The 113,197-nt window shown below is 59.3% G+C and carries 110 protein-coding genes and 1 tRNA gene (2 of these 111 cut by a window edge); 47 read left to right on the forward strand and 64 right to left on the reverse strand.

The features are described 5' to 3' along the window. Positions 1-478 carry the end of a glutathione S-transferase family protein gene (locus C8N42_RS05520; protein ID WP_107815551.1) on the forward strand. It extends 488 nt beyond the left edge of the window, so only the last 478 of its 966 coding nucleotides appear in the window; the start codon falls outside the window, past its left edge; it ends in the stop codon at positions 476-478. Here C8N42_RS05520 and C8N42_RS05525 read toward each other — a convergent pair. The 14 genes from C8N42_RS05525 to atpD all read right to left on the reverse strand — a co-directional run bounded on the left by C8N42_RS05525 (position 475) and on the right by atpD (position 16,257). Next, the gene (locus C8N42_RS05525) at positions 475-1,365 is read right to left on the reverse strand and encodes a transglutaminase family protein (protein WP_107815552.1); all 891 of its coding nucleotides are present in this window, start codon (positions 1,363-1,365) and stop codon (positions 475-477) included. The two genes, C8N42_RS05520 and C8N42_RS05525, sit on opposite strands and share 4 nt — an antisense overlap. A 3-nt stretch (positions 1,366-1,368) precedes the next feature. Next, complete coding sequence (locus C8N42_RS05530; protein ID WP_107815553.1) at positions 1,369-3,789, reverse strand: circularly permuted type 2 ATP-grasp protein; 2,421 nt, start codon at positions 3,787-3,789, stop codon at positions 1,369-1,371. Between the two features lie 29 nt (positions 3,790-3,818). Continuing rightward, complete coding sequence (locus tag C8N42_RS05535) at positions 3,819-7,274, reverse strand: transglutaminase family protein (protein ID WP_107815554.1); 3,456 nt, start codon at positions 7,272-7,274, stop codon at positions 3,819-3,821. A 141-nt stretch (positions 7,275-7,415) separates the two neighbouring features. After that, on the reverse strand, positions 7,416-8,795 hold the full coding sequence (locus tag C8N42_RS05540) for an MBL fold metallo-hydrolase (protein WP_107815555.1): 1,380 nt from the start codon (positions 8,793-8,795) through the stop codon (positions 7,416-7,418). Further along, positions 8,792-9,766, reverse strand: coding sequence for an LOG family protein (locus C8N42_RS05545; protein ID WP_107815556.1), 975 nt, complete (start codon positions 9,764-9,766; stop codon positions 8,792-8,794). Before C8N42_RS05545 ends, C8N42_RS05540 begins: the two co-directional genes overlap by 4 nt. Before the next feature lie 12 nt (positions 9,767-9,778). Continuing rightward, the gene (locus C8N42_RS05550; protein WP_107815557.1) at positions 9,779-10,618 is read right to left on the reverse strand and encodes a F0F1 ATP synthase subunit gamma; all 840 of its coding nucleotides are present in this window, start codon (positions 10,616-10,618) and stop codon (positions 9,779-9,781) included. Then, complete coding sequence (locus C8N42_RS05555) at positions 10,615-12,129, reverse strand: F0F1 ATP synthase subunit alpha (protein WP_107815558.1); 1,515 nt, start codon at positions 12,127-12,129, stop codon at positions 10,615-10,617. Before C8N42_RS05555 ends, C8N42_RS05550 begins: the two co-directional genes overlap by 4 nt. Continuing rightward, positions 12,122-12,856: a F0F1 ATP synthase subunit B family protein gene (locus C8N42_RS05560; protein ID WP_107815559.1), complete on the reverse strand. Its 735-nt coding sequence runs from the start codon at positions 12,854-12,856 to the stop codon at positions 12,122-12,124. The genes C8N42_RS05555 and C8N42_RS05560 overlap by 8 nt, the downstream gene beginning before the upstream one ends. 10 nt (positions 12,857-12,866) lie before the next feature. Next, positions 12,867-13,115: a F0F1 ATP synthase subunit C gene (locus C8N42_RS05565; protein WP_066707659.1), complete on the reverse strand. Its 249-nt coding sequence runs from the start codon at positions 13,113-13,115 to the stop codon at positions 12,867-12,869. Then, a complete protein-coding gene (locus C8N42_RS05570; protein ID WP_211309147.1) occupies positions 13,112-13,807 on the reverse strand; it encodes a F0F1 ATP synthase subunit A in 696 nt (231 codons plus the stop codon). The genes C8N42_RS05565 and C8N42_RS05570 overlap by 4 nt, the downstream gene beginning before the upstream one ends. Next, positions 13,804-14,088, reverse strand: a complete 285-nt coding sequence (locus C8N42_RS05575) for an N-ATPase subunit AtpR (protein WP_170109219.1) — start codon at positions 14,086-14,088, stop codon at positions 13,804-13,806. Before C8N42_RS05575 ends, C8N42_RS05570 begins: the two co-directional genes overlap by 4 nt. Next, a complete protein-coding gene (locus C8N42_RS05580; RefSeq protein ID WP_107815562.1) occupies positions 14,070-14,354 on the reverse strand; it encodes an AtpZ/AtpI family protein in 285 nt (94 codons plus the stop codon). Before C8N42_RS05580 ends, C8N42_RS05575 begins: the two co-directional genes overlap by 19 nt. Continuing rightward, positions 14,351-14,812, reverse strand: a complete 462-nt coding sequence (locus tag C8N42_RS05585) for a F0F1 ATP synthase subunit epsilon (RefSeq protein WP_107815563.1) — start codon at positions 14,810-14,812, stop codon at positions 14,351-14,353. The genes C8N42_RS05580 and C8N42_RS05585 overlap by 4 nt, the downstream gene beginning before the upstream one ends. Further along, complete coding sequence (atpD, locus tag C8N42_RS05590) at positions 14,809-16,257, reverse strand: F0F1 ATP synthase subunit beta (RefSeq protein ID WP_245889972.1); 1,449 nt, start codon at positions 16,255-16,257, stop codon at positions 14,809-14,811. The genes C8N42_RS05585 and atpD overlap by 4 nt, the downstream gene beginning before the upstream one ends. A gap of 189 nt (positions 16,258-16,446) precedes the next feature. On the opposite strand from atpD, the gene ppsA reads away from it, so the two are divergent. Beyond that, positions 16,447-18,846 carry a phosphoenolpyruvate synthase gene (ppsA, locus tag C8N42_RS05595; protein WP_107815565.1) on the forward strand — a complete coding sequence of 800 codons (2,400 nt, stop codon included), beginning with the start codon at positions 16,447-16,449 and terminating at the stop codon, positions 18,844-18,846. Positions 18,847-18,894: 48 nt separating this feature from the next. Here ppsA and C8N42_RS05600 read toward each other — a convergent pair whose 3' ends face one another. Further along, positions 18,895-19,848, reverse strand: a complete 954-nt coding sequence (locus tag C8N42_RS05600) for a LysR family transcriptional regulator (protein WP_107815566.1) — start codon at positions 19,846-19,848, stop codon at positions 18,895-18,897. A gap of 129 nt (positions 19,849-19,977) precedes the next feature. Between C8N42_RS05600 and C8N42_RS05605 the strand changes: the two genes are divergently transcribed. From C8N42_RS05605 to C8N42_RS05645, 9 genes are all read left to right on the forward strand, one after another. Next, on the forward strand, positions 19,978-20,763 hold the full coding sequence (locus tag C8N42_RS05605; RefSeq protein ID WP_107815567.1) for a transporter substrate-binding domain-containing protein: 786 nt from the start codon (positions 19,978-19,980) through the stop codon (positions 20,761-20,763). Positions 20,764-20,838: 75 nt separating this feature from the next. Further along, positions 20,839-21,486, forward strand: a complete 648-nt coding sequence (locus C8N42_RS05610) for an amino acid ABC transporter permease (protein ID WP_107815568.1) — start codon at positions 20,839-20,841, stop codon at positions 21,484-21,486. Between the two features lie 42 nt (positions 21,487-21,528). After that, complete coding sequence (locus C8N42_RS05615; RefSeq protein ID WP_107815569.1) at positions 21,529-22,185, forward strand: amino acid ABC transporter permease; 657 nt, start codon at positions 21,529-21,531, stop codon at positions 22,183-22,185. A 9-nt stretch (positions 22,186-22,194) separates the two neighbouring features. Further along, positions 22,195-22,977, forward strand: coding sequence for an amino acid ABC transporter ATP-binding protein (locus tag C8N42_RS05620; RefSeq protein WP_107815570.1), 783 nt, complete (start codon positions 22,195-22,197; stop codon positions 22,975-22,977). A gap of 22 nt (positions 22,978-22,999) precedes the next feature. Continuing rightward, the gene (locus tag C8N42_RS05625) at positions 23,000-24,340 is read left to right on the forward strand and encodes an aminotransferase family protein (RefSeq protein ID WP_245889973.1); all 1,341 of its coding nucleotides are present in this window, start codon (positions 23,000-23,002) and stop codon (positions 24,338-24,340) included. Then, on the forward strand, positions 24,337-25,029 hold the full coding sequence (locus C8N42_RS05630; RefSeq protein ID WP_107815572.1) for a CoA transferase subunit A: 693 nt from the start codon (positions 24,337-24,339) through the stop codon (positions 25,027-25,029). Before C8N42_RS05625 ends, C8N42_RS05630 begins: the two co-directional genes overlap by 4 nt. Further along, a complete protein-coding gene (locus C8N42_RS05635) occupies positions 25,016-25,684 on the forward strand; it encodes a 3-oxoacid CoA-transferase subunit B (protein ID WP_245889974.1) in 669 nt (222 codons plus the stop codon). The genes C8N42_RS05630 and C8N42_RS05635 overlap by 14 nt, the downstream gene beginning before the upstream one ends. Positions 25,685-25,693: 9 nt before the next feature. Continuing rightward, the gene (locus tag C8N42_RS05640; protein ID WP_107815574.1) at positions 25,694-26,986 is read left to right on the forward strand and encodes an ArgE/DapE family deacylase; all 1,293 of its coding nucleotides are present in this window, start codon (positions 25,694-25,696) and stop codon (positions 26,984-26,986) included. Positions 26,987-27,005: 19 nt separating this feature from the next. Further along, entirely contained in the window at positions 27,006-28,181 is a 1,176-nt protein-coding gene (locus C8N42_RS05645) for an acetyl-CoA C-acyltransferase (RefSeq protein WP_107815703.1), read from the forward strand. A gap of 123 nt (positions 28,182-28,304) precedes the next feature. On the opposite strand, the gene C8N42_RS05650 is transcribed toward C8N42_RS05645, so the two are convergent. After that, on the reverse strand, positions 28,305-29,987 hold the full coding sequence (locus tag C8N42_RS05650; protein WP_245889975.1) for a flotillin family protein: 1,683 nt from the start codon (positions 29,985-29,987) through the stop codon (positions 28,305-28,307). A 41-nt stretch (positions 29,988-30,028) separates the two neighbouring features. After that, positions 30,029-30,769, reverse strand: a complete 741-nt coding sequence (locus C8N42_RS05655) for an OB-fold-containig protein (protein WP_170109220.1) — start codon at positions 30,767-30,769, stop codon at positions 30,029-30,031. 166 nt (positions 30,770-30,935) lie between these two features. Between C8N42_RS05655 and C8N42_RS05660 the strand changes: the two genes are divergently transcribed. Beyond that, positions 30,936-31,982: an AI-2E family transporter gene (locus C8N42_RS05660; RefSeq protein ID WP_107815576.1), complete on the forward strand. Its 1,047-nt coding sequence runs from the start codon at positions 30,936-30,938 to the stop codon at positions 31,980-31,982. Between the two features lie 182 nt (positions 31,983-32,164). On the opposite strand, the gene C8N42_RS05665 is transcribed toward C8N42_RS05660, so the two are convergent. Genes C8N42_RS05665 through C8N42_RS05675 form a run of 3 tightly spaced genes read right to left on the reverse strand, consistent with a single transcriptional unit; the run spans position 32,165 to position 34,660 of the window. After that, positions 32,165-33,913 carry a histidine kinase dimerization/phosphoacceptor domain -containing protein gene (locus C8N42_RS05665; protein WP_107815577.1) on the reverse strand — a complete coding sequence of 583 codons (1,749 nt, stop codon included), beginning with the start codon at positions 33,911-33,913 and terminating at the stop codon, positions 32,165-32,167. After that, on the reverse strand, positions 33,910-34,518 hold the full coding sequence (locus C8N42_RS05670) for an RNA polymerase sigma factor (RefSeq protein ID WP_107815578.1): 609 nt from the start codon (positions 34,516-34,518) through the stop codon (positions 33,910-33,912). Before C8N42_RS05670 ends, C8N42_RS05665 begins: the two co-directional genes overlap by 4 nt. Then, positions 34,508-34,660 carry a NepR family anti-sigma factor gene (locus tag C8N42_RS05675; RefSeq protein WP_107815579.1) on the reverse strand — a complete coding sequence of 51 codons (153 nt, stop codon included), beginning with the start codon at positions 34,658-34,660 and terminating at the stop codon, positions 34,508-34,510. Before C8N42_RS05675 ends, C8N42_RS05670 begins: the two co-directional genes overlap by 11 nt. Positions 34,661-34,782: 122 nt before the next feature. Here C8N42_RS05675 and C8N42_RS05680 point away from each other — a divergent pair, with 122 nt between their 5' ends. Then, entirely contained in the window at positions 34,783-35,595 is an 813-nt protein-coding gene (locus C8N42_RS05680) for a response regulator (RefSeq protein ID WP_107815580.1), read from the forward strand. Between the two features lie 89 nt (positions 35,596-35,684). On the opposite strand, the gene C8N42_RS05685 is transcribed toward C8N42_RS05680, so the two are convergent. Both C8N42_RS05685 and C8N42_RS05690 read right to left on the reverse strand, forming a co-directional pair. Beyond that, positions 35,685-36,182 (reverse strand): Dps family protein, encoded by a 498-nt coding sequence (locus C8N42_RS05685; RefSeq protein WP_107815581.1) that lies wholly within the window; start codon positions 36,180-36,182, stop codon positions 35,685-35,687. Between the two features lie 56 nt (positions 36,183-36,238). Then, the gene (locus C8N42_RS05690; protein WP_107815582.1) at positions 36,239-36,412 is read right to left on the reverse strand and encodes a DUF1328 domain-containing protein; all 174 of its coding nucleotides are present in this window, start codon (positions 36,410-36,412) and stop codon (positions 36,239-36,241) included. A 155-nt stretch (positions 36,413-36,567) separates the two neighbouring features. On the opposite strand from C8N42_RS05690, the gene C8N42_RS05695 reads away from it, so the two are divergent. Beyond that, complete coding sequence (locus C8N42_RS05695) at positions 36,568-36,894, forward strand: ElaB/YgaM/YqjD family protein (RefSeq protein WP_170109221.1); 327 nt, start codon at positions 36,568-36,570, stop codon at positions 36,892-36,894. Between the two features lie 8 nt (positions 36,895-36,902). Continuing rightward, positions 36,903-37,232 carry a phage holin family protein gene (locus tag C8N42_RS05700; protein ID WP_107815584.1) on the forward strand — a complete coding sequence of 110 codons (330 nt, stop codon included), beginning with the start codon at positions 36,903-36,905 and terminating at the stop codon, positions 37,230-37,232. Between the two features lie 559 nt (positions 37,233-37,791). Here the strand turns inward: C8N42_RS05700 and C8N42_RS05710 are convergent. The 4 genes from C8N42_RS05710 to C8N42_RS05725 all read right to left on the reverse strand — a co-directional run bounded on the left by C8N42_RS05710 (position 37,792) and on the right by C8N42_RS05725 (position 42,634). Next, entirely contained in the window at positions 37,792-38,421 is a 630-nt protein-coding gene (locus tag C8N42_RS05710; protein WP_107815586.1) for a DUF6778 family protein, read from the reverse strand. Positions 38,422-38,943: 522 nt separating this feature from the next. Then, a complete protein-coding gene (locus C8N42_RS05715; RefSeq protein WP_146168242.1) occupies positions 38,944-39,462 on the reverse strand; it encodes a hypothetical protein in 519 nt (172 codons plus the stop codon). 47 nt (positions 39,463-39,509) lie between these two features. Beyond that, on the reverse strand, positions 39,510-40,364 hold the full coding sequence (locus C8N42_RS05720) for a Hint domain-containing protein (protein WP_107815588.1): 855 nt from the start codon (positions 40,362-40,364) through the stop codon (positions 39,510-39,512). Between the two features lie 14 nt (positions 40,365-40,378). Beyond that, on the reverse strand, positions 40,379-42,634 hold the full coding sequence (locus C8N42_RS05725; RefSeq protein WP_107815589.1) for a Hint domain-containing protein: 2,256 nt from the start codon (positions 42,632-42,634) through the stop codon (positions 40,379-40,381). A gap of 739 nt (positions 42,635-43,373) precedes the next feature. Between C8N42_RS05725 and C8N42_RS05730 the strand changes: the two genes are divergently transcribed. Continuing rightward, positions 43,374-44,063, forward strand: coding sequence for a LytTR family DNA-binding domain-containing protein (locus C8N42_RS05730; protein WP_170109222.1), 690 nt, complete (start codon positions 43,374-43,376; stop codon positions 44,061-44,063). 137 nt (positions 44,064-44,200) lie between these two features. On the opposite strand, the gene C8N42_RS05735 is transcribed toward C8N42_RS05730, so the two are convergent. Together C8N42_RS05735 and C8N42_RS05740 are read right to left on the reverse strand one after the other, a co-directional pair. Continuing rightward, positions 44,201-44,277, reverse strand: a tRNA-Pro gene (locus C8N42_RS05735). Positions 44,278-44,415: 138 nt separating this feature from the next. After that, a complete protein-coding gene (locus C8N42_RS05740) occupies positions 44,416-45,360 on the reverse strand; it encodes a DMT family transporter (protein ID WP_107815591.1) in 945 nt (314 codons plus the stop codon). A 112-nt stretch (positions 45,361-45,472) separates the two neighbouring features. On the opposite strand from C8N42_RS05740, the gene C8N42_RS05745 reads away from it, so the two are divergent. Beyond that, entirely contained in the window at positions 45,473-45,760 is a 288-nt protein-coding gene (locus C8N42_RS05745; RefSeq protein ID WP_107815592.1) for a hypothetical protein, read from the forward strand. Positions 45,761-45,811: 51 nt separating this feature from the next. Here C8N42_RS05745 and leuB read toward each other — a convergent pair whose 3' ends face one another. The 3 genes from leuB to C8N42_RS05760 are packed head-to-tail and all read right to left on the reverse strand — an operon-like array spanning position 45,812 to position 48,852. Beyond that, a complete protein-coding gene (gene leuB / locus C8N42_RS05750) occupies positions 45,812-46,915 on the reverse strand; it encodes a 3-isopropylmalate dehydrogenase (RefSeq protein WP_107815593.1) in 1,104 nt (367 codons plus the stop codon). 60 nt (positions 46,916-46,975) lie between these two features. Further along, positions 46,976-48,019: an endonuclease/exonuclease/phosphatase family protein gene (locus C8N42_RS05755; RefSeq protein WP_170109211.1), complete on the reverse strand. Its 1,044-nt coding sequence runs from the start codon at positions 48,017-48,019 to the stop codon at positions 46,976-46,978. Further along, positions 48,016-48,852 (reverse strand): hypothetical protein, encoded by an 837-nt coding sequence (locus C8N42_RS05760; protein WP_170109223.1) that lies wholly within the window; start codon positions 48,850-48,852, stop codon positions 48,016-48,018. The genes C8N42_RS05755 and C8N42_RS05760 overlap by 4 nt, the downstream gene beginning before the upstream one ends. A 343-nt stretch (positions 48,853-49,195) precedes the next feature. Between C8N42_RS05760 and C8N42_RS05765 the strand changes: the two genes are divergently transcribed. From C8N42_RS05765 to C8N42_RS05775, 3 genes are all read left to right on the forward strand, one after another. Continuing rightward, on the forward strand, positions 49,196-49,849 hold the full coding sequence (locus tag C8N42_RS05765) for a CoA transferase subunit A (RefSeq protein ID WP_107815595.1): 654 nt from the start codon (positions 49,196-49,198) through the stop codon (positions 49,847-49,849). Between the two features lie 13 nt (positions 49,850-49,862). Further along, on the forward strand, positions 49,863-50,519 hold the full coding sequence (locus tag C8N42_RS05770; protein WP_107815596.1) for a 3-oxoacid CoA-transferase subunit B: 657 nt from the start codon (positions 49,863-49,865) through the stop codon (positions 50,517-50,519). 330 nt (positions 50,520-50,849) lie between these two features. Continuing rightward, positions 50,850-51,089, forward strand: a complete 240-nt coding sequence (locus C8N42_RS05775; RefSeq protein ID WP_107815597.1) for an EF-hand domain-containing protein — start codon at positions 50,850-50,852, stop codon at positions 51,087-51,089. 48 nt (positions 51,090-51,137) lie between these two features. Here C8N42_RS05775 and C8N42_RS05780 read toward each other — a convergent pair whose 3' ends face one another. From C8N42_RS05780 to leuC, 3 genes are all read right to left on the reverse strand, one after another. Further along, positions 51,138-51,653, reverse strand: a complete 516-nt coding sequence (locus C8N42_RS05780; RefSeq protein ID WP_107815598.1) for an HdeD family acid-resistance protein — start codon at positions 51,651-51,653, stop codon at positions 51,138-51,140. A 117-nt stretch (positions 51,654-51,770) separates the two neighbouring features. Further along, positions 51,771-52,376, reverse strand: coding sequence for a 3-isopropylmalate dehydratase small subunit (leuD, locus tag C8N42_RS05785; RefSeq protein ID WP_107815599.1), 606 nt, complete (start codon positions 52,374-52,376; stop codon positions 51,771-51,773). A gap of 12 nt (positions 52,377-52,388) precedes the next feature. Next, positions 52,389-53,816 (reverse strand): 3-isopropylmalate dehydratase large subunit, encoded by a 1,428-nt coding sequence (gene leuC, locus C8N42_RS05790; protein WP_107815600.1) that lies wholly within the window; start codon positions 53,814-53,816, stop codon positions 52,389-52,391. Between the two features lie 258 nt (positions 53,817-54,074). On the opposite strand from leuC, the gene C8N42_RS05795 reads away from it, so the two are divergent. The 7 genes from C8N42_RS05795 (at position 54,075) to C8N42_RS05825 (ending at position 61,070) form a co-directional block, all read left to right on the forward strand. Further along, complete coding sequence (locus C8N42_RS05795) at positions 54,075-55,391, forward strand: mechanosensitive ion channel family protein (RefSeq protein ID WP_245889976.1); 1,317 nt, start codon at positions 54,075-54,077, stop codon at positions 55,389-55,391. A gap of 153 nt (positions 55,392-55,544) precedes the next feature. Continuing rightward, positions 55,545-55,934, forward strand: coding sequence for a ribosome silencing factor (gene rsfS / locus C8N42_RS05800; RefSeq protein WP_096806263.1), 390 nt, complete (start codon positions 55,545-55,547; stop codon positions 55,932-55,934). 6 nt (positions 55,935-55,940) lie between these two features. Continuing rightward, positions 55,941-56,411 (forward strand): 23S rRNA (pseudouridine(1915)-N(3))-methyltransferase RlmH, encoded by a 471-nt coding sequence (rlmH, locus tag C8N42_RS05805; RefSeq protein ID WP_107815602.1) that lies wholly within the window; start codon positions 55,941-55,943, stop codon positions 56,409-56,411. A 104-nt stretch (positions 56,412-56,515) separates the two neighbouring features. Next, on the forward strand, positions 56,516-58,042 hold the full coding sequence (gene gpmI / locus C8N42_RS05810; RefSeq protein ID WP_107815603.1) for a 2,3-bisphosphoglycerate-independent phosphoglycerate mutase: 1,527 nt from the start codon (positions 56,516-56,518) through the stop codon (positions 58,040-58,042). After that, on the forward strand, positions 58,039-59,169 hold the full coding sequence (locus tag C8N42_RS05815) for a murein hydrolase activator EnvC family protein (RefSeq protein ID WP_245889977.1): 1,131 nt from the start codon (positions 58,039-58,041) through the stop codon (positions 59,167-59,169). The genes gpmI and C8N42_RS05815 overlap by 4 nt, the downstream gene beginning before the upstream one ends. Positions 59,170-59,214: 45 nt before the next feature. Further along, the gene (locus C8N42_RS05820) at positions 59,215-60,540 is read left to right on the forward strand and encodes a S41 family peptidase (RefSeq protein ID WP_107815604.1); all 1,326 of its coding nucleotides are present in this window, start codon (positions 59,215-59,217) and stop codon (positions 60,538-60,540) included. A gap of 50 nt (positions 60,541-60,590) precedes the next feature. Further along, positions 60,591-61,070, forward strand: coding sequence for an RNA pyrophosphohydrolase (locus tag C8N42_RS05825; protein ID WP_107815605.1), 480 nt, complete (start codon positions 60,591-60,593; stop codon positions 61,068-61,070). A 3-nt stretch (positions 61,071-61,073) separates the two neighbouring features. Here C8N42_RS05825 and C8N42_RS05830 read toward each other — a convergent pair whose 3' ends face one another. From C8N42_RS05830 to dapE, 5 genes are all read right to left on the reverse strand, one after another. Continuing rightward, the gene (locus tag C8N42_RS05830) at positions 61,074-62,330 is read right to left on the reverse strand and encodes a lytic murein transglycosylase (RefSeq protein WP_107815606.1); all 1,257 of its coding nucleotides are present in this window, start codon (positions 62,328-62,330) and stop codon (positions 61,074-61,076) included. A gap of 94 nt (positions 62,331-62,424) precedes the next feature. Further along, on the reverse strand, positions 62,425-64,680 hold the full coding sequence (gene rnr / locus C8N42_RS05835) for a ribonuclease R (protein WP_107815607.1): 2,256 nt from the start codon (positions 64,678-64,680) through the stop codon (positions 62,425-62,427). Between the two features lie 62 nt (positions 64,681-64,742). Continuing rightward, on the reverse strand, positions 64,743-65,333 hold the full coding sequence (locus tag C8N42_RS05840) for a TIGR04282 family arsenosugar biosynthesis glycosyltransferase (protein ID WP_245889978.1): 591 nt from the start codon (positions 65,331-65,333) through the stop codon (positions 64,743-64,745). Next, a complete protein-coding gene (locus tag C8N42_RS05845; RefSeq protein WP_107815608.1) occupies positions 65,330-65,755 on the reverse strand; it encodes a GNAT family N-acetyltransferase in 426 nt (141 codons plus the stop codon). The genes C8N42_RS05840 and C8N42_RS05845 overlap by 4 nt, the downstream gene beginning before the upstream one ends. Then, entirely contained in the window at positions 65,752-66,897 is a 1,146-nt protein-coding gene (gene dapE, locus C8N42_RS05850; RefSeq protein ID WP_107815609.1) for a succinyl-diaminopimelate desuccinylase, read from the reverse strand. The genes C8N42_RS05845 and dapE overlap by 4 nt, the downstream gene beginning before the upstream one ends. 325 nt (positions 66,898-67,222) lie before the next feature. On the opposite strand from dapE, the gene C8N42_RS05855 reads away from it, so the two are divergent. Next, the gene (locus C8N42_RS05855; RefSeq protein ID WP_107815610.1) at positions 67,223-68,302 is read left to right on the forward strand and encodes a Hint domain-containing protein; all 1,080 of its coding nucleotides are present in this window, start codon (positions 67,223-67,225) and stop codon (positions 68,300-68,302) included. Between the two features lie 59 nt (positions 68,303-68,361). Beyond that, positions 68,362-69,414 (forward strand): transporter substrate-binding domain-containing protein, encoded by a 1,053-nt coding sequence (locus tag C8N42_RS05860; RefSeq protein ID WP_107815611.1) that lies wholly within the window; start codon positions 68,362-68,364, stop codon positions 69,412-69,414. Positions 69,415-69,444: 30 nt separating this feature from the next. Here C8N42_RS05860 and C8N42_RS05865 read toward each other — a convergent pair whose 3' ends face one another. Further along, the gene (locus C8N42_RS05865) at positions 69,445-69,795 is read right to left on the reverse strand and encodes a hypothetical protein (RefSeq protein WP_107815612.1); all 351 of its coding nucleotides are present in this window, start codon (positions 69,793-69,795) and stop codon (positions 69,445-69,447) included. A 117-nt stretch (positions 69,796-69,912) separates the two neighbouring features. Between C8N42_RS05865 and C8N42_RS05870 the strand changes: the two genes are divergently transcribed. Further along, positions 69,913-71,118, forward strand: a complete 1,206-nt coding sequence (locus C8N42_RS05870; protein WP_107815613.1) for a GTP-binding protein — start codon at positions 69,913-69,915, stop codon at positions 71,116-71,118. Further along, positions 71,115-71,378, forward strand: a complete 264-nt coding sequence (locus C8N42_RS05875) for a DUF6525 family protein (protein ID WP_107815708.1) — start codon at positions 71,115-71,117, stop codon at positions 71,376-71,378. The genes C8N42_RS05870 and C8N42_RS05875 overlap by 4 nt, the downstream gene beginning before the upstream one ends. A 23-nt stretch (positions 71,379-71,401) precedes the next feature. Here the strand turns inward: C8N42_RS05875 and C8N42_RS05880 are convergent, their stop codons facing one another. Both C8N42_RS05880 and dapD read right to left on the reverse strand, forming a co-directional pair. Beyond that, entirely contained in the window at positions 71,402-71,644 is a 243-nt protein-coding gene (locus C8N42_RS05880) for a GlsB/YeaQ/YmgE family stress response membrane protein (RefSeq protein ID WP_107815614.1), read from the reverse strand. Positions 71,645-71,734: 90 nt separating this feature from the next. Beyond that, positions 71,735-72,562 carry a 2,3,4,5-tetrahydropyridine-2,6-dicarboxylate N-succinyltransferase gene (gene dapD, locus C8N42_RS05885; RefSeq protein ID WP_107815615.1) on the reverse strand — a complete coding sequence of 276 codons (828 nt, stop codon included), beginning with the start codon at positions 72,560-72,562 and terminating at the stop codon, positions 71,735-71,737. A gap of 118 nt (positions 72,563-72,680) precedes the next feature. On the opposite strand from dapD, the gene C8N42_RS05890 reads away from it, so the two are divergent. Next, positions 72,681-73,529, forward strand: coding sequence for an LOG family protein (locus C8N42_RS05890; RefSeq protein ID WP_107815616.1), 849 nt, complete (start codon positions 72,681-72,683; stop codon positions 73,527-73,529). A gap of 116 nt (positions 73,530-73,645) precedes the next feature. Here the strand turns inward: C8N42_RS05890 and C8N42_RS05895 are convergent, their stop codons facing one another. From C8N42_RS05895 to C8N42_RS05910, 4 genes are all read right to left on the reverse strand, one after another. Beyond that, a complete protein-coding gene (locus C8N42_RS05895) occupies positions 73,646-73,837 on the reverse strand; it encodes a hypothetical protein (protein ID WP_107815617.1) in 192 nt (63 codons plus the stop codon). A 12-nt stretch (positions 73,838-73,849) separates the two neighbouring features. Then, a complete protein-coding gene (locus C8N42_RS05900; RefSeq protein ID WP_107815618.1) occupies positions 73,850-74,281 on the reverse strand; it encodes a hypothetical protein in 432 nt (143 codons plus the stop codon). Positions 74,282-74,316: 35 nt separating this feature from the next. Then, positions 74,317-75,504: a dual-specificity RNA methyltransferase RlmN gene (rlmN, locus tag C8N42_RS05905; RefSeq protein WP_107815619.1), complete on the reverse strand. Its 1,188-nt coding sequence runs from the start codon at positions 75,502-75,504 to the stop codon at positions 74,317-74,319. A gap of 115 nt (positions 75,505-75,619) precedes the next feature. Continuing rightward, a complete protein-coding gene (locus C8N42_RS05910) occupies positions 75,620-76,159 on the reverse strand; it encodes an invasion associated locus B family protein (protein ID WP_107815620.1) in 540 nt (179 codons plus the stop codon). A 181-nt stretch (positions 76,160-76,340) separates the two neighbouring features. On the opposite strand from C8N42_RS05910, the gene C8N42_RS05915 reads away from it, so the two are divergent. Further along, positions 76,341-77,339, forward strand: a complete 999-nt coding sequence (locus C8N42_RS05915) for an asparaginase (protein WP_107815621.1) — start codon at positions 76,341-76,343, stop codon at positions 77,337-77,339. Between the two features lie 23 nt (positions 77,340-77,362). Here C8N42_RS05915 and C8N42_RS05920 read toward each other — a convergent pair whose 3' ends face one another. Both C8N42_RS05920 and serB read right to left on the reverse strand, forming a co-directional pair. Then, positions 77,363-78,121 (reverse strand): TSUP family transporter, encoded by a 759-nt coding sequence (locus C8N42_RS05920; protein ID WP_107815622.1) that lies wholly within the window; start codon positions 78,119-78,121, stop codon positions 77,363-77,365. Further along, positions 78,114-78,992, reverse strand: a complete 879-nt coding sequence (serB, locus tag C8N42_RS05925; RefSeq protein ID WP_107815623.1) for a phosphoserine phosphatase SerB — start codon at positions 78,990-78,992, stop codon at positions 78,114-78,116. The genes C8N42_RS05920 and serB overlap by 8 nt, the downstream gene beginning before the upstream one ends. Before the next feature lie 212 nt (positions 78,993-79,204). On the opposite strand from serB, the gene C8N42_RS05930 reads away from it, so the two are divergent. The 6 genes from C8N42_RS05930 (at position 79,205) to C8N42_RS05955 (ending at position 87,291) form a co-directional block, all read left to right on the forward strand. Next, positions 79,205-80,347: a phosphoserine transaminase gene (locus tag C8N42_RS05930; protein ID WP_107815624.1), complete on the forward strand. Its 1,143-nt coding sequence runs from the start codon at positions 79,205-79,207 to the stop codon at positions 80,345-80,347. Positions 80,348-80,425: 78 nt separating this feature from the next. Next, the gene (gene serA / locus C8N42_RS05935) at positions 80,426-82,018 is read left to right on the forward strand and encodes a phosphoglycerate dehydrogenase (RefSeq protein WP_107815625.1); all 1,593 of its coding nucleotides are present in this window, start codon (positions 80,426-80,428) and stop codon (positions 82,016-82,018) included. A 161-nt stretch (positions 82,019-82,179) separates the two neighbouring features. Next, positions 82,180-83,310 carry an S-(hydroxymethyl)glutathione dehydrogenase/class III alcohol dehydrogenase gene (locus C8N42_RS05940; RefSeq protein WP_107815626.1) on the forward strand — a complete coding sequence of 377 codons (1,131 nt, stop codon included), beginning with the start codon at positions 82,180-82,182 and terminating at the stop codon, positions 83,308-83,310. Then, positions 83,310-84,149 carry an S-formylglutathione hydrolase gene (gene fghA / locus C8N42_RS05945; protein ID WP_107815627.1) on the forward strand — a complete coding sequence of 280 codons (840 nt, stop codon included), beginning with the start codon at positions 83,310-83,312 and terminating at the stop codon, positions 84,147-84,149. Before C8N42_RS05940 ends, fghA begins: the two co-directional genes overlap by 1 nt. Before the next feature lie 60 nt (positions 84,150-84,209). Continuing rightward, the gene (locus tag C8N42_RS05950) at positions 84,210-84,953 is read left to right on the forward strand and encodes a metallophosphoesterase family protein (protein ID WP_107815628.1); all 744 of its coding nucleotides are present in this window, start codon (positions 84,210-84,212) and stop codon (positions 84,951-84,953) included. 175 nt (positions 84,954-85,128) lie between these two features. After that, positions 85,129-87,291, forward strand: coding sequence for an ATP-binding protein (locus C8N42_RS05955; protein WP_107815629.1), 2,163 nt, complete (start codon positions 85,129-85,131; stop codon positions 87,289-87,291). Positions 87,292-87,301: 10 nt separating this feature from the next. On the opposite strand, the gene recQ is transcribed toward C8N42_RS05955, so the two are convergent. Both recQ and C8N42_RS05965 read right to left on the reverse strand, forming a co-directional pair. Further along, complete coding sequence (recQ, locus tag C8N42_RS05960; protein WP_107815630.1) at positions 87,302-89,365, reverse strand: DNA helicase RecQ; 2,064 nt, start codon at positions 89,363-89,365, stop codon at positions 87,302-87,304. A gap of 61 nt (positions 89,366-89,426) precedes the next feature. Next, positions 89,427-89,714, reverse strand: coding sequence for a YggT family protein (locus C8N42_RS05965; RefSeq protein WP_107815631.1), 288 nt, complete (start codon positions 89,712-89,714; stop codon positions 89,427-89,429). Between the two features lie 132 nt (positions 89,715-89,846). Here C8N42_RS05965 and C8N42_RS05970 point away from each other — a divergent pair, with 132 nt between their 5' ends. From C8N42_RS05970 to arfB, 6 genes are all read left to right on the forward strand, one after another. Then, positions 89,847-90,380, forward strand: a complete 534-nt coding sequence (locus C8N42_RS05970; protein ID WP_107815632.1) for an acyl-CoA thioesterase — start codon at positions 89,847-89,849, stop codon at positions 90,378-90,380. 105 nt (positions 90,381-90,485) lie between these two features. Then, positions 90,486-91,868: an MFS transporter gene (locus C8N42_RS05975; protein WP_107815633.1), complete on the forward strand. Its 1,383-nt coding sequence runs from the start codon at positions 90,486-90,488 to the stop codon at positions 91,866-91,868. Beyond that, a complete protein-coding gene (mepA, locus tag C8N42_RS05980) occupies positions 91,858-92,766 on the forward strand; it encodes a penicillin-insensitive murein endopeptidase (RefSeq protein WP_107815634.1) in 909 nt (302 codons plus the stop codon). The genes C8N42_RS05975 and mepA overlap by 11 nt, the downstream gene beginning before the upstream one ends. Next, a complete protein-coding gene (locus tag C8N42_RS05985; protein ID WP_107815635.1) occupies positions 92,739-93,620 on the forward strand; it encodes an esterase-like activity of phytase family protein in 882 nt (293 codons plus the stop codon). Before mepA ends, C8N42_RS05985 begins: the two co-directional genes overlap by 28 nt. 93 nt (positions 93,621-93,713) lie before the next feature. Further along, positions 93,714-94,355 (forward strand): queuosine precursor transporter, encoded by a 642-nt coding sequence (locus tag C8N42_RS05990; protein WP_107815636.1) that lies wholly within the window; start codon positions 93,714-93,716, stop codon positions 94,353-94,355. 242 nt (positions 94,356-94,597) lie between these two features. Continuing rightward, on the forward strand, positions 94,598-95,014 hold the full coding sequence (gene arfB, locus C8N42_RS05995) for an alternative ribosome rescue aminoacyl-tRNA hydrolase ArfB (RefSeq protein ID WP_107815637.1): 417 nt from the start codon (positions 94,598-94,600) through the stop codon (positions 95,012-95,014). Here the strand turns inward: arfB and C8N42_RS06000 are convergent. The 5 genes from C8N42_RS06000 to C8N42_RS06020 all read right to left on the reverse strand — a co-directional run bounded on the left by C8N42_RS06000 (position 95,011) and on the right by C8N42_RS06020 (position 100,922). Then, positions 95,011-96,027: a hypothetical protein gene (locus tag C8N42_RS06000; protein ID WP_146168244.1), complete on the reverse strand. Its 1,017-nt coding sequence runs from the start codon at positions 96,025-96,027 to the stop codon at positions 95,011-95,013. The two genes, arfB and C8N42_RS06000, sit on opposite strands and share 4 nt — an antisense overlap. A gap of 76 nt (positions 96,028-96,103) precedes the next feature. Next, entirely contained in the window at positions 96,104-97,396 is a 1,293-nt protein-coding gene (gene pncB, locus C8N42_RS06005; RefSeq protein WP_107815639.1) for a nicotinate phosphoribosyltransferase, read from the reverse strand. A 74-nt stretch (positions 97,397-97,470) separates the two neighbouring features. Continuing rightward, positions 97,471-98,730: a SulP family inorganic anion transporter gene (locus C8N42_RS06010; protein WP_107815640.1), complete on the reverse strand. Its 1,260-nt coding sequence runs from the start codon at positions 98,728-98,730 to the stop codon at positions 97,471-97,473. A 4-nt stretch (positions 98,731-98,734) separates the two neighbouring features. Continuing rightward, positions 98,735-99,334: a bifunctional nicotinamidase/pyrazinamidase gene (gene pncA, locus C8N42_RS06015; protein WP_107815641.1), complete on the reverse strand. Its 600-nt coding sequence runs from the start codon at positions 99,332-99,334 to the stop codon at positions 98,735-98,737. A gap of 193 nt (positions 99,335-99,527) precedes the next feature. Then, positions 99,528-100,922 carry a trypsin-like peptidase domain-containing protein gene (locus C8N42_RS06020; RefSeq protein ID WP_107815642.1) on the reverse strand — a complete coding sequence of 465 codons (1,395 nt, stop codon included), beginning with the start codon at positions 100,920-100,922 and terminating at the stop codon, positions 99,528-99,530. A gap of 101 nt (positions 100,923-101,023) precedes the next feature. Between C8N42_RS06020 and trhO the strand changes: the two genes are divergently transcribed. Next, a complete protein-coding gene (trhO, locus tag C8N42_RS06025; RefSeq protein ID WP_107815709.1) occupies positions 101,024-101,932 on the forward strand; it encodes an oxygen-dependent tRNA uridine(34) hydroxylase TrhO in 909 nt (302 codons plus the stop codon). 33 nt (positions 101,933-101,965) lie between these two features. Here trhO and C8N42_RS06030 read toward each other — a convergent pair whose 3' ends face one another. Further along, positions 101,966-105,085, reverse strand: a complete 3,120-nt coding sequence (locus tag C8N42_RS06030; protein WP_170109224.1) for a calcium-binding protein — start codon at positions 105,083-105,085, stop codon at positions 101,966-101,968. Between the two features lie 187 nt (positions 105,086-105,272). Here C8N42_RS06030 and C8N42_RS06035 point away from each other — a divergent pair, with 187 nt between their 5' ends. After that, positions 105,273-106,028 carry a glycosyltransferase family 2 protein gene (locus C8N42_RS06035; RefSeq protein WP_170109225.1) on the forward strand — a complete coding sequence of 252 codons (756 nt, stop codon included), beginning with the start codon at positions 105,273-105,275 and terminating at the stop codon, positions 106,026-106,028. Here the strand turns inward: C8N42_RS06035 and C8N42_RS06040 are convergent. The 8 genes in view from C8N42_RS06040 to C8N42_RS06075 are tightly spaced (at most 51 nt apart) and all read right to left on the reverse strand, a layout consistent with a single transcriptional unit that may run on beyond the window. Next, positions 106,025-106,873, reverse strand: a complete 849-nt coding sequence (locus C8N42_RS06040) for a glycosyltransferase family 2 protein (RefSeq protein ID WP_107815644.1) — start codon at positions 106,871-106,873, stop codon at positions 106,025-106,027. The genes C8N42_RS06035 and C8N42_RS06040 overlap by 4 nt on opposite strands. 4 nt (positions 106,874-106,877) lie before the next feature. After that, positions 106,878-108,032, reverse strand: coding sequence for a glycosyltransferase (locus C8N42_RS06045; RefSeq protein ID WP_107815645.1), 1,155 nt, complete (start codon positions 108,030-108,032; stop codon positions 106,878-106,880). A 3-nt stretch (positions 108,033-108,035) separates the two neighbouring features. Then, entirely contained in the window at positions 108,036-109,061 is a 1,026-nt protein-coding gene (locus tag C8N42_RS06050; RefSeq protein ID WP_107815646.1) for a hypothetical protein, read from the reverse strand. 10 nt (positions 109,062-109,071) lie between these two features. After that, on the reverse strand, positions 109,072-110,298 hold the full coding sequence (locus C8N42_RS06055) for a glycosyltransferase (protein ID WP_170109226.1): 1,227 nt from the start codon (positions 110,296-110,298) through the stop codon (positions 109,072-109,074). A 20-nt stretch (positions 110,299-110,318) separates the two neighbouring features. Then, entirely contained in the window at positions 110,319-111,032 is a 714-nt protein-coding gene (locus C8N42_RS06060; RefSeq protein WP_107815648.1) for a hypothetical protein, read from the reverse strand. 3 nt (positions 111,033-111,035) lie between these two features. After that, positions 111,036-111,926 (reverse strand): glycosyltransferase family A protein, encoded by an 891-nt coding sequence (locus C8N42_RS06065; protein WP_107815649.1) that lies wholly within the window; start codon positions 111,924-111,926, stop codon positions 111,036-111,038. A 51-nt stretch (positions 111,927-111,977) separates the two neighbouring features. Further along, positions 111,978-112,646: an ABC transporter ATP-binding protein gene (locus C8N42_RS06070; protein WP_107815650.1), complete on the reverse strand. Its 669-nt coding sequence runs from the start codon at positions 112,644-112,646 to the stop codon at positions 111,978-111,980. 1 nt (position 112,647) lies between these two features. Continuing rightward, positions 112,648-113,197: the end of a KpsE/RkpR family capsule polysaccharide export protein gene (locus C8N42_RS06075; RefSeq protein ID WP_107815651.1), read on the reverse strand. It continues 554 nt past the right edge of the window; the window shows 550 of its 1,104 coding nt (coding positions 555-1,104); its start codon lies off the right edge, out of view; it ends in the stop codon at positions 112,648-112,650.

Genomic DNA, 113,197 nt, shown 5'->3' on the forward strand with positions numbered 1-113,197 from the left:
CGCACCCTCCGACATCCGGCTATACCCGGAGGACTTTGCGGGCGAGATCGACGCACTGAACCCGCTGATCTACGACAAGCTCAACAATGGGGTCTACAAGGCGGGGTTTGCCTCCTCTCAGGAGGCTTATGACGAGGCGGTCGACGGTGTGTTCGAAATGCTGGAAACGTTGGAAGACCGGCTTACCGGAGATTTCCTCTTTGGCGCACGCTTCACGGAAACCGACATTCGCACTTTCGTGACACTGATCCGCTTCGACGCCGCCTATCACGGCATTTTCAAATGCAATCGCAAACAGATCGCGGATTATCCGCGCCTCTCGGCCTATATGGACCGCATTCTGCGCCTGCCGGGCATCCGTACGACGGTGAACATGGATCACATCACGCGGGGCTATTATTCGATCAAGGCGCTGAACCCCACGGGCATTCGTCCCACGGGTCCCGCCCATATTGAGACGCTCTTGGCGTCGGTCTAAGCCGACATCTCTTCGACCGGGATCACATCGACGGCTTGTGACGTTTCATGTCCCCCGGATGTGCGCAACGCGCCGCGCACCGGGGCGACATCGCCATAATCGCGGCCATGGCCGATGGTGATGTAATCGGTCCCGGCAAACTGATCGTTCGTCGGATCGAATTCGATCCAGCCCAGTTGCTTGCCGACCCAGGCCCGCACCCAGGCATGCATCGCATCCGCACCCTCAAGCCGGGGTTGCCCCGGCGGCGGAAAGGTGCGCAGAAAGCCCGACACATAGCCCGCCGGAATGCCGATGCCGCGCAGCGCGGCGATCATTACATGGGCAAAATCCTGACAGACGCCGTGACGCTTTTCAAAAGCCTCCTCGGGTGGCGTATCGACATCGGTCGCCTCCGGATCGAAGCTCATATCGCGATGCAGTGCCCGGCCCACGGCTTCGACCGCGCCAAGCGCCGTTACCCCCTGGCCAAAACAATCGCGGGCATACTCCGTGATCGCATCTGACAGGGCGACATGTGGCGAGGCGGCGATGAAGTGGTGCGGGGCCTCCGGCGCAAGCGAGGGCACCATGAGCAATTCGTGATGCAACTCATCAAGCGGCGGCGACAGATCGAAAAGCGGCGCGGGTTCGAACCGTTCGATCCGGGCTGTCAGTTGCAGTTTCAGCGCATCAATCGGACGGTGCCAGGCCACCATGCTGACTTCATTGCCAAAGAAATCCCGCCCGTCCCGGCGTTCCTGAGGACGCGGAAAAATCGTCAGCATACGTTGACGCACGACCTGCACGCCGGGAATGTCAGAAGGGAGCAATCGCAGAATGTTGCGTGTCCGGTCGGAGGCCGCGCCATAGTTGTACTCAATAGTCAGGCTGACATCATACAACATAGCTCACCTCAGATAGGTCGAGGAAAGAAGATCGGAAACACGCGCCAACTCGCCACGGATCTCCATGAAACGCGCGGTCGTCATGTCTTCGGTCCGGGCACAGGCGATCCCCGTCTCCAGCGGCAGGATCGCACTCAACAATTCGGACGGACGACCGTGCAACTGGGCGTTAGGCAAAGCCTCGGCATGTTTGCGCAACTCCCGCACGAGGAACAACAGCCCACGCGGGTTGTCCGCATCGAGCGCCAGAAGATCGACCACCGTATCGCGGTTGCTCTCGACCCGGTAACGGCGCTGATGGGTGATGATCGAATCGCCCACCTCGACGGCGAGATCGAGAGAGCCTTCGGGCGCTGCCGGATCGGAAAAGGCCGCCAGAAGCGCGGCCATGGCATCGGCGCGTTCGAGCGCACGCCCGAAACTCAGAAACCGCCAGCCCGCAAACCGATACATGTTCTCATGCACGAGACCCGTAATCCCCGCGATCTTGCGCACCAGAACCGACATGGCACGGGCACAATCGTCGCCGGGTTGCACCGTCTCGGTCATCCGTTGTGCGGTTTTCAGAAGATCGCCCAGCGCCGACATACCATCGGTGGAGAACCGATCCCGCACCCGCATGGCACAACTGCGCGCCGCTACGATCCGGGTGATCAGCGCTTCGGGCATGGGCTGCGCAAGATCAATGCCAAAGCCCGCGAGATAATCACGCAACATCCTGAGACGCGGATCGTTGCGATTGTCCGTCGCCGCCAGCCGCAGATGATAGGCGCGCACCAGACGCGCGGCGTCCTCTGTCCGTTCGATATATCGGCCCAACCAGTAAAGATTATCGGCGGCACGGGCCGGAAGCACTCCGGGACTGACCCGGCGATAGTTGCCCTCGACCCGGCGTTTCGGCCCTTCCTTGGGCAGAGGTCGGTCGGAGACGACCCAGACGTCGGCCACCGAGCCGCCGCGCTGCATCGCAAGTGCCGTGGCATCCCCCGTGCTGCCGATCCGGGCATAACCGCCCTTCATGAATTGCCAGCCGTTCGCGGTGCGCGCCGCGAACACCCGCACCGTCATGGGTCGCGGCACAACACGACCGGTCTCGCCATCGTCGACCCATGCCGGGGTGGTCGACAACGTTACCGCCTCCTGCCCCACCAGATGATCGCCCTCCCGGTCGAGCCAGTCGGCAATCGAGCCCATCGCCGTACCGCGGAATTCGCCGCCAAGCGCCGTGGTCGCGCCCAGATCGAAAGGCAGGTCCACCGCATCCGCCGGGCCGATCAACATGTTCTGGGCATTGTCGCGCACATAATTGCGCTCATTGAGCCCACCGCACCACCAGGTGGCGATGTTCGGCAGCTTGAGGCTTTCACCCATCAGAACTTCGCTGATCCGGGGCAGGAACGCCATCATCGCCCGCATTTCCAACACGCCCGAACCCAGCGCATTAGCCATGGCAAGATGCCCTGTGCGCACGGCTTCCATCAGGCCGGGGGTTCCAATCTGCGAGGTCGGATTGAATTCCAGCGGGTCGGCAAAGCTCGCGTCGATCCGTCGCCAGAGCATGCCGAGCGGCTGCAACCCCTCTATGGTCCGCACCATGGCTTCGCCGTTCTCGACCACGATGTCCTCACCTTCGAGCAGCATCATGCCGAGATAGCGCGCGATATAGGTGTGTTCGTAATAGGTATCGTTCGATGGCCCCGGCGTCAGAATACCGCTCATCCGCGGATGTCTGTAGGACGGTGAGGCCAACTCCTCCGTCGCCTCACGAAAGGCGCTGAAAAAACCGGAGAGCTTATGGATATGTGCACGCGGGAAACGCTCCGGAAAAATCCGGCCCGTCGCCATGCGGTTCTCAAGCGCAAACCCTGCGCCAGAGGGGGCCTGTGTGCGATCACCCAAGACGAACCACGAGCCATCCGGCGAACGCCCGATCTCGAAGGCGATGAAATGCAGGTAATGCCCGCCGCGAGGCTCTACCCCCACCATGGGACGCAGCCATTGCGGCGAACGCGCCACCAGGTCTGCGGGGAGGTGACCGTCACTGACAAGGCTGCCGGGACCGTAGAGATCGGCCATCACCTGTTCGAGCAAATCGGCGCGCTGGGTCAGCCCCGCGCAGATATGCTCCCATTCCAGCTCATGCAGGATCACCGGAATATGGCTGAGTGGCCAGGCACGTTCGGCCAGCGGATCATTGGAATATTGCCGGAAAAACACGCCCGCATCGCGCAGGTATTGATCGCCACGTTCGAAGCGAGCGCCGATATCATCGGGCGAGAGTCGGGAAAACCGGTCGACAAAGCGCCGCCAGACGGGCCGCATCTGGCCCGTGGCGTCGAACAGCTCATCGGCCACACCGGGGGTTTGCTCATAGGCGGCAAACAGGTCCGGCTGGGCGGAGACCCGTATCGGGTTTTGCGTCATCGCGAAGTCCGATCTCGTCGTCAGGTGTCTCAGATGAGTCCAATGGGCCGTCTGAGGTCAAGCGTCAAGGGAAACTCCGGGTGCGGCATTTCGGTTCCCGGCGTATAGCTTCCGGGGGTATGACCATAGGGTTCGAACCGTGCGAGACGCCGCGCCTCGGCCTCGTTGCCATTGACCGGGAAGGTTTCGTAATTCCGTCCGCCGGGGTGCGCGACATGATAGGTACACCCGGCGATGGGCCGCCCTGTCCAGTCGTCATAGATGTCGAAATGCAGCGGTGCGTTGACGGGAAGGACCGGGTGCAGCGCTTCGGGCGGTTGCCAAGCCTTGAACCGCACACCCGCGACGGAAACGCCCGAGGTCTGGGTCCGCGCCAAGGGCACGGGGCGGCGGTTGCACATGATCCGATAGCGGTCCTGATGCAGCGTGGTCATCTTGACCTGAAGCCGTTCGACGGAACTGTCGGTGTAGCGCACCGTGCCGCCGATGGCGCCGGTTTCGCCCAACACATGCCAAGGCTCCAAAGCCTGACGCACTTCGAGATGCACGCCTTCCGCCTCGATCTGGCCGCAGAAGGGAAAGCGGAATTCGGCCTGCGCCTTGAACCACTCGGGGTCCATCTCGAAGCCGTGGTGTTTAAGATCGGCCAGAAGCGACAGCAGGTCTTCCCACAGGTAATGCGGCAGCATGAAGCGGTCGTGCAGCACCGTGCCCCAGCGCACGGGCTTGCCCTCGACCGGCGCGTTCCAGCAGCGCGCGATGATGGCGCGCAGGAGCAGTTGCTGCGCGAGAGACATGCGCGGGTCTGGCGGCATCTCGAAGCCGCGGAACTCCACAAGGCCAAGCCGTCCGGTCGGTCCGTCGGGGGAATAGAGTTTGTCGATACAAATCTCTGCCCGGTGGGTGTTGCCGGTCACGTCCGTCAGCATGTTCCTGAGCAGCCGGTCAACGAGCCACGCGGGCGGCACGGCACCCTCGCTCGGCGGTTTGATCTGCGACAGCGCAATCTCAAGCTCGTAAAGCGTATCGTGCCGCGCCTCGTCGATGCGCGGCGCCTGAGAGGTCGGGCCGATGAAAAGACCGGAAAACAGGTAGGACAGAGACGGGTGTCTTTGCCAGATCAGGATCAGCGACTTGAGCAAATCCGGACGGCGCAGAAACGGGCTATCCGACGGCGTCGCACCGCCCACGACAACGTGGTTTCCGCCGCCCGTGCCGGTGTGGCGACCGTCGATCATGAACTTGTCGGCACCCAGACGCGACTGCCGCGCCTCTTCATAGATCGCTTCCGTGGTGGCGACACAATCCTCCCAGCTATGCGCCGGATGGATGTTTACCTCAATCACGCCCGGATCGGGGGCGACGCGAATGACATTGAGACGCGGATCGTGCGGCGGGGAATAGCCCTCGATATGGATCGGCAGGCCAAGCTCCTCGGCGGTGGTCTCCGCCGTCGCGAGCAATTCGAGGTAATCCTCCAAGGTCTCACAAGGCGGCATGAACAGGCACAACCGCCCGTCGCGCGGCTCGATGGTGATCGCGGTGCGCACCTGCCCGCCTGCCGGATCGACGCCCTGCGCCATGATTTTTTGGCGTTCCACGCCGTCGCCCTGCGCCTCGGACACCGGCTGGCTATGCCCTTCCGACGTCTCGGGCAACATCTCGGCGCGTTCTTTCACCTCCAATGCGATGCGCGCGGCCTCTTCCTGTTCCATCCGGGCGATCTCTTGGCGCACCTTTTTGCGGCGTTCGTCGAGTGCGGCATGGAAATCCGGCAGGGGCGCGTGATCCATCATCGGATCGGCAGGGTAGGAATAGGGATAGGCAGCGGGCGGAATATATGGCAGCGCATTCAAGGGCAGGCGAAATCCCACCGGGCTGTCGCCGGGGATCAGGAACAGATGCCCGCGCCGGGTTTTCCAAAGCTCGGAGAGCCAGCGCGACCCGGCCTTCGATTGCCAGCGCTGGATCGGCAGGACAAAACCCGAAGGCTCGGTCAGCCCGCGCGAGAAGACACGGGCGAAACGGGCGCGGTCTTCGGGGTTCTTGAGCTTGGAATTCTCCGGCGTGACGTTGTCCGGCAGAAGCGATTCCTTCAAAATCCACTCGCCGGGGTCCTCATAGGCAGGCTGGGCATTTTCCGGATCGACCCCGAGATGTTGCGCGAAGCTGCGCATGAAATCGCCCGCGTCTTTCGCCCCTGCCGGGCTGGGCGTATCCTCTCTGGCGATCAGGTTCGGGTTCTTCCACACCGGTTTGCCATCATGTCGCCAGTAAAGCGAAAACGTCCAGCGTGGCAGGCTCTCGCCCGGATACCATTTGCCCTGTCCGTAATGCAGGAATCCACTGGGCGCGAAGCGATCCCGTAGACGGCGAATGAGCGTATCGGCCAGCCCGCGTTTCTGCGGCCCGACGGCGGCAGTGTTCCATTCGTCGCTCTCGAAATCGTCGATCGACACGAAGGTTGGCTCGCCGCCCATCGTGAGGCGCACATCACCGTCTTTCAGCGCTTCGTCCACCTTACGCCCCATGGCGTTGAGCTTGTCCCAGCTTTCCTCGGAGAAGGGCTTGGTAATCCGGGGATGTTCCGCCACGCGTTTGACCTGCATGTCGAAATCGAACGTGACTTCAGGCGTGCCGAGCGAGGAATACCCCCCGGCAATCGGAGCGGCGTTACGATAATGCGGTGTGGCGACCAGCGGGATATGACTTTCGCCGGTCAAAAGCCCGGAGGTCGGATCGAGCCCGATCCAGCCCGCGCCGGGTAGGAACACCTCGCACCAGGCGTGCAGATCGGTGAAATCGTGATCCGTCCCTGAAGGCCCGTCGAGCGCCTCAAGATCGGGCTTGAGCTGAATGAGATAGCCGGAGACAAAGCGCGCAGCAAAGCCCAAATGGCGCAGCACCTGCACAAGCAACCACGAACTGTCGCGACAGGAGCCGGACTTGCACGACAGTGTTTCATCCGGCGTCTGCACTCCCGCCTCCATGCGGATGGTGTAATCCACATACTCGGAGATTTTGGCATTCAGACCGACAAGGAAATCGACCGTGCGTTCCTTCTCGCCTTCTTTGGGAAAATCGAGTGACCCCATGAACTGCGCCAGAAGCGGGCCTTCAGGCTCCGGCGTGCGGTAGATCACCAGATCGTCCTTGAGATCATCCGGGTACTCGAACGGCCAGTGTTCCGCGCTTTCCTCAACAAAAAAATCGAACGGGTTATAGACCGTCATATCGGCGACCAGATCGACCTCGATCTTGAACTCGCGCACCGGCTCCGGGAAGACGAAGCGCGACTGCCAGTTGCCATATGGATCCTGCTGGTGGTTCACGAAATGGCCTGCGGGCGTCACCTTGAGCGCGTGCGAAATCACCCGTGTACGGGAATGCGGCGCGGGGCGCAGGCGGATGATCTGGGGGCTAAGCTCGACATTGCGATCGTATTTGTAATGGGTGACGTGATGAATGGATGCGTAGATCGCCATAGTCCTGACTTCGCCCTCTCGCGGCCTCGTATACCGTCAGATTAGAAGGCGGCCCCAAAGGCTTCACGGCGAAAACGCAACGTCCTGCCGGAATCGCGAGAGATTCAGGCAGGGCGCTTAATTTTTCATCGCGGCTCTCCCTCAGAGATCGAAACTCTGCCCCACGGAGGGCATCTCGACCTCCGACACGTCCAGCGTCCCGGCAAAGGCCTTCATCGCGTGGGCCTCGCCGTGGACGAGGAACACGCGTTGGGGCTTGCCGGTCAGCGCCAGCCAGTGCCGCAAATCGTCGGCATCGGCATGGGCGGAAAACCCGTTGATCGTGTGGATCTGCGCACGCACCGGGATCATCTCGCCGAAAAGTTTCACCTCTTTCGCACCGTCAATGATAATCCGCGCCAAAGTACCCTCAGCGGCATATCCCACGAAAATCACGGAACAATCCGCCTGCGACAGATTATGGCGCAGATGGTGACGCACCCGTCCTCCGGTGCACATGCCGGAGCCCGCCATGATCACGGCACCGGAGCGAATACGGTTCAGCGCCATCGAGTCCTGCGCCTCACGGGTGAAATGCAGCTCCGGCAGATCAAACGGGTCCTTACCGGCCCGGAACTGATCGCGCAGCTCGGGCCGCATGACGTCCTGATGACGTTTGAAAATCCTTGTGGCGGAGATCGCCATGGGCGAGTCGAGGAATACCGGCATGGAGCGCCTGATGCGCCCCTTGCTCATGCCATCGCGGAGAAACCAGAGCAATTCCTGCGCCCGCTCCAAGGCGAAAGTCGGAATAATGACATTTCCACCCCGCACATCCGCCGCATTGACCGCATCGTAGAATTCCTCGACCGAGGCCTCCAGACTGCGGTGATCGCGGTCTCCATAGGTGGTTTCCATGATCACCACGTCCACATCGTCCGGCGGCACGGGATTGTTGAGAAGCGGACGCTCCTGCGGCCCGAGATCGCCGGAGAACAGCACCACCTTGCGCCGCCCGTTCTCCGACAGTTCCAGCCGGATCGAGGCGGAGCCAAGGATATGACCCGCATCAAAGTAAGTCGCAGTGATGCCGGGAAACAGGTGTATCGGCTGGCGGTAGACGGCATTGCGCCCGAACAGATCGACCGCATCGAGCGCATCCATCGTGTCGTAAAGCGGCTCATTGTGACCGCCGCGTTCGCCATGGCGATGGTGGCGGCGCGCTTCTTCCTCGTGGAGATGAGCCGAGTCCATCATCACCAGACGCGCCAGATCGCGTGTCGCGGAAGTGGCGATGATTTCGCCCTCGAACCCGCGTTTGACCAGCAAAGGCAGACGTCCGCAGTGGTCGAGATGCGCATGGGTCAACAGCACCACGTCGATGTCTTTCGGATTGAACCCGAAATCGGCGGCATTGTCGTCATGCAACTCATGCCCACCCTGAAACATGCCGCAATCGACGAGGATCTTCTTGCCTCCGCATTCGATCAGATGGCACGAGCCCGTGACTTGCCGGGCGGCTCCATGGAAGGAAATTTTCATTCCGGTCTCCTTTCAGGCGGGGCGACGAGATTGCGACCGGTGCGCGCATACCAACGCAGGATGTCGTCCCAGATTTCCTGCGCCTCTTCCGCGAACCAGAAGAGATCGCGGTCTTCCGGGTCGATCACGCCTTCCTCCATGAGGAAATCGATATCGAATGCCCGGGACCAATACTCTTCCCCGACAAGAATCACCGGCACCGGATGAATTTTCCGCGTCTGGATCAGGGTGAGCGTTTCAAACAGCTCATCGAGCGTGCCGTAACCGCCGGGAAACACCACCAGAGCCCGCGCACGCAGCAGAAAATGTAGCTTGCGCAGGGCGAAATAGCGAAACCGGAAACACAGATCCGGCGTGATATAGGGGTTCGGGAATTGCTCTCGCGGCAGGTTGATATTGAGACCCACTGTGCGCGATCCGGACTCGGAAGCGCCACGGTTCGCCGCCTCCATCATCCCCGGGCCGCCACCTGTCACGACAACAAGCCGATTGCCATGCGGTCCTTCCTGCGCGCCGACGATACGTCCGAATTCCCGTGCAACGTCGTAATAGCGACTTTTCTCGGCGACCCGTTCGGCAATCGAGAGTTTCTGTTTCAGGCCCGTGTCATTTGGGCAGGTCGCACACTCCGCCTTCAGCCGCTCGACCCGCGCCCACGCGACGGATGGCTCGGGAATGCGTGTGCCTCCGAAGACGACGATGGAATGGGCGATGCCCTGTTCCCGCAGCAAACTCTCCGCCTTCTGGTAATCGAGCATCAATCGCGTGCCGCGCATCTCGTCTTCGTTGAGAAAATCCACGTCCTCATCGGCAAGACGATAATTCGGGCTGTCCATGATCCGGCGGATCAACTCGGGGGCCTGCTCATCCTCGCGTTCCGATTTCGGCATGCATTCCGGCAGTTCGACCTCGCGCGTGTCCTCACGCACGGGCAAGGGCTTGCGCGCGGTATTCTCCGGTGTTCTGGCCATCGGCCCTCCTCCTCAGGCGTGCATGAGGCTTGCGGTCGCAAGCTCCACAATCTCGCCCGTAATCTCCTCCTGTCGCAGTCGCCGCGAGGTCCTGATCATCTCGTCGAGCGTCTCCTCGGTGTTCTCCTGAGCGGCGATCATCGCCCGCATCCGGGCTTCGTTCTCCGCCGCGAAAGACAGCATGACCGCCTCGCTCAGTTCCGCAAAAATGTATTCTTCCACAAGGCTTTGCAAGAGCTGCCCCGGCGGCAGGGTGGTCTCGGGCGCAATCTGTGTTTTCGGCATGGGAAAGCGGCTGTAGTCGAAGGGCACCAGCGTTTTGCACACCACTTTCATCTCTTCCGAACCGTCAGGACTGGCATGCACCACGCTCACTTGGCTCAGAGTGCCCTGCGTGAAAATCGCGTCCGTGAGCCGTGTCGCCAGCGTCGTGGTCTGGGCGGCATGCAGGACCATCGGCGCGGACCATGAGACCGTCAACTTGCGCTCTTCCGCAACCGACAGACCCCGATCCCCGATCAGGAACAGCTCCGCTCCGTCCACACATTCCGCTTTCCCCGCATCGAACACACGCTCGGAATAGGTGCCCGCGAACCCCTGCTCCGCCGCAAAGACCAGCACGACATGACGACCCGCTCTCCCCGAGGCACTCCCCGCATCCGGCAGGGGCAACAGGGTCAGCGCTTCGCCGATCGCCGTGCCGATGGTGGCGGCATAGGTCCGGATACTGTCGAGATGCTGATGCGCGTCCTGCACCCGCGAGGCCGCAATCCCGCGCATCGCGGTGATCACCGACGAGAGCTTGTGGACCGTCTCGATCCGCGCGGAAATTTCGGCAAAGCGTTCACTCATGGCGTGACCCGTAGCGTTTGCGCCAGAGCCTTCACCGCTGCAACCAGAGGGCCGCGCAGATCGTCGTCGATCTTGCCGCTTTTCATCACCGCCGAGACCTGTTCCGGCGCTTTCTGATCGAGCCAGCCGGGCAGGCGTTCCCTGAGTTCCGGGATCACCTCCGGCACGGCCTCATCAAGCGCCCCGTCGGCCAGAGCCGCCAGCAAGGCCACCTGATCGACCAGTCGCAACCCGCTGTAACGTGGCTGCGTCAAAAGTGCCCGGATGCGTTCGCCACGGGCGATCTGCGTCTTGACCCGCACATTGGAAATACCCCCGAAACGAGTGAACATTTCCAACTCCAGAAACTGCGCGTAATCGAGCCGCACCCGGCCCGAAACCGCCCGGAGCGCGGGTTTCTGCGCCTTGCCACCGACCCGGCTGACCGAAAGGCCGACATCGACGGCGGGGCGTTGATTGGCGGAAAACAGATGGGTGTTCAGCACGATCTGCCCGTCGGTGATCGAGATCAGGTTGGTCGGGATATAGGCGGAAAGGTTACCCGCATCGGTCTGCGCAATCGGGAGCGCCGTAATGGAGCCGCCACCCAGTTCGGGCGAGAGCTTCGCCGCCCGCTCCAGAAGTCGCGCATGAAGGTAGAAAATGTCACCCGGATAGGCCTCCCTCCCCGGCGGCTCGCGGGTCAGAAGCGCAAGCTCGCGATGGGTCGCGGCGTGGAGCGTCAGATCGTCGATGACGATCAGAACGTCCTGCCCCTTGTCGCGGAAATATTCCGCCATGGTCATCCCAGCAAAAGGCGCCATCCATTGCAGACCCGCCGGGGCAGAGGACGTGCCGACCACAAAGATGCAGCGCTCCGGCGCACCGTGTTCGCGCACGGCGGAGACGACCCGTTCGACCGCTGTGGCGCGCTGGCCAACGGCGACGTAGATGCAGATCACATCGGTGTTCTTCTGGTTCACGATGGCATCGACGGCGAGCGCCGTTTTGCCCGTCGCGTGATCCCCGACGATCAGCTCGCGCTGCCCCCGACCCAGCGCAAAAAGGCTGTCGACCACAAGCACGCCAGTTTCCAAAGGCTCGGACACCAGATCGCGTTCGATGATCTCCGGCGCGGGACGCTCAACCGGCAGGGTTTCTTTCGTTTGCGGCGCGGGGCGGTCGTCCATCGACCGCCCGAGCGGGTCGACGACGCGCCCCAAAAGCGCCTCCCCCACCGGCACACGCAGCACGTCGCCCGTGTCACTCACACGTTCGCCGACCTCGACCGACGCCGTGTCGTCAAGCAGAACCGCAGCGATTTCATCCCGGTCGAGACTATGAGCGAAAGCATAGCCGCCGCTCTCGAACCGCAGCAGAGCGCCCAAGGCGACATCCGGCAGGCCGGTGACCTGCGCGATACCGTCGGCCACGCGGGCGACCCAGCCGACCGGCTCGGCCTCCGGCGCCAGATCGGTCTGCGCCAGTTTTGCCCGTTTGTCATCGAGCCAATTCGTCGGTGTCTCAGTCATGCTTGCGCACCTCCGCCGTGATGCGGTCCAGATCGGCACGGAAATGGTTGCGCACGATGGCCGTCGCCGTGTCGAGTTCGAGCCCCGCGATCAGTTCGGGGGCCTCCGTGACCTCGATCTCGACCGCGCGCCCAAGGATCTTGCCAAGCCCGTCACGCAGTTGGGCGATCTCTGCCTCTGTAGGCATCTGCGCCGCCCGAAGCGGCACCGGACCGTTCAGACCGATCCCCGTGCGCGTGCTTTCCGGCAACGCACCCACGGCCTCCACAAGCCCGTCGATAAACCCGGCGATCCGCGCCTCTTTCGGCAGGCGCGCCAAAAGCCGCTCGGCAATGTCGCCGGCAAGCACTCCGGCCTGTTCCGACAGGGCTTCCTCTTGCGCCTTGCTCTGACGCGCCAGGTCCTCTTTCGCCTGCACGCGCGCCTTGTCCAACTCGGCCTGAAGCTCCGCCATAAGGCGCTGTTTCTCGACTTCGGCATCCTTGCGAACCTCGGCGATCTTTTCCGCACGCTCGCTCAGAACCGCCTGTTTCGCCGCCTCCGCTTCCGCGCGAGCGGTTTCGGCGGCGACCTTCGCGGCCTCGGCCTCATCCAGCGCAGCATGCGCGGCGGCCTGACGCTCCGCGATGATCTTCGCCACCGGACGGAACAGGAACCGCGCCAGAAGCCACAGAAGGATCAGGACGTTGACGGTCTGAAGACCCAGTGTCCACCAGTCGATGGTCATGAAGCGCCCCTCAGACGAAGGGATTGGCGAAGAGCACCAGAAGCGCAATCACCAGCGCGTAGATGGCCATGGTTTCGATCATGGCGAGACCCACGAAGAGCGTGCGACTCAGCGTGCCCGCGGCTTCGGGCTGGCGCGCGATGGCGTCCATCGCGGCGGCGACCGCACGGCCTTCGCCCAAAGCGGGGCCGATGGAGCCGAGACCGACGGCGATGGCGGCGGCCAGAACCGAGGCGACTTCGATGAGGTTTTCGGTCATTGGGATATGTCCTCCTGAGGTTTGGGGGATGGGGTCTCGGCGACGGCGGCCCCGATGAAGACCGTGGCGAGAATGGCAAAGATATAGGCCTGCACCGCGCCGGTAAGCAGATCGAGCGCCATGAGCGGGATCGGCACGAAGAGACCGGCAAGCGAGAGTACGATGCTGATCACGAAAACCCCGCTCATCACGTTGCCGAAGAGGCGAACGATGAGGGAGAAGGTGCGGGTGATCTGTTCGACAATGTTGAGCGGGATCATCACCCATGTGGGTTCTGCGAAAGTGGCGAGATAGCCTTTGATCCCGCGCGTGCCGATGCCGAACCAGAGAATGGCGACGAAAACGATCAGCGCCAGCGCCGCGTCGGTTTCGATATGCGCGGTGGGCGGCTCGATCCCGGGGATGAGCGAGGACCAGTTGGCAACGAGGATGAACAGGAAAATCGTGCCAATCAAAGCCCGGTAAGGTTTCGGATCGCCGTTCATCACATCGCGCACCTGCCCCTCGATGGTGGAGACAAAAAGCTCCAGCACGGTCTGGGTTTTCGTGGGGATGATCCTGAGGTGTCGCGTGGCGACAAAGGAAAACACCCCGAGGGCCAGCATGATTGCCCAGGTCACCACGACCGGCTGGGTAATCGGCACCGGGCCGATGTGAAAGAGCGGCTCAATGGAAAGCGGATTGTCCATCATTCCTCCGACCTGTTGAGGCGCAGGACCACGATGCGGGCCAGCAAGAGACCCAGAGCTCCCGCGAGCAAAGGCATGGCTCCTTTCAGCGCGAGGAAGACCAAAAGAACGGCAACCAATGCAAGCCGCCCCAGTTGCAGAGCCACGGCGCGCGCGGTGGCGGTGCCCGAGAGATACATCGCCGTCACACGTTTGAGGGAAGCGAAATGCAAAAGTCCGACGCCAAAGCCGAGGATCAGACCGAGGAGTGTATAGGCGTGACCGGTCATTGGCTGTGCATCCATTTCCATGCGCTGTAAAACCCGATGCCCGCGCCGATAAAGATCGCGGGCGCGGTGAAGAAAACCCCCGTCTCGAAATGGCGGTCCGCAAGGCGGCCCAAAACGATTCCCAAAAGGATCGGCGTCACGATGGCCCAGCCGAGAATGCCAATCTGACCGAGGCGTGATCCCAGCGAAGGCTCGGGAACATCGCGGCCCATCTTGTCACGGTCAACCGCACGGCGGGCGGCCTGTTCGACATCGTCATGCGGCGGGCGGGGGTCTGTCATGTCTCGCCCCCTGTCGGGGTCACAGAGGGCGGATGGTCGAGCACACCGGGACGGTCTGGCCGCAGGAAACGCATCATCTGGCGCACCGCATTGGCGTGCAGGCGCATCTGTTCGACGCGGGCCTGACGATCCGCCTCGGTTTCCGCCTGCTTAAAGGTGCGAACCTCTTGTTCGAGCGCATCCAAAGCATCTCCGGGAATGGCCTTGCGGCAGGCGATATCGACCCGATTTCCACCCGAAACCGTCAAGAGACCGGAGCCGACGGCACAAAACCCTGCCTGCCCATCGGCGGTTTTCCAACGCACGACGGAAGCCGTGAGCACAGTCAAAACATCGGTATGACCGGGCAGAATACCGAAACTGCCGCTCTCATCCTCGGCCCGCACAGAGAGCACCGGGAGGTGATCGACCAGCACCTCCATCGGGGTCGTGATCGTGAGCTGAAGCGCCCCGCTCATGCCTCGCTCTGCCCGTTACGGGCAGCCTCCTCTTTCTTGCGCCCCTCGTCAAAGGTGCCGATCATATAGAGCGAAGCCTCATCCCAATCGTCCGCCTCACCGTCCAGAATGGCGCGGCACCCGGCAATGGTGTCCTTGAGATCGACGGAGCGGCCTTTCATACCGGTGAAGGCCTCGGTGACGGAAAACGGCTGGGTCAGAAAGCGCTGCAACCGACGGGCACGCTCGACAATGCGGCGGTCCTCACGCCCCAGTTCCTCCATGCCCAGAAGCGAAATCACATCCTGCAATTCGCGGTAATGCTCAATGGCGCGGCGCACTTCGGTGGCGACCGCAACGTGATCCTCGCCCAGAAGCAGCGGATCGAGCAGCACCGAAGAGGAGGCAATCGGATCGACCGCCGGGTACATGCCATCGGCGGCCATGGCACGCGACAGAACCACCATGGAATCCACATGGCCCGCGATGGTCGTCACCGCCGGATCGGTGAAATCGTCGGCAGGCACATAAACGGCCTCGACGGCGGTCACGGCAGCATTGCCGACAGAGGCGATCCGCTCCTGCAACTGCGCCACTTCGGTGGCCAAAGTCGGCTGATACCCCACACGGGACGGCAAACGCCCCAAAAGCCCCGAGACCTCGGAGCCCGCCTGCACAAAGCGGAACACATTGTCCATCAACAGGAGCACGTTCTTTTGATCTTCGTCGCGGAAATGTTCGGCAATCGTCAGCGCCGTCAGCGGCACGCGCCAGCGCGCACCCGGCGGTTCGTTCATCTGGCCATAGACAAGGACGGTCCGATCCAGAACCCCGGTCTGAGTCATTTCCAAAAGCATCTCATGACCTTCGCGCGACCGCTCGCCAATGCCGGAGAACACCGAGATGCCGTTATAGCCCGCGACCATGGCGCGGATCAGCTCCATCACCAAAACGGTTTTGCCGACGCCCGCGCCCCCGAACATCGCGGCCTTGCCGCCCTGTGCCAACGGAGTCAGAAGGTCGATGACCTTGATCCCGGTGCGGAAGATCTCAGCCGCACCGGCCTCGGCACGAAACGGCGGCGGGCTGCGATGAATGGGCGCGCGTGGCACGTCTTCGGACAGCGGGTCTTTCTTGTCCCCTGCCCTGCCCGTCACATCGAGCAGGCGCCCGAGAACCGCCTCTCCCACGGGCACCTCAATCGGGCCGCCCAGCGCCAGAGCCATCGCGCCACGTCGCAAGCCATTGGTGGATTGCAGCGCGATACAGCGCACGGTTTCATGATCGAGTTGCGATTGGACTTCGAGAATGAGTGCCGGGCTGTCGATGCGCAGAGCCTCGTTGATGGCAGGCAGCGAGACCTCCGGAAAAGCAACGTCCACCACCGCCCCGCGCACGGCCACCACAGTGCCCGTGCGGGTTGGGCCTGTGACGGTCCGGTCCATCATGGCGTGTTCATCGCTCATCGCACCAACTCCAAAACCCGAGTCTGAGATAACTATATGGTGGGGTTTCAGAATTTCACACTGTTTCCTCCGCGCCCGACCTGCGCGAAAATGGAGCAACTGAGGTAAAATGCTCGTGAATTGACGCACGTCATACCTCAAAAAACGGAACTCTGCTATGGTTCCGACCGAAAAGGCGGGAGGAAAGTCATGACCTATTCTGATGTGAAATCGTCCAGCGACACGCTCATATGGCTCGAACATCTCAAACGCGGCGACGTCGCTAAGGTGGGCGGGAAGAACTCTTCTCTGGGTGAGATGCTCCAATCTCTGAGTGCGGCGGACATCCGTGTGCCGCCGGGATTTGCGACCACAGCAGAGGCTTATCGCATGTTCCTGGGCGCCAATAATTTCGGTGACAAACTGGAACAGGAGCTTGGCAAACTGGCCGATGGACGGTCCACTCTGGCCGAAGCCGGAAGTGCGATCCGGGCGATCATCCGCTCTGGGACATGGCCGAAACAGATCGAAAACGACATTCGCGAAGCCTATCGCGAGTTGGGCCGTCGAGTCGGGCGAGAGAACCCGTCGGTGGCGGTGCGCTCCTCTGCCACCGCTGAGGACTTGCCGGATGCAAGTTTCGCGGGCCAACAGGAAACCTTCCTGAACGTGGTCGGCGAGGAAGAGTTGCTGAGCGCTTGCCGACGTTGCTACGCCTCGCTCTTCACCGACCGGGCGATCACCTATCGCGAACTCAAGGGCTTTGACCATCTCGATGTGGCACTGTCCATCGGCGTACAGCTCATGGTGCGGTCCGACATTAGCGGCTCGGGTGTGATGTTCTCGCTCGACACCGAAAGCGGGTTCGACAAGGTCGCGCTGATTACTGCGGCCTGGGGATTGGGTGAGAATGTGGTGCAAGGGGCCGTAAGCCCGGATGAATATCAGGTCTACAAACCCTTCCTCGACAAGGAAGGTACGGTGCCGATCATCCACAAGGCGCTTGGCGCGAAAGAGATCAAGATGATCTACGGGTCCGGTAAGAACATTGCCACACGCAACGTCCCGACCTCGCTTGCGGAACGCGAAAGCTTTGTCCTGAGCGACGACGAAATCCTCGAACTGGCCCGCATGGCGGTGACGATCGAAAACCATTACGGCTGTCCGATGGACATGGAATGGGCGCGCGACGGAGAAGACGGTACGCTTTACATCGTGCAGGCCCGCCCCGAAACCGTACAGTCCCATGCCAAGGCAGGGGCGATGAAATCCTACAAGGTAGGCAATCACGGCAAGGTACTTGCCAAAGGGTTGAGCGTGGGTGAGGCCGTTGCCGCCGGCGAGGTCTGCATCATCAAGAGCGCCGAACATATCGACCGGTTCGTCGATGGGGCTGTCCTTGTGACCTCCACCACCGACCCCGACTGGGTGCCGATCATGAAACGCGCTTCCGCCATCGTCACGGATCACGGCGGACGGACCTCGCACGCCGCGATCATCAGCCGTGAGTTGGGCGTTCCTGCCATTGTCGGGACCGGCGATGCGACCCGTGTGCTGCACGATCATCAGATGATCACCGTCTCCTGCGCCGAAGGCGAGGACGGCGTTATCTATGAGGGCAAAGCCGATGTTTCCGTCAGCGAAATTCGTCTCGACGACGTGCCCGAAACCAAAACCCGCGTCATGCTCAACCTCGCCAACCCCTCCGCCGCGATGCGGTGGTGGCGTCTGCCCGCCGAGGGCGTGGGGCTCGCGCGGATGGAATTCGTGATCAACAACGAGGTAAAAGTCCACCCGCTCGCGCTTACACGTTATGATCAACTGCCGACCAAAGAGGTGAAGGCCCAGATCGACACGTTGACCCGCGGCTATGCGGACCGGACGGACTATTTCGTCGACAAGCTCGCCATGGGCCTGTCTCGGATCGCCGCCGTCTATTACCCGACGCCGACCATCATCCGCATGAGCGATTTCAAGACCAACGAATATGCCGATCTTCTGGGCGGCAGCACGTTCGAGCCGAAGGAAAGCAACCCTATGATCGGGTTCCGGGGTGCATCGCGCTATTATTCGAATGCCTACAAGGACGGCTTCGCCCTTGAGTGCAAGGCGATCAGGAAACTGCGCGAAGAGATGGGGTTTGACAACGTGATCGTGATGATCCCGTTCTGCCGAACCCTCGACGAGGCCGACAAGGTGCTGGCCGTCATGGAGGAAAACGGGCTGAAACGCGGAGAAAACGGGCTTCAGGTCTATGTGATGTGCGAGATCCCCTCGAACGTCATCAGTGCCGATGCCTTTGCCGACCGGTTCGACGGATTTTCCATCGGGTCGAACGATCTGACGCAGCTTACACTCGGCATCGACCGCGACTCGGAAGCGCTCGCCGATCAGTTCGACGAACGCGATCCGGCGGTGCTCTGGATGATCCGCACGGTGATCGAGAAAGCCCATGCCAAAGGGCGCAAAGTCGGTCTCTGCGGGCAAGCGCCGAGCAACGATCCGGGCTTTGCGCGGCTGCTGGTCGAAGCGGGGATTGACACGATTTCCGTCACACCGGACAGCTTCCTGTCGGTGAAAGCCAATGTAAAAGCGGCGGAAGACGCCTGACGCCTCTCTTCGTTCTGAACTCTGCGACGGGGACCCTTCGGTCCCCGTTCATTTGTAAGTCCGCTCCTCCAACGGAACTTTGGCCATCATTGCCGTGAATTCCCCCATCAATGCGGTTTCCGCTTCCGAAGCTTTGCGTCTCGGATTGGTCAGGAGGAAAATATCGACCATCGGCAGATCGTCATAGGGCGGCAATTGCCGCAACAGGCCAAGCCCCACGTCCCGCCGTGCGACGTGCAACGGCAGGCCACCGATCCCGACATTGGCGACGATCATCCGGCGCAGCTCCAACAGGTTCGAGGATACACCGCTCCATGTTGTCGCCATACCCGTACGCAGTTTGAGCCGGGTCACGGGCTCCAGCGCACCACCTTCGGTCTCGGTCTGGAACGACACGATCCGCTCCCCTTCGAGATCGGACAGCACAATCGGATCTTTCGCGAACAACCGGTGACGCGGCCCACAGAACAGCCCGAAATATTCACGATAGAGGATATCCGCTTTCAAACCTGCCGGTTTCTTGTGCAAAAGGCACAGACCGAAGGAGGCGCGATTCTGGTTGATCCGGCTGACCACCTCTTCGCTTTCCGCCACAGTAAAGGCGAAACTGACCTTGGGATGACGCTCCGAGAAGCGGCTGAGCGCCTCATCGAAATGCTCGGAGACCACATGCGAGGCGGTCATGATCGAGATATGGCCGCGAATTTCGGAGCCGGTCTGTTCCATCAGAGACGGCAGTTGCGACACGGCACCGAAGATCGAAGAGCATTCGCCGTATAGCAATTGCCCCGCGCGCGTCACCTTGAATTCATTCGGTTTTCTGACGATGAGCTGATGCCCCGTCGTGTCCTCCAACCGCTTGAGCGCGGCGGAAATCGTTGGTTGTTTCAGCCCTAGGAAATCGGCCGCACGGGAAATTCCTCGTTGTTCGACCACGACCATGAACGTGCGCAACAGGTTCCAGTCGAGATTCCAGGGAAAGCGTTGTTCATAGGGGCGCATGCCTACCACTTACATTGTAGAAATCTATGTCTATCATTTGTATTATTTATTTGCGCAATGACATTCCACATGCAAGCCCTTTAGGCCAAGGGCACAAAACGGCCCGACCGCAACAGGAGAGAGACCAATATGACCACCCGCCGCAGCCTTTTGAAATCCGCCGTCGCCGCTGGCAGCTTTGTGCTGGCTGGCCTGACGCTCACCGCGCCCGTGGCCGCAGACGAGCTTGAGACCCTCAAGGAAAAGGGCAAGGTGCGCATCGCCATGTCCGGCGCCTACCCGCCGTTCAACTTTGTCAACGACCAGAACGAGGTCGTGGGTTTCGACCCAGCTATCGGCGCCGAGATCAACAAACGCATTGGGCTTGAGACCGAAATCGTCACCACCGCCTGGGACGGGATCATCGGCGGGCTTCTGGCGAAGAAATACGACGCCATCGTCGGCTCCATGACGATCACCGACGAGCGGGCCGAGGTCGTGGATTTCGTCGGTCCCTATTACACCACGCGCCGCGCGATCTTCACCAAACCGGGCAGCGGCATCACTTCGCTCGATGACCTCGAAGATGCGAAGGTCGGCGTGACCCTGGGCGAGACCCATGAGGAATGGGCCAAGGAAAAAGGCTACAAGGTGCGCACCTACAAGGGTCTGCCTGAGTTGATCATGGAGCTTGAAAACGGACGTGTGGACGCCATCGTCAACGACTCCATCGCCGCCATCCTCGCCCTCAAGGAAAACGGCTATGAATACGAGATGTTCGATGACCCCGAAAGCGAGCCCTTCGGTGCCGGCATCGCCATCCGCAAGGACAACCCGGACCTGAAAGCGGCGATGCAGGCCGCTCTCGATGCGATGATGGAAGATGGCACCTATACCGCCATCGCCGAGGAATGGATCGGCGAAGACATCCGCTGATCCACCCTTACCGACATCGTTTCCGGCCTGCACCACGCGGGCCGGAACCTCAAAGCCTGCCCCTGAAAGCCTTCCATGGACATAGATCTCATCCTCAGGGTCTACCCCTATTTCCTCGAAGCCGCCGTGGTCACCATCGAGCTGTCGGTTCTGACGATCCTGCTTGGACTTATCTGCGGCGCTCTTGGCGCAGCGGCCCGCCTTTCGCGCTTCAAAACCCTGCGCTTTCTCGGCGCCGCCTATGTCAGCCTCTTTCGCGGCACCCCCGCGCTGATCCAGATCTTCCTGCTGTATTTCGGCGGTCCGCAGATCGGTATCCAGCTCGACGCGTTTGAGGCCGGGGTGATCGCCCTTGGCGTCAACATCGGTGCCTATATGACCGAGACCATGCGCGGCGCGATCATCGCCATCGACCATGGCCAGACCGAAGCCGCACGCACCCTCGGCCTGTCCCGTGCACAGGCCTTTCGCAAGGTGGTTCTCCCGCAGGCGCTGCGCCTGATGATCCGCCCGCTCGGTGTCAACATCAACGCCCAGATCAAGGGTACGGCGCTGGTCGCGGCGATCTCCGTCGTCGAACTGACCTACACCGCCCAGCGCTATATCGGCTCGACCTACAAGCCGTTCGAAATGTTCCTGCTGGCCGGTGTCCTGTATCTGATCATCATCACGGTGACCGGCAAGGTCATCTCTTTCCTCGATCGTCGGGTGCGCCTGCCATGACCTTGCGCCTCACCTTCCCCACACAGAAGAAAGGCGCGTCCCATGGGTCTTGATTTCTCCGTCGTCCCCTCCTACGCCGACGCGCTCTTGCTCGGCGTGCTCTGGACCGTCGCCATCACCGTCACCTCCGCCATACTGAGCTTTTTCGGCGGCATCCTCTTTGCCGTCATCGCGCTTTACGGCCCCTGGCTGATCCGTCTGCCGTTCCGGTTTTTTGCCTGGCTCTTCATGGGCACGCCGCTGTTGTTGCAACTTTTCCTGATTTATTTCGGCCTTGTCGAACTGGGCATCGACCTTCCGGCCTTCGTCGCCGGGGTGATCGGGCTGGGACTGCATTTCGCGGTCTACAATTCCGAACTGATCCAGACCGCCATTCTCGCCGTGGACAAGGGCCAGATGGAGGCCGCGCGGACCCTCGGTCTTTCCCGCACACAAGCCCTCATGCGCGTGGTGATCCCACAAGCGGTGCGCGATGTCATCCCGCCGATCGGCAACAACATGATCGCCTTGCTCAAGGATTCCGCACTGGTCTCCGTGATCGGCGTGTCCGAACTGACGCTCTCGGCCCAGCTCGCCATCGGGCGCACCTATCGCCCCTTTGAATTCTACGCCGCCGCAGCCGTACTCTACTACATCATCAACCTCGGGATGGAAGCGGTCCTGCGCCGGATCGAACGGCGCACCCAGCTCTCCCGGTAAGGATCAGACATGACAGAGAAACATCCCTTCGTCGACATCCGTCACGCCCAGAAAGCCTATGGCGATCTGGAAGTGCTCAAGGACATCAACCTGACCGTGGAGCGCGGTGAGATCGTCGCCATCATCGGCCCCTCGGGATCGGGCAAATCCACGCTTTTGCGCGCAATCAACGATCTCGATCCGCTGAGTTCCGGCGAGGTCATCCTCGACGGCACACAAGTCAACAAGACCCTGCCCCATCGCCAATATGAGAAGCACATCAACCAGATGCGCCAGCACATCGGCATGGTGTTCCAGCACTTCAACCTGTTCCCGCATCTCACCGTGCGCGAGAACGTGACCATGGCCCCGAAGCTTCTGAAAGGAATCTCCGCCGCCGAGGCCGACAAGCTGGCCGAAGAGCAACTGGCTCATGTCGGCCTGCTGGAACGGATCGACTATTACCCCTCACAACTTTCCGGCGGTCAGAAACAGCGCGTCGCCATCGCCCGCGCGCTAGCGATGAAGCCGAAACTCATGCTGTTCGACGAAGCCACCTCCGCGCTCGACCCGGAACTGGTCGAAGAGGTCAACCTCGTGATGAAAAAGCTCGCCGAAGAGCACATGACCATGATCATCGTCACCCACGAAATGGATTTCGCCGCCTCCGTGTGCGACCGCGTGATCTTCATGGACGGCGGTGTGGTGGTCGAGGAAGGCCCGCCTTCGGTGGTGTTCAAGAATCCGACGCAGGACCGGACGAAAGAATTCCTGCGCAAACATCTCTCTCAATATGCTGAAAGCGCGAACTAAGATGACCCAAGAGCGTAGTCATATGTTTTCCCTCACGAAATTGCCGCGTCCGTTTCTGGACCGGGGCGAGGGGATTTATTTCTATGACGAGACTGGCAAACGGTATATTGACGGCTCTTCCGGGGCCATGGTGTCGAATATCGGCCATTCCAACCCGCGTGTTCTGGCCAAGATGAAGGCACAGATGGATCGCTCTACCTTCGGCTACCGGTTGCATTTCCGCACCCATGCCTCCGAAGATCTGGCGACGAAAATCGCCGAGATGATGCCGGAAGGGCTGGACCGCGTGTTTTTTGTCTCGGGCGGGTCCGAGGCGGTAGAATCCTGCATCAAGCTGGCGCGGCAATACGCGCTGGCGAAGGGCGAAGACAGTCGTTGGAAAGTGATTTCGCGGTTCCCCTCTTATCACGGGTCCACTTTGGGCACGCTGGCGCTCACCGGCTATGACCCGCTGGCGCGTCCTTTCGACCCGATGCTGCGCGACATGCCGAAGATCGCGGCGCCCCGCACCTATCTCGACCGCGACAACCTCACGGAGGAAGAACGCGGGCTGAAATATGCCGAGCTTCTGCGTGACAAAATCCTTGAGGAAGGTCCGGAAACCGTCGCCGCCTTCATCATGGAACCCGTCGGCGGCGCATCGACCGGTGCGCTGGTCGCCCCGGACAGCTATTTCAAACGTATCCGCGAGATTTGCGACGAATTCGGCATTCTGTTGATTTTCGACGAGGTGATGACCGGCGCCGGTCGTACCGGGAAATTCGTCGCCTCCGAGCATTACGGTGTGATCCCCGACATCGTGTCGATGTCCAAAGGGCTCGCCGCCGGTTACGCCCCGCTCGGTGCGATGGTCGCCAAGGGCGAGATCGTCGAAGCCGTCGAGGCCCATGGCGGGTTCCTGCATGGCTACACCTATTCCGGCAACCCACTGGCCTGTGCCGCCGGTCTCGCCGTGCTCGAAGAAATGCAAGAGCAGGGCATCATCGAGAACGCGGCAAAGATGGGAGATCTGCTCAAGGCGCGTCTAACCGCCCTGATGGAGCGTTATCACTTTATCGGCGACGTGCGCGGCAAGGGGCTCTTGCTTGCCTTCGAATTCGTCTCCGACCGCGACACGATGCGGCCGCTGCCGAAAGAGTGGAACGCCTATCTTGAGCTTGTCGAACTGGCCTACGAACGCGGTTTGATCATCTATTCGCGGCGCACAAGGGGCGGGTCGGAAGGCGATCACTTCCTCGTCTGCCCGCCACTGATCATCACCGCCAAACAGATCGACGAGTTGATGGCGATCCTGACCGAAGCGCTCGACGCCTTTGCCGCCAATCACGCTCTGCCCGTTCTGGAAACCGAAGGTGCGGCATGAGCCTCCCGGACAAGACCATCGCGATGGAAGAGGCCATCGCCGCGATCCCGGACGGAGCCACCGTCATGGTCGGCGGCTTCGGTGTCCCCGGCACGCCCTTCACCCTGATCCGCGAGCTGGTACGGCAGGGTAAGCGCAATCTGACTTTGATCAAGAACGACGCCAACGAGGCGGGGATGGGGATCGACCATCTGATCATGGCCGGTCAGGTGCGCAAACTCATCGTCACCCATCTCGGCCTCAACGGCAACGCCATCGCGGCAATGAACGAAGGCCGGATCGAGGTCGAATTCTGTGCACAGGGCATCCTGGCCGAACGCATCCGCGCGGGCGGTGCGGGGCTTCAGGCGATCCTGACCGATATCGGGCTCGACACCGAACTGGCGGCGGGCAAGCAAGTGGTCGAGATGGACGGCAAACGGCTTTTGGTCGAACCGGCGATCCGCGCCGATGTGGCGCTGATCCATGCCGATTGCGCCGATCCCTCCGGCAATCTCACCTATCTGGCCACGGCGCGAAACTTCAACCCGCCCATGGCCATGGCCGCCGCGCGCGTGCTCGTGGAAGCCGAACGACTCGTCCCTTTGGGCGACATCTCCCCTGACGCGGTGGAAACCCCCGGCGTGTTCGTCGATCACGTCTGTCCGCTCATCCAGATCAGCGAGGAATACGGCGTTGTCAGACGGTAATTTTCAGGATCCCCGTATCCGCATGGTCGCCCGCGCCGCCCGCGAGATCGCGCCCGGCATGGTGGTCAATCTCGGCATCGGGTTGCCGACCAAGGTGATCGACCATCTGTCCGGCGATTTTCCGGTCTGCCTGCACACGGAGAACGGCATGGCAGGGATCGGGCCAACGCTTCCTTATGAAAAGGCGGATCGCAACCTGATCGACGCCGGAGGGGCCTATGTGTCGCCCATCCCCGGTTCATCCTATTTCGACAGTACGGTAAGTTTCGCACTGGTGCGCTCCGGAAGGCTCGATCTCACGATGCTCGGCGCCTTCGAGGTGGCCGAGAATGGCGATCTGGCGAACTGGAAAATCCCCGGCAAGTTTTCCCCCGGCGCGGGTGGCGCGATCGAGCTGGCGCAAAAGGCCCGGCGTGTCGTGGTTTTGACAACCCACACGGATCGCAAGGGCAATCCGAAGCTCTTGCGTCACTGCACCCTGCCGCTCACTGCGAAAGGCCATGTCGCGCGCATCTTCACCGATCTTGCGGTCGTGGATGTGACCCCGCGGGGCTTTCAGCTTGTGGAACTGGCCGGGGGCATCACCGCCAGAGAGGTGCAGGAGGCCACCGGGGCCACGCTGCTCCTGCCCACGGGCAACATTCCGACTTTCTGAGGACATACAATGGATCAAGAGCTTTCCACCCGCATCCTGTCTGCGGTCGATGACCTGTTCGACCGAGAGATCGAGTTTCTCACTGAGCTGACCTCCCACCCGTCTACCCGAGGCCAGGAACAAAGCGCACAGGCCTTTATGGCAAGCGCGTTGACCGAGCGCGGCATGGAGGTCGATCAATGGCAGATCGACGCGGCGGACATCCGCGACATGCCCGGTTTCTCGCCGATCCTTGGCGATTATGAAGACGCGCAGAATGTCGTCGGCACGCACCGCCCCCGCACCGCCAAGGGCCGCTCCCTGATCCTCAACGGCCATATCGACGTGGTGCCTGCGGGCCCTCTCGATATGTGGGACCGCCCGCCCTTTGAGCCGCATGTGGCAAATGGTTGGCTCTATGGCCGTGGTGCGGGCGATATGAAGGCGGGGCTTGCCTCCAACCTCTTCGCCCTCGATGCGCTACGTCACATCGGACTGGCCCCCGCCGCCGATGTCTATTTCCAGTCCGTCGTAGAGGAGGAATGCACCGGCAATGGCGCGCTCGCCTGTCTGGCGCGGGGCTACAAGGCCGATGCGGCGCTGATCCCGGAACCTTTCGAGGAAAAACTCGTCACCTCCCAGATCGGCGTGATCTGGTTTCAGGTGCATCTCAAGGGCCTGCCGACCCATGTCGCCTATGCCGGTCAGGGCGCGAATGCCATCGAGGCGGCGATCCCGCTTATCGCCGCACTGCATGAGATGGAGCATCGCTGGAACGCGGCAGAGAACCGCCACCCGGATTTCGCCCATCACCAACATGCGCTCAACCTCAATGTCGGCAAGATACAGGGCGGCGACTGGACCAGTTCCGTGCCCGCCTGGTCGGTCCTCGATCTGCGCATGGCGATCTTTCCGGGGCAAGACATCAAGGCTGCGAAAACCGAGATCGAACAGGTCATCTATGACGCCGCGCGTGGCAATGAATTTCTGAAAAATTCCCTGCCCGAAGTGGTCTATCACGGCTTTCTCGCCGAAGGATATGCGCTATCCGAAGACACATCGCCAACCGCAACAGCCGCCATCGGCGCATTGGACCGGGCGCATCTGGCCACCACCGGGGAAACGCTCGACCGTGCCGCGATCACCGCCACCACGGATGCGCGGTTCTTCGGCCTTTATGCCGATACACCCGCGCTGGTTTACGGCCCGCGCGCCGAGGCGATCCATGGCTTCAACGAACGTGTGGAGCTCGAAAGCATCCGCCGCATCACTCAATCCACCGCCCTGTTCATCGCCGACTGGTGCGGCGTCGAAACGCTTTGAGGAGGCTCACACCATGACTCTGAGAGAAGCCGTCATCGTTTCCACGGCCCGCACACCCATCGGCAAGGCCTATCGCGGCGCGTTCAACAACCTCGAAGGTCCCGCCATGGCCGCTCATGCGGTGCGCGCCGCCGTGGCACGGGCCGGGCTCGAAGGGGGCGAAATCGAGGAAGCCGTGTTCGGCTCCGCCCTGACCCAAGGGACCACAGGCGTCAACGTGGCCCGTCACATTGCGCTGGCCTCCGGCCTGCCCGACACCGTTGCGGGGGTCACACTCGACAGGCAATGCGCCTCCGGTCTCAATGCGATTGCCTCCGCTGCACATATGGTCATGGCCGAAGGCGTCGATGTGGCGCTTGCCGGTGGATTGGACTCTATTTCTCTGGTGCAGAACACACACTGGAACGGTTATCGTTACAAATCTCCGGGTGTGCCGGACGCCTATTACATGTCGATGATCGAAACCGCCGAAGTCGTGGCCGAACGCTATGGCGTGACCCGCGCAGCACAGGACGCCTATGCGCTGGCATCTCAGAAAAAGACCGCGATTGCGCAGGATCAGGGTCTATTTTCCGATGAAATCGTGCCGGTCGACGCGGTCAAGATCGTCACAGACAAGACAACGGGCGAAAGCCATGAGGAGGCAGTGACCCTCATGAAAGACGAATGCAACAGACCTTCGACCACCTTGGAAGGATTGCAGGGGCTCAAACCCGTGCTCGGCCCGGACAAATGTGTCACGGCGGGCAATGCAAGCCAGCTCTCCGACGGGGCGTCGACCTGTATCGTGATGTCGGCACAAGAGGCGGAGAGACGCGGTCTCACGCCGCTCGGGGCCTTTCGCGGCTTTGCCGTCGCGGGCTGTGCCCCGGAAGAAATGGGCATCGGTCCGGTCTTTGCCATTCCACGTCTGTTGGAGCGTGCGGGCCTAAGCATCAACGACATTGATCTTTGGGAAATCAACGAGGCCTTTGCCGCGCAACTGCTCTATTGTCGCGACCGTCTTGGTATCCCCGACGAACGGCTCAACGTCAACGGCGGGGCGATTTCCATCGGCCATCCCTATGGCATGTCCGGCGCGCGTATGACGGGGCATCTCCTGCTTGAGGGCAAACGGCGCGGAGCACGTTACGGAGTCGTCTCCATGTGCATCGGTGGCGGACAAGGTGCGGCCGGGTTGTTCGAGATTTTCTGATCTCTCTCCGATGCCCTGAGCGCGCCACACTGTCTATCGCATCGCCACAATGGAAACGGTCGCGAAGAGGCCTATGCCCTTCGCGACCGCCGATGATCTCACAGGTTCAAACCGTATCCGGGTTCATGCCTCGGGCTCGGCCGGTTTTGCGGATTCCTTCGGTGCGGGCATCACCGCCTCTTTCACATCCAATACATCCGCCACCATCTGCCCCATACCTTTTTCCATGTTCAGCCCGACCTGCTTGCCAATGGCATCGAGCGCCGGAAGCTGGAACGCCATCTTGCGCATCTCGTCGAACGCTTGGTTGACCAGACCGTCACCACCGGCTTTCGGCGCCCCGACACCGGAGGTGCCGCCCCCGGTCAGACCGTCGACCTTGTGAATGGTAATACCGCCGATCTTTTCGGCCGGTTTCACCATTTCCGCAACAATCTGCGGCATCGCTTCGAGCCGCGCCTTGGCGAGACGGAAGTCGATGATCGCAGCCGACAGCCCGTTTTCCGCCTCGGCCAGTGCGCGCGTCCCTTCCGCCTCGGCAAGCTTCTGGGCACGCATCCCATCGGCCTGAGCGAGTTGTTCCGCTTTCTCCGCCTCGGCGCGGATCGTCACCTTGTCGGCCTCCGCCTGCGCCAGTTCGCGCATCGCCGCCGCCCGGTCATCCGCCGCTTCGCGCTCGGCCTTCGCCGCCACGCGGATCGAGGTCGCGTTCTTCTCGGCCTCTTCCTCGGCGGCGAGGATGGTCAGGCGTTTCTGACGCTCCCCTTCCGCCACGCGGCGCTCCGTCTCGATGGATTCGGTTGCCTTGATCGCATCGGCCTTCGCCAGATCGGCACGCGCACGCGCCTGGCTTTCGGCTTCGGATTTTTCCGCAACCGCGATCTGGCGTTCCTGTTCGGCGATCTCGATCGCTTTGCGGCGTTCCTGTTCCGCAATCTCGATGGCCTTTTCCCGCGCGATACGGGCCTGTTGGGCAGCGGTCGCGGCCTCTTCCTGCTGACGCGCTTTCTCGGCGGCTTCGCGCGCGGAAAGCTCTTCCATCTTCACCCGTTGGGCAACGCGGGCTTCTTCCTGTTCGCGTTCGACCTCATAGCGCTGGACCTCCGCTTCCTGACGCGAACGCGCCACGGCCACTTCCGCTTCGGCCTCGATGGCGGCACGTTGTTTGCGGCTGTCGGCGATGCGCTCCGCCTGATTCTTGAGACCTTCGGCGTTGAACACGTTGTTCTCATCGAGCCCGCCGAGCGGCGTCTGATCGAGCGCGGTCAGCGACACGGATTCAAGCTCCAGACCGTTCTTGCGCAGATCCTCCGTCACCGTCTGCTGCACCTGCTGGACAAAATTCGCACGGTTCTCATGCAGATCGTCGAGGTCCATCTTGGCGGCCACGGCACGCAGACCGTCGACCAGCTTGCCTTCGACCATCTCGCGCAGCGCACGTTCATCAAAGGTGCGGTCGCCCAGCGTCTGCGCCGCCCGTGCAATACCCTCTTCGGTGGCCTGCACGGTGACGTAGAATTCGACGCCGACATCGACCCGCATCCGGTCCTTTGTGATCAGTGCGGAATTGCCGTCACGGCGCACTTCAAGCCGGGTCGTGCGCATATTGATCCGCGTCACCTCATGCAACACCGGCACCACCAGAGTGCCGCCGTCGATGATCACCTTGCGCCCGCCGGTGCCGGTTTTCACCAGACTGACCTCGCGGGTGGAGCGTTTGTACATGCGGGCAAAGGTCAGCGCCACAATCAGGAAGGCGACGACAATGAGCAGGAATGGCATGGCAACGCCAAGAATGAGATTCATCTGGAATATCCTGTTTTAAGGGTCTGTTGGATCATTTGGGATCACCCGAGCTGCACGAGGCGCAATTCGCCACCGCGCGGGCGCAGTACGAGAACTTCCGCGCCTTGGGGGATTTCGTCCTTGTCGGAAAGCGGCTCCAACATGGCGTAATGTGTGTTTCCGTAGCCATCGGTGATCCGCACTTGCGCCGGACTGCCGCGGCGGGCAGTGCCCACGGTGACGATGCCACGGCGACGCCCGAGACTGCGCTCGGAAATCGCCGCGGTTTCGTCACGCGGGATCAACCGGGCCAAAGCACCGGCGATGGTGCGGGTGAGCGCAAGCGCAGGGATGAGCGCAAGCGGCACAGCAATGAGACGCGGCAACATCTGGCCAAAGATCGCCATCATCCCGGATTGCAGCATGAGCCCCGTGCCCGCGAACAGCGCGAGGAAAATCGCCAGCCAGATGGTCAGCGGCTGTTTGCGCAGACCGAGGAAATCGGGGAGGCCGCCGGTTGTCGGAGTTGAAACCATCTCGCCGGGCGCATCGGGAAGCTCGGCTTCGGCCAATCCGATCTCGATCTCCGCTGCCAGATCGACCGGCACATCGAGTTCTGCCGCCAGTTCCGGCGCGCTCATGCCCGTAAGTTCCACATCGAGATCGGGCATGTCGCCCAAATCCGCCGAAGGCGCACCGCTCGACAGGCCGGTCGTCAACAGGAGGAGTTCGAGAAACAGCAGGAACAGGACAAGCCCGGCGGCAATCAGAAAAGGAAAAATCTCGGGACCGAGAAAAGACATGCGCAAAAACACCATATTGACGTCACACCCTTCAAAGAAACCGAACCGGGCCTGACCTTACGTGCACAGACTATGGTGCCGCGATACGGCAATCAAGCTGCGATACAAGCGATCTTCGGAACCCTCCGGCCCCAATGCGCGTTGTCCTGCAAAACGGAGAAACAACATGACGCGAAGCGCGCGAGGGCATTGGGCCTTGATCATCTTGACCCTGATTGCCGTGATCGCGGCGCTCGACCTGTCGCAGGCGTTGCTTGCGCCATTCGTTCTGGCCTTTGTCTGTGCCGTGGTGCTTTCGCCGGTCTCCGCTTTCTGGAAACGCTGCGGTGTACCGCCCGCTCTGGGCGCACTGCTTAGCTTTTGCTGCGTGTTGAGCCTTCTGGCCGCGCTGGTCTTTCTTGCCGAGCCTTTGGTCGAACAGGCCTATGCACAAATTCCCAGCATCAAATACGAGTTGAAAGAAGGCCTCACCCATCTGCGTCAGGTGTTTCGCGGCATCAGCGATGTTACCAAGGAGGTGCAGGACACGATCGCGCCGGAAAACGCGAATTCGGACACGGCGCAATCCGTCACCTTGCCCTCTCTTGGCGATGCCCTGTTCGCGGCACCCTCTCTGGCCGCCCAAATCCTGCTTTTCGCCGGGGCGTTGTTCTTCATCCTTCTGTCGCGTGACGAGGTTTATGAGAGCCTTTCGAAAGTGCATCCCGAAGGACCGTCCGTGGCTTGTCTGCGCGATGCCGATGCCCGTGTGTCGCGGTACTTTCTGACCATCACCCTGATCAACACCTGTTTCGGCGCGCTGGTGGCCGCCGCATTGGCCGCGATCGGCCTGCCCGGTGCAATGCTTTGGGGTGTGGTCGCAGCCCTCATGAATTTCATTCTCTACATCGGACCCGCTATGGTCGCCGCCGCCCTCGTGGTGGCTGGCATCATGGGCTTTGACGGGCCTCTCTCCTTTGCCCCCGCCGCCACTTTCGTGATGCTGAACATGATGGAAGGGCAGTTCGTCACGCCAACACTGGTCGGGCGACATATGCAGGTCAATCCGCTGCTGGTGTTCCTGTCGCTCTGTTTCTGGCTCTGGCTCTGGGGGCCGGTCGGCGGGTTCGTCGCCATTCCGCTACTGGTCTGGGGACTTGCGGTGTTCAAAGGTCTCGGACCGGATCGAACACCGCCCGACACCGAAACGCAGGATATATCTCAAACATCGTAAGGCTCACCCCGCCACGGCGGGGGCATATGTCCGACACATCCGAGACTTCAAGCCTTTCGCAAAAGGCTTTAAAGCGTCTGGCCTTTAACCCGAGACATCAGATAAAGGCGGGACGCGTGCAACGTTCATATGTTGCGCGGCGTTCGGCCAAAAGCTGTGTCTCAGGTTTTTGGCGGAACACTTTAATCCATCTCGGTGATTTCACTGTCCGTCTGCCCTTCATCAAAAGAGGCAATCGGGAAATCCACGACAACACTGAAAACCGTGGCGCCTTCCTCGACAACGAGCCTGCCGCCCAGTTGCTGGGCAAACGCCTTGATCAGATTGGTGCCAAGCCCCGTGCCACTTACCTGTTCGGGCGGCAACAGAGGCGTGCCCTTACTGTTGGACACGATGAGCCGCGCCGTATCGGGTTCGACGGTTTTCAGACTCACTTCGATCTTCGGATGCGCCCCTTCCGGGCGACCGACGTATTTCAAGGCATTGGTCGTGGCCTCTGTCGCCAGAAGCGACAGCGGTACGGCCTGATCCGGATAGAGCACAATCGGATCATAATCCTCCGTGCTTTTCAGGTTTGCTTCATTCGTAACGCTGGCACTGACCAATTTTCCGATCGTACTGCGCATCAACTCATCGGCGCGCACCCGACCTTCGGTGGTTGTCTCATAAAGGCTGCGGTGCACGGTCGCGATGCTCATCACCCGACCCTGAACTTCCTTGAGGGCAAAACGCGCCTCCGGGGTTTTCGCCTTGCGCACCTTCATGTTCACGATGGAGGCGATGAGTTGCAGGTTGTTCTTGACCCGGTGATGCACCTCCTTGAGCAAGACGGATTTGTCGTGAATCGTGTCCTCAAGCTCCGCCTCGTCGTGGATCACGGTCTCCGCCAGATCGTGCCAGGCGCGGTCGATCTCGCGCAGTTCGCGCGGCAACCCCAGGTCTCGTCGACGCCGGTCATGCCGTCGGGTCGCAGCGAAATTGCGCATGTCCCGGCTCAGACGCCGGATCGGTTTGATCACCAGACGATGCACCGCGAAATAGGCTACACCGAGGCTGGTCAGCCACATGGCAATTGGAAAGATCATCGGCGTCGCCATGGCCAGGCCCGGCGCAACCGACAGCCGTTCCCGCGGCCAACTGCCAATGGCATAGACCTGATCTTGCAGAATCGGCACCACGGCAAAGACGCGCTCTTCCCCATCGTTGGTCTGCCCGGTGAAGGAAAAACGATACTGACTGGCGAGACCGACCAACGGGCGCTTGGACGGCAAGCGCCCAACCACGCCCTGAAGCCCGCCCGCCGCGCTCAGGATTTCGCCTTCCTTGTTGAAGGTGATAAGCTCGACAGGCCGGTCGACCGGTTGGTTTTCCAGCTTCATGCGCGTTTCATTATGCGGCAGGGAAACAGCCACATATCCGTCATAGGCACCGTCGCGAAATACCGGCGCGGCCAGCACGATCACCGAATTTTTGCTGATCGGCGCATTGAAAATCAGATCGCTGCGCGGGGCGGGATTCTGGAGCATCCCCTGAAAGACTTCGCGCCCCTTGAAATTGTACCCGACAGAGTCCGACCCGCATTTCAGGATGCCGTCCGCTCCGATATAGCCCGCGAAGGAAAATGCCTCGTTTTCCGAGATGAAGTCCTCAAATATCCGGCTGCAAGCCGGTGTGTCGGACTGAATCGACGGCATGACAGCGGCAAGTGCATCGGTGGAGCCGAACCCCGTGCGGATCAGCGCCTCCTCTCCCGCCGCCGCCTGCGATGTCAGGGCCAGCAAATTGCTTTGTGCCCGCTCATCTGCTGCTTCGGAAAACTGATGGGTGATCGAAACAGCAATCAGGCCGATGGGGAAAAGCGCAATCGACAGCAGCGCTGCAATGCGCAATCCCAGCCCGTCGACATAACGACGCCAGTTTTTCAGCTTCACGCAGCGTTCCCCCGGCTCGGTACGGCGGAACTCATCACGGCCATGGTTTCCTGATCGGTCAGCTCAAGCGTGTCGCCCTCTTCAAGGTCCATCAGTTCCGTCAGCCTCTGACGTGCGCGATTGACCCGGCTCTTGATCGTACCGACCGCCACATCACAGGTTTCTGCGGCCTCCTCATAGGAAAACCCCATCGCGCCCACCAGCATCAGCGCCTCACGCTGTTCGGCCTTGAGCTGCACGAAAGCCGCTTCAAAATCGGCCATAGCGAGACGCCCGTCATGTTCCGGTTTCATCGCAAGTGTCGCGGCAAAGGCACCATCCGTATCCTGCACCTCGCGTTTGCGTTTGCGCCGGTCGGAATAGAAGGTGTTACGCAGAATGGTAAAGAGCCAGGCGCGCATGTTGGTTCCGACCTGAAAGGACGAGAGATTCTTCCACGCCTTGATCACTGCATCCTGCACCAGATCGTCCGCCTGAGAGGGATTGCGGGTGAGGCTGAGGGCGAAGGCGCGCATCGCGGGCAGATGGGTGACGATTTCATCGCGCGGATCGAGTTCCGGCGCGCTCAGGGAACCGATCTGGGTCGGACTATCCTCATTGCTCATTGTGGGCATCCTGTTCCTTGAGTTTCTCAAGCAGGTCCAGAAACCGGTCAGGAATCTCTTCCTCCAGCGTCTTTTGATAAACTCTTCTCAGATTTGCCTCGATCTGCTCATCGAGCTCGTGTTTTGATCTTTGCTGCGCCATTGTCTTTCCCGTCTCGGGCCATCTTTAAGATGTCATCCCGAAAAAATTTAACACCGTTTTGGGAACCAAACGCATTTCCTCTGCGTTCGGTTCCCGAGAAAATCGAAAAAAGGACGAAATTTATGTCGACAGCTCCGACAGAGAAGAAACTGTCCCTGATTGTGGCCAGCCTTCTGCCTTATCTGCGCCGCTATGCGCGGGCGCTGACCGGAGATCAACAGACCGGGGACAAATATGCCGCGACAACGCTTGAGGCGCTTTTGAGCGACCGTTCGGTGTTCGATCAGATCGAAAGCCCGAAAGTGGCTTTGTTCCACGCGTTTCACCTGATCTGGTCAAGCGCCGGGGCACCGACGGGCGAGGATGAGACAGGGCTCGCCCAACGCGCCCAGGCCCACCTGCGTCGGCTCACACCGAACACGCGCGAGGCGCTCCTTTTGCACACGATCGAAGAATTCAACCTCGATGAGGTTGCCCAGATCATGGGCACCGATGTCGATGAGGTCGAACACCTTCTGAACGTCGCGGAAAGCGAGATGGCCGACAGTATTCAGGGTCGTGTGATGGTGATCGAGGACGAAGCCATCATCGCACTGGATCTGCAAGGCATCGTCGCCGACATGGGCCACCAGATCACCGGTGTTGCCAGCATCGCGAGCGAAGCGGTGAAACTCGCGGCCGAGACCAAACCCGACCTGATCCTTTCCGACATTCAGTTGGCGGACGGCTCCTCCGGCATCGACGCGGTGAATGACATCCTGAAGAGCGCTGGCGACGTGCCGGTGATTTTCATTACCGCCTTCCCGGAACGTCTGCTGACTGGCGAACGTCCCGAACCGGCCTTCGTCATCACCAAACCCTACAGCGAAGATCAAGTTCGCTCCGCAGTGTCGCAGGCGATGTTCTTCTCCAGCACGGAAACGCTGGTGTCCTGAGTTTCCTTGTAGCGTTCGACATGAAAACGCCCCGTCGGTTTCCCGGCGGGGCGCTTTTTTTATCCTGCGTTATTCTTCAGTTCGAATGATTACGACTTCGCAATCGCCCGAAGCATCCAGGCCGCTTTCTCGTGGAATGCCGCACGGGCGGTCGCGAGGTCGGCGGTCACATCGTCATCGTGGTCTTCCGCAAGCCGGATCAGCTTATGCATCTGTGCCGCGAGATGTTCGTGATCGCTGGCCAGATCGGCCACCATGTCATGTGCCGACGGAGACTTCGGTGCTTCCTTGAGTTTCGCACCGTCCAGAACGTCGCTCACAGACATCGGCGCCAGTTGCCCCAGTGCGCGAATGCGTTCCGCGAGTTCGTCGGTCGCCTCGAACAACGCGCCATATTGTTCCTCAGTCAGCGTGTGGATGCTGTAGAACAGCGGACCTTCGACATTCCAATGGTAGATATGGGTCTTCAGGAGCAGCGTGTAGGTATCCGTCAGAACCTGCGCGAGACCTTCCGCCACGGCTTTCGGGGATTTGACGCCCGTCTTGACCCTGGTGGCCTTTGGAGTGGTTTCGAGAATGTCTGCCATAATGTGTTCCTTTCTTGGATGATGTTCAGGGTGTCCTGTTCAGGGCTTACGCCGGATCAAACCGGTGGCTTACCCCGAACGGCACGCGCGACCATCGCCAGGATGAACAGGACGATGAAGATGAAGAACAGGATCTGCGCAATCCCGGCGGATGCGCTGGCGATACCACCGAAGCCAAAAACCCCAGCGATAATCGCGACGATAAGAAAAGTCAGTGCCCAGCCAAGCATGGGAGCCTCCTTGATTTGCGATTGAGTGGTGCGCCCCTCTGGCGCGTTCTGAGGAGTCAACGTCGACTTTCGCGATTCGGTTCCCGAGATGATTTTGGAACAGTTTGGCCGGTCGGCGCGTTGGGTCGATAACATGGAAACAAAGGAGAATGATCATGGCTCGTGCTCAAACCAATGGTGCCGTCGAACAGACTTCCGCCGATCTTTCGGCTCAGATCGAAACCCTGAAATCCGATGTGGCGGCCTTGACCGACACGATCGCGGAATATGGCCGCGCCCAGAAAGCTCAGCTTGGCGCGGTTGCGGAGGACAAGATTGAAACCGCCAAAAAAATCGGGATGGAAACCGCTCAGCAAGCCCGCCAACAGGCCCGCGATGCCTATGCCGGTGCTGAAAAAACGATCCGCGCCAATCCTGCGGCCTCCGTCGGTATCGCCGCAGGTGTCGGCTTCCTCGTCGGCCTTCTGACCGCGCGTCGCTGAGGCGTGACATGCTGAATACTCTTCAGTCTCATCTGGCCCGGGGCGCACGACGTGCGGCCTGGGCCTCTGCCGGTGCGCTGTTGCTTTTGGTCGGAGCCGGTTTTCTGACCGTCACGGCATGGCTCGTGCTGTCCTCCCTGCGCGATGCGCAATTTGCCGCCCTTGTCATCGGTCTGTTTTACGTTGGCGCCGGTCTCATCGCTCTGGCGATGGGAGCGCGTCGACCGCCTCCCGTGACACCGCGCCCCGATCCCTGCCAGATGCAGCAAGACCTTTTCGAACGGATTGCCATAGCCTTCAGCGAAGGGTTTCAGGCGGGAAAGGCGATGCGCAGATAAGCCGTGCGTTTAAGCGGTGAAACAGGTTGGCATCAGTTCCGGGCGATCTGCGCCTCCCTGCGGCAGGCTGTATCTTTCAGATATTTAGTATTTCCCTATAGATATCATCCGGGACTTCAATCCACCCGCATGCCAGCGCTGCGGCCCTGTCCTTTCGGGATCGCTCAAATGGCATGCGTAGCGCTGGACCACCCGCGATGGGACGCGTTTCACGTATGGCTTTCGAATACGCCGCAACTTCGGCTTCAAACTCCGGAGCGTCGCGCAGCAAATCGGGCTTTGCTGCGACCATAACCATGGCGAAACCTTTCATATCATCCGGCAGGTGCTGTTGTCAGACAAGGTTGCTCTTCGAAATCTTGATGGATAGGCCGTTTCAGGAACATCCGTCCTGACGGACTGACCACATTCGAGCGCCTGTCCTGCTGGAAAATCCAGACTGTATAGAACAGGACCTGGGCACACGTATATTTTCAAACACGCTCGCCCCACGATCGACCGATATGGAAAAAGGATAGCCAAGCAAGAAGCAGTTATGCTGCCTTGCTTGGTCTTTTCGTTAACGCCCGGAGCGGACAAAGCTCGTTCGGACGTCCGGCCCGGTACCAAGCCAAGAGGCGATCACTTTTGCAATGTGATCCGTGATCCTGACCTTTTGCGTCAGCCCGAGCTTTTCAGCCTCACGGGCCTGTTGACCGGTAAAGGCAATAAGATCGGCCTTCACACCTTCTTCGTATGCCAGAAGTTTTCCGCTGCGTGCATCATGCACCGCAATCGAGAAGCGGATGTTATGGACTCCCGAATGCGACAGCTGGTATCTGGTGATGTCGCTCAGCGCGTGGAATTCATGGACGGTGATGGTCAGCTTGACAGGTGTCCGCCCGGACAGACCGGCAACACCGCGTTTTGCGGCCACCGTGACAATGCTGCGGACCTGTTCATGGCGGTCCCCCAAAGGGTCTTCGCGCCAGACGATATCGGCATTAGGGGCATAGACATTCGCCTCAGAGACGGTCAGTTCTTTGGGGACATTGACTGAGAGGGACGAGACATTCCAGCCACGCGCCACCTGAGCTGCCGGGGCTTGATCGTAATCCGTCGACCAGGTTTGGGCACATGCCGTCAGCAGCAGCGCGCAAGAGAAGAAAACCGCGACGATTTTGAAGCGGCGTTTGATTGCTTTCACCATGGATTGGGTCCTGTCCTCATGCGATGGCACGGCTCTTGAAGGAGGACCGCGCCAAGCCCTGAATGGTCATTGGTGCACTCCCTCACTTCAGGATGCCGAACCCCGGGAAGAACCCGTTGTCGGTCATCTCAAAGTCTGCATCTGTCACGGATGTTGAGCGGGGCTTGCTCAACATGACAGATGCAGCTTTTGGCATAACCATCCAAGATAACTCGTGTAATCGTTAATGTAGTATGGTGCGCTAGGGGATGAAGCACCGCAGGTCTTTAGATATGCGATTAAGTAAATGAACGCTTTTGTAAGAAATAGCGGCGTGTCGTGAAATGACGGCTATATGTCGCGAATAACAGGCCGATCAATTTGCGCGCAGGGACTTTACCTGATTCTCGTAACGCGTTTCCAACCCCGCAAAATTTTCCAGCCCGGCGGCGATCATCGTGCTTAAAAGCATATGCTGAAACTCGGTTCCCATTTGCGCGTGCTCCTGAAATCCGGGACAGGACGGGACCAGACGTGAGATGTTTAAACCTGTTTGAGGGTGATCGTTTTAAGCCAATGCAGACCCAGAATCGGTAGGCACAAAAGCAGAGTGGCAATGACCAGAATTTTGGGATGCGGAACAACCCAATTCAGAGCAAGCAGGCCAAGGCCTGCGCAGAAAAAAATGAAGATATATTGCCACATCAGGCGATTGTATATGCGGCTGCGCAGCAGGGCCCTCAGCTTGTTTTGGTGCTCTGTTTCCTCAGACGGAAGAACGGTCAGGAAAGGCTCAGGAGAGAAAATGTTTTCCTCCGTGTGGTCTTCCGCAGCGAAATAAGCGTCGATCTGTTGCCAACCTTTTTCTATCAGCCGGGTTCTGATCTGCTGCCAGGTCAGGTCGCTTTCATAGGAGCAACTGACGGATTGTAACATGGATGTGCGCTTAATATTTTCTGATCCAGAAAAGGCAAACTGAAGCGACAGGGCCGCAAAGACGCGCTTTTCATGCCGGTTTCGCTTGCAAGCCAGTATGCGGCTTTTCAGACGATGTATCTGCATGACATTTCAAACTTCCCGAACTGGTAAAAGACACAGATTTAAAAACCTTAGGAGAGGCCATCGTCACAGCTCACGGCGACAAGGGCATTGAGCATATTGAGCAGGGGATCGAGCACGAGGATTACCAGAAGCGTGATCAGAAAGACCGAGCCATGTGCTCCGGCGAACAACAGCAGAAACGACAACGGCGTTGCAATTTTCAAACCTCGCAGAATAGAGCTTTTGAGCAATGTTCCCGATGCGAAATTCGCAGTTTTATCTTTTCGCGCGACCTTCGCTTGCAGCAGCGTTTCCAAACGCAAAACGGAGGATTTGAAAGAGTGGGCACGCCAGAACCAGCGCCCCTTATCGGGCAAATCGTCGGAAATGCTCGTTTCTTGCGGGCTGTCGCGATCTCTTTTGTGCAGTGGGTGCACATTATGCGGAAAGTCCTCGCCCGGGGCATCCGGATGTAGATCCGCATCGGAAAAACTCTGAAGCAGCACACCATTTACATTGAGCATATGGGACTGTGTCGTGAACAGGGCGAAATATTCGACCTTGCGCAGGATGCAGGTATGGATGCCCTCGGTTTGTTCTGACAAATCGAACGCGCTGGCGCTGCATAGGATTTTCATGTTGCGGCGCTCATGGAGAGAGAAAATCTGTTGTTGTGGGGAGACAAAGATTTCTTCTCTCGGGCTTTGTGTGCCCAAAGCACCCGGAGAAATTCGGATCGGCAAAAAACTTGCACGTTTCGCACGATCCCAAGTCTCGAAGTCCACAATCCGGGACAGAATGTCGATGACCTTCACTTCACAATCGAGCCAAGGGTCGAAAACATGATCCCCGGGAAGCAGTTCCTCGACCTTGCGGAACTCCCCGTCACGCGTAGATTGAATGAGACTGCCTCTGACGAGCATCTGCCCCTCCCTTGTCAGGGCAGGTACAAGGCACGTCGAAGAACGGTCGCCTCATGCTGTTTGACAACCATGCGTGCTGTGGCTTTGCCATCCATGACCATCTCGCCCCACAGCTCGGGAAACAGGGTATAGACCTCCTGGCGCGTGGCTTCACACAAGGAATCGAGTCCGACACGACCGGGATGGAAGCTTTCCGACCAACAGCCCTCGGCCAAAACGATTTCGTGATTGTCGAAGAGAATGTGGAAATATTCCACATGGCCACCCTCGATTTGACGCACGCTGCGGCCATCGACGAGATATTTGGCCGCAACCAGAACTTCGTGACTGCCCGACATCAATTCGACATCAGCCCCTGTAAGCAGCATCCGGTGATTGGGCGAAACCAGAAGATCACGGGTGTTGCCGAAGGCATCGCGGGCAATGCGGATCGGCGCGACTTTTCCGACAGCTCTGCGTTCAGTCGAACCGATCCAGCGAATGGTCTGGAACCCGTTGTCCCGGGTCAGCACGCTATCCCCCACTTTAAGATGTTCGACCGGCATCTGTCCCAAACGGGTCGCGATCAAGGTGCCCGCGACGAAACAGATCACATTGGTGTTGTCATAAGTCAGGCTGTCGGAATATACGGGGGTGCCTCCAGCAGCTGTAAGCTTCAGGCTGCTATCCGATCCCCAGATATATGTGTCATTGAGAACACCATCATTCGAATTATCCGCATGCAACCATTGCAGCGGATTTTTGATGACGGAGGGGTCGATGACCCCGTCCGCAACAGCCGCATTGTAGTTGTCCTGATTGTAGTAGCCGGACAGGTCGACGAAATCGTTGTTGCTCTGGTCGCCATCCTCCAGCGAGCCGGAATTGCCGAAATTGAAATCGTCAATGACGTCATGGCCGTTGTCAGACGATTCAAGGATAAAGATATCATCGCCACGATCGCCATTGTAAGAGTCATCCCCCTTACCACCGCGCAACCGATCATTCCCATCCTCCCCTCTCAGAACATCATCGCCCTCTTCGCCATGGAGAATATCGTCACCGTTGCTGCCATCGAGCCTGTCGTTGCCATCACCGCCATAGAGGGTGTCATTGCCGAAACCGCCATAAAGCGTATCGTTCCCCGATCCGCCATCAAGCGTGTCATCGCCAAAATTGCCCCAGAGTTGATCGTCACCTCCCATACCGTAGAGCTCATCGTCACCATCATAGCCGGAGAGGTTATTTCCGAGTTCATCGCCCTCAAGCAGATCGTCATGGACCGAGCCTTCGAGGTTCTCGATATTGGTCAGAACGTCGCCTGTCGCATGACCGCCAGCTGCAGAAATCCCTCCGGTATGGTTGTCGGTATGGTTTTCATCCAGACTGACCGTGACAGCTGCATCCGAAGTGGAATAGCTGACCGTGTCGGCGCCAGCACCGCCGTCGATCGTGTCACCGCCTTCGCCGCCCTCAAGAATGTCATCGCCATCGCCACCATAGATCGTATCAACTCCGCCGGTGTCAAAAACGATATCGTTTCCATCACCTGCCTCGATGACGTCATCACCACTGCCCGAAAAGACCGTATCGTTGCCGCCATAAGCCCGGATATAATCATCGTCTCCGGTGGCCCCTGGCAAAATCGCATCCCCTGAATCGACACGGTCGCCATCCGGGTCACCTTGATAACCCGAGTTAATAACATCGCGCTCATCGGTGCCGTCGACATAGCCATCCGAGGGAAGGACAAAATCCGAGGTCTTCCAGCTTTCATTGCCGACGAAAAACTTCCCACTCTGGCTGACATCGGGTCCGAAAATATACACATTCGCAGTCGGATCGACCAAATGATCCGGATCGTCGGTCAGAAGGATATAATCCTCGGTATTGCTCGCGCCGTTCATACGGCCACCCCAGGAGTTACCGGTGTGAACCGTGTAGAGCGTCTGCGTGCCCAGCAGATTGCCGTCGTCATCCAGATATTCGACCGTCACAGTGTCCGCATTGGACACCGCCTGATTAGCCACGGCATTCTCGAAGGTCAGGCGAACCTGTGTCGCGCCTGCGGTTTGAAAACCCGGCTTGGAGAGACCCTCGAAGCGGATATCATCATCATAGGTTCCGCCACCCGCTGTATGGATAGCGCCTTGCCCGCTGATATTGTCACTGTTGTCGTAAACGGTAATCCGGTCCGAACTTACCAGATCTTCGCTTGCACCTTTGAAGAAGTTGATCGTCTCGACCTGAGCAAGATTGGTCACATCATAGATCAGTGTGCTGGCAGCCATAACTTTCGAACCTTTTACATGTGAGGGTTGCGCAAGAGAGTAGATTGCGCACTCCAAAGAGAACCTTAACTTGAGCGACTCGACAGCGACTTACAGGAGACAGATTGCCCAAGCTTTTCGCGACATATTGAATGTGTCCGACCGCCACGAAACAGCAATGTCGTGAAACGACGTGAAATTGACGCGGAGCGCCTGCAAGACGAGCTAAGGTAGCTCTTAAAGATATAGAAAAATTTATATAAGAATAAAACTCTTATAAAACAATATCTTACATAATTTTGATCCAGATCAAACACAAAAATTCGCGAACAGCATAGTTTTTTTCGCGAATGGCACAGCCCCCGTTGGGATTGCGCCTTGCCGATTCGCCAGCTTCCAACCAGCCTCGCGTCTGGTGTTTGTGAGGCGTTGGCGAAGTTATTATCCGCCAAATCTTACATCGCGCATGAATCGCGCATGAAAAGCGGCCTGAGCGCTTCTGAGATATTGGTCATCGTTTCATCAGTATTTGTTTTTTGTGCCTCTATCGGAAAGGAGCGTAGGGCGTCTCGTCATGAATCTTCTGAAACAACTGATAAGCGAAATCCGTCGGGATCATCGCGAGTTGAAAAGTGCGGCAATCGCTTTGGAACAAATGAGGACGCGTCAAGATGTCCGACGGGCGCATGAATTCGAAGTAAGCAAGAAATATGCCAGATGCGTTGTCCTGTCGAATGAGTTTCTGACAGGGAATATCGTCATGGCCATCATCTTTGCAGTTGTGCGGCCCTTCGGTGCCGATGACATGGACTACAAACTGATGATAAGTGCGATGTGGCTCCTCGTATCTGCCGCGCATTTCGTTTTGATTTTCTCCACGTTGAAATGGCTGGTCTATTTCGTAATGTTCCGTGTAGGTGTCGCGGCCTATGTTCTGGCAACCGTTCTGATCTACACAATCACCGCCTGCCTCTGTGTTATTCTGGCGATGAGCGCACTGCCCATCGAGATCCATCTTCGATATTTCGAAATGGTTTTGGTCTTCCTGTTGGTCATTGCCTTTATCGCCGGGGTCAGCGTCACCTCCTATCTGGTCATGCGGCATCCAATTTTGGTCGGCTCCACTGGGGAAGAGCGACTTTTGGCGCTTTTGCCAGCGGAGCTGCGCGGTGAAATTCTTTGTCTCTCCGCTGATGATCATTATGTGCATGTGGTGACGGAAAAAGGCAGAGATCTGGTCAGAATCAAATTCCAGAGAGCGGTCGAGTTGATGGATGAGGCCGGAGGCTGCCTCATTCACAGATCGCATTGGGTCTCCGTGAAGGCCGTCGTCAGCATCGAAAGCCGAAGCAATGGGGCCCTGTTCGCGCATCTGAAAAACGGTGACAAACTTCCGGTTTCCAAAGGCCGCGCGCGCGAATTCAAGACGCTGGTCGGTCCGCTTTTATAGACATCTGTATCTGTCGGCCAAAGCTATTCAGCCGTCATTGCATGCCTGAACAGTGAGAGGCGGATTATGATAATAGGAAGAAGACTGAGATGTCGTTTGTGCATCTCAAAACTATGGGGCGTGCCCCAAAGTCAAATTGGTCGGAGCGAGAGGATTCGAACCTCCGGCCCCTGCCTCCCGAAGACAGTGCTCTACCAGGCTGAGCTACGCTCCGACCGTGACGGGCGGAATATAGGGGGGCGCGGAGATTTGCAAGAGTGAATTATTGCCTTTCTTCGGAAAGCCGCATGGCCCCCTGCAGATAGCGCAGATATTGCGTAACCCTGTCATTTTGCCCCTCGTACAGCCTGTTTCAGCGCAGTTTTTCCCGGCGGACAAACGGAGAAATCCTGAAAGACATCGCCGTCGAAGCACGCGAACGGGTTCTGAGCACCGGCGTGTTCTCCGAATGACCGCCACGCGATTCGCGGAAGACAATGTAGAGACCGGACAGGATGATGATCCCCGCTCCCAGGACTGTGGCCTTGTCGACGCTTTCGCCAAAGATGAAATAGCCGAAAATCGTCGCCCAGATGATCTGGGAATATTGCATCGGCGCGACGATGGCCGCCTCGGAGGCGCGATAGGCGAGGATGAGGACCACACCGCCGGTGAAACCCAGAAGCGATACGGTTGCGACACCGCCGAGATCGAGTAGCGGCAGGGGATGGTAGAAGAACGACATCGCCGTGCCCATGACGATGAAATTGGCGATCAGCGGGTAGAGCATGAGCACTTCGGTGCGTTCCTCGCGCCCGACCTTGCGGACGACGACGGAGGCAAAGGCCCCGAAGAGCGCACAGGACAGCGCCGCGGCATGGCCCAGCGTCAATTCGGTGCCGCCCGGGCGCAGCACGACCATCACGCCGATCAGACCAAGCACAACCGCCGCCCAGCGGTGAAAACCGACCCTCTCGCCCAGCATCGGGATCGACAGGATGGTGATCACCAAAGGGGTGGCGAAGATCAGGGCATAGACCTGAGCCAGCGGCAGAACGGAAAAGGCGTAGAAAGCCGAGACCGTGTTGATCATCGCGGCAAGCGTGCGAAACAGCGTCCACCACGGATGCACCGGGCGCAGGTGGCCGGGGTTGCGGTCCCGGATCAGCATGAACATGACCAGCGGGAAGGAAAACAGGGTGGAGAAGAAGATGATCTGGAACGGGGTATAATGCCCGCCCAGAAACTTGATCACCACATCATGGGTCGAAAAGATCGCGAAGGCTGCGAGCGCGTAGAAGGCTCCGGTGATGTTCATGCGGTCATCCGTGGTTTGGTTGCGCTATCACGGTAGCACTCTTGACCAAGCTTTCAACGGGGTCTGGCCGGTTCCCCTTGTCCCGATGGGAGATCGCCCCCATCTGTAGCCCATGTATCGCATTCAGAAATCCGCAACCTGCTGTTATTGTGGCTCGAAAGCCGTTCTGACCCTCGATGAGCAACGGCATGAGTTGAAATGCTCCAATTGCGGAGCGCCTTTGTCGCGCATGAAATCGCTGCGGGTGGATCATGTGGGAGACGGTGCTAAGGTCAAAGGCAAAAAGGCGAAAAAGGCCACTCCATCTCCATTCGACAAGCCGAAGAAGAAGAAAAAGCGCAAGGGCATGGCCCATCGACTGTTCGATGCCGCCGAGGACATTTTCGATATTTTCGACTGAGCAAATGAAAAGGGCGCCCCGAGGGACGCCCTTTCGTCAATGTCGAATGGATCAGAGCGACGCGTCGAGGGCCGCAAGAATCGCATCGCCCATGCCGGAAGTGGAAACCGGGGTCACGCCCTCTTCGCCAAGCAAATCGCCGGTACGAACGCCGTCGGACAGCACTTTCTCGATGGCTTTCTCAAGGCGGGTGGCTTCTTCGCCCTCATCGAAGGAATAGCGGAGCGCCATGGCAAAGGAGAGGATACAGGCGATCGGGTTCGCCTTGCCCTGACCCGCGATGTCGGGGGCGGAGCCGTGCACCGGTTCGTACATGGCTTTGGGACGACCGTTTTCCATCGGCGCACCGAGGGAGGCGGAGGGCAACATACCGAGCGAGCCCGTGAGCATGGCGGCACAGTCGGAAAGGATATCGCCGAAAAGGTTGTCGGTCACGATCACGTCGAACTGTTTCGGAGCGCGTACGAGTTGCATCGCACCGTTGTCGGCATACATATGCTGAACCTCAACCTCCGGGTAATCCGCAGCCACCTCGTTGACGACATCGCGCCAGAGGATGCCGGATTCCATCACATTGGCCTTTTCCATCGACGTCAGTTTCTTGTTGCGCTTCATCGCAAGCTCGAACGCCGCAATCGCCACACGACGAATTTCGGACTCGGTGTAGCGCTGGGTGTTGATGCCCACACGCTCGTTGCCCTCGGTGAAGATGCCACGCGGTTCGCCGAAATAGACGCCGGAGGTCAGCTCGCGCACGATCATGATGTCGAGGCCCGCAACCACATCTTTTTTCAGCGAGGAGAAATCCGCCAAAGCGTCGAAACACTGCGCCGGGCGCAGGTTGGCGAAGAGATCCATCTCCTTGCGCAGACGCAGCAGGCCACGTTCCGGCTTCACGGAGAAATCGAGCACGTCGTATTTCGGACCACCGACAGCACCGAGCAGAACGGCATCGACTGCCTGCGCCTTCGCCATGGTTTCATCGGCCAGCGGCATGCCATGTTTGTCATAGGCGGCACCGCCGACGAGATCCGTGGTGACATCGAATTTGAGGCCGCGTTTGTCGCCGTACCAGTCGATGATCCGGATCACTTCGGCCATCACTTCGGGGCCAATACCGTCGCCGGGGAGAATGAGAAGAGAAGGCGTGCTCATGTCGCGTCGAGTCCTTGTTTTCCTAAGGTTGGCTCGGCGTAACGGCTGGCGCGCTTTCCGTCAAGGAATCGCGGCGAGATCAACCCAGACAAGGGCATGACGAAAGACGATTTCACCTTGCCCTGCCCCCCAGGCAAGCCCCGCGTCGACCACCCTCAGACCGACCGAGGGCAGGACATAATCGACGCGCAGGTTGCCCGGTACAGGATCGCTCCAGTCCGCCGTATCGAGACGCGGATCACCGATCTGTCCGGGATTGGCGATATCTGCGCCATGATCCGCTGCCGGTAAAGGATCAATCAGCCGCGGGTCGGCCAAAAGCGCCTGCATCTGCGCTCGGTCGCCATCGCCGTCCTTCGGATCGAGATTGCTGTCACCAAGGATTACGAAAGGTGCTGCGGGTGACCCAGCCTCCAACGCCCCGTCGAGATAAAGCGACCAGAACCGCGTCTCGTCGCTGTTGCGCCGACCGTTGCGGTCCTCCGGCCCGTCGAACACCGGCGCAATTGCAGCATAGGCCAGAAGGTGCAGAGGCCGCCCTTGCCAGAGCACGGGAATGTCCCAATGCGCATGGGACGACAGACGCAGGACATCGAGGTCCTTCTCATCGAAATATCCCTCCGGCAGATTGGCCCCGGGCAGATCGCGCCACAGGAGTTCGGAGAAATCACGGATCTCTTCCTCCATAACCGGCAGGCGAGACAAAAGCACCACCCCCCCCTGCCCCGTGAAAGCCCCAAAGGATTGCGCATCCTCAGGCTCGCCCGGACGCCCGTCCTTGTCGAGATCGCGCCCTGTGGGACGCCCCGAATTACCGGGACGCGTGAAGAGGTGAGGATAGTCCAGCGCCTGCGCAAAAGCGGCCAGCGTATGCCCGTCGAGATCGGTATCGAACCCGGTCAGAAGCAGGATGTCGGGAGACAGCGCCCGGATATGCGCCTGCGCGGCCAGAACCTGCGGATCATCTCCCTTGAGAATATCCCGGAGCAAAAGCCCCGGCCCCTTGCGGGACAGTTCCACGGTCCATGTGGCGACACGCAAGGTGTCCGCCACGGCGACAAAAGGCGACAGCAGAAGCAGGGAAAGAAGAAGCCCCCGGATCACGCCGGAGCGTGATCGAGATCGGCGCGGGCATAGGTCTGGCGCCGCTTTTCCTCGATCATCGAGGCCACACGACCCATCGCGATGCCTCGCATGAAAAGAGAAGACGGCAGAAAAGCCCATGCTGCAACGGCCCAGATCATGGATTGGTCATTTGTAACGCTCAACCCTCCGAAAAGGCTGCTCGCCGAATGTAACACGGCCGGGATCACGAAAGGCAAGGAAAAGCCGATGATGGCGTTCACCCGCGCATCGCGTTTCAGGCGTTCGACCACATCGCCGCCAGCGGTCGGATCGAAGGTCGGCAGGTTGATCCAGACGTTGAAGGAGCCGGATTTCGACGGCCAGTGACCGATCCGCAGCACGATGAGGAAGATGGAAAGCGCCATGAGCGAAATGAGATAACTCATCCCCGCCACCTCACGCATCAATTCGACGTCCTGCATCGAGCTGGTCTCAGGCAGCGCCACAAGCATCAGACGCACCGGCGAATAGGGGAAATCGAGCACATAGCCGATCAGAGCACCGATGGCGGTGACGAAATCCGTGACCACGGTCGGGGTCGTCTGTCCCCGCACAATCAGGGTCAGAAGAATGACGGTCACGAAGAGCGACCCGAAACGGAGACGGTTGAACGGGGGCGCGTCGCGGAATTCCACGAGACCGGGATAGGCGGAGACATATTCGAAAAAGGTCAGGGCCGCACCGAAGAAGGCGACAAGCGCCACGACCTGCGCGGAATCGGCAGAGACATTCGGCAACAGCGCGGATGGCGCCGTGATCAGGACGACCACCAACGTAGCACGCAACAGCGCTCCCAGGACGCGATGAACCACTGCCCATTTCCCTTCAAACTGGCTGAAAGCGATGCGATGCCGCTCTCTTGTTCCATTTTGACGCCGCCAAATTTGACGGATTGCCTCAATCTTGCCCAACTTTTGCCTTCTTTCATATCTGCCAGCAAGGAATGGTTAAGGTTAACCGCTGAAATCGGGCGGATTCGTGGACAAAGCGGTGCGTTTTTGCATCATTGTCGATGCTTCTTGTGGTAGGCCGCGCCTCGACCACAAAATATGCCCCGACAGGAAAACCTCCGATCTTGACCCAACACATGGAAATGCTCACGGTCTCGTGACCAAAGTGTCTCTGACACACGGTTAAGGAGCGGGAGGAGGAACCATGCACCTGGCCATTTCCATGGAGGAAGCCGTCGAGTTGATCCCCGACGGCGCAACGATCATGCTTTCGGGGTTCATGGGAGTTGGGGTCCCCGACGGTATCGTACACGCCTTGGCGCATGCCGGGAAACGCGATCTGACCCTGATTTCCAACGACACGGCGCGCGACGCAACCGGTCCCGGCCCGCTGTTCGCCGCCCATTGTGTGCGCAAGCTGATTTGCAGCCACATGGGACTGAACACCATCGTTCAGGCGCAATATGCCTCCGGCGAACTGGACGTTGAACTGGTGCCGCAGGGGACGTTGGTTGAACGCATTCGCGCGGCGGGGGTCGGGCTTGGCGGCATTCTCACGCCCACGGGTGTCGGCACCAGGGTGGCCGAGGGCAAGGAGATTGTGACGGTCGATGGCAAGGACTACCTGCTGGAAACTCCGCTTTCCGCCGATGTCGCCCTGATCGCGGCGCGCAGTTGCGATTACGTCGGCAATCTCGCCTACATGCTCACCGCGACGAATTTCAATCCGATCATGGCGCTCGCAGGCAGGACCGTGATCTGCGAACCGGAGGAGATCGTGCCCGTGGGGATGATCCCACCCGATCTGGTGAAGACGCCCGGCGTTCTGGTCGATCACGTCATCAAGAAAACCGCATGAGGAGGGCCCGGAGATGCATCCCAAAGAACTGATCGCGCGCCGGGTCGCGCAGGAAATTGCCCCACGCAGTCTCGTCAACCTCGGCATCGGTATTCCGACACTGGTGTCCGATTATCTCGACGAATCCCTCGGCGTCTTCTTTCAGGCAGAAAACGGTGCCGTCGGCATGGGTCATCGCCCGCCGGAAGGCATGACAGACCGGCACCTGACCGATGCGGGAGGACGGTTTGTGTCCTTCGTCCCCGGTGCCTCGACAATCGACAGCGCTTTTTCCTTTGGCCTCATTCGCGGCGGACACCTCGACCTGACCGTGCTCGGTGCCTTGCAGGTGGATGAGAAAGGCCATCTGGCGAACTGGATGATCCCCGGTCAGTACACCCCCGGCATGGGTGGGGCGATGGATCTTGTCACCGGCGCGAAAAAGGTCATCGTCGCGATGCAGCACACCGCGAAAGGCGAGGCCAAGATCGTGCCGGAGTGTACTTTGCCCCTGACCTCGCAGCGGCGTGTGGACCTGATCGTCACCGAACTTGCGGTTCTGAAGCCGGAGGACGACGGGCTGCATCTCATCGAACGGGCTCCGAATGTGCCGCTTGAGGTCATTCTGGAAATGACCGAGGCCTCTCTCATTCATGACCCGGACGTCCCGGAAATGCGCGTGGGCTGTTAAAGCACCCCGCCTTTACCCGATGTCTCAGGTTAAAGGCGGGGCGCTTTAGGCAATCCAGCCATCTGATCAAGGAGAGCTACGTCCGCCTGTCCCGTTCGCGCGCCTTCTCGCCTGTTTTGCGCGTCAAATACCGCCGAGTTGCCGAAATCCGCCGAAAAATGCGCAGCATTCCGCAGCCCCGTGGCGGGTAGGCGCGCAAAATCTTCCTAACATTTTCAGCATCTTGTCCGATCACGTTTGGGGCGTATCTCTCGGGGCAGCGGTTCGAAACCGTTTCGATTTTCCCGCATGAAAAGATGCGGGCACCCCCTTAACGAAAGGACACATGACATGAAATCTGTTGCACTGACGCTTGGCGCTCTGACCCTTCTCGCCGCTCCGACTTTTGCCCAGAGCACTCTGGTGGACACCGACGGAAACGGCACCTTTTCCATGGAAGAGATGCTAGCGGTCTATCCCGATCTGACAGAAGAGGCCTTTGCCGCGATCGACGCCGACGCCAGTGGCGAGATCACCGTCGAGGAACTTGCTTCGGCACAGACCAATGGCCTGCTTCCGATGATGGAATAACGGCTCTGGCATCGGCGGTCCCGAAGATCGTTCGGGGCCGCCGCGCTTTTAACGATGCGCACGCAGGAACAGGCCGAAGCCCACCAGCCCCGCACCATCCACAAGCAATTCGACGCCGAGCAGGATGCCCAGCAGCGACAGGGAAATCGCCGCGAAATCGGACATGATGTAGCCAGCCAGAAACACAGTTACCGCACCGGACAGCAGAAGCGTCCAGAACAGCCGACTTTCCCGCATCCGCCAGGCCATCAGCAGGCGGATCACCCCGGAGGCGAGGAGAAAACCGGTAACCACCATGGTGAGCGACACAGTACCCTCCACCGGGTTGGCGATGAAACTCACCCCGATCAACAGACTCAGAAGCCCCCAGAGCAGGGCAAATATCCGATTGTCATGCACCGCGCCGGAAAACCCAGCCCAAAGTTGCGCCACGCCTGCGATGGCGAAAAGCGTGCCGAGCATGATGGTGATCGCGAGCGACGCGACGACCGCATTGCCCAGCGCCAGAAGGCCGAAAAGAAAGGTGAGAACACCGATACCGACCCATATCTTCCAATTCGTCATGCCACCCTCCGTCTTTCGAGTGCTTTCAATCAGATATAGGGGCGTGTGAGCAAAATAAAACGGCACCCCAAAAAGCGCCGTTTCACTTTTTTCATGACTGCACCAGCCAAGGTCAACTCAGACCCAGGGACGTTCCTGCGCCATCCTGGCTTCATAGGCGTCGATGTCCTTGACATGCGCCATGGTCAGACCGATGTCATCGAGCCCTTCGAGCAGGCAGTGTTTCTTGAACGCGTCGACTTCGAAATGGAACTCTTCGCCATCCGACGTGGTGACGGTCTGATTTTCAAGATCGACGGTCATCCGGGCGTTGGAGCCCTTTTCCGCATCTTTCATCAGAACATCCACGGCTTCCTGCGGCAGAACGATCGGGAGAATGCCGTTCTTGAAGCAGTTGTTATAGAAGATGTCTGCGAAAGAGGTGGAGATCACGCATTTGATGCCGAAATCCGCGATGGCCCAGGGCGCGTGTTCGCGCGAAGAGCCACAACCGAAGTTATCGCCCGCCACAAGAATCTGCGTGTCGCGATACTGCGGTTTGTTCAGGACGAAATCGGGGATTTCATTGCCCTGACGGTCATAGCGCATTTCGTCGAACAGATTCACACCAAGGCCGGAACGCTTGATGGTTTTCAGGAACACCTTGGGGATGATCATATCCGTGTCGATGTTCACCAGCGGCATAGGGGCCGCGATACCGGTCAGTTTTTCGAACTTTTCCATTGTAGCGGCTCCTTAGGCGTTCTCGGTCTCAGACATCAGCTCGCGCACATCGGTCAGGTGACCGGTGACGGCAGCGGCGGCGGCCATGGCGGGGGACACGAGGTGCGTGCGGCCCTTGTAGCCCTGACGCCCTTCGAAGTTGCGGTTCGAGGTGGAGGCGCAGCGCTCACCCTCGGACAGTTGATCGGGGTTCATGGCAAGGCACATGGAGCACCCGGCCAGACGCCATTCGAAACCGGCCTCTTTGAAGATGTCAGCGAGACCTTCCTCTTCGGCCTGCGCACGCACGAGACCGGAGCCCGGCACGACCATGGCGCGCATGCCGTCCTTGATCTTCTTGCCCTTGAGGATTTCGGCCGCAGCCCGCAAGTCCTCGATCCGGCCGTTGGTGCAGGAACCGATAAACACGGTGTCGATCTGAATGTCGGTCAGTTTCTGACCGGCTTTCAGCCCCATGTAATCGAGCGCACGTTTCGCCGCCTCGACCTTGCCGCCCTTGAAGCTTTCGGGATCGGGCACGACGGAGGAAATCGGCAGAACGTCCTCGGGCGAGGTGCCCCAGGTCACGACCGGCTCGATGTCTTCGCCGCGCAAAGTCACAACCTTGTCGAAATGCGCACCTTCGTCGGTGTAGAGGGTTTTCCACCAGTTCAGAGCGGCTTCGAACTGCGCACCTTTCGGGGCATGCGGGCGGCCTTTGACATATTCGAACGTGGTTTCGTCCGGCGCGATGAGACCGGCACGCGCACCGCCTTCGATCGCCATGTTACAGACGGTCATGCGGCCTTCCATCGACATATCACGGATCACCTGACCGCAATATTCGATGACATAGCCGGTGCCGCCCGCCGTACCGGTCGCGCCGATGATGGCAAGCGTTACGTCTTTCGGCGTCACACCCGGCTTCAGCTTGCCGGTGATCTCGACCTTCATGTTCTTGGATTTTTTCTGGATCAGCGTTTGCGTCGCCAGAACGTGCTCGACCTCGGAAGTGCCGATGCCGTGGGCGAGCGCCCCGAACGCACCATGAGTCGCGGTATGGGAGTCACCGCACACGACGGTCATGCCGGGCAGCGTCCAACCCTGTTCCGGGCCGACGATATGCACGATGCCCTGACGGATGTCGGACACCGGATAGTAGTTCACGCCGAACTCTTTCGCGTTCTTGTCGAGCGCATCGACCTGAATGCGGCTCTCTTCGTTGGCGATCACACCGGACACGCGGTCCAGCGTGGTCGGCACGTTGTGATCCGGCACGGCGATGGTTTTTTCCGGCGCGCGCACTTTGCGGCCCGCCATGCGCAGACCTTCAAATGCCTGAGGCGAGGTTACTTCGTGAACGAGGTGGCGGTCGATATAGAGCAGGCAGGTGCCATCCTCCTGCTCATGGGTCACATGGGCGTCCCAGATTTTATCATAGAGTGTCTTCGGGGCGGTCATTTCGCTCTCCCGTGGATGTTCTTTGGAAATGGAAGTTGTGTGATCGGGCGTGCAGGCACGCCGAAAGGCCCGGCTTCAAAGTCGGGCTAGGACGGATTGCATGGCGCCGAAGAAACGCCAAGGCAGCCATGCACGGTCTGTGATCTCAAACATACGTTCCATGGTGCTCACATATAGGCTGCGCGCGAGTCTCGCAAGAGAGATGCGCTTGCAGGATTGCGGTACGCCATGCCAAGCTCACCGAAAAGGGAGGCCCGAGTGGATCCGACGCAAATCACCAGTCTTTTGGGCGACACAGGCGGCCATGTGCTTTCGTTTCTCGAAGGGCTTCTGCGGCGCTGGAACCTGTATCAGATCGGAATCTCACTTCTGGCGCTCATCATCGCGATTATACTCGGGCGCAATCTGCGCACACGGATGCGCAGTTGGATGCGAGGGCTCGAAGGCCGCCCGAAATGGCAGTTGCGCTGGCTTCTGGCGATTGAAAAACGACTGATCCTGATCGTCTGGGCTGTGCTGCTTTGGGTCATGTATCTCGTGATGCACGAGATGACATGGCCCTCGCGCTCTTACCTGATCGCAATCCTCGCAAAGATCGTCACCGCATGGATCGCGGTCGAGCTGGTCGTTCAACTCGTCAAGAACCGCGCGCTCCGGCGATTGCTGCGCTGGGGGCTTTGGACCTATGTCACGCTCTATTTCTTCGGCGCCATCGAGGAGACCGCCGACTTTCTCGATACCATCGCGATCACTTTCGGCAGCTTTCGCCTCTCGGCTCTTGCGGTGCTCAAGGCGCTGGTCGTCACCGGGCTTCTTTTTACCTTCGCGCGGCTGATCTCGGGTCAGACATCGACCCAAATCCGGCGCAACGAGGATATTTCGCCTTCGATGAAGGAACTGATCATCAAGGGCGTGCAACTTGCCCTGTACGGTGCCGCTTTCTTCATCGGGCTCAAGGCCGTGGGTTTCGATCTCACCGGCCTTGCGGTTCTGTCGGGTGCGATCGGGGTCGGTCTGGGCTTCGGCCTCCAGAAGGTCGTCTCCAACCTCGTCTCGGGTGTGATCATCCTTCTGGACAAGTCGATCAAGCCCGGTGACGTGATCTCACTGGGCGACACCTTCGGCTGGATCAACACGCTGGGCGCACGCTACGCCTCGATCACCACGCGGGACGGCAAGGAATACCTGATCCCGAACGAGGACCTGATCACCGGCCAGGTGGTGAACTGGTCCCACACCAACGATTTCGTGCGGCTCGACATCTATTTCGGTACGTCTTACGGCGACGATCCGCATCAGGTGCGCAAGATTGCCATCGAGGCGGCGCAGCGCGTTGACCGCGTCCTGACCCACAAACCGCCCGTCTGTCACATCGTGGGGTTTGGCGATTCGTCCGTCGATTACATCCTGCGCTTCTGGATCACCGACCCGACGGGAGGACTGACCAATGTGCGGGGAAACGTCTATCTGGCGCTTTGGGATGCGTTCAAGGCAAACGACATTTCCATTCCCTTCCCGCAGCGGGAAGTGCGGGTGCTCGATGGTTCCGCCTTGACCACAAAAGCACTCGATTGAACTTTCCAGTCCGAAACATTGAGATTTACACATACCGATGTTACATTTGATCCATGCCCGGCGCCGGGGCGGAACGGCGTTCAACTTTTGGAGGACTATGTCCTGTCTCACGTACAGAGCGCGGCTGACCATGCCGCACACCCGGAGACGCCCATGACGGGTGCGATGCCGGACCGGATCGGAGGTCAGAAACTTCTGGACTTCGTCACACACTCCCTGGATCAGGATAAAGCCGAAGACCTCGTGTCCATCGACCTGCGCGGCAAGTCGGAGGTTGCGGACTACATGGTGATCTGTTCGGGTCGTTCAACCCGTCAGGTGAGCGCCATGGCCGAGAAACTCTCCGATGCGCTGAAACAGCAATGCGGGATTTTCTCCCGTGTCGAGGGCAAGGAGCAAGGCGACTGGGTGCTGATCGACGCGGGCGACGTGATTGTCCACATCTTCCGCCCGGAAGTGCGCGATTTCTATCAGCTTGAGAAAATGTGGATGTCACCCGAAGAGGCGAAAGCCGCTCTGGCGGGGAAAACCACCGCTAGCTGAGGCCCTATGAAGGTGCATATCTGTGCGGTCGGGCGCTTGCGCAAAGGGCCCGAAGCCACTTTGATCGACGACTACACCACCCGGTTTGACCGCACCGGGCGCGCGCTTGGCCTCGGCCCCCTGACAATCTCGGAGGTCGAAGACAAGAAGGGCGGCGGCATGGCGGCGGAGGCAACGCTTCTGGAACGCGCCCTGCCGAAAGGCGCGGTGATCGTCACGATGGACGAACGCGGTCAGGTGATTTCCTCCCCCGATTTTGCCGAAAAACTCGCAAGCTGGCGCGATGCCGGACGCTCCGATGTGGCCTTTGTCATCGGCGGTGCGGACGGGATCGACCCGGATTTGCGCGCGCAGGCGGATTTCTCCATTTCTCTCGGCAAGATGGTCTGGCCACATATGCTGGCCCGCGCGATGCTGACCGAACAGCTTTACCGCGCCGCCTCGATTTTGGCCGGTTCGCCCTATCATCGGGTATGATCAGAGTATTTTTACCAGGAAGAAGAGTAAAGCGGTTCAAACGGGCGCAGCGGCACGTTAGATAAGAGCAAAGAGTTCGCTCTCTATTGATAAAGGAGCCCGTCATGGCCGCGCCGAAACCTGTTGTTCTTTGCATTCTCGATGGTTGGGGCATCGGCCCGACGCCGGAAGCCAACGCGCCGGTTCTCGCCAACACCCCGAATTTCGACCGGCTGATGGCGGAATGTCCGCATAGCACGCTGATCACTTTCGGGCCAGATGTGGGACTGCCGACGGGACAGATGGGCAATTCTGAGGTGGGGCACACCAATATCGGTGCGGGCCGCGTGGTGGCAATGGATTTAGGGCAGATTGATCTCGCCATCGAGGACGGCTCTTTCTTCAAAAATGAGGCCATCGTGAAATTCGCCGAAGATGTGAAAGCCGCGGGCGGCACGGCGCATCTGATGGGGGTGATCTCCGACGGCGGCGTGCATGGGCATATCGAACACACGCTTGCGGCCGCCAAGGCGGTGACCGATCTCGGTGTGCCGGTCATCATTCATGCGATCACCGACGGGCGCGATGTGGCCCCGCAATCCGCCGATAAATTCATCGCCGATTTCGTCGCCCGCCTGCCGGAAAATGCCAAAGTGGGCACTGTGATCGGGCGTTATTATGCGATGGACCGCGACAACCGCTGGGAACGCGTGTCGCAGGCCTATGACGCTATGATGCATGGCAAAGGGATCGAGACCGCACCGGATGCCGTCAGCGCCGTCAAAGCCTCTTACGAACGCGGCGACGTGGACGAGTTCATCAAGGCAACCGTGATCGACGGCTATGACGGGGTCAAAGACGGCGACGGGTTTTTCTGCAACAACTTCCGGGCGGACCGGGCGCGGGAAATCCTGCGCGCCATCGGGGAGCCGGACTTTGCCGAATTCGACATCGGGGCGCGTCCGAAACTTTCCGCGCTTCTGGGCATGGTCGAGTATTCCGACGGGCACAACGCCTATATGACCACCGCCTATCCGAAACGTGAGATCAAGAACACGTTGGGCGAATGGGTCGCCAAACACGGGCTGAAACAATTCCGTCTGGCCGAGACGGAAAAATATCCGCATGTGACGTTCTTTTTGAACGGAGGCAAGGAAGTGCCGGAAGAGGGCGAAGATCGCTTCATGCCGAAATCGCCGAAAGTGGCGACCTATGATCTTCAGCCGGAGATGAGCGAACCCGAGGTGGCGGAGAAATTCGTCTGGGCGATTGACGAGGGGTATGACCTGATCGTCACCAATTTCGCCAACCCGGACATGGTCGGGCACACCGGCATTCTTGAGGCCGCCATGGCCGCCTGCGAAGCTGTGGACGACGGGCTGGGCAAGGTGATTGCGGAGCTTGAGAAGGTCGGCGGCGCGATGTTGGTGATTGCGGATCACGGCAATTGCGAGACCATGGTCGATCCGGTGACGGGCGGGCCGCATACGGCACATACGACGAACCCCGTGCCCGTGATCCTGTTCGGCGGGCCGAAAGGCGTGAAACTGCGCGATGGCGGGCGGCTTGCGGATGTGGCGCCGACGATCCTTGAACTGATGCAACTGCCGCAGCCGGAGGAAATGACCGGCGTGAGTCTCATCGTCAAATGATGCGGATTTACGCCGCGGCGTTCTGTCTGGCCCTGAGCGGCCCTGTGCAGGCACAGAACAGTCCCACGGCTCTGGCCGAGGCGGCTTTGGCTCAGTTCAACGCCGCGCATAGTGCGCTGCAAGCCGCCGAATCGTCGACCGACCGGGTCAAGGCGTTGACCGGCGTGGTGCGCGCCTATGAGGACGGGCTTGATGCGATGCGGGCCGGACTGCGCCAGGTGTCGCTTCGTGAAGCCGAACTGTCGCGCGAGTTTTCCGATGAGAGCGGTCAGTTCGCACAACTTCTCGGCGTGCTGATCTCCATGAAACCCGATGCCTCTCCCGAGGCACTGGTGCATCCCGGCGGACCTCTGGGGCAGGCACGCGCGGGGATGCTGGTCTCCGCCGTCACCCCCGCGATGCAGGCGGAGGTCGAGGACATCCGTGTGCGCCTCGAAGAAATACAGATCCTGCGCGAGTTGCAAAGCGAATCTCTGGCGACCCTGTCGCAGGGGCTTCAGGACGTGCAGCAGGCCCGCACCGACTTGTCGCAGGCGATGTCGGACCGCACCGACCTGCCGCGCCGGTTCACCGCCGATCCCGAACGGATGCAGACCCTGCTCGACAGTTCGGAAACGCTCGAAGCCTTTGCCTCGGGCCTCGCGATCATGGATGTGGTCGACGGGGTGCCGCCGATCACCGATCCGAACAGCACCCGCGGCAACTGGCCGATGCCCGTCCCCGGCAAGATGTTGCGCGGCTATGACGAGGCAGACGCCGCCGGAGTGAAACGTCCGGGCTGGCTCTGGGCCACGCGGCCTTTGTCGCTGGTCACGACACCCTGGCCCGCGACCGTGCGTTACAAGGGGCCGTTTCTCGACTACGGAAACGTGATCATCCTTGAGCCCGCAAATGACGTATTGCTCATTTTGGCGGGACTCGATGAGGTTTATGGAGAGGTTGGCGCAGTTCTGCCCGCCGATACCGCCGTGGGCCTGATGGGCGGGGCCACGCCCGATCTCGACGCCTTTGTCCAGAATGCCACACAAGGCACTGGCGCGGGTTTGTCGGAGACGCTTTATATAGAGGTCAGAGAGGGCGGGCAGCCCGTGAACCCCGAACGCTGGTTCGCAGGTGCCCCGCTTTGAGACGATCAAGGGTCACGCGGGCTGCGGACCGGAGAGAGGAAAGAGATGAAGAAATACATGATGGCCGGGGTTGCCGGCATCCTTGCAGGCACGCTGATCTCGACGCAATTCGCCGGACCGCTCCTCGCTCAGGAGGCAGAGAAGACGACGAATGTCTATGAACAGCTCGACCTCTTCGGCGACGTGTTCGAGCGCATCCGCGCGCAATATGTCGAAGAGGTGGATTCAGAAGAGCTGATCGAAGCGGCAATCGACGGCATGCTATCCTCACTCGACCCGCATTCCTCCTATCTTTCCCCGAAAGACGCCGCCGACATGCGGGTTCAGACCTCCGGTTCCTTCGGTGGCCTAGGGATCGAGGTCACGCAGGAAGAGGGCTTCGTCAAGGTCGTTGCCCCGATGGACGGCACGCCCGCCGATATCGCAGGCGTCGAGGCCGGGGATTACATCACCGCCGTCGATGGTAAGAGCATTCTGGGGATGACCCTTGACGACGCGGTGGAACTGATGCGCGGGCCGGTCGGCTCGGAAATCGTTATCACCGTGGTGCGTGAAGGGGTCGAGGAGCCGTTTGACGTTTCGATCGTCCGTGACACGATCAAACTGACCGCCGTGCGCTCCCGCGTCGAGGGCAATGCCATCGTGTTGCGCGTGACCACCTTCAACGATCAAACCTATCCGAATCTCGAACAGGGACTGAAAGACGGGATCGAGGAGCTAGGCGGTCTTGAGAATGTCGACGGGATCGTCGTGGACCTGCGCAACAACCCGGGCGGTCTGCTCGATCAGGCGATCAAGGTGTCGGATGCCTTCCTCGACGAGGGAGAGATCGTTTCCACCCGTGGACGCAATCCGGAAGACAGCACCCGCGTCAACGCCACCGAGGGCGATCTGGCAGAGGGGAAACCTCTCGTCGTGCTGATCAACGGCGGGTCCGCTTCGGCCTCTGAGATCGTCTCCGGCGCGTTGCAGGATCACCATCGCGCCGTCGTCGTGGGCACCAAGTCTTTCGGCAAAGGCTCCGTGCAAACCGTGATGCCGCTGCGATCCGACGGGGCGATGCGCCTGACCACCGCGCGATATTACACACCATCGGGCCGTTCCATTCAGGCGCTCGGCATCTCGCCGGACATCGTCGTGGAACAGCCACCGCGTCAACCCGTTGAAGAAGAGACGGAGGAAACACCGCAGTTCCGGTCCGAGGCCGATCTGCGCGGGGCGTTGAACAACGACAGCCTGACCGAGGACGAACGCGCCAAGATCGAGGAAGAGCGCGCCGCCGCGGAAGAAGCCGCGAAACTGCGCGACGAGGACTTCCAGCTGGCCTATGCGATCGACCTGCTCAAGGGCTTGTCGAAAATTGGCGATTGATACGATCCGAGGGGCGCTTCGGCGCCCCTCATCTTTTTGAGGCACCTCTCATGAGCAAAGATTTCTCCACCCTGCCATATCGCCCCTGCGTCGGCATCATGCTGATTGACCCGGAAGGGCGGGTTTTCGTCGGAGAGCGCATCGACACGCCCGGAGCCTGGCAGATGCCGCAGGGCGGGATCGACCCCGGTGAAATGCCACAAGAGGCGGCATTGCGCGAGCTTTGGGAAGAAATCGGAGTAACCGCCGATCTGGTCGAGGTTCTCGGCCACACCCGCGACTGGCTGACCTACGATCTGCCGGATCACCTTCTGGGCAAGGTGTGGAAGGGCAAATATCGCGGTCAGAAGCAACTCTGGTTCCTGCTGCGCTTCAAGGGCACGGAAAAGGATATCGTCCTCGAAACCGATCACCCCGAATTCAGCCATTGGAAATGGACAGATTCGACCGGATTGGTCTCTGATATCGTGCCTTTCAAGCGCGACATCTACGAGGCGCTGGTGGACGAGTTTCACGACCACCTCGCCTGAACTTCAGCGTAAGAGTTTCAGCAACTCCTGAGACGGGTAACCATCCGGCGTCACCCCGACGGAGGCCTGAAACGCCCGGATCGCATTAATGGTGTTGGGCCCGACGATGCCGTCCACCTTGTCGTCCAGAAAGCCTTTGCGTTTCAGAATGCGCTGCATCTGCTCCCTTTCCTTGAAGGACAGCGGCGCATAACCGCGCGGCCAGGAGGCCTGAATTTCCGACCCGCCCTTGAGACGATCCGACAGGTGCCCGACGCCGATCACATAGGCGTCCGCCTTGTTGTACCGCTCCAACACGGCGAAATTGTCGAAGATCATGAAGGCCGCACCCTGCGCACCCGCAGGCAACAGGATCGAGGCCCGGCCATAGTTCGGAACCGGCTTGCCATCGACCCCAACCACGCCCAAAGCGGCCCAATCCGAGGGCGCACGCATATTGTCGCGTCGTGCGGAAGTATAGTCGAACCCGCGCGGAAGGCGCACTTCCACGCCCCATGGCTGCCCCTTGTTCCAGCCATGCCGCGCCAGATAGGCGGCGGTGGAGGCCAGCGCGTCGGTCGGGTCGTTCGACCAGATGTCACGCTTGCCATCGCCATTGCCATCGACCGCGAAGGCTTCGAAAGAGGTCGGGATGAACTGGGTGTGGCCCATGGCGCCCGCCCAGCTGCCTTTCATGTTGCGGGCATGGGTGTCGCCCTTCTGAAGAATTTTAAGAGCCGCAATGAGCTGCTGTTCGAAAAACCGTCCACGCCGCCCGTCGTAGGCCAGCGTCGCCATGGCCTCGATCACATTGATGTCGCCACGATGCTCGCCATAGGCGCTTTCCAGTCCCCAGATCGCCGCCACGACATATTTATCGACACCATAGACCCGTTCAATCCCGTCAAGGACACGGGCATGCTGGCGCATCGCCTTTTGGCCGTTCGACACGCGGGTGGGCGATGCGGCGCTGTCGAGATAATCCCAGATCTGTTTCGTGAATTCCGACTGGTGCCGGTCCTTGGCGATCACATCGGCGTTGTAGCGCACCCCGCGAAACGCCTCTCTCAGCGTGGTTTCAGAAATCCCCTCACGCCGCGCCCGCACTTTGAAACTCTCGATCCAGGCTTCGAAACCAGCCTGTGAGGCGATATTTTGCACCAATCCTGCTCCCGGAAGTTGCGGCACATCCTGCGTCATGCGCACAGTGCTCTGCGCGAAAGAGGGGCTGAGACCAAGGCCGAAAACAACACTTGCGGCACCGATGACAAGGCTACGCATTCTGACTGCTCCATTTGCTTTTGCCTCAGCCTAAACCGAATCCCGGCGCATCTTGAACCGGACAAATATGGTGACGGCAAATTTCCGCTATTTTTCAGCGCCTGCGACGCTCGACTTTCTTGCGGATTTTGGCTTTTTTCGCCTGACCCTTGTTGTACTTGCGCGACACGACGCGCCCCTTCGCCCGACGTGGCCCGCGCGGCAGACTTGCCCCGTCAATGGACAACAATTCCAGTTCCAGCCCCCCGGTCACCGGCACCGCCTCGGCAATGCGCACCACGACCTTCTGGCCGATGGAAATCACCATGCCGGTATCGGCCCCCATCAGGGTCTGTTCCTTCGGGTCATAATGAAAAAACTCCGCCCCCATGCTGCGCACCGGCACAAGCCCGTCCGCGCCGGTTTCGTCGAGTTTGACGAAGGCTCCGAATTTCTGGATGCCGGAAATATGCCCGGTCATCTCATTGCCGACCCGCTCGCTGAGATAAGCCGCAAGATAGCGGTCATTGGTGTCCCGCTCCGCCGTCATCGACCGCCGCTCGGTCTCGGAGATATGTTTTGCCGTGGTTTCGAGCCTTTCCACATCCTCTTCGGACAGCCCGTCCTTGCCCCAGCCATGAGCCGAGATCAGCCCACGGTGCACGATCAGATCGGCATAACGCCGGATCGGCGAGGTGAAATGCGCGTAGGACCGCAGCGCCAGACCGAAGTGACCGTAGTTTTCCGGGTGGTAATAGGCTTGAGTCATCGAACGCAGGGTGGAGATGTTGATCAGCTCGTCGTGATCCGTGCCCTCGGCCTGCGCGAGAAGCCTGTTCAAATGCGAGGTATGGATCACCTGCCCTTTGGCAAGCGTAAATCCCGAGGCCTGCGCTACCTCGCGCAGGGCATCCAGTTTTTCGTCGGAGGGTTCCTCGTGGACACGATACAAAAGCGGTCGGTTGCGGTGGAACAACTCCTCTGCGGCGGCGACGTTGGCGAGCACCATGAACTCTTCGATCAGCTTGTGTGCGTCATACCGCTCCGACAGCGCCACGGATTTCACCCGTCCGTCATCGCCGAGGACGATCTTGCGCTCAGGCAGATCCAGATCCAGCGGCTGACGGGCTTTGCGTGCCCGGGTCAGTGCTTCATAAGCCCCATAGAGCGGCGTGATCACCGTCTCCATCAGCGGGTCGCATTTGTCATTCACCTGACCGTCACGCGCCGCCTGCACCTCCGCATAGGTCAGCGAGGCGACAGAACGCATCAGCCCGCGCATGAAGCGGTGCGACAGCTTTTTGCCATCCGCGTCGATGACCATGCGCACGGCAAGACAGGCGCGCGGCACGCCCTCATGCAGCGAGCAGAGATCGCCCGAGAGCCGATCCGGCAGCATCGGCACCACACGATCCGGGAAATAGGTCGAGTTGCCGCGCTTCCATGCCTCGCGATCCAGTGCCGAACCGGGCGTCACATAATACGCCACATCGGCAATCGCGACCCAGAGGAGAAACCCACCTTCATTCTTCGGATCAGGGTCGAACTCAGCCCAAACCGCATCATCATGGTCGCGCGCATCCGCCGGGTCGATAGTCACGAGCGGCAGCTCGCGCAGGTCTTCACGCCCCTTGAGACCCGCAGGTTTCGCCTTGTCGGCCTCTGCGATCACTTCATCCGGGAAGTCGTCGGGGATACCGTGTTGGTGAATGGCGATGAGCGACACCGCTTTCGGCGCGCTTGGATCGCCCAGCCGGGTCACGATCCGCGCATTCGGCAAACCAAGACGGTTTTTCGGCCCGGCCTGTTCCGCCTCGACCAGCTCTCCGTCCTGTGCGCCATAATCGTTGCCCGGCCGCACGAGGTAGTCTTTCTCATTGCCCTTGTCGATCGGAACGACCCGACCGCCCTCCGCGCCTTTGCGGTAGATGCCGAGGATTTTGCGTGGATTAGAGCCGAGTTTTCGGATCAGACGGGCGACATATTGGTGATCGTCGGCCTTCACCTCCTGCAACTTGGCAAGGATGCGTTCGCCTTCGCCAAGCGCCGGATCGCTTTCTCTCAGGGAGAGCAACACACGCGGCTCCGGCCCCTCGCCTGCCCATTCGAGCGGCTTGGCAAAAAGATCGCCATCCATATCGGGGGCCAGAACGGCCAGAACGGAAACGGGCGGAAGCTTGTCCGGATCGCGGTAGGTCTTGCGCCGTTTGCGCAGATGCCCCTCGTCCTCAAGCTCCTTGAGCACGCGTTTAAGATCAATGCGCGCCGCGCCCTTGATGCCAAAGGCTTTCGCGATGTCGCGCTTTGCTGTCTGGGTCGGGTTGTCCGAAATCCATTGCAGGATTTCGTCTTTGGTCGGGATGCTGCTCATGGCTCAACGCTACCACGCACCGCATCGCCTCACCACTGGCAAAGCGGGGTGTCGCGCAGAATTCATGCAGGGTATTGGAGGCGATATAAATCCGCGCCTGTGTCCACATCCGAAAGCACATCGCACCGCCCCCAGTTTAGTGATGGTGCCGAGGCCAGAGTGTCCTCCAACGCATATTCCGTTGACCAGCGCACGTTGCGCAGAAAGCCTGCAGGTTGCTGCGCCGGATGCCGTAATCCGATCAGCCAGTAACCGCCATCCGTGGCCGGTCCGATCATCGCAGAATAAGAGCCAAATCCAGCAAAAGCTGCCTGAATATGGTGTTTCCGAATGCCCGGAATATCCGAGCCGATGAGGCAAGACGGCGCGCCTCCTACATAGGCCAGACATCTTGCCATACGTGAACCGAGATCACCGCTGCCCTGCGGGATGCGTGGCAGATATCCGGGCCAGATGCGGCTGCGCATCCCCTCCCGATCCGGGCTGACCGCAAGAACGATCCGCCAGCGCGGGTCTCGCAGATTTCGAAGGGTTCTCATCACCTGATGCCGATACCACCAGGTCGCGGCGACAAGACCCAAATCCAGTCCAAGGCGTGTTTTTACGCGCCCCAGATACGGCTCCTTGACCATGACAATCAGGGTCGGCTTCACAGATCCAGAACCATATCGGTGTGTGGGATGCCGCCGTCCATGTAAACCTCACCCATGGTCCGGAAACCGAAACGCTCATAAAAGCCGATGGCGTGGTTTTGCGCTCCGAGCTTGGCCTTTTTCAGATGCGGACGCTTACGCAGTTCCTCAAGGCAGGTCTCGATCAGCCGTGCTCCGAGACCCGTGCCGCGTTGCGATTTCACGACACAAACCCGGCCGATTTTGCCAGTCTCGCCAACTTCAAACACCCGCGCGGTTCCGACCGGCACTCCCGCCTCATCAACCGCGAGAAAATGCGTGGCGATATCATCGAGATCGTCGATCTCTTCGTCCAGCGGCACGTTCTGTTCTTCGACAAAAACCTCAAAGCGCAGGGCCAGACAGGACTTGATATCCTCGGTTGGTGCAATGGTCACGGTCATGAGAAATAGTCTCCGATCAGGCAGGAATAGACCCTTTTCAGGTCTTCGATATGGGCGATTTCGACATGTTCGTCGACCTTGTGCATGGTCTTTCCGACAAGACCGAATTCCACCACGGGGCAGTGATTCTTGATGAACCGCGCATCCGACGTGCCGCCGCTCGTGGAAAAAACCGGCTTTTGCCCGGTGACCTTTTCGACGGCTCCGGCAACCAGATCGACGAACCGCCCCGGCGGTGTCAGGAAGCTTTCGCCGGAAATCTGGAAACGCACCTCGATGTCGATCCCGGTTTCCTCGGCCATCCGTGCGGCTTTGGCGCGTATCCATTCGCTCAGGGACGCCCCGGTATGGGCATCGTTGAAGCGGATGTTCACGGTGGCGACAGCCTGTGCCGGAACCACATTGGTGGCCGGATTGCCGACATCGAATGTGGTCACTTCGAGATTGCTTGGGTCGAAATGCGCTGTCCCCTGATCGAGCGTATGGGTGGAAAGCTCCGCCATCAGACGCGCCAAAGCCGGAACCGGGTTTCGGGTCTGGTTCGGATAGGCCACATGCCCTTGCACGCCACGGGCAACAAAATAGGCGGTGATCGACCCACGCCGTCCGATTTTCATCATCTCGCCCATGGTGTTCGGACAGGTCGGCTCACCCACGATACAATCGCTCATCGCCTCACCTGCCTCCGTCATGTAGTCCAGAAGCGCAACGGTTCCATCCGTCGCATCGCCCTCTTCGTCCCCGGTGATCGTGATGATAATTGCAGTATCATCCGGCTGGTTTTGGGTCGCATAATCGCAGGCTGCGGCCACAAAGGCGGCCACACCGGATTTCATATCCGTTGCACCTCGCCCCCAGAGGATGCCGTCCGAAATCTCGCCTCCGAACGGTTCATGGGTCCATGCCGCCGCATCGCCAACCGGCACGACGTCAGTATGACCGTTGAAACCCAGGGTCCGTGCCGCCCCCTTCTCCCCCCAACGGGCGAAAAGGTTCGGAGTGCCGTTGCGGTCCACCCGAACACAGTGGAACCCTGCACCTTCGAGCGTGGTCTGTAGCAGGCTCAACGCACCTCCCTCCTCGGGTGTCACGCTCGGACAGCGGATCAGGGCGGCGGTCAGGTCAACAGGATCGAACGACATCAGGGACTCCTTTTGCAACAGAACTACCGTCCCGCCGGGCAATGGGCAATGTCGCTTGTGGCAATGCGGTCACAAGCGACAGCGCGGCGAATCCGCAGCACAAGAAAGATTAGAAAAACTTCGAAAACCTGCGTTAAATTCGGCAAAACAAAATGAGGCAGGCGGTTTCGGACAGCACCGGGTCAACCCGGGCGTTTCAGACCAGCATTTAACAAGTATCCATGCGCATATGTCATGCGCGATGTCAGCGTATCCAAAAACCCTGCTTCACGAAGGTGAACGGTTGCAAAGCCCTTTGCGGTGCGCGACCCCGTCGGAGGCAGACATGGCCTGGCTTGGCGCAACGGCGACAGATCGAAACCCTGTTTACAACCCGCTTGGGTTGGACAAAGGCATATCGCGCGCGAAAGTGCCGTCACGCCGTCTGACGCGCGGTGGTCTTCTTTTGGAAACCATCATTCCGGATCAGTTCCGTCAGCCCCTCGATCTTTTGACCTACGAGCGTTTCGACCGTTTCCGCCGTAGCCTTCATATGGTTCTGGGTCCGAATGGTCGCCTTTGGGCCGCGATTGAGAGCGATCGCGCCCTCTCGGTGCTGACTCTCGATCTCTCTGCCTGGCGCAAGGATTCGCCCATACGCATTCTCTATGGCTGGGATCTCGCAGATGCGACTTGCTGGCTCGGCGCCGAATGTCTGGAAACCGGAGAAATAAAATCCGTGGCCGGGTCGGAACCCGCAGCTTTGCATGAAGAGGATCTCGCCCGCGTGCTATTCGCAGTCGATGGCGCCTCCCTCGCCTCAGATGTCGGTTGTTTCGCGTTTGCCGATCATATCGAGCCTTTGGGCTATACCGAAGGCATCGCACCGGGCGCTCTGGTGGAAACCGAATACGGCCCCCGCGCAATCGAGCGTCTCACACCGGGTACGCTCATTGTCACTCAATCGGGGGTGCTCTCGCCTTTGCTGGCCAATATCAGCGCGACCCTGCCAGCCGTCGGTCAGATGTCTCCGCTGCGACTGCGCCGCCCGTTCCAGAATCTGCGGCAAACCCTCGAAGCCACGCCACGTTGTGAAATCGTCACCCATGGCGTCGACACCTCTTACCTGTTCGACGCAGAGCATGTCACGATGCGCGCCATGCATATCGCACCGTTCCTGCCCGGCTCCAGACCCTGCCTGAGCTTGTTGTCGACACGGCATAACCTCGTCCTTGCCGATCATGATCCCTATCGCGTCGCGGGAATCGCGGTGATGCCCTTGAGCCGGAATCACTGTGCCGAACACCGCACGTTGACACGCTTGTCACATCTGAAAACGGACGATATCCCCATGCGCAACGCCACTTCTCCGGCAACTTTGTTGCGCCATGAGGCCATTGCACTTTTGTCGGAACGTTATCTTTGATCTGTGATTGAAAGCATCGCCTGCCCTGTGCCATATGCGACAGGAGATGAGGGGATGACATGAAACTTATTTTTCGCTTTTTAGCGGCGCTTTTTGTGTTTCTCAGCCCGGCCACATTCTCGGCTGAAAGCCACAAGATCATGACTATAACCCGCGTGCCATTTTCCATGGAGGAAAACGGCAAAGAAACCGGGTTTTCCCTGGAGCTCTGGGATGCGCTGGCCGAGGAACTTGGCTGGGAGTACGAAGTTTCCCGCGTAAGCAGTTTTCCCGAAATGCTCGGTGCGATCCAGAACGGCAGTGCCGACGCCGCAATCGCCAATATCTCCATCACCGCCAACCGCGAGTTGGTCATGGATTTTTCCCAGCCGATTTTCGAGGCCGGGTTACAGATCATGACCGATACAGATGGGAGCGATGTGTCGATCTGGTCGGCCGTCATATCGCGAGACATGCTGATTGCCATCGCCGGAGCATTCGCGCTTCTGTTCGGCGGCGGCATGTTGATGTGGTATTTCGAAAAGCACCATCAGGACTATTTTGACATGCCTGCACGCAAGGCGATGTTTCCCGCCTTCTGGTGGGCGCTCAACCTTGTCGTGAATGGCGGTTTCGAGGAACGACAGCCCCGCTCTCCGATGGGACGCGTTTTCGGGGTCTTTCTGGTGATTTCGTCCCTGTTTCTGGTCTCTGTCTTTGTCGCCCGCATCACCGCCGTGCTGACCATCGACGCGATTCAGTCGAATGTCTCAGGGATCGGCGATCTCTACGGCAAATCCATCGGCACCGTCGAAGCTTCGACCGCTGCGGATTTTCTTGAGCGGCGTGACCTGCGGTTCACGGGTTATGCCAATCCGACTGAGTTGATCGAGGCCTTCGAGGCCAAGGAGGTCGATGCCGTCGTTTTCGATGCACCCATTCTGGCCTATTACGTGGCCCATGAGGGCAAGGGCAAAGCGCGGCTCGTCGGACCGATCTTCCTGCCGGAGAATTACGGCATCGCCCTGCCGACCAATTCCCCCTATGCCGATCAGATCAACCACAGCCTGTTGAAGCTTCGGGAAGACGGTACGTATGACACGATCTATCGCAAGTGGTTCGGAGCCAAATAGGCTCTAACCCAGCGGGGCACGTCTCTGATCTTAGTGGCGCGTTCCGTCGTCGCCTTCAAAAAACGGTGTCATCTGCGCCACGATCACCGAATTCTCGTCGAGTGCACGCTGCATGAGGTCTTTTTCCTCATCGGAAATGTCATGCCCCTCGGCAAGCCGCTCCTCAAGCGTGCCATAGCCCGTGACATCCAGCGGCGCGAGATCGGCCTGTTTCAGGATCGCCACGGTTTCGCGCACGGCCTCCGCCTCGTCCACACCGGAGGCATATATCATCAGCGCTCCGCCGGTCGCCTCTTTCGGCAAGCCATCGCCCTCCTTGCGGCCGACTTCGACCAGGAGCGTGTAGACTTTCTGACGGGAAGGTTTGGCTGTTTTCGACATAGCCTTCCTTTGCGGAGGGATCGCAGGAAAGTCAAGCGTACCATTATCGGCAGGGCTTGACGTTATGTTATCACATATCTAATTTACGTTCCCGTCTCTCCACGAAGGATCATGCATATGTCTGAACGTCTGCCGGTTACTGTTCTCTCGGGTTTTCTCGGTTCCGGGAAAACCACACTACTCAATCGTCTGCTCAACAACCGCGCCGGCCTGCGCGTGGCCGTCATCGTCAACGATATGTCTGAGGTGAATATCGACGCCGATCTCGTGCGTCAGGGCGGTGCCGATCTGTCACGGACCGAGGAAACTCTGGTCGAAATGAGCAACGGCTGCATCTGCTGCACACTCAGGGACGATTTGCTGACCGAAGTACGGCGTCTCGCAGAGGCCGGCAAATACGATTACCTGCTGATCGAATCGACCGGGATCGCCGAACCGCTGCCTGTGGCCGCGACCTTTGCCTTCCGTGACGAACATGGCGAAAGCCTCGATGACATCGCTCGGCTCGACACGATGGTGACCGTGGTCGACACTGTGAATATGCTCAACGATTATTCCAGCCATGATTTTCTTGAAGATCGCGGCGAGGTGGCAGGCGAAGGCGACACGCGTCGGATCGTCGACCTTCTGGTCGATCAGATCGAATTCGCCGATGTCATCGTGCTGAACAAGGTGAGCGACGCAGGCCCGGACAAGGTCCTTGCCGCGCGCAAGATCGTCGCCGCGCTCAACCCCGACGCCAAGGTCATCGAAACGGATTTCTCCAAAGTCGCAACCGAGGATGTGCTCGGCACCGGATTGTTCGATTTCGACCACGCGCATGAACATCCGCTCTGGGCCAAGGAGCTATACGGGTTCGCCGATCACGTCCCTGAAACCGACGAATACGATGTCACATCCTTCGTCTACCGCGCGCGGCGTCCCTTCGACCCCTCTGCAATCGAAGCGGTGCTGAACGGCGATCTGCCAGGAGTGATTCGTGCGAAAGGACATTTCTGGATGGCCACTCGCCCCGAATGGGCTGCCGAATTTTCCATGGCGGGTGCGCTCAGTACGATCAAGCCCCTCGGCCAATGGTGGGCTGCCGTACCGGAACATTACTGGCCCGATCACCCGGAAGGCCGGGCGCAGATTGCCGAGGTCTGGGCCGATGGGTTCGGCGACCGGCGTCAGGAAATTGTCTTCATCGGCTCGGGCATGGATGAGGCCCTGATCCGGGCAAAACTCGATGCCGCGCTGATCGGTCCCGAAGACCGGATCGACCCTGATCTGGCCAAAACGCTCAGGGATCCTTTCCCGCAATGGGGTCGCGCGGCGGCATGAGCAATCTCAACACCTCCCTGCGCAAACGCAGACGGTCGTGTGATCCGATGCGGGAGTTCGATCACCTGCCCAAGGCGCTGAGGCTTTGGTTGTCACAAGCCGCTCTGCCCTGGTCGCCGCGCTCCGTGCGGCGGCTCTGGTCCAAAGCCCTGCATCTCCATGGAGGGTGTGAGGATCGTGCCCTCGCCCACCTGTCTGAAATCGAGTCCAGACGCCTCGCAAAGGACTCACCCCAAGTCTGGGGTGCGGTCTTTCAGTAATCGTAAAGCAGGTTCGGCGCGGGTTATCGCACGCGCCGGGCCACCCAGATCAACAGGATCGCACCGAAAATGCCGACGATCAGCTGCGGCAACCAGCTGTTCGCGGCATAGATGCCCAGAAGCGACAGGATCAGGTTCAGCACGAAGGCTCCGACAATCCCAAGCAAGATATTGGCAAGCAAGCCAGTGTCGGCCTTCATCAGGCTGCTGGCGATCCAGCCCGCAAGACCACCAACAATGATCGACGCAATAAGTCCAAGTCCCATGTGAGCCTCCTGTCCTAAGTCTCAACTCAACGAAAACGGGCGCTGAAAGGTTCCCCTCTCAACACCCGTTACCACATCTCTGCGGAAAAATCAGTCGCGCAGCAGCTCGTTGATCCCGGTTTTGGAACGGGTCTTGGCATCCACGCGTTTCACGATCACCGCGCAATAGAGATTTACACCGTTTTTCGACGGCATCGTGCCCGCAACGACGACGGAATAGGGCGGCACTTCGCCGTAGAACACTTCGCCGGTTTCACGGTCGACGATCTTGGTGGACTGACCGAGATAGACGCCCATGCCGAGCACGGAACCCTCGCGGACGATTACGCCCTCGGCCACTTCGGCACGCGCGCCAATAAAGCAGTTGTCTTCGATGATCACCGGACCGGCTTGCAGCGGCTCAAGCACGCCACCGATGCCAGCACCACCCGAGAGGTGGACGTTCTTGCCGATTTGCGCGCAGGAGCCGACCGTGGCCCAAGTGTCGACCATGGTGCCGCTATCGACGTAAGCGCCAAGATTCACGAAGGACGGCATGAGAACCACACCCGGTGCAATATAGGCAGATTTGCGAACCACTGCGTTCGGCACAGCGCGGAACCCCGCCTCTTTGAATTCGGAAGTGCCCCAGCCTTTGAACTTGCTGTCGACCTTGTCCCACCAGCCGGAACCTTGCGGACCGCCGTCATGCAGTTCCATATCCTTGATACGGAAACCAAGGAGCACGGCTTTTTTGGCCCATTGGTTCACATGCCAGTTGCCGTCATCCTGTTTTTCGGCCACACGAATCTCGCCCTTGTCGAGCGCGTTCAGGGTCGATTCAATCGCCTCGCGGGTTTCGCCACCGGTCGCGGGGGTAATGGTATCGCGCGCGTCCCAGGCGGCTTCGATGGCGGCTTCGAGCTGTGCATTCGACATGTTGGTCTCCGAGGTCGTCGTGAAATATAGGTTCCCGCAGGCTATAGTCGCTGGAGGACGTCCGCGCAACGCGCGTGAGAGCACAGGCGACGAGACAAAACGACATAGAGGCACATACATGACCGAGCAGAAACCGATTTCCCGCCGCCACCCCTTGCGCGACAGCCGGGTGGATCAGGAGGCCGCCCGCCACATCCCGGACACGCCGCAGACGCGCTCACCGTCCTATCGGCTTGCGTTCACAGATGACGAATTCATGCTGCGTGACGATCTGCGGCCGGTACGGTTGCAGCTGGAACTGCTCAAACCCGACCTGATGATGCAGGAATTCGGCGTCGAAAGCACCATCGTGATGTTCGGCGGCGCGCGTATTCCATCGCCCGACAAGAAAGACACGGCAAAGACGGAGACGCTTGCGGAACTGTCGAAATACTATGACGAGGCGCGTGAATTCGCCCGAATCATGACCGAGCGCAACAACGGCCATAAGGAAAACGTCATCGTCACCGGCGGCGGACCGGGCGTGATGGAAGCGGGCAATCGTGGCGCCAAGGACGCGGGCGGGCTGTCCATTGGTCTCAACATCGTGTTGCCGCATGAGCAGGCGCCGAACGAATATGTGACCCCGGAGTTATGCTTTAACTTTCACTATTTCGCCATCCGTAAGATGCACTTCCTGATGCGCGCAAAGGCCATTGTGGTCTTCCCCGGCGGGTTTGGCACGTTGGACGAGATGTTCGAAAGCCTGACTCTTATCCAGACCGGACGGATGAACCGCGTGCCCTTCCTGCTGTTCGGCAAGGCTTTTTGGGAAAAGATCATCAACTGGGAGGCACTGGCCGAGGCCGGAACCATCGCGCGCAAGGATCTTGAGTTGTTCAAATTCGTCGAGACCGCCGAAGAGGCGGTAAAAGCCATCGACGACTGGCCAAGTGCGGGTTTGCGCGCGACCCTCGAAGGACGCTAAAGCGTCCCGCCTTTAACCTGAGACATCAGATAAAGGCAGGGCGTGTGCAACGTTCAGATGTTGCGTGGCGTTCGGCCAAAAGCTGTGCTTCAGTTTATTGGCCGAACACTTTAGGTTCAGGCCTGCTGTTGCAGCACGGTTTCGACCTCATCCGTCTTGACCGGATCAGCACTCTCCATAAGTCGATGCATATAGCGGTCGAGCGCCATTTCCTGAACCATCGCCCCGATCGACTGACCGGTTTCCCGCGCCAGAAGGTGAAGCATCCGCACCGTGCTTTCCGGCAGGAGCAGCGTGAGTTTTTCCATGGAAATCTCCCGTCAGAAAGGCAGGACCTTTTGTTCAAGGTGGCGAGTTTCGAGATGGTGATGGGCGTGTCCGGGAAAGGGCGCGTCGAAACGTTCCATGAGGCGTGAAGAGGGCTGCCCGATCTCGGAGGCCTTACAAAGCCGCTGGCCCTCAACAGTCTGAAGGATCAACACGCCACCACGTTCAGCCAGTTCATAGCCCTTCGCACGGAGCACGTCCTGAAGATCATCCCAACCCGTCGCATAGGCGAAATCATGCGCGAGATAGGCAGTCAGGGTGTGCGGTTTGCGCGGCCCCTTGTAGCCGAACGCCCCTTCGAGCGGGCGCACGGCCTCATCAAGCCTGTCACGAATGAAAGCCCCCAGAGGCAGACCGGCACGCGCCGCCGCGCGTTGTACACGGTCGCCAAGGTCGTCATCGAATCTGATCTGTATCCATTCCATACCCGGACTGTGCGTCGGGTATGGTTAAAAAGAGGTTATTGCGCCTGTAGTCCAGCCTCGGCCTCGATCTGACGCCGTGACTTGCGCGCGCGTTCGGTCGCGGATTTGAGCTGACCACAGGCGGCCATGATATCCTCACCCCGCGGCGTACGGATCGGAGAGGCATAACCCGCCTGCATCAGGATCGTCGCGAACGCCCGAATGCGGTTGTTCGAGGACCGTTTGTAGGGCGCGCCCGGCCATTCGTTGAACGGAATGAGGTTTACCTTGGCCGGAATACCATCCAGAAGTTTCACCAGACGACGCGCGTCCTCATCGGTGTCGTTCACATCCTTGAGCATCACGTATTCAAAGGTGATGCGTTCGGAATTGGTCGCCTTGGGATATTCGCGCAATGCGTCGAGAAGTTTCTCGATGTTCCATTTCTTGTTGATCGGCACCAATACGTCGCGGGTCTCATCGGTCGTGGCGTGGAAGGACACGGCCAGAAGACAGCCAATTTCCTCCGCGGTGCGATGAATTTCCGGCACAACCCCCGAGGTGGACAGCGTAATGCGACGACGACCGAGCTGAATCCCTTCGGCGTCCATCACGATCTTCATCGCATCGCGGACGTTCTCGAAATTATAAAGCGGCTCACCCATCCCCATCAGAACGATGTTGGACAAAAGCCGCGTCTCGTCTTTCGGCGCGCCACGTTCGGGCCATTCGTTCAGATCGTCACGCGCCATCATCACCTGACCGACGATCTCGGCGGCGGTGAGATTGCGCACAAGTTTCTGCGTCCCGGTGTGACAGAAGGAACAAGTCAGCGTACAGCCCACCTGCGACGACACACAGAGCGTGCCGCGACCTTCCTCCGGGATATACACAACCTCGACCTCATGCCCGCCGTCGATGCGGACAAGGTATTTACGGGTGCCATCCTCGGAAACCTGTTTCGACACGACCTCCGGCACACGCACCTCGAATTTTTCGGCCAACATGGCGCGGTAATCTTTGGCGAGGTTAGTCATCTCCGCGAAATCGCGCACACCCCATTGGTAAATCCATTGCCAGATCTGCCCGGTCCGCATCTTTGCCTGTTTCTCTGGCGTCCCGTTTTCGATCAAGGTCTGACGCAGCGCATCACGGGTCAACCCGACAAGGTTGATCTTGTCAGACGGCGTTTCCTTGCGCGGAAAAGTCATCACATCCTGCGTAATCGGTGCGCTGGGTTCCATGGCGGGTCTCGTCGATAGCGGTGATTAAGCGGCCCATTTACAGGATTCCATCCCGAAACACCATATGAAAAGGCCCCGCGCATGCAGGGCCTCGATCACATCTCTCATGCAGCGTTTACTTGCCACAGCGTTTGGCCGCTTCCTCGACCGAAGCCGTAAATCCCAGAAGCGAGAAGGTATCCTTGGTGATCGTCCCACGCGAAGAACGCCCGGTCAGCGTCGCCGTGGAGCCGCGTTTCATCGCCGCGATGATCTTGGCATCGTCTTCGGGCGTGACGGCCCAAGCGGTCTCGTCATCGGAATTGGTGAACAGCGTGAAACCGGTGCCGCCGATGTCCATGGTCACCTCGGAACCCGGTTCGAACGGATAACCGCCAAGGAAGGACACCTGACCGTTTACACCATTGCCCGGCGCATAGGTCACGAACAGCAGAATGTCGGAGCGCGTCACCGATTTCGGACGTCCCGAGCTGTCGGTGTTCAGGGTCTCTTTCGGAATCGACACCGCCCAACAGGTCTTGGTCGGGTTGCTTTCCTCATAGACATACCAATCGGTGTTCGACCCCACCTGATTGGTGCTTTGCTGTGCAAGGGCCGGTGCGGCCATCCCGGCCAGCGTTGCCGCAAACAGGGTCTGTCTCACGAAAAAATTCATTGATCTCTCGCTGCCTCTCGTTCATCCGGCCTTGTGGTGACCTCGTCCTCCGCTGTCTATAGCTGCGGTTTTCCGGCAAGGTCAGGCCATTTCCATCGTCTTCGGGGCACAGTAACGTAAATCCGCCGATTTGGGAAAGGCCCTTGGCAGAAATTCGCTGAAACGTGAAGGGGCGGAAAAGATGGTTGAAATGCACCCGATGGTCGAAGTCTGGCGCGGCCCCATTCTGGAAAGCCGTCACGCCGGGTTTGCCGTGATCTGCAACGCCCGTGGCGAAGTCATTGAAGGCTGGGGAGACATCGACACGGTGATCCTGCCGCGCTCCTCGGTGAAAATGATCCAGGCCTTGCCTCTGGTCACCTCCGGCGCCGCCGATGCCAAGGGGTTGACCGAGCATCAGCTCGCCTTGTCCTGCGCCTCGCATCAGGGGGCGGTCATCCACACCGACCGGGTGGCGGCCTGGCTCAAGGATCTCGGCCTGACGCAGGACGACCTGATCTGTGGCCCGCAGGAACCGTGGGACATTCCGACCCGCAACGCGCAGATCAAGGCCGATGCAGGCAAGTGCCGCATCCACAACAATTGCTCCGGTAAACATTGCGGTTTCCTCACGCTCACCCAGCATCTTGGGGCAGGACCCGATTACGTCGACCCGGATCATCCCGTGCAAAAAGCCGTGCTTGATGCGTTCGAAACCGTCACCGGGGAAACCTCTCCCGGCTTTGGTATCGACGGCTGCTCCGCCCCGAATTTCGCGACCTCTGTCCGGGGGCTTGGCAGGGCAATGGGCTATTTCGCGGGAGCGCGTGAAGATGGCAACACGATGGAGCGTGCGGCTTTCCGGCTGGCGAAAGCGATGCGTACCCACCCAGATCTCGTCGCAGGCGAAGGCCGTGCCTGCACCGAACTGATGCGCGCCGCCCGTGGTAAAGCGACGATCAAGACCGGGGCCGAGGGTGTCTTTACCGCCATCCTGTCGGAACAGGGTCTGGGAGTAGCGCTGAAAATCGGTGACGGAGCAACACGCGCCTCCGAATGCGCCATCGCCGCGATTCTCGTGAAACTCGGTGCGCTCGACGCAAATGACCCCTTGGTGAAAAAGCGGCTCAATCCCGATGTCCCGAATTTCGCAGGGATCAACACGGGCGAGATCAAACCGGCTACGGGATTTCCGGACTAAGGCTTTTCTAATGGCTCAAATACTCAAAACCACTCGGAAACGAGTTTGAGCGCCAAAGCCGTCGAGGCGATCACCAGCACCGGCTTGATCAACCGTGCGCCGACTTTCGTGGCCAGTGTCGAGCCGACATAGGCTCCGGCGATCTGCGCCGCCCCCATGGCAAGGCCGAGCATCCACAAGGGTTTGGCCACAAGAACGAACCCCACGAGTCCGCCGACATTGGAGGCAAAGTTCAAAAGTTTGGTATGCGCGGTGGCCTTGAGGATGCCGTAGCCCGCGAGGCTGACGAAACCGAGCATGAAAAACGCGCCTGTCCCCGGCCCCAGAAGCCCGTCATAGAAGCCGATGAAAGGGACGAAGGTGGTGGCGAAAAGCACCGGCGTGATGCGTTGGGTCCGGTCCATGTCGTTGAGACCGGGTTTGAAGGCAAAGAACAATGCGATGGCGATCAGCAACACAGGCAACCCGAGGCGAATCACATCCGTGGGAAGCGAACTTGCCAAAAGCGCGCCAAGTACTGCGCCGGAGAATGATAAAAGCGCCGGGCCGATCTGTTTGCGCAGGTCCACATGACCGGCACGGGCATAGTTGATCGCCGCCATACCTGCGCCGAACAGCCCCTGCACCTTGTTGGTCGCGAGCGCCTGCACCGGTGGTATGCCCGCGAGCATCAGCGCAGGCACGGTGATCAACCCGCCGCCACCGGCGATGCTGTCGACAAACCCGGCGGCAAATGCCGCAGCGATGAGAATCAAAAGAAGGTCGAGTGAGACCTCAAACATCGGCGAAGTCGGATTTGGCGTAACCCTGCACATACAGCAGCGCCGAGAGATCGCCGTGGTTGATGCGAATGTCGCATTCGGCGGCGACCGAGGGTTTCGCATGAAGCGCCACACCCGCCCCCGCCAGCTTCAACATGCCCAGATCGTTTGCCCCATCCCCTACGGCGATCACATCGGAATGCGGAATGCCGAGACGTTCGGAAATCTCTTCAAGCGCCTGCACCTTGGCCGCACGCCCGAGAATCGGAAGACCGGGCTTGCCCACGAGGGTACCGTTTTCCACCAGAAGCGTGTTGGCGCGGTTTTCGTCAAATCCGAGCGTTTCGGCGACATACCCGGTAAAAGCCGTAAAGCCACCGGAGACCAGTGCGCAATAGGCCCCGTCACGTTTCATCGTCGCGACCAGTTCCTTGCCGCCGGGCATGAAGGTGACGCGGGTGTCGATGACCTGTTGAATGACACTTTCCGGCAGACCCTTCAAAAGCCCGACCCGTTCGAGCAGCGCGCCCTCGAAATCCAGCTCGCCGTTCATCGCCTTGGCGGTGATCTCCTTGACCCGCTCACCGACGCCAGCAACATCCGCAAGCTCGTCGATGCACTCCTGTTGGATCATCGTCGAATCCATGTCGGCCAAGAGCATCTTCTTGCGACGTCCCTCGGCAGGAAGAACAATCATATCAATGCCTTGGGTTTGCAATCCCTGCCAGACATCCCATTGGTTCGACGGTACGCTCTCGACCATGAATTCCGCCGCTTCACCGAGCGCGAGCCACTTGAGATCGCCACCGCCCCAGGCCGAGCGCAGCGCGTCGACGGTGGTCAGATTGAGCGCGGGAGAGGCGGGATTGGTCAGAAGCGTGACGACGTACATGGCGGCTCCGAAAGGTCATATGGAGGGCGAATTTTGCTTGCCTGATAGCGCGCGAAACGCGGGCTTACCAGTCTTAACCTCCCGCTCACCTGCGGAAAGGAATTTTGACGTGGACACGAAAATGGGAATTGCCAGATGCCCGGAAAGGGCATAGATGCAGCGGCGGGACACCTCTCCCCAACGAGAGGCATTTATCTGGAAGGATAGCACATATGGCTACCAAGCACCCGCAAACGCGTCCTGCTAACCCGCGTTTCTCTTCTGGCCCCTGCGCCAAAATCCCCAATTTCTCCGTCGAAATGCTGGCTGACGCCCCGCTGGGCCGTTCGCACCGTGCCAAGGTTGGCAAGGACAAGCTGAAAGCCGCCATCGAGACGACCCGCGAAATCCTGGGCGTTCCCGCCGATTACAAAATCGGGATTGTGCCCGCTTCTGATACCGGCGCCGTCGAAATGGCGCTCTGGTCGCTTCTGGGTGCCCGCAAGGCCACGATGCTCGCTTGGGAATCCTTCGGTTCCGGCTGGGTCACCGATGTTGTGAAGCAACTCAAAATCGACGCCGAGGTGAAAACCGCCGATTACGGTCAGATCGTCGATCTCAAGGAGGTCGATTTCAACACCGACGTCGTGTTCACCTGGAACGGCACCACCTCCGGCGTGCGCGTCCCGAACGGCGACAAGATCCCCGCCGACCGCGAAGGTCTGACCATCTGCGACGCGACCTCCGCCGCGTTTGCCATGGACCTGCCGTGGGACAAGCTCGATGTCACCACCTTCTCCTGGCAGAAGGTGATGGGCGGCGAAGCGGCGCACGGGATGCTGATCCTCTCGCCGCGTGCGGTTGAGCGTCTGGAAAGCTATACCCCCGCATGGCCGATGCCGAAGATTTTCCGCATGACCAAAGGCGGCAAGCTGATCGAAGGTATCTTCGTGGGAGAGACGATCAACACGCCTTCCATGCTTGCGGTCGAGGATTACCTCGTGGCGCTTGAGTGGGCGAAGAAGATCGGCGGCCTGCCGAAGCTGATCGAACGCTCCACCACCAACGCGAAAGTGCTCTGGGATTTCTGCGACCGTCACGACTGGATCGCCAACCTCGCAGAGGACGACGCGACCCGTTCGAACACCTCGGTCTGCCTGAAATTTACCGATGAGCGCATCAAGGACGGCGCTGCTTTCGCGAAAGCCGTGGCAAAGAAACTCGAAGAGTACAACGCAGCCTACGACGTGGGCGCCTATCGCGATGCCCCCGCCGGTCTGCGCGTGTGGTGTGGTGCGACGGTCGAGTCCTCCGACATCGAAGCCCTGACGCTCTGGCTCAAATGGGCCTTTGAAGAGTGCATCGCCGAGCAATAAGCCCGCGCACCCAAGGACCTGACGGGCGGCCCGACCGCCCGTATTCCCCAAAGAATTCTGTTAGATAGGAGCCCTCCAATGGCCCCCAAAGTTCTCGTCTCCGACAAACTCTCGGAAACCGCCGTTCAGATCTTCCGTGATCGTGGCATCGACGTCGATTTCATGCCCGAGCTTGGCAAGGACAAGGAAAAGCTCGCCGAGGTGATCGGTCAATACGACGGTCTTGCGATCCGTTCCGCGACCAAGGTGACCCCCTCCCTGCTGGAAAAAGCCACCAAACTGAAAGTGGTGGGGCGTGCAGGCATCGGCACCGATAACGTCGACAAGGAAGCCGCGTCGAAAAAAGGTGTGATCGTGATGAACACGCCGTTCGGCAACATGATCACCACCGCAGAACACGCCATCGCGCTGATGTTCGCGGTCGCCCGTCAGATCCCCGCCGCCGATGCCTCCACACAGGCAGGCAAATGGGAGAAATCCAAATTCATGGGGGTCGAGCTGACCGCCAAGACGCTGGGCGTGATCGGTGCGGGCAACATCGGTGGCATCGTCTGCAACCGTGCTCTGGGCCTGAAAATGAAAGTGATCGCCTACGATCCGTTCCTCTCCGAGGAGCGCGCTGGCGAACTGGGCGTTGAAAAAGTCGAGCTGGACGAGCTTTTGAAACGTGCCGATTTCATCACGCTGCACGTGCCGCTGACCGACAGCACCCGCAATATCCTCTCGAAAGAGAACCTTGAAAAGACCAAGAAAGGCGTGCGCATCATCAACTGTGCCCGCGGCGGTCTTGTGGATGAGGTTGCCCTCGCCGAGCTGATCAAATCCGGTCACGTTGCCGGTGCGGCCTTCGACGTGTTCTCGGAAGAGCCTGCAACCGAAAACCCGCTGTTCGGTCTTCCGAACGTGGTCTGCACGCCGCACCTCGGCGCCTCCACCACGGAAGCACAGGAAAACGTGGCACTGCAAGTGGCCGAGCAAATGTCCAACTATCTGATGGACGGGGCTGTCGAAAACGCGCTGAATATGCCGTCGATGACCGCCGAAGAAGCCAAGGTCATGGGCCCGTGGGTCAAGCTTGCCGAAGCTCTGGGCTCCTTCATCGGTCAGGTGACCGAGGAAGCCATCGAGACGATCAACATCACCTATGATGGCGTCGCCTCCGAAATGAACCTCAAGGCGCTCGAAGCCGCCGTCGTGGCTGGTATCATGCAGGCGGTGAACCCGGACGTGAACATGGTCTCCGCGCCGTTGATCGCGAAAGAGCGTGGCATCCAGCTTTCGAAAACCACGCAAGACGCGTCGGGGTCGTTCGAAGGCTACATCAAACTCGACATCCAGACCGTCGAGAAATACCGCACCATCGCGGGCACGGTGTTCTCCGATGGCAAGCCGCGCTTCATCCAGATCAAAGGCATCACCATTGACGCCGAGGTCGGCGAGCACATGCTCTACACCACCAACAAAGACGTGCCGGGCATCATCGGCAAACTCGGTACGCTGCTGGCCGAGCATAACGAAAACATTGCAAACTTCACGCTGGGCCGTACCGACGCGGGTGGCGATGCGATCGCGATGACCTTCCTCGACACGCCGGTGAAGGCGGAAACAGTGAAGGCGCTGAAGGACTCTGGCCTGTTCCAGCGCGTGATCCCGCTGCACTTCAAAGCCTGATCGCGAATCTCTGGTCGCACAGGCCTCTTTAGGAAAACAATCAGACGGGCCGCTGGACAAACCAGCGGCCCGTCGTCTTTTTATGGCCTAACACAGCATCAAAGCGCTAACATATCGACATGCACAAACGGGGCGAGGGCCCCACAAGGGAGGAAGACCCCATGAGAACAAGAGCCGCAGTTGCGCTTGAGGCGGGGAAGCCGCTTGAGATTATGGACGTGAACCTTGAGGGACCGAAGACGGGCGAGGTTCTGATCGAGGTGAAGGCCACGGGCCTGTGCCATACCGACGAATTCACCCGCTCGGGCGCGGACCCGGAGGGGATTTTCCCCTGTATCCTCGGCCATGAGGGCGCGGGTGTTGTGTTGGAAGTCGGCGAAGGCGTGACCACGCTGAAACCCGGCGATCACGTTATTCCGCTTTATACACCGGAGTGCCGCGAATGCCCGTCATGCCTGTCCGGCAAGACCAACCTCTGCACCGCGATCCGCAACACCCAAGGCCAAGGCCTGATGCCCGATGGCACCACGCGGTTTTCGATGCTTGATGGCACGCCGATCTATCACTACATGGGCTGTTCCACCTTTGCGAACCACACCGTCATGCCGGAGATCGCGCTGGCGAAAGTCCGTGACGACGCGCCCTTTGACAAGATTTGCTACATCGGCTGTGGCGTGACCACCGGCATCGGCGCCGTGATCAACACCGCTGGTGTGGAAATCGGGTCCACCGCCGCTGTGTTCGGTCTAGGCGGCATTGGTTTGAACGTCATTCAAGGCCTGCGCATGGCCGGGGCCGATATGATCATCGGTGTCGATCTCAATGACGACAAGGCCGAGATGGCGAAGAAATTCGGTATGACCCATTTCATCAATCCCTCGAAAATCGAAGGTACTGTCGTTGAGGAAATCGTCAACCTCACCAAACGTGGCGCGGACCAGATCGGCGGCGTGGATTATTCCTTCGATGCCACCGGCAACGTCAAGGTGATGCGCGACGCTCTGGAATGTTCGCACCGGGGCTGGGGCGTTTCTGTGATCATCGGCGTGGCACCGTCGGGGGCAGAGATTTCCACCCGTCCGTTCCAATTGGTCACGGGCCGCGTCTGGAAAGGCACGGCGTTCGGCGGCGCGAAAGGGCGCACGGACGTGCCGAAATTCGTCGATTGGTACATGGACGGCAAGATCGAGATCGACCCGATGATCACGCACAAGCTCAAACTCGAAGAGATCAACCACGGATTTGACCTGATGCATGAGGGCAAGTCGATCCGTGCCGTGGTGGAATATTGATGCAGGTTAAATCCACAAACCGCAGTCACGGTGGCACGCAAAGCGTTTACACCCATGCGTCCAAAGCGACCGGGACGGAGATGGAATTTTCCGTCTTCGTGCCGGATCATGAGGACGGCGAAAAGCTTCCGGTGGTGTTCTATCTCTCGGGTCTGACCTGCACGCAGGCCAATGTCACCGAAAAGGGCGAGTTCCGCGAGGCCTGCGCGGAGCTTGGCCTGATCTTTGTTGCGCCGGACACATCTCCGCGTGGCGAGGGCGTGCCGGATGATGCCGAAGGCGCCTATGATTTCGGTCTCGGTGCCGGGTTCTATGTCAACGCCACAGAGGAGCCTTTCGCAAAACACTACCGGATGCGGGAGTATATCGAAGAGGAACTGCCCGCACTGATCGGCGCGCATTTCCCTGCCGATATGGAGCGCGTCAGCATCATGGGCCATTCCATGGGCGGGCACGGCGCGCTAACCGCCGCGCTGCGCAATCCGGGCGCGTTCAAATCCGTCTCGGCCTTTGCCCCCATCGTCAGCCCGCTGAATTGCCCGTGGGGCGAAAAGGCACTGACCGGTTATATCGGTGCGAACAAAGCGGCGTGGCGGGAGTATGACGCCTGTGCGCTCATTGAGGATGGCGCACGTGTGCCGGAAATCCTTGTAGATCAGGGCACATCCGACAATTTCCTTGAAAATCAGCTCAAACCGGAGCTTTTGACACAGATTTGTGAAAAGACCGGACAGCCTCTAACACTCCGGATGCAAGAGGGCTATGACCATAGCTATTACTTCATCTCCACCTTCATGCGTGACCATCTGGAGTGGCATGCGATCCGCATGAAGTCCTGACACGTTTCGCGTCGGATCAGAGCCGCTCATCCGACGCGCGACACACCCAGGGAGGCTCCCTTGCGCATTTACGCCATCGGCGACATTCACGGTCAACTCGACATGCTCAAAGCCGCGCATGCGCGAATCGAGGCGGACAAGGCACGGGTCGGAGACTCGGACGCGCGCATCATCCACCTCGGAGATTATGTGGATCGCGGGCCGGACAGTGCGGGGGTCATCCAATACCTGATGGACGGGATCGCAGAGGGCAAACCCTGGCGGACCATTCGCGGCAATCACGACCGGATGTTCACCCGTTTCGTGCGCCATGGCATCGCCCATGACGATCATATCAAATCCGGCAAAAGCTGGCTCCACCCGGCTCTGGGCGGCCCCGACACATTGGCCTCCTACGGGGTCGAGGCGGTGGACGGGGAGTTCGAACTGGCCCATATGCGCGCCGCCAGGGCCGTACCGGAAGCGCATATCGAATTCATCGAGAACGCGCCGCTGACCTACGCCTGGGGCGATTACCTGTTCGTCCACGCGGGCATCCGCCCGCGCGTGCCGGTCGAACACCAGACGGAGGACGACCTGATCTGGATTCGCGAAGGTTGGCTCGATTACCACGGCGCTCTGCCCTACACGGTGGTGCATGGTCACACCGCGCTCGACACCCCGACGCATTTCGGCCACCGCATCGACATCGACTCTGGCGCAGGCTACGGGCGTCCGATGACGGCAATGGTCATTGAGAACGGCGTTGAAGAGGTGGTGACAGAGACAGGTCGCGCACCGCTGTTCCACGCCGAACCGGCCTGAAGCACGCACAGCCACTGTCCGGTCGACATTCCAAAAGGCTTTTACCGCCACTGGGACGAAAGCCGCGAATTTTCCGTCAATTTTCACGATCCGGTTAAGACTCTTTTCACCCTGTTCGGACCATTCTGGCGCAAAGCCCGGATTCCATGTCCGGCAGGGTTTGAAGAGGTCTCGTATGTCACTGTCGGAAACACTGTCACAGGAACGTCGCGCACGTCTTGCCGCCGAGCGTCTGTTGGAATTGAAACAGGCAGAACTGTTCGAAGCCAACCGCAAGCTGTCCCAGCATGCGCGACATCTTTCCGACGAGATCATCGTCACGCGGGAGGAAACCGAGGTTCTGCGTGATGAAAACCTGCGCACGCGGGAGGACCTTGAGAAGGCCAATGTCGCTGTGCATATTGCGGAGCGTCGGCTTTGGGATTCGATCGAAACGATTCAGGACGGTTTCGCCGTGTTCGACCCTTCCGAGATCATGATCGCCGCCAACCCGGCCTATCTGCGGATTTTTGACGGGCTGGAGGATGTCAAACCCGGCATCACCTACCCTGAGATCGTGCGTCTGGCGGTGGAGGAAGGCATCGTCGACATCGGCGACCTGACACGGGAGACGTTTATCAACCAGGCGATGACACGCTGGCGTGCACCAGTGCGGGAGCCGCAAACCATCCGGCTTTGGAACAACCAGTTCGTGAAGCTTGTGGACCGCCGCTCCCCGGAGGGGGACATGGTGTCGCTCGGTCTCAATATCACTTCGACCATTCGTTATGAGGAACGCCTCAAGAGAGCGCGAAGCAAGGCGGAGGCCGCCAACCGCGCCAAATCCGCTTTCCTCGCCAATATGAGCCACGAGATTCGCACACCGATGAACGGCATGGTGGGTATGGCCGATCTTTTGTCGGAAACAGGTCTGACCGAGGAGCAAATCCTTTACGTCGATACGATCAAATCCTCGGGCGAAGCGCTTTTGACCCTGATCAACGATGTGCTCGACTACTCGAAGATCGAGGCCTCGAAACTTTCTCTGCATCCGGATGCGTTCGATCTGGAGCGCTGCATTCAGGACGTGATGGTGCTTTTGCAGCCTTCTGCCACGCAAAAGAGCGTCGACCTCATCATCGACTACGACATGTTCATGCCGACGCATTTCATCGGCGACCCGGGACGGGTGCGACAGGTTCTGACCAATCTGATCGGCAATGCGGTAAAATTCACCAACAAGGGACATGTGATCGTGCGTGTCGTCGGCCTTCCTGAAGAAGACGGCAAACGCCAGCGCGTTCATGTGTCAGTGGAAGACAGCGGTATCGGCATCGCGCCCGACATGATCGAGCACATTTTCGGCGAATTCAATCAGGTCGAGGACGAGCGCAATCGCAAGTTCGAGGGCACCGGGCTTGGCCTCGCGATCACGCGCCAGCTCGTACAGCTCATGGGCGGCGAGATCTGGGTCGACAGCGAAGAGGGTGTCGGCTCCTGTTTCGGCTTTCATATCACCATGGATGTGGTCGAAGAAAACAAGGCACACGCCCTCCCCTCCTGGATGCACAAGGCGGCCCTTGTGGATCACATCCACGCCAATTCGCTCATTCTCGAAAAACAACTGACCGCGCTCGGCTTCGAGGTTTCGCCTTTCGAGAGCGCCGAAGCCCTTCTCGCGTCACCCCTTGATGCGCAGGTCTATCTCATCGACAACAAACTGCCTTATGAGGATATCGGCGGGGTGATCCGCGAGTTGCGCGCGCGTGGCCTCAAAGCTCCGATTTTGCTGATGACCTCGGGGCCGGTCCCGGCAGGGAGCTATGACATAGAGGATGCCAAGACCCTTCAAAGACCGCTTCTCAGGGCCGATCTCTGGCGGGCGCTGGCCGATCTTGTGCCGGTCGAACCGATGATCGGCCATGAACCGACACGCCGGATGCGGGTTCTCGCGGCCGAAGACAACAAGACCAACCAGCTCGTGTTCGGCAAGATGCTCAAGGCGCTCGACATCGAATTGCGTTTCGCCGCCAACGGGCGTGAGGCGGTGGAACTGTATCAGGACTTCCAGCCCGACTTGGTGTTCATGGACATTTCCATGCCCGAGGTCGATGGCAAGGAAGCCACCCGGCAAATCCGCACGCTCGAACTCGATACAGGCATACATATCCCGATCGTCGCGCTGACGGCGCATGCCATGGCTGGCGACGATCAGGACATTCTGGCCGCAGGTCTCGATCATTACATGACGAAACCGCTGCGCAAGGCGGCGATCATCGACCGTATTCTACAGGAACTGCCCGAGGATTGCCGTCCGATCCTGCCGGAAGAACGGGCGGAGGTCATGGCCGGGGAGTGATCCGCACACGTCAGGCGGCGTGAATCGCCTCAATCATCGCGGGACCGAAACGCTCGGCGGGTTTGTCGCCAACAATGCGGGCAAAACTCGCCATATCACCGGGGCGCATTTTCACGAGTCTGGTGATCTGCGAGGCCGTGAGGCTCATCGGCTTGAGCGTCCCGCAGGCACCGCGCGTCAGATCGTGGTGGATCACCTGCAACCGGTCGAACAGATCGCCACCGCCAGAGCTCGCCAGCTTGCGCCGAGCGGGATGCAGTTCCGGTACCGGCGCGCCGAGTATGACGGAGAGAAACAGATCGCCATAGCGTTCGAGTTTCTTCGCCCCGACCCCACCGATCCGCCCCATCTCGTCGAGCGTCTGCGGGCGTTTTTCGGCCATCTCGATCAGGGTCCGGTCGGCAAAGACCACATAGGCAGGCACGCGGGCCTCTTCGGCGAGCGCGCGGCGTTTCGCCTTGAGCGCGGAGAGCACGGGCGCGTCTTCCTCGGACACCAGCGCCTTGGCGACCGGGCCTTTGCGCGCCTTCGCCAGCGTGTCCTTGCGCAGGGTAATCGTCTCTTCGCCCTTGAGGATCGGCATCGCCGGCTCGGTCATGTAGAGCGCGCCGTGGCGTTCTGGGTCCGGGCGCAGCAGATCGGCGCCCATCATCTGCCGGAAAATCGCGTTCCACTGGCGTTTGTCATAGTCCTTGCCGATGCCGAAGACGGAGAGGCGATCATGGTTCCACTGGCGCACCTTGTCGGTCAGGTTGCCTGTCAGCACGTCGATGAGATGCCCCGCGCCAAATCCCTGATCGCAGCGCAGCACGGCAGAGAGCGCCTTGCGCACCGCCGTTGTGCCGTCGAAAATCTCCGGCGGGTTATCGCAGAGATCGCAATTGCCGCAGGGCGCGGCTTCTTCGCCGAAGAATTTCAGAAGCGTCTGACGCCGACAGACCTGCGCCTCAGCCAGCCCCAAAAGGGCATTGAGGCGGGCATGATCAGCGGCGCGGCGCTCCGGGGGGGCAAGGCTTTCGTCGATCTGGGTACGGCGAAAGCGGATGTCGTCGGGACCGAAGAGGGTGAGCGTCTCGGCCGGAGCACCGTCGCGGCCCGCACGTCCGATTTCCTGATAATAGCCTTCGACGCTTTTCGGCAGATCGGCATGTGCGACCCAGCGGATGTCCGGTTTATCAATCCCCATGCCGAAGGCGATGGTGGCGACGACGATCAACTCGTCCTCCTGTTGAAACCGTCGCTCGACCTCACGACGACGCTCCGGCTCCATGCCACCGTGATAGGCGAGCGCCATATGACCCGCGTCCGAGAGCGCCTTTGCGAGGCTTTCGGTTTTGGCGCGGGTGCCGCAATAGACAATGCCGGACTGACCTTTACGCGCGCTTGCGAAATCGAGGATTTGGCGGCGCGGGCTATCCTTGACGGCAAAGGCGAGGTGGATGTTCGGACGATCAAACCCGCGCAGGAAACTTTCGGGTTGGATGCCATCGAACAAGCGCGTGACGATCTCGGCCTGAGTTTCTTCGTCGGCGGTGGCCGTGAAGGCCGCCAGAGGCACGCCCAGCGCGCGTTTGAGATCGCCGATACGCAGGTAATCGGGTCGGAAATCATGACCCCATTGCGAAACACAATGGGCCTCGTCGACGGCAATCAGGGAGACATTCGCGCGGCGGAGCAGCGGCAGCGTGCCGGCGGAGGCGAGCCGCTCAGGCGCCATGTAGAGAAGTTTCAACTCGCCACGGGACAGCGCCGCAAACACCGCATCGTTTTCTTCGTCAGTATTGCCGGAGGTCAGCGCGCCTGCGGCGACACCGGCGGCTTGCAACCCTTGCACCTGATCGCGCATGAGGGCGATCAACGGCGAAATCACCACGGTCAAGCCGTCGCGCACCAGAGCGGGGAGTTGGAAACAGAGCGATTTGCCGCCGCCTGTGGGCATGATGGCGAGCACATCGCGACCGGCAACTACGGCCTCCACAATCTCCGCCTGCCCAGGACGGAAGTCGTCAAATCCGAAAACGGAGGATAAAAGCCCCTGTAAGCGCCCCTCAAAAGGCTCCTGTGCCGTGTCCATGTCGCCTGCTCTTTATGATTGGCGACAGAATCGCATGCAGAGGCACGAGGCTCAAGGGCGTTTAGTAGAACATGCCCATGTTATTGTAGATGATCCGCTCAATGGCATAAATCGCGATGAAGGCTACCAGAGGCGCGAGGTCCAGCCCATTCATCGGAGGCAGGATTTTGCGGATCGGGCGATAGACCGGCTCCAGAAGGCGCGAGAGACCTTCCCAGATCTGATAGACCAGCGGCTGACGCACATTGAGCACCTGAAAATTGATCAGCCAGCTCATGATGATCTGAACGATCATGACGAATTTCACGACGCCGAGGATCATCAGCAGAATTTGCACCAAAGACAGCATATTTCAGGTTCCTATATTGACGGTCGTTCTCTCACCTAAGGTCTCCGTCCCGATCACACAAGGGTGCCTGTAGACGACCTATGCCGCAACGTCCGACTTGACCTTTGCCCTCGCAACAAGACAGTGGCGTGCATGTATCCTTTCGTCCGCATGTTCTATCAGGCGTGGAAATATAAAAACGCGCCCAAACTCGGCCTCTTCGAGCCGCATTATTCCCGGCATATCTGTATGCCCTGGGATATCGACTTCTGGCTTGAACTGAATAACGGCAGAACCTTAACAATCTTTGATCTCGGCCGTGTGCCGATGTCGATCCGCAACGGCACGGCGAAGGCCGCGAAAGAAGGCGGGTACGGCATGGCAGTCGCAGGCGCTTCGGTGCGCTATCGTCGTCGGGTCACGACGTTTCAGACCGTGGACATGGTGACAACGCCTATCGGGTTCGATGACAAATTTCTCTATATCGAACAGTCGATGTGGGACCGAAAAGGCGAATGCTGCAACCATATCCTGATCCGTGGAGCCGTGATCAAGAAGCGCAGGATGGTGCCGCCGAAAGAGCTTCTTGAGCGTCTGGAACCGGGCGTCGAAAGCCCTGAGTTGCCGGACTGGGTAAAGAACTGGATTGCGGCAGATGACACACGGCTCTGGCCGCCAACGCGTTGAAGCCCGATCCGCGCCTGTCAAAGCCTTTCACGAAACGCTTTAAGCGTTGCGTGCGCAGTGCTTTGCCTGTTCTATCGCCGCAACTGAGGTGAGAGGGACAGGCACATGGCGGAACCGAGCCATCGCAAGCGCATCTGGGGCTGGATGATGTATGACTGGGCGACGCAGCCCTTTCATACGCTGGTCCTCACCTTCATTTTCGGGCCGTATTTCGCCGAACAGTTGATCGCCTATCTGACGGCGGGTGGCATGGACACTGCGCATGCCAAAGCAGAGGCGCAGTCGATCTGGGGTTACGGGTTAACCGTCGCGGGGCTTATGATCGCCTTTTCCGCACCCGTGCTCGGGGCCATCGCCGATGAAAGCAAGCGACGGATGCCCTGGATCTGGCTGTTCTCCGCGCTTTACGTGATCGGATCGGCGGGGCTTTGGGTCGCCTCGCCGGAGAGTTTCCCCACGGTTCTGGTGCTTGTTTTCTTCGCTTTGGGCCTGATCGGCGTCGAATTCACCACGATTTTCACCAATGCGCTTTTACCCGCTCTCGGGTCGCGCGAGGAAATCGGTAAAATCTCCGGCAATGGCTGGGCCTGGGGCTATGTCGGTGGGATCATCGCACTGGTGATCATGCTTTTGCTCTTTGCCGAGAATGCTGCGGGCGTGACGCTTTTGGGAAGCGCACCGCTGTTCGGCCTCGACCCCGCCACACGGGAAGGCACGCGCTTCGTCGGCCCCTTCGTCGCACTCTGGTTCGTGATTTCGATGGTGCCGTTCTTCCTTTGGGTGCGGGAGCCGAAAAGTACGGTGACTGCGCAACCAGGGGCGATCGGCCGCAGCATCGACGAGTTGATGAAGACCCTGCGCAGCCTGCCGAAACGGCGCTCGCTCTTTGCCTTTCTCGGGTCCTCGATGTTCTACCGCGATGCGTTGAACGGTGTGTTCACCTTCGGCGGCATCTACGCGCTCGGTGCGCTGGAATGGAGCGTCGTGCAAATCGGCGTCTTCGGCATTCTCGCGGCCTTGACCGGCGCGATCTTTACCTATTTCGGCGGTATCGCAGACCATAAATTTGGCCCGAAACCGGTGATCATCTTTTCCATCGCCGTGTTGGTGACCGTCTGCCTCTTCATTCTGTCCATCACGCGTGAAAGCGTCCTGTTCAGGACCGTGGAGGCGGGCAGCAAGCTTCCCGACATCGCCTTCTACATCTGCGGAGCGGTGCTCGGCGCCGTGGCGGGGGTGATTCAATCCGCCTCACGCACGATGATGGTGCGACAGGCCGATCCCGAGCGCATGACCGAGGCCTTTGGCCTCTATGCGCTCTCCGGCAAGGCCACCACATTTCTTGCGCCCGCACTGATCGCTGTGGTCTCCGATATCACCAATTCCCAGCGTCTCGGCATCACTCCGCTCATCGCCCTTTTCATTCTGGGGCTCGTGCTGCTAGCTTGGGTGCATCCGGAAGGCACAAAGGTCACTGATGATGCGTAAATGGTTGGGCTTCGCTCTGATCGCGACATTGGCCGCCTGTGTGGGCGGCGAAAAGGACAGGGCCCCGACCCCCAAGGTCTCGGTCTCTTCCTCCGATCACCGTCCGGCCAAGGACCTGTTCGGTCCCGTGGCGCTGCCTTCGCAGCAAACTCCTGCATCTTTCGGCAGCTATTCACAAGGCTGTCTGGCGGGGGCCATTGCCCTGCCGGAAAGCGGTCCGACCTGGCAGGCCATGCGCCTGTCGCGCAACCGCAACTGGGGTCAGCCGGTTCTCGTTGATTTCCTTAAGCACCTGTCACGCAAGGCCGCCGCACAGCCCGGCTGGAACGGCCTCTACATCGGCGACATGAGCCAGCCGCGCGGCGGTCCGATGTCGTCAGGACACGCGAGCCATCAGGTCGGTCTCGACGCCGATATCTGGATGCTGCCGGCAACACGTCTCGACCTGAGCCGGGCGGAGCGTGAAAACCTGTCGTCGATCTCGATGCAGCGGGCCTCCGGCGCCTATACGAACGCAAGCTGGACCCGCGCGCATCACGAAATTCTCAAGGCAGCCGCCTCCGACCCGCGTGTATCGCGGATTTTCGTCTTCCCCGGCGCGAAAGTTCAGATGTGCAAGGACGAGACGGGCGACCGGTCATGGCTTCGGAAAATTCGGCCATGGTGGGGGCACCACTACCATTTCCACGTCCGGTTGAACTGTCCGAAGGGCGATAAATACTGCGTGGATCAGGCTCCGCCACCCTCCGGTGACGGGTGCGACGATGCGCAGGAATGGGTGAACAACATCCTCAACCCGCCGCCGCCCGATCCCAATGCCAAGCCCGCGAAACCGAAACCGCCGATCACACTCGCCACGCTGCCCGCACAATGTTCCGCCGTCTTGTCCTCGCGCTGATCGCGAGCACTCTGCCCCTCCTGTCTCAGGCCGCAGAGTTGAAATATCTCGGATCCTTTACCTGGATTTCTGCGGATGCACGGGTCGGCGGGCTTTCGGGGTTGGAGCTGTCTGAGGATGGTCTGTCCTTCTGGGCCTTGTCGGATCGTGCGATGGTGTTCCATGGCGGTCTCAAACGTGACGAAAAGGGTGTGGTTTCCGGTGCTTTTGTCGAAACAGCGCAGGGGTTTCTGACCTCGGACGGAAAGCCTCTGCCCCGTTATTCCGACGACAGTGAGGGGATTGCGGTCTCGTCGAGTGGCCAGATTTTCCTGTCCTTCGAGGGCAACCACCGCGTCGCGCAAATGGCCCCGAAAACCGGACGGCTAACCGATCTGCCGAACCACCCGGATTTTGCCGGGATGCAGAACAACTCCTCGCTCGAAGGACTGGCCATAGATCGCAAGGGTACGCTTTACACATTGCCCGAACGCTCCGGCGAGATGACCCGTCCCTTTCCACTTTACCGCTATCGCCCCGGTGCGGGCTGGGATCGCCCGTGGTCGATCCCCCGTGACGGCACCACGGATTTCCTGCCTGTGGGGCTTGATATCGGTCCAGACGGTCGGCTCTATCTTCTGGAGCGCTGGTTTACCGGGCTGGGCTTTGCCAGCCGTGTGCGGCGCTTCGATCTTGGGCCGAAGGGTCCCGTGAACGAGCAGCTTCTCCTGCGCACGCTGACCGGCACCCATGACAATCTCGAAGGCATCGCGGTCTGGGGCACCCCCGACGATGTCCGCGTAACGATGGTGTCCGACAACAATTTCAAGTTCTTCCAACGCACCGAATTCGTCGATTACCGCGTCGAAGAATAAGGCTTGATTTGTCTCCGGGCGGGGGTTAGACCGCCGCGTCGCCCCAAAACGGGGCCGAGTTGCCGTCACCTTCGATAAAAAACGGGTCACATCATGAATCGTATCCTTCCTGGCATTCTTGCCATGGCCGCCATTGTCGTGGCCTCCAACATCCTCGTTCAGTTCCTCATCGCAGATGGGCTTCTGACATGGGGCGCTTTCACCTATCCCTTCGCCTTTCTCGTCACCGACGTGATGAACCGGGTCTATGGCGTACAATCCGCGCGCAAGGTCATCTTTGCCGGTTTCGTCACCGGGATCGTGTGCTCCCTTATCGGCACGCAGATCACCCTGCAAGGCGACGGCTATACCTATCAGGCTGTGGCGCTTCGTGTCGCCATTGGGTCCGCCATTGCTTTCCTCATCGCCCAGCTCACGGACGTGTTCGTGTTCGACAAGCTGCGGGAAGGCTCGTGGTGGAAAGCCCCCTTTGCCTCCTCGATCATCGGCTCCGCTCTCGATACCGCAATCTTCTTTTCCATCGCCTTCTCGCAGAACCTTCATGTCTTTGGCGAAAGCGCGGATATGGAAGTGTCTTGGGCCTGGGAAAGCGTGCCTTTCCTGAATTTTGGCACTCCTGTTCCTCTTTGGGTTTCGCTCGCAGTGGCCGATTGGTGTGTGAAACTTGCCCTCGCTTTGATCGCTCTGGTGCCTTTCCGCCTAATTGTTAGGCGGCTCACGGCACGTATGGTATAAATTTACTTGCCATATACCAAATCTGTGCCACCATTTACCTATCGGCAATTCATCGAAAGGAGGTGGTCCAGTGTCTAGAGTGATGTTGGAGAGCGAGGTCAAGACAGTCGGGGGGGCCGCCACCTAGAGGAAAAATCTAGTGTGAAACATCCCTGATTGGGTCTTCCTAACTGGCCCATCTCCTGAGATCTCGGAGGGCTGCTCTATCTGGCAGCCCTTTTCCTTTGCGCTATAGTTGCCCCATGCCCCTGACCGTCACAGATCAAATCACCATCGCCGACTGGGAACTCACCGAGCAATTCATCCGCTCGTCGGGGCCCGGTGGGCAGAACGTGAACAAGGTCTCCACGGCGGTCGAGTTGCGGTTTGAAGCGGCGCGCTCTCCTAATTTACCCGAACCTGTGAAAAACCGCTTGAGACGCTTGGCCGGACGACGCTGGACCAAGGAAGGCGCTGTCGTCATTCAGGTCGAAGAGACCCGGTCGCAGGCGCGAAATAGGGAGATCGCGCGGGAGCGATTGGCCGAACTGGTGCAGAAGGCGCTTGTGGTGCCGAAACGCCGGGTGAAGACGAAGCCGACGAAAGGGAGCGTTGAGCGGCGGATCAAGGCGAAGAAGGAACGGGGGGAGGTTAAGAAGTTGCGGGGGAAGGTGGGTTAGTCCTCATAATCACGACGTAGAAGTAGTGACATGGCTGAGGGAGGCCTATTTGCTGAGCCTTTGATCTTTGCGGCTATGGTTTTTCCATCCTCGCGGAACTCTTTAAGGCGATCTTGAACACGACCAATTTTAGTAACGTCCAAATTGATGCGCAAAGCGGTGCCAGGGAAGCTAGTCATATAGTTCCACTTGGATTTTTTTGTAAAGTGTATTGCTGACTCTCCGCTCGCAATTACGAAATTACCACCGTTTCGAGCCAGCCTGTTTGTCATATAGAGCCCGTAGCCAGAATTGAACCAAACGTTTGAGCGGCGCGGCAAATGTGTTTTACCTGAAACGCCGGGAAGTAAGCTATATTCAAGCGCTTCTTTGTCTGTTGGGAAGCGAAAGTTTGGGTTGGTACCCAAACCATTCCGAATACCAATTCCAAAATCAGCTACGGCAAACTCTACTTTTTGGCTGTTTGGCCAGAACTGAGCACAGAAATACAGGCTTTCAGCCTCAGCATGCTCGAACACATTTCGAAATATTTCTCGAATGGAATAGGAAAGGACATCGAACATCTGCCCATTTTCATCATGATCTCTGCAAAGTACGTCTGCGCTCCTATCCACAGATCTCTGAATTAGGTCTGGGAGTTCTTCATACTGATCAATTGATTTCTCATAGAAACTTACCTTAGAAATTTCTGTGAGTGGCAAGTAGTTGATACTTCCTAGAGCCTCACCAAGCTCCTTCCCATGGTCGAAGCCACACATGGAGAAAAAACCCATATGCGACAGATATCCATGATGTTCCCATCCATTGAATACTACAGTAAGTCGAGGGCATTTCTCACGAAGGTATCTAATTTTTGAAGCGATCACCAACATAGAAAAGGGAGCAAAAAAGGTACCCGGGGCTAGTTCAAAAATTATTCGATCGTGTTGAGAATAATAGTCTAATTCTTTAATGAATTTGAGTACTTCTGAAAGTGTTAGGTTATTGGGAAATGGGATTCTTGCATTAGGCATGATCTACTCGTTCACTATTCGCCTCTGTTGCTGAAAAGATAGATTTATTACTTCCTAATATAATAAGTGCATTATCCTAAACCACAACCTCCATCGCCTCCTGCTCACCAACCCCAAACACCCGTTTATACCGCGTGACTTCCTCGGCAGGTCCCATCGCCTTGTTCGGGTTGTCGGACAGTTTCACCGTCGGATTGCCGTTCGCGGAGATCGCCTTGCACACCAGCGAGAAGGGCGCCAGAGCGTCGTCCGGGGTCAGGCCGCGGAAGTCGTTGGTGAGCAAAGTGCCCCAGCCGAAGGAGGTTTTCACCCGGCCTTTGAACTGTTTATGCAACTCGATGATCTTGTCGGTGTCGAGGCCGTCGGAGAAGATGATGAGCTTGCTCAAAGGGTCTTCGCCCCGTGATTTCCACCAGTCGATGGCAATCTCCGCCCCGGTCGCGGGATCGCCGCTGTCGATGCGGATACCGGTCCAGCCAGCGAGCCAATCGGGAGCACGATCCAGAAAGCCCTTGGTTCCGTAGGTGTCGGGCAGGATGATGCGCAGGTTGCCGGAGTGCTCGTCCTGCCAGTCGCGCAGCACATCATAGGGGGCTTCGGCCAGCGCCTTGTCGTCGCGGGCCAGCGCGGAGTAGACCATGGGCAGCTCGTGGGCGTTGGTGCCGACGGCTTCCAGATCGCGCATCATGGCGATGTGGCAATTCGAGGTGCCGGTGAACTTGTTGCCCAGACCCTCGACCATGGCCTGCACGCACCAGTCCTGCCAAAGGTAGGAATGGCGGCGGCGGGTGCCGAAATCGGCGATTTTGAGACCGTCGAGGGGTTGGAGCCGTTTGACCTTTTCCCAGAGCTTGGTCATGGCGCGGGCGTAGAGCACCTGAAGCTCGAATTTCTTCATTGGGCCGAGGACGGCGCGGGAGCGCAACTCCATGAGGATCGCAAGCGCGGGGATTTCCCAGAGCATGACCTCGGGCCAGCTCCCCTCAAAGGTCAGTTCATATTGGCCATCGTGTTTTTCAAGTTGATAGGCGGGCAGGCGCAGGTTCTCGAACCATTCCATGAAGTCGGAGCGGAACATCTGGCGTTTGCCATAGAAAGTGTTGCCGCGCATCCAAGTGCTCTCGCCGCGTTTGAGCGAGAGGGAGCGGACGTGATCGAGCTGTTCACGCAACTCACCTTCGTCGATCATCTCGGCGAGGCGAATGTCTTTCGAGCGGTTGATAAGGGAAAAGGTGACGGTGGTGTCCGGTTTGTTGCGGAATACCGACTGACACATCAGGAGCTTGTAGAAATCCGTGTCGATCAGGGAGCGGACGATCGGGTCGATCTTCCATTTGTGATTGTAGACGCGGGTGGCGATGTCGACCATGTCAGAGGCCCTCTTCCAGTAACCGCCCTGTTAAAGCAGGGCGGGCAAGGGTTTGGCAAGGTTGATGTTAACGCTCACTTGTCGCGCGGCGTCCAGTCCGGGTCCTCGACGCCGCGACGCGACAGGCGCAGGGCGAGACCCAGCGCAATGCCGGTGCCAATGGCGACCGTGAGATCGGTGAGAACGGTCAGCACCAGAGTGATGAACAGAAGCGCCACATCGGACCGCCGTCCGCGCAGATATTCACCCCAGCGATGCGGTTCGGACATGTTCCAGGCGGTGAGGAGCAGAAGACCCGACAGCGCGGGCAGGGCGAGATAACTGGCCAAAGGCGCGGCGAGCATCATGATCGCCAGCAGCGTCAGCGCATGGACAATGCCGGCCACGGGGGTCTTGCCGCCCGCACGCACATTGGTGGCGGTCCGGGCAATGGCGCCGGTGGCGGGCAGGCCACCGAAAAGCGAAGAACCGATATTCGCCCAGCCCTGCGCCATCAACTCGGCATTGGAACGGTGCCTGCCACCGATCATCCGGTCGGCAACCATGGCCGACAAAAGGGATTCGACACCGGCGAGAAAGGCAATGACCAGCGCGGAGGGCAGAAGCTCGCGCAGAGTGGCAAGGTTCAGATCCGGCAGATGCGGGGCCGGGAGGCTTTGCGGCAACTCGCCGAAACGGGAGCGGATGGTTTCGACCGGCAGATCGAACAAGGCGACAGCAGCAGAGGTCAAAGCGACTGCAACAATCAACCCCGGCAAGCGCGGAAAGGCGCGGCGCAGGAGCGTGATCAACACCATAGTTGCGAGACCGATAGCGAGAGAGGCAGGGTTGAGGCCGGGCAGAGCCTTGAAGAGTGCCGGGATTTTTTCAAGGAAATCGGCGGGAAACGGTCCGGCAAGACCGAAGAGATCGGGGAGCTGGCTGGTGCCGATGATCACGCCGATGCCGATGGTGAAGCCATTGATCACCGCTTCGGGCACGTGGCGCACCAGTTGTCCCGCGCGGAACAGACCGGCGATGATGAGAACGATCCCGGCAAGGAAGGTCGCGGCAACGAGACCATCATAGCCATGGGTGGCAATCACGCCCGCCACGACGACGATGAACGCCCCGGTGGGACCACCGATCTGAACCCGGCTGCCACCCAGCGCGGAGATCAGAAAACCCGCAACGATCGCTGTGACGAACCCCACGGCGGGCGCGGCTCCGGAAGCGATGGCAATGGCGATAGACAAGGGCAGGGCCACCAGTGCAACGGTAACGCCTGCGAAGAGATCAGAGCCGAACTCGGCCCGGGTGTAGGTTTTCAGGGTGGTGAAGAGTTTCGGTGTCATGACCCTACAAGACCTCGACCCCGGCGGACTTCATGCCGTCGAGCGCCCCCGTGAGGGAGCCGTCCATGTCAATGGCACGGCAGAGATCGGCGCGCACGGTGACCTTGAAGCCGAGCTTCGCGGCATCCACCGCGGAGAAGTTCACGCAGAAATCGGTCGCCAGCCCGACCATGGTCAGCGTGTCGATTCCGCGCGTGCGCAGATAGCCTTCGAGCCCCGTGGGCGTCACATGATCATTCTCGAAAAAGGCGGAATAGCTGTCGATTTTCGGGTTGAAGCCCTTGCGGATGATCAGGTCGCCCGTGGTCACGAGATCCTTGTGAAAAGCCGCGCCTTCGGTGCCCTGAATACAGTGATCGGGCCAGAGAACCTGTGTGCCGTAAGGCATTTCGGTGGTCGAAAACGGCGCGGCGCCATGGGTGGTTGCGAAAGAGCTGTGGTCCGCCGGGTGCCAGTCCTGCGTCAGGATCACAGTGGGGAACTCGGTCATGAGCGCATTGACGCCCGGCACAATTTCGTCTCCGCCAGCAACCGCAAGCGCACCGCCGGGACAAAAATCATTCTGGATGTCGATGACAATAAGAGCTTCGTTCGCTGCACGCATGGGAGGACTCCTTTGCGCACTGTGGTAACGCGCAGGAGGAGTGTGGGCAAGCCTGCCGCAAAGGACATTTGCTGCCTTAAACCACTCCGTCGCCTTGCTCGCCTTGAGGATAATCAGCTTAAGGCGAACATGGGAGAGCGTGGTAAGAGGGCAGAAAGCGTCCTCTCACCACAGTTTTCGCCGGATTAGGCTCTTATTGCACCCGCATCCGCAACAAGCGTCCGCCCCGATCAATGGTGATCAGCCACATGCCGATCTTTTGCCGGGCGACGTTCTGAAGCGTCTTTGCCGTGTCGATCTCTGTGCCATTCACCTCAACGATCCTGTCTCCGGGTTGAAGTCCGAGACGCGCGGCAGTGCCTTGAGCCTCAAGGAGAACAACGCCCTCAGATGTGAGGGAGAGGTCGAATTCGTCGATCAGCGCGGGGGTCAGATCGGCAACGATCATCCCGCCCAAAGGACCCGGTGAGTTGATCTCAACCGTGTCTGTTTGCTCCGACCCCGGAGCTGAAATCAGAGACAAATCCAGATCAACAGGCTCTCCAGAACGCAAAGCGGAGAGCTTGACGGTCGATCCGACCGGCAGGATCGACAGCCGGTATTCGAGATCGGAGGGAGACAGGATCGGTTGATCATCGAGAGACAAAAGCACATCGCCTGCCGACAGGCCCAGCGCAGCGAAAGGCGATTGCGGGTGCAATTCGGCCAGAACGACACCCTCGGGCCGGTCGAGACCCAAAGCGTCGGCGACCGAGTCGTCCACGGATTGCGTCGTCACGCCGGACCAGGGGTGGATGAAGCGGGTCTGTCCGGCCTCCGCCTGGCGGGCGAATTCGCGCACGAGGTTGGCGGGGATGGCAAAGCCGATCCCGTTCGAACCACCCGAACGCGACAGGATCGAGGTGTTGATGCCGACAAGACGGCCCGACATATCGACAAGCGCACCGCCGGAGTTGCCGGGATTGATCGCGGCATCGGTCTGGATATACGACCCCGCGCCACCCGGAATGGCGGAGCCGGAGCGCGCGAGGCCCGAAACGATACCGGAAGACACGGTCTGTCCCACACCGAAAGGGTTTCCAATGGCCAACACCAGATCGCCGACTTCGAGCGCATCGCTGTCGGCGAAAGGCAGTGCGGGCAGGTCGGTGGCCCCGTCGAGACGGAGCACGGCGACATCGGCCTCCTTATCTGCCAGAATCACTTCGCCCTTGTATTCGCGCTTGTCGGAAAGGACGACACGGATGTCAGAAGCTTCGCCCACAACGTGATAATTCGACACAACAAGCCCGTCGCCGGAGACGATCACACCCGATCCGAGGGAGCGTTGAACCCGCTGTCGCGCAGGGCCAGAACGAAAGAATTGCGAAAAGAACGGATCGCCCGCAAAGGGAGAAAGCCGCTCCTCGACCACACGGGAGGCGTATATGTTGACCACGGAGGGCGATGTTTCCTTGACGATGGGAGAAAAGGAAAGTTGGATTTCGGCGCGGCTTTCGGGCACCTGCGGCGTTTCCGCGAAGGCCATTTGGGCCGGGTTAGAGACGGAAATAGCCAGAAAAGCGGCGATCAGGGCACTTCGTTTCATCGCGGGGCCTCATGTCTGTGCAGGATGCGATTAGATGACGCAGACAGGTGGCGTTTTGCAAGCTCTTGCCTGATCACGGCTTGGAGCGTATCGAACACATCATGTTTACCGTCTGCGCTCTGTATCACTTCACCCGCTTCACCGACCCCGCCGCTTTGCGGGGGCCGCTTCTGGAACTTTGCCTCTCGGAAGGCATCACGGGGACGCTCTTGCTCGCCAGGGAGGGGATCAACGGCACCGTGGCCGGACCGACACCCGCCGCGATTGAGCGCTTGGTGTCGCATATCCGGGGCCTGCCCGGCTGTGCCGATTTCGAGTACAAGCTTTCGACAGCAGAAGAGCAACCATTTGCCCGGATGAAAGTGCGGCTCAAGAAAGAGATCGTCACCATGGGGCAACCCGATGTCAACCCAAAGGCAAGGGTTGGACACTATTGCACGCCAGAGGAGTGGAATGAACTGATCTCGTCGCCGGATGTGGCGGTGATCGACACGCGCAATGATTACGAGGTGCAGATCGGCACGTTCAAGGACGCAATCGACCCGCATACCAAAACCTTCCGCGAATTTCCGCAATGGTGGGAAGAGAACAGGGATCGCTTTCACAACAAGCGGATCGCGATGTTCTGCACCGGTGGTATTCGCTGCGAGAAATCGACGAATTTCCTTTTGGGGCAAGGAATCGAGGAGGTTTATCACCTCAAGGGCGGCATCCTGAAATACCTTGAAGAGATGCCGCAGGAAGAGAGCCTTTGGGAGGGCGAGTGCTTCGTGTTCGACGGGCGAGTGTCTATCGGGCACGGGCTGACCGAGGGACCGCATGAGCTGTGCCATGCCTGTCGACGTCCGATCCTGCCGGAGGACAAGGCGCGCCCTGACTACGAGGAAGGCGTGTCCTGTCATCAGTGCATCGACGAATACGATGCGGCACGCAAGGAGCGGTTCCGCGAACGGCAGCGGCAGATCGCATTGGCGAAGACGCGCGGCGAACGTCATATGGGTAGGGTGTAGCACCCCAAATTTTGCCCGGCTGAGCGAATGCTCTTAGGTGAGAAACAGAAGGGTCAAATCAGGTGCATCGGCAAGAGTGAGTCCTTCAAGGATGACGGACTGACCGGCCCAGAGAACCACCAGATTCCCATCAGCCGTTTCGCCATAACTCAAATCGCTTTTGCTATATCCCGCAATGTCGAAATAGAGACTGTCGAGCCCGATCTCGTAATCCCTGACGGTATCCTCCCCGCTGGTCGCATCGAACACAAAAACATCCGCCCCAGCCTCTCCGAGCAGGATGTCGTTTGCCATTCCACCTTCCAGACGATCATCGCCATCGCCGCCGTAAAGCCGGTCCGTCCCGTCTCCGCCATAAATCACATCGTTGCCATCCTGACCGTAGAGACGGTCGGGGCCGCCCTCGCCGTAAATCGTATCGTCGCCAATCCCCCCGTAGACATAATCCGCGCCAGCACCACCGAAGAGCATGTCATTGTCCTCATCGCCATGCACCCGGTCGTCTCCGCCACCGCCCGTCAGCCAATCCTCGCCGGTACCTCCGAAAAGGATGTCATCACCCGCTTCTCCGTCCCCGATGTCCGCACCGGAACCGCCATAGAGGCGGTCTGTGCCACTGCCCCCGTACATTTCGTCGTTGCCGTGCTGCCCATAGAGCCGGTCGTTGCTCTCCTCACCATGAAGCACGTCATCATCGCTGCCCCCGTAGAGGTAATCGCTGCCATCTCCTCCGAACAGAAGGTCGTCCCCGTCATCGCCATGTAGCCGGTCGTTATCGGCACCGCCATACAACCGGTCCAGCCCCGTGCCACCGAACAGAAGATCATCCCCCTCCTGCCCATAAAGGCGGTCACTGCCATCGTCGCCGTAGATTCTATCCTGCCCTGTACCGCCGTAGACGTAATCCATACCGTCCCCGCCATACAGCTCATCATTGCCCTCATCGCCATGAACGCGATCGTTGCCAGCACCGCCATTCATCAGATCATGACCACCACCACCGAACAGAATATCGTCCCCGTCTTCGCCTCTGCCGTCATCGTTCCCTTCACCACCATAGAGCCGATCATTGCCGAGACCGCCCCGCATCGTGTCATTCCCGTCCTGACCGTAGAGACGATCCCCGCTTTTGCCCCCGATCAGGGTGTCATGCCCTCCACCACCATAAAGATAGTCGCCGCCCGCATCGCCATAGAGAGTGTCGTCGTCTTCATCACCATGAAGCCGGTCGTTGCCGAGGCCACCGGATATCCAGTCCTGTCCCGTACCGCCAAAGACACGGTCGGCACCATCCGCTCCGTAGATCGTATCATTGCTCGCGTCGCCGTATATCTGGTCGTCGCCGGTATCCCCGGACAGGGTGTCGTCGCCATCACCACCATGAAGCACGTCGTCCCCATCGTCGCCATGGAGTGTGTCGGCCTCACCCTCGCCGTACAATTCATCGTTGCCTTCGCCACCGTAGAGCACATCCATGTCGCCACCGCCGAAGAGAATATCGTTGCCGGAATCGCCGTAGAGCGCATCATTTCCGGCATAACCATAAAGGACGTCATCGCCACCGAACCCCGAAATATCGTCCGTGAACTCGGTACCGGCCAGAATATCGTTGCCCTCCGTCCCGCGCATGCTCCCCGCCGAAGCAAGGGCGGGACGGTGAGGGGTTATGAAGGCATTTTGTAAAACCTGACCAATCGTCAGATCGTATCCGTCATGGGAATAAATTTCGACAACATCGCCATTGAGCCTCAGGGCGATTCCCCCGGCAAGGCTGTAATATTCAACGCTGTCCGGGATATAAACCATGGCATAATTCGAGAGATCGAGACGATCTTCACCGGGCTTGAAATCCATGATCCGGTCGATTGAGCCATCGGCGGTCAGCACGAACACATCGCTCCCGCTTCCTCCCGTAAGCTGATCCGCACCCTGACCGTCGATGAGAATGTCGTCTCCGGCATTGCCGAAGAGCAGATCGTCCTGAGCACCACCATCGAGAATGTCACGCGCGCCACCGCCCGTCAGCGTATCGGCGGAGGTTGTCCCTGTCAGTGTCTGCCCCCATGCCGCACTGTCGAATGCGAGCGTATAAACACCTCCCGTGCTGCGGGAGGTGAAATAAAGGGTGATATCATCCCCCTCCTGCACCACGGACAGCCCATCGGCATCGTATAGCGGCATACCGGACCAGGCCAAACTGGTCTCGACCAGCACCAGATGCCCAGACCCGGTCAGCAGAAAGAGACTGAACCCCGCATCGGCACCGCTGGCGATAATGAATGTGCTGCCCGCAACGCTGAAACTCTCGACCATGGTGGCGGCGGAGAACCCGGTAACATGTGTGTCGAGCACATGATCGACTGCCGTCAGCACTCCTGTCGCGTCGAGGTGAAACACCGAAAGGGTTCCCGCCTCCACACCGCTGGCCACGACGACATAGGTCTTGCTTCCTACCTCGACCACAATGAAATCGTTCGGGGAATGGATGCCGACCTGTTGCGAAGCCCCGTTTCGGGACAATTCCACGACAGTGCCCACCTCTGCATCAAAGACGTAAACGACCAGATCGGAATGTGTCTGATCCGCCACCAAAAGGAATTTTCCCGCTGAGGTGGTCACGATTTCCACATCGGATGCGACATCGGAATTCAGGACCTGAGACAAATAGCCATTCAGGGATGCCGCCGTCGTGGACACCCAGTGAACCGCGATCTCGCCATTTGCACTGGTGGTCAGGATTTGGGCGATCCCTCCGGCCTCCTCGATCACCTGAATGGCACGCAATTCGCGGATATCCGTCGCCGTGCTGCTCATAATGACCAGAGAACCGATCACACCGGTCGATGAGATTGGATAAGCATAAAAATCACCGGCTCCCGAGGCACCGCTGATCAGATAAACCTGTCCGTTCAGCGTCAGAACGGCCATCCGGGTTGTTTCGGAATCGAGCGTGCCGCCTATAAACGGCCGCGTGTTGAGAAGGGATAATTGTCCATTGGGTGCAACAGAATATGTCGCGATCCCACCGTTGACGCCATTGATCGCCAAGGCAAGCGTACCGGAATTCAGATCGAGAAAGATCAGATCCCGGATGTCACTGTCGTAAGTCGGGACACCGCTTTGGGAGAACCCAATGTAATTGAAAGCACTCATAGCCCACCTCTTCCACCGAGGAAAAGCTATCCGGCGACGCTTACCAGGAGCTGATACAAATCGGGCGAAATTGCGCCTTTTACATAGAACTGAAATGAACCCCTTAAGGGTTTTCCAATAATGCTCCGATACGATGCCAGACAGACGGCGCGAGAAGCCGTCATGTTGCGGGCATCGAAGGAGCACCATGGTAAAAATTTCAATCGTCATCCCGGTTCATAATGCAGAGCGCTACCTGTCGGACTGTCTTGAAAGCGTGGTAGCGCAAACACTGGAACATTTCGAGATATGTGCGGTAGATGACGGCTCCACCGATCGCAGCCGCGCTATCTTGGAACATTGGGCGCGCCGCGATCCCCGCATAAGATATGATTGTCTGCCGCAAAGGTCCGGAGCGGCTGCGGCACGCAACCGGGGCATCGACATGGCCAGCGGCGATTACATCGCATTTCTGGATGCCGACGACCTGTGGCACCCTGACAAGCTGAAACGCCAGCTTGCCCATATGCGTGACACCGACAGCGGTTTCAGTTGCACGGCCTATGAGCGCATGGACGAGGCGGGCAAATATCGCGGGATGCGCCGGGTGCCCCCTCATGTGGATTACAACACATTGTTCCTCAACAATACGATCGGAACCTCTACCGTCATGGTCCGGCGCGATCTGTTGGGGCCAACCCGGTTTCCCCGGCTCGAAAGACGTCAAGACTTTGCGCTTTGGCTGCGGCTTTTGAAACCCGGAGGCGTTTGCACCGGCTTCGATGAACCGTTGACCCGTTATCGTCGTCACGCGCTGTCGCTTTCGGCAAACCGCCTGCGCGCGGCACTTTCAACATGGCGGGTGTATCGGACATTGCCCGAGATTTCTCTTCGGCGCGCACTCTGGAGCTATGGCAACTACCTGTTCCGCACGACACGTAAACACGTATTGCAGGCCGGTTAACGGCGCTCCGGTTCTCCCCGGAACAGCAACCTCAGGCTTTCAGCCATCAAACAGGCCCAAAGCAGGTTTTGCGCCAGAATGGCTCTGACCCGCTGTTGTATTGGAAAGGGAACCCGCCAGAGCTGGCCGCTTTCCCGAAACGGCGGAAGGAAGGAGAGGACCGTCCATGCCGCACGCCGCCTCAACGGCCCCGACCGGATTTGCCCACCCCGCACCCGCCGCGCCTTGCACCAGACGTCGGAAAAGGTTTCCCGGCAAGGATGTGTCACGACCGCCTCTCCGACATAAAGCACCGGAACCGACAATCGTCGGCAAAACTCGGCATCCCCACCGGACAAACGCGTTTCATCGAACCCTCCGTCCGCATCGAAAAGTGCGCGGGGAACCGTGAGATTGGCACAGGCCCCGTAACCCCGCGCAACATAGCGCTCCTGCGGAATGCCGCGCAGACAATCATAGTCCGACCAGAGGGTTCTGTGTTCTGCGGGCAAAATCCCGACCCGGCCCGCAAGGATGGCCGCTGGCAATTTCTCGTGAGCGATCAGAAGCTGTCGAAGAAAATCCGGATCCGGCCTGCAATCCGCATCCGTAAACGTCAGCAAATCACTTTCCGCCAGCGACGCACCGAAGTTCCTTGCCGCATAGGAACCGGGCTTCAGACATGCGCACAGAGTTACCGGAAAGGATGTTTCCGGAGGCGTGTACCCATCCGGAAGAGGTTCATTCGCAACAAGAATCAGGTCGAATTCCGTTGGCGACAGGGTTTGCGCATCGAACCCCGCGAGCAGGGCCCGCAGGTGGTGCCATTGCTTGTAAACCGGGACAACAACCGTGATTTTCCGCATCGTTTCATCCGGATATGCCAGGATGCGGCACGGAATCGTTCAAAAGGGCCAAATAGCTTTGTGCAACCGTGGACGGCAAAAACCGTTGCAAGGCCTGCTGCGCCTCCTCTTCGGTGAGAACCCGCCCATTACCATTGGCCGCCTCTGTAATTGCATCGGCCAAGGCCCCGGCATTTCCGGGAGGAACCAGCCGACCATAGCGCCCTCGCTCCAGAATCTCGGACGGGCCCGAGGGACAATCCGTTGCGATCACCGGACAGCGAGATGCCAGAGCCTCGGCGATCGCGATCCCAAAGCCTTCCCAGAGGGCGCTTGAAACGAAAAGATCCGCGAACCGCATGAAATCCATGGGATTTTCGACATGACCAGGAAAGATCACCCTGTCTTGCAGAGACAGAGCCTCGACCCTCTGCAAAAGTTCTCCGCGCAGCGGCCCCTCGCCCAGAACGATCAAACGGACGGGCCGCCCTGATGTCTGGCACGATATTGCGTTCAGCAATGTCACATAGTCCTTTTGCGGAACCAGACGACCACAGGCAACAAGGGTGAAAGGGCGCTTGCTATCCGGTTCAAGCCAGGGGTGCGGTGCGGTGCGATCGGTATTCATCGGCAGGGCAATCGGATTGTGAATAATCTCAACTCTCCTCCTCGCGGTGCCGTACCGCGCTGGAAGGAAACGCGCCTCAATGTCGTCAGCAACTCCGCCGGACACGGCAATAAGATGATCGACATGGCCGCTCACGGCGAAAGCGGCCCTGTAAAGCACCTGCCACGCCCGAGGTTTTGAAGCGGCTTCAAGGCTTTGATGCGTGTGGAATGTCCAGACCAGACGCGCCTGTCGACACCGCGCCAGCTTGCGAGCCAGCAGCATCAAGAGGTCTATATACACGCGTGCCGTGATGATCAGATCGGGTTGCGCGGTTTTCAGATAACCGACCGCCCGAAATAAAGCCCCGCGCGTGCGCGCACCCAGACCGATGACCGACACGCTTTTCGGGATCTGGACCTCCCTGGGCACCGGACCGATGACCAACAGATCGACCCTGTGTCCGAGATCCGTCAGAGCCTGAGCAAGCGCCAGAAACGCGGTCCTGATCCCGCCTTGTGTCAATGCGCCAAGAGACAAGCATATCCTGAGACTTTGGGGAGCATGCGCCATGGCTCACACCCCTTCGAGTTGGAGCAGGAACTGATTCAGGAATGTGGGATCCAGCGCATCGCCAAAGACCAGCCTGTCGTTCAAATCCGGCTTGAACATCGGGGCATCCTGCACCGTGTCCGGCATATATTCACGCTTCAGAAGCTCATTTGCATCGACATAACGATCATGAAACGCCTGCATGTCCGCAAAGTCACGATAAAGGCTTCGTTTGGGTAGCGCCTGGAGTTTTCGCCCCAGATCACCAGTCAGAAGCCTATCCATACGGTGACGCATATCCACCTCATTGACCGCAGCCGCATGCAACATCCGTTTCAGGATCACCATGTCCGGCGGCAAGGCGACGTTCGAAAGAGGCGCGGGTTTCAGGCCTTCCAGCGGCACACCAAGCGCCTCCCCGAATTTCAGCAGAATATCGGCATGACCAATCAGGTCTTCGAAACGCAGCACGTGCAGTTTGTGAAAAACCGCGTCCCAGGCACGGGCCTGACGCAAATAGTCGAAACGATGCCAGAACTGGTTTCGGAAAGTTTGGAAATCGCCCGAATAGCGGCTGGTTTTGACATGCTCCTGATAGAGCGACATGCCGTATTCAACCTGGCGCCTCACCACCATGACGACCTCGACACCATCGACAGGCAGATGCGCCTTCACATCCCGGATGTAATCCATACGCGCGGGCCAATAGGCCTCTGCCCGACCGGGGACTTTCCGAACCTCTCCGTTCGCTCCGAACCCCACATGCCGGAAAAACGGTTCGGCACTTATGATCGTCACATCGTAATCGACCGAACGCCGGGCGACTTCTTCGAAAAACCGGATGGCATCGGCGCGCGTCATCTGTTTGTGCGCCTTGGAAAAGGCGTTGACGATGCCAAGATGCGCGTAATGATCCCGAAACCCGATCAGGTCATAAGAGGGATAGAAAATGCCGCGCTTTTCCAAAAGTGCCCGATTGAGAGACAGCCCTTTCTGAATGCTCGTGGTGCCTGTCTTATGCGTGCCGATATGGAGGATAAATCGTCCCATTGCGTGTTCCTCAGGCTTTTCCGAGTTGCGGCACAGGCTCTGTCCCATGGATCGCAACCTTCCAGAGATCCAGTATCCGCTCCGGGGCAAACCGCTCGATTGCCTTGAAACCACCCTCTCCCAATGCCGCACGTCGCTCCGGGTCGCGCATGAGTTTAGCCATCTCAACACTCAGATTTTGCGCGCGATTTCCTTCGGATGGCACGAAAATACCACTTCGGCCATTTTCGACGATGAAATTGAAACCCGAACAATCTTCATATCCCAGAACCGGAAGGCCATGGGCCAGAGCCTCCGTGATCACAAGTCCAAACCCCTCGAACTTTGCGGGGTGCGCCAGCAATGATGCTGAAAAATAGACACTTTCGATGTCGCGGGTGTCGCCCATCAACATGACGGTATCCTCCAGGCCATGCTTTCGAATGAGATCAGACAGTTCATGCTCCAAAGGGCCGACGCCATAAATCCGGCAGCTCCAGTCGGGAAAATCGGCCTTGAGATGTGACCAGGCCTCGATCAGCAGGCGGTGTTCTTTCACATCCGCCAGACGACCGACCGAGATCACGGTCTTTTCCCGTTTTGCCTGCGCAAGACGGGATGGCGACACGGGCGGGACGGCATTGGGCATGACGATCAACCTGTCCTGCAACCGTGTCGGGAACCAATCGCGAAATTCGGGCAACAGGATACCGATTGCGTCGTAACGCTCCAGAACCCGTCGCCGGTACATCCGGTCGACCGGGTTCGGGTCCCAACGCTCGGGATTGTCGAAATCCTGTTCCGGAACATTGTGCAAAGACGCAAACAGCCGGGGTTTGTGACGGAACCGTGCCAGCCCGAGCGCAGTCACGGCCGGGGGCAGGAAGGCGACAACGATATCGGGCGCTGTCGCATCTATATGGCGCCCGAGGCGCCGCCAGAATCCACCGTGCATACTGACCCATTTCAGGCGCCGGACACCTGGCCAGAGCACATCGCTGCGATGGAACCGGGCACGCAGACGATCCAGAACACGCCTTCCCCGCGATCTGAATTCATTGGCCGGACGAATGTTCGACTGAATGATGCCCGCGCGCAGGGGGTAGAAGGGCGGTTTGCCACGGGGTTCATGAGTGACGATCTCGATGGCATATCCAGCATCGTGGAGCGCATTGGCCGTCTCGATCAGGACACGTTCGGCCCCACCGCTGCGCAACGCAAGTTTTTCGATCACGAAACAGATTTTCAACTGACGCATTTTGGGTTTTGCCCTCCCTCTCATCCGCTCAAACCGCAAAACTTGTTCACGTAGATGTCAGCCAGGCTTTCGAGCAATTTGTCAGGGTTCATCATCGAGGGGCGCATACCCGATTTGCTCATGAAAGCATGACGCTCCGCCAAAAGACTTATCGCCCGGTCATGTGACTCCGGCGAAAGGCCCCGCCTTTCAAGATGCTTGCAGAAAGAGGAAAGGTTTCCGGACGCCCATTGATTGGCCGCCATACTGCCGGGGATATTCGGCGATGCCGGAGTAAGACGGATGGAAGAAAGATCGGAGATCACGATCTCCTCATTCCGCAGAGTCTGAAAGACCGCGAAATGCGCGGGCGGTTCCGTGATTGCGGCCATGTCGGTCATCGTGACGCGATACGGGTGCACCGTGAGCCTGCGACTGCCCAGATGGGTTTTCATCTGCCGGAGCATCGCGGCAACGCGTTCCGCCATTACCTGACTGTCCAGAGCACTTGGGAAAATCAACACCGGCCAGTGATCACCGGAGCTTTCCACCTCAAGAGCCAGTGAAGCCGCCTCAAGCCGACGGTCCGCTTCGAACTCCAGCAAGCGCTCATGATAATACCGCCCCGCTGTCCGGGAATACCATGGCATTTCAAAGACAACCGCCTGCTCGGGCAAAAACTCATGCAATTCGGGAATGGTGATATACCGCGGCAAAAGCAAAGAGCTGTCACCTATAACCAGAATAAGCTCCATGGTTCAGCCTTTCTGAAGCGATGTTTTCGTGCGGTACAGGGCATACCTTGGATCGCTTCCGAAGGCCTGCAGCCAGAACTTGAGCGCCATCAGCGGCCTTTTGTTGTTTTCGGCAAAACGTGCTGCGACAAAGTCGGCCTTGGCATGGGAACGGCGACGAAAACCGTGACCGTATCGGCCCAGGGCAGGCCCGTGTTTGTTGAAAATCGTATCGTAACAATCGCGAATTTCCTGCGCATTACGCCCGACATCGGATTTGAAATAACAACACAGGGGCTCAGACTGGCCGGTGTTCACCAAACGCCCGCCACCGCGGACGAAAGAAATGAAATAATCCAGATCCTGTAATCTCGGGAGGCGTTCGTCAAAGCCCCCGACCAGATTGAAGGACTCGCGCGTCCCCAGAAGCGTCCAGAGATATGCCCGCAGCCTGTCGCCGACGAAAAGGTTCTTGAGTTGATCGCCAGAGGTGGTCTGAGTGACCTTCCGACGCTTTCGCCCCATCCATTGCCAATCATAATTGCAGGTGACCCAGATGCGGTTCAGATCTTCCCCCGCATATACGCATTGATAGATCGTGTTGAACTGATCTTGCAGTTTGTGTTTGTACCAGACATCGCCCGCATCTAGCCATGCAATGAAACGCGCATCGGCCGCCGCGAGAAGTTTGTTCCGGGTCACCGGGCGACCGCGGTTTTCAGGGCTTTTCATAAATTCGATTTTCAACGCGCTGTTCAGGATAACCTTTTCGGCATGTGCCAGTTCTTCCTTATCCGACCCGTCATCCATCACTATCGCACGCAGCTTTCCTTTCCAGCTCTGTGCCTCAATCGACTGAAGCGTCATGTCCAGCGCAGCAGCGTCGTTATAATGCGGTATGAGAACGTCCAGCATGTCACTCCCTTTTCGTTTCACGGCAGGGGAAGCTGCGACGCGCAGCGCCCCCTAGCCGTAATCTCGCGCATTCATGTTGTTTTCATGCGCGTGAATCGCCTCTCTGATATCGCCGAAAAAGGTTAATGAGCCGTTTTCCAGAACCGCACCGCAGTCACAAAGATCACGGATCATGCGCATGTTGTGAGACACGACGATCGCTCCGCTGTGTTGCAGGCGTTCATGCATCACGGCACTGCTTTTCTGCCGAAACGCCGCATCACCGACCGAAGTCACCTCGTCGATGATATAGGTATCGAAAGGAATCCCCACCGAAACGGCAAAGGCCAGACGCGCCTTCATACCTGACGAATAGGTTCGGACCGGCAGATGAAAGTCTTCGCCAAGCTCGCAAAAGTCCTCGGCAAATGCGCAAAGCTCATCCGTATCCACACCGTACACACGCGCCACGAATCGCGTGTTTTGCGCCCCAGTCAAGGCTCCGTGAAAGGAGCCCGAGAATCCGACCGGCCAGGAAATGGAGCCTCTCGTCCGGATATTGCCAAAATCCGGTTTGAGGCTTCCGGCAATCATGCGCAAAAGCGTGGATTTCCCGGCACCGTTACGCCCCAAAAGCGCCACGCTGCGCCCTCCGGGAATGGTCAGGCTGGCGTTGCGCACGATATATTTGAGCGTGGTTCCGTTACGATAGGCTTTCGTCAGATGTTCGAGGCGCACCATATCAGCGGCGATCCCGCAGCGAATAATAGACCAGAATACCGATCATCCAGATGAAAAACGCAAAGAACAGAACCATACCGGGAACGAGAAATTTTTTCGGATATTCCGATGTCTGCGCCAGCGTGGGTCGGACATGGGCCGCCAGATACCGGCTACGATGACTGGCCTCAGCCATCGCGACATCCAGAGCGGTCATGGCTTGCAAATAGGATTTTTCAGCGAACTCAACCTCGACGCTCAACTCTTCGAACTGCCCTATCAGGTCGGCATAAGCATTCTTTCCGTCCTGCATTTGCGGCCCGAATTTTTGGCGCTGCACGTCGAGCTGATGTTCGATCACCTTGATCTTGCGATCGAGTTGCTCGATCCGCGGATCCGCTCCGGTCGTGGTCATTGCGATCATACCCCGATCAATGAGCGCGTCCGTCAACTGTTCCTGTAAATTGGCAATCACCCCCATCTGGCCGCTCAGATCCACTTCCGGGTCCATGATCTGGGTCTCACTGCGGAAACTCGCAAGATTCTTGCGCGCCGTTTTGAGACGTTGCACA

Origin of the sequence: Celeribacter persicus (assembly GCF_003050785.1) — a bacterium.
GTDB lineage: Bacteria > Pseudomonadota > Alphaproteobacteria > Rhodobacterales > Rhodobacteraceae > Celeribacter > Celeribacter persicus.

Excerpts from the sequence above, each read along its gene's own strand:
- C8N42_RS05625 (WP_245889973.1), top strand. The coding sequence starts at position 23,000 with ATGTTTTCCCTCACGAAATTGCCGCGTCCGTTTCTGGACCGGGGCGAG.
- C8N42_RS05765 (WP_107815595.1), top strand. The coding sequence starts at position 49,196 with ATGCACCTGGCCATTTCCATGGAGGAAGCCGTCGAGTTGATCCCCGAC.
- C8N42_RS05865 (WP_107815612.1), bottom strand. The coding sequence starts at position 69,795 with ATGTCGAAAACAGCCAAACCTTCCCGTCAGAAAGTCTACACGCTCCTG.
- dapE (WP_107815609.1), bottom strand. The coding sequence starts at position 66,897 with ATGTCGTTCGATCCTGTTGACCTGACCGCCGCCCTGATCCGCTGTCCG.
- rlmN (WP_107815619.1), bottom strand. The coding sequence starts at position 75,504 with ATGGAACCCAGCGCACCGATTACGCAGGATGTGATGACTTTTCCGCGC.
- C8N42_RS06020 (WP_107815642.1), bottom strand. The coding sequence starts at position 100,922 with ATGAAACGAAGTGCCCTGATCGCCGCTTTTCTGGCTATTTCCGTCTCT.
- C8N42_RS05715 (WP_146168242.1), bottom strand. The coding sequence starts at position 39,462 with ATGCAGATACATCGTCTGAAAAGCCGCATACTGGCTTGCAAGCGAAAC.
- C8N42_RS05900 (WP_107815618.1), bottom strand. The coding sequence starts at position 74,281 with ATGGAATGGATACAGATCAGATTCGATGACGACCTTGGCGACCGTGTA.
- C8N42_RS05535 (WP_107815554.1), bottom strand. The coding sequence starts at position 7,274 with ATGGCGATCTACGCATCCATTCATCACGTCACCCATTACAAATACGAT.
- rlmH (WP_107815602.1), top strand. The coding sequence starts at position 55,941 with ATGAAGGTGCATATCTGTGCGGTCGGGCGCTTGCGCAAAGGGCCCGAA.
- C8N42_RS05680 (WP_107815580.1), top strand. The coding sequence starts at position 34,783 with ATGTCGACAGCTCCGACAGAGAAGAAACTGTCCCTGATTGTGGCCAGC.
- C8N42_RS05895 (WP_107815617.1), bottom strand. The coding sequence starts at position 73,837 with ATGGAAAAACTCACGCTGCTCCTGCCGGAAAGCACGGTGCGGATGCTT.
- C8N42_RS05815 (WP_245889977.1), top strand. The coding sequence starts at position 58,039 with ATGATGCGGATTTACGCCGCGGCGTTCTGTCTGGCCCTGAGCGGCCCT.
- C8N42_RS05745 (WP_107815592.1), top strand. The coding sequence starts at position 45,473 with ATGTATCGCATTCAGAAATCCGCAACCTGCTGTTATTGTGGCTCGAAA.
- C8N42_RS05630 (WP_107815572.1), top strand. The coding sequence starts at position 24,337 with ATGAGCCTCCCGGACAAGACCATCGCGATGGAAGAGGCCATCGCCGCG.
- gpmI (WP_107815603.1), top strand. The coding sequence starts at position 56,516 with ATGGCCGCGCCGAAACCTGTTGTTCTTTGCATTCTCGATGGTTGGGGC.
- C8N42_RS05565 (WP_066707659.1), bottom strand. The coding sequence starts at position 13,115 with ATGACCGAAAACCTCATCGAAGTCGCCTCGGTTCTGGCCGCCGCCATC.
- C8N42_RS06070 (WP_107815650.1), bottom strand. The coding sequence starts at position 112,646 with ATGGTGCGCCTCGAACATCTGACGAAAGCCTATCGTAACGGAACCACG.
- dapD (WP_107815615.1), bottom strand. The coding sequence starts at position 72,562 with ATGTCGAATGCACAGCTCGAAGCCGCCATCGAAGCCGCCTGGGACGCG.
- C8N42_RS05530 (WP_107815553.1), bottom strand. The coding sequence starts at position 3,789 with ATGACGCAAAACCCGATACGGGTCTCCGCCCAGCCGGACCTGTTTGCC.
- C8N42_RS05880 (WP_107815614.1), bottom strand. The coding sequence starts at position 71,644 with ATGGGACTTGGACTTATTGCGTCGATCATTGTTGGTGGTCTTGCGGGC.
- C8N42_RS05655 (WP_170109220.1), bottom strand. The coding sequence starts at position 30,769 with ATGTCTTTTCTCGGTCCCGAGATTTTTCCTTTTCTGATTGCCGCCGGG.
- C8N42_RS05620 (WP_107815570.1), top strand. The coding sequence starts at position 22,195 with ATGACAGAGAAACATCCCTTCGTCGACATCCGTCACGCCCAGAAAGCC.
- pncB (WP_107815639.1), bottom strand. The coding sequence starts at position 97,396 with ATGGTCGACATCGCCACCCGCGTCTACAATCACAAATGGAAGATCGAC.
- trhO (WP_107815709.1), top strand. The coding sequence starts at position 101,024 with ATGTTTACCGTCTGCGCTCTGTATCACTTCACCCGCTTCACCGACCCC.
- C8N42_RS05525 (WP_107815552.1), bottom strand. The coding sequence starts at position 1,365 with ATGTTGTATGATGTCAGCCTGACTATTGAGTACAACTATGGCGCGGCC.
- C8N42_RS05965 (WP_107815631.1), bottom strand. The coding sequence starts at position 89,714 with ATGCTGTCTTTGGTGCAAATTCTGCTGATGATCCTCGGCGTCGTGAAA.
- C8N42_RS05605 (WP_107815567.1), top strand. The coding sequence starts at position 19,978 with ATGACCACCCGCCGCAGCCTTTTGAAATCCGCCGTCGCCGCTGGCAGC.
- C8N42_RS05725 (WP_107815589.1), bottom strand. The coding sequence starts at position 42,634 with ATGGCTGCCAGCACACTGATCTATGATGTGACCAATCTTGCTCAGGTC.
- C8N42_RS05690 (WP_107815582.1), bottom strand. The coding sequence starts at position 36,412 with ATGCTTGGCTGGGCACTGACTTTTCTTATCGTCGCGATTATCGCTGGG.
- C8N42_RS05585 (WP_107815563.1), bottom strand. The coding sequence starts at position 14,812 with ATGAGCGGGGCGCTTCAGCTCACGATCACGACCCCGATGGAGGTGCTG.
- rnr (WP_107815607.1), bottom strand. The coding sequence starts at position 64,680 with ATGAGCAGCATCCCGACCAAAGACGAAATCCTGCAATGGATTTCGGAC.
- serB (WP_107815623.1), bottom strand. The coding sequence starts at position 78,992 with ATGTACGTCGTCACGCTTCTGACCAATCCCGCCTCTCCCGCGCTCAAT.
- C8N42_RS05975 (WP_107815633.1), top strand. The coding sequence starts at position 90,486 with ATGGCGGAACCGAGCCATCGCAAGCGCATCTGGGGCTGGATGATGTAT.
- leuB (WP_107815593.1), bottom strand. The coding sequence starts at position 46,915 with ATGAGCACGCCTTCTCTTCTCATTCTCCCCGGCGACGGTATTGGCCCC.
- C8N42_RS05600 (WP_107815566.1), bottom strand. The coding sequence starts at position 19,848 with ATGCGCCCCTATGAACAACGCTTTCCCTGGAATCTCGACTGGAACCTG.
- C8N42_RS05825 (WP_107815605.1), top strand. The coding sequence starts at position 60,591 with ATGAGCAAAGATTTCTCCACCCTGCCATATCGCCCCTGCGTCGGCATC.
- C8N42_RS05820 (WP_107815604.1), top strand. The coding sequence starts at position 59,215 with ATGAAGAAATACATGATGGCCGGGGTTGCCGGCATCCTTGCAGGCACG.
- C8N42_RS05720 (WP_107815588.1), bottom strand. The coding sequence starts at position 40,364 with ATGCTCGTCAGAGGCAGTCTCATTCAATCTACGCGTGACGGGGAGTTC.
- C8N42_RS05640 (WP_107815574.1), top strand. The coding sequence starts at position 25,694 with ATGGATCAAGAGCTTTCCACCCGCATCCTGTCTGCGGTCGATGACCTG.
- ppsA (WP_107815565.1), top strand. The coding sequence starts at position 16,447 with ATGACCTATTCTGATGTGAAATCGTCCAGCGACACGCTCATATGGCTC.
- leuD (WP_107815599.1), bottom strand. The coding sequence starts at position 52,376 with ATGGAAAAGTTCGAAAAACTGACCGGTATCGCGGCCCCTATGCCGCTG.
- C8N42_RS05845 (WP_107815608.1), bottom strand. The coding sequence starts at position 65,755 with ATGACCGTGACCATTGCACCAACCGAGGATATCAAGTCCTGTCTGGCC.
- C8N42_RS05575 (WP_170109219.1), bottom strand. The coding sequence starts at position 14,088 with ATGGATGCACAGCCAATGACCGGTCACGCCTATACACTCCTCGGTCTG.
- C8N42_RS06040 (WP_107815644.1), bottom strand. The coding sequence starts at position 106,873 with ATGCGGAAAATCACGGTTGTTGTCCCGGTTTACAAGCAATGGCACCAC.
- C8N42_RS06065 (WP_107815649.1), bottom strand. The coding sequence starts at position 111,926 with ATGCTGGACGTTCTCATACCGCATTATAACGACGCTGCTGCGCTGGAC.
- C8N42_RS05740 (WP_107815591.1), bottom strand. The coding sequence starts at position 45,360 with ATGAACATCACCGGAGCCTTCTACGCGCTCGCAGCCTTCGCGATCTTT.
- C8N42_RS05580 (WP_107815562.1), bottom strand. The coding sequence starts at position 14,354 with ATGACAGACCCCCGCCCGCCGCATGACGATGTCGAACAGGCCGCCCGC.
- C8N42_RS05955 (WP_107815629.1), top strand. The coding sequence starts at position 85,129 with ATGTCACTGTCGGAAACACTGTCACAGGAACGTCGCGCACGTCTTGCC.
- mepA (WP_107815634.1), top strand. The coding sequence starts at position 91,858 with ATGATGCGTAAATGGTTGGGCTTCGCTCTGATCGCGACATTGGCCGCC.
- C8N42_RS06000 (WP_146168244.1), bottom strand. The coding sequence starts at position 96,027 with ATGCCTAATGCAAGAATCCCATTTCCCAATAACCTAACACTTTCAGAA.
- pncA (WP_107815641.1), bottom strand. The coding sequence starts at position 99,334 with ATGCGTGCAGCGAACGAAGCTCTTATTGTCATCGACATCCAGAATGAT.
- fghA (WP_107815627.1), top strand. The coding sequence starts at position 83,310 with ATGCAGGTTAAATCCACAAACCGCAGTCACGGTGGCACGCAAAGCGTT.
- C8N42_RS05695 (WP_170109221.1), top strand. The coding sequence starts at position 36,568 with ATGGCTCGTGCTCAAACCAATGGTGCCGTCGAACAGACTTCCGCCGAT.
- C8N42_RS05670 (WP_107815578.1), bottom strand. The coding sequence starts at position 34,518 with ATGAGCAATGAGGATAGTCCGACCCAGATCGGTTCCCTGAGCGCGCCG.
- C8N42_RS05930 (WP_107815624.1), top strand. The coding sequence starts at position 79,205 with ATGGCTACCAAGCACCCGCAAACGCGTCCTGCTAACCCGCGTTTCTCT.
- C8N42_RS05555 (WP_107815558.1), bottom strand. The coding sequence starts at position 12,129 with ATGACTGAGACACCGACGAATTGGCTCGATGACAAACGGGCAAAACTG.
- C8N42_RS05920 (WP_107815622.1), bottom strand. The coding sequence starts at position 78,121 with ATGTTTGAGGTCTCACTCGACCTTCTTTTGATTCTCATCGCTGCGGCA.
- C8N42_RS05970 (WP_107815632.1), top strand. The coding sequence starts at position 89,847 with ATGTATCCTTTCGTCCGCATGTTCTATCAGGCGTGGAAATATAAAAAC.
- C8N42_RS05570 (WP_211309147.1), bottom strand. The coding sequence starts at position 13,807 with ATGATGGACAATCCGCTTTCCATTGAGCCGCTCTTTCACATCGGCCCG.
- C8N42_RS06030 (WP_170109224.1), bottom strand. The coding sequence starts at position 105,085 with ATGAGTGCTTTCAATTACATTGGGTTCTCCCAAAGCGGTGTCCCGACT.
- C8N42_RS05940 (WP_107815626.1), top strand. The coding sequence starts at position 82,180 with ATGAGAACAAGAGCCGCAGTTGCGCTTGAGGCGGGGAAGCCGCTTGAG.
- C8N42_RS05660 (WP_107815576.1), top strand. The coding sequence starts at position 30,936 with ATGACGCGAAGCGCGCGAGGGCATTGGGCCTTGATCATCTTGACCCTG.
- C8N42_RS05610 (WP_107815568.1), top strand. The coding sequence starts at position 20,839 with ATGGACATAGATCTCATCCTCAGGGTCTACCCCTATTTCCTCGAAGCC.
- C8N42_RS05830 (WP_107815606.1), bottom strand. The coding sequence starts at position 62,330 with ATGCGTAGCCTTGTCATCGGTGCCGCAAGTGTTGTTTTCGGCCTTGGT.
- C8N42_RS05710 (WP_107815586.1), bottom strand. The coding sequence starts at position 38,421 with ATGGTGAAAGCAATCAAACGCCGCTTCAAAATCGTCGCGGTTTTCTTC.
- C8N42_RS05875 (WP_107815708.1), top strand. The coding sequence starts at position 71,115 with ATGAGCAATCTCAACACCTCCCTGCGCAAACGCAGACGGTCGTGTGAT.
- C8N42_RS05890 (WP_107815616.1), top strand. The coding sequence starts at position 72,681 with ATGACCGAGCAGAAACCGATTTCCCGCCGCCACCCCTTGCGCGACAGC.
- C8N42_RS06055 (WP_170109226.1), bottom strand. The coding sequence starts at position 110,298 with ATGCGTCAGTTGAAAATCTGTTTCGTGATCGAAAAACTTGCGTTGCGC.
- C8N42_RS05780 (WP_107815598.1), bottom strand. The coding sequence starts at position 51,653 with ATGACGAATTGGAAGATATGGGTCGGTATCGGTGTTCTCACCTTTCTT.
- C8N42_RS05915 (WP_107815621.1), top strand. The coding sequence starts at position 76,341 with ATGGTTGAAATGCACCCGATGGTCGAAGTCTGGCGCGGCCCCATTCTG.
- C8N42_RS05985 (WP_107815635.1), top strand. The coding sequence starts at position 92,739 with ATGTTCCGCCGTCTTGTCCTCGCGCTGATCGCGAGCACTCTGCCCCTC.
- C8N42_RS05770 (WP_107815596.1), top strand. The coding sequence starts at position 49,863 with ATGCATCCCAAAGAACTGATCGCGCGCCGGGTCGCGCAGGAAATTGCC.
- C8N42_RS05855 (WP_107815610.1), top strand. The coding sequence starts at position 67,223 with ATGGCCTGGCTTGGCGCAACGGCGACAGATCGAAACCCTGTTTACAAC.
- recQ (WP_107815630.1), bottom strand. The coding sequence starts at position 89,365 with ATGGACACGGCACAGGAGCCTTTTGAGGGGCGCTTACAGGGGCTTTTA.
- C8N42_RS06035 (WP_170109225.1), top strand. The coding sequence starts at position 105,273 with ATGGTAAAAATTTCAATCGTCATCCCGGTTCATAATGCAGAGCGCTAC.
- C8N42_RS05990 (WP_107815636.1), top strand. The coding sequence starts at position 93,714 with ATGAATCGTATCCTTCCTGGCATTCTTGCCATGGCCGCCATTGTCGTG.
- C8N42_RS06045 (WP_107815645.1), bottom strand. The coding sequence starts at position 108,032 with ATGGCGCATGCTCCCCAAAGTCTCAGGATATGCTTGTCTCTTGGCGCA.
- leuC (WP_107815600.1), bottom strand. The coding sequence starts at position 53,816 with ATGACCGCCCCGAAGACACTCTATGATAAAATCTGGGACGCCCATGTG.
- C8N42_RS05775 (WP_107815597.1), top strand. The coding sequence starts at position 50,850 with ATGAAATCTGTTGCACTGACGCTTGGCGCTCTGACCCTTCTCGCCGCT.
- rsfS (WP_096806263.1), top strand. The coding sequence starts at position 55,545 with ATGACGGGTGCGATGCCGGACCGGATCGGAGGTCAGAAACTTCTGGAC.
- C8N42_RS05650 (WP_245889975.1), bottom strand. The coding sequence starts at position 29,987 with ATGAATCTCATTCTTGGCGTTGCCATGCCATTCCTGCTCATTGTCGTC.
- C8N42_RS05870 (WP_107815613.1), top strand. The coding sequence starts at position 69,913 with ATGTCTGAACGTCTGCCGGTTACTGTTCTCTCGGGTTTTCTCGGTTCC.
- serA (WP_107815625.1), top strand. The coding sequence starts at position 80,426 with ATGGCCCCCAAAGTTCTCGTCTCCGACAAACTCTCGGAAACCGCCGTT.
- C8N42_RS06060 (WP_107815648.1), bottom strand. The coding sequence starts at position 111,032 with ATGGAGCTTATTCTGGTTATAGGTGACAGCTCTTTGCTTTTGCCGCGG.
- C8N42_RS05675 (WP_107815579.1), bottom strand. The coding sequence starts at position 34,660 with ATGGCGCAGCAAAGATCAAAACACGAGCTCGATGAGCAGATCGAGGCA.
- C8N42_RS06010 (WP_107815640.1), bottom strand. The coding sequence starts at position 98,730 with ATGACACCGAAACTCTTCACCACCCTGAAAACCTACACCCGGGCCGAG.
- arfB (WP_107815637.1), top strand. The coding sequence starts at position 94,598 with ATGCCCCTGACCGTCACAGATCAAATCACCATCGCCGACTGGGAACTC.
- C8N42_RS05550 (WP_107815557.1), bottom strand. The coding sequence starts at position 10,618 with ATGAGTGAACGCTTTGCCGAAATTTCCGCGCGGATCGAGACGGTCCAC.
- C8N42_RS05540 (WP_107815555.1), bottom strand. The coding sequence starts at position 8,795 with ATGAAAATTTCCTTCCATGGAGCCGCCCGGCAAGTCACGGGCTCGTGC.
- C8N42_RS05860 (WP_107815611.1), top strand. The coding sequence starts at position 68,362 with ATGAAACTTATTTTTCGCTTTTTAGCGGCGCTTTTTGTGTTTCTCAGC.
- C8N42_RS05730 (WP_170109222.1), top strand. The coding sequence starts at position 43,374 with ATGGCCATCATCTTTGCAGTTGTGCGGCCCTTCGGTGCCGATGACATG.
- C8N42_RS05615 (WP_107815569.1), top strand. The coding sequence starts at position 21,529 with ATGGGTCTTGATTTCTCCGTCGTCCCCTCCTACGCCGACGCGCTCTTG.
- C8N42_RS05545 (WP_107815556.1), bottom strand. The coding sequence starts at position 9,766 with ATGGCCAGAACACCGGAGAATACCGCGCGCAAGCCCTTGCCCGTGCGT.
- C8N42_RS05700 (WP_107815584.1), top strand. The coding sequence starts at position 36,903 with ATGCTGAATACTCTTCAGTCTCATCTGGCCCGGGGCGCACGACGTGCG.
- C8N42_RS06050 (WP_107815646.1), bottom strand. The coding sequence starts at position 109,061 with ATGGGACGATTTATCCTCCATATCGGCACGCATAAGACAGGCACCACG.
- C8N42_RS05685 (WP_107815581.1), bottom strand. The coding sequence starts at position 36,182 with ATGGCAGACATTCTCGAAACCACTCCAAAGGCCACCAGGGTCAAGACG.
- C8N42_RS05560 (WP_107815559.1), bottom strand. The coding sequence starts at position 12,856 with ATGACCATCGACTGGTGGACACTGGGTCTTCAGACCGTCAACGTCCTG.
- C8N42_RS05910 (WP_107815620.1), bottom strand. The coding sequence starts at position 76,159 with ATGAATTTTTTCGTGAGACAGACCCTGTTTGCGGCAACGCTGGCCGGG.
- atpD (WP_245889972.1), bottom strand. The coding sequence starts at position 16,257 with ATGAGCGATGAACACGCCATGATGGACCGGACCGTCACAGGCCCAACC.